118 protein-coding genes, 1 tRNA gene, 1 other RNA gene, 2 pseudogenes, 1 riboswitch and 2 other annotated features (1 of these 125 only partly in view) are annotated in these 115,343 nt (G+C 36.3%); of the genes and pseudogenes, 36 read left to right on the forward strand and 86 right to left on the reverse strand.

Features of this window, described 5'->3' with window-relative positions; translation table 11 throughout:
• Positions 1–227: 227 nt before the first annotated feature.
• Positions 228–614, forward strand: coding sequence for a DUF3938 domain-containing protein (locus tag AC0NJG_RS10135; RefSeq protein WP_001077770.1), 387 nt, complete (start codon positions 228–230; stop codon positions 612–614).
• Between the two features lie 195 nt (positions 615–809).
• Here the strand turns inward: AC0NJG_RS10135 and AC0NJG_RS10140 are convergent, their stop codons facing one another.
• The 5 genes from AC0NJG_RS10140 to AC0NJG_RS10160 all read right to left on the reverse strand — a co-directional run bounded on the left by AC0NJG_RS10140 (position 810) and on the right by AC0NJG_RS10160 (position 3,890).
• The gene (locus AC0NJG_RS10140; protein ID WP_000404782.1) at positions 810–950 is read right to left on the reverse strand and encodes a DUF3985 family protein; all 141 of its coding nucleotides are present in this window, start codon (positions 948–950) and stop codon (positions 810–812) included.
• Positions 951–1,046: 96 nt separating this feature from the next.
• On the reverse strand, positions 1,047–2,099 hold the full coding sequence (locus AC0NJG_RS10145) for a zinc metalloprotease (RefSeq protein ID WP_474063069.1): 1,053 nt from the start codon (positions 2,097–2,099) through the stop codon (positions 1,047–1,049).
• A gap of 42 nt (positions 2,100–2,141) precedes the next feature.
• Positions 2,142–2,849 carry a DUF3169 family protein gene (locus AC0NJG_RS10150; RefSeq protein ID WP_140168497.1) on the reverse strand — a complete coding sequence of 236 codons (708 nt, stop codon included), beginning with the start codon at positions 2,847–2,849 and terminating at the stop codon, positions 2,142–2,144.
• Entirely contained in the window at positions 2,839–3,060 is a 222-nt protein-coding gene (locus tag AC0NJG_RS10155; protein ID WP_000776157.1) for a helix-turn-helix transcriptional regulator, read from the reverse strand. Before AC0NJG_RS10155 ends, AC0NJG_RS10150 begins: the two co-directional genes overlap by 11 nt.
• 215 nt (positions 3,061–3,275) lie before the next feature.
• Positions 3,276–3,890 carry a DedA family protein gene (locus tag AC0NJG_RS10160; RefSeq protein ID WP_000454756.1) on the reverse strand — a complete coding sequence of 205 codons (615 nt, stop codon included), beginning with the start codon at positions 3,888–3,890 and terminating at the stop codon, positions 3,276–3,278.
• Positions 3,891–4,294: 404 nt separating this feature from the next.
• Here AC0NJG_RS10160 and AC0NJG_RS10165 point away from each other — a divergent pair, with 404 nt between their 5' ends.
• The 5 genes from AC0NJG_RS10165 to AC0NJG_RS10185 all read left to right on the forward strand — a co-directional run bounded on the left by AC0NJG_RS10165 (position 4,295) and on the right by AC0NJG_RS10185 (position 8,722).
• Positions 4,295–4,738 carry a DUF3978 domain-containing protein gene (locus tag AC0NJG_RS10165; RefSeq protein WP_000388760.1) on the forward strand — a complete coding sequence of 148 codons (444 nt, stop codon included), beginning with the start codon at positions 4,295–4,297 and terminating at the stop codon, positions 4,736–4,738.
• A gap of 30 nt (positions 4,739–4,768) precedes the next feature.
• Positions 4,769–5,230, forward strand: a complete 462-nt coding sequence (locus AC0NJG_RS10170; protein ID WP_000735050.1) for a L,D-transpeptidase — start codon at positions 4,769–4,771, stop codon at positions 5,228–5,230.
• A 364-nt stretch (positions 5,231–5,594) separates the two neighbouring features.
• Positions 5,595–6,260 carry a response regulator transcription factor gene (locus AC0NJG_RS10175; RefSeq protein ID WP_000148833.1) on the forward strand — a complete coding sequence of 222 codons (666 nt, stop codon included), beginning with the start codon at positions 5,595–5,597 and terminating at the stop codon, positions 6,258–6,260.
• Entirely contained in the window at positions 6,238–7,680 is a 1,443-nt protein-coding gene (locus AC0NJG_RS10180; RefSeq protein ID WP_474063014.1) for a sensor histidine kinase, read from the forward strand. Before AC0NJG_RS10175 ends, AC0NJG_RS10180 begins: the two co-directional genes overlap by 23 nt.
• Before the next feature lie 139 nt (positions 7,681–7,819).
• Positions 7,820–8,722: an EamA family transporter gene (locus AC0NJG_RS10185; protein WP_087955032.1), complete on the forward strand. Its 903-nt coding sequence runs from the start codon at positions 7,820–7,822 to the stop codon at positions 8,720–8,722.
• Positions 8,723–8,763: 41 nt separating this feature from the next.
• Here AC0NJG_RS10185 and metG read toward each other — a convergent pair whose 3' ends face one another.
• Positions 8,764–10,398: a methionine--tRNA ligase gene (gene metG, locus AC0NJG_RS10190; RefSeq protein WP_474063015.1), complete on the reverse strand. Its 1,635-nt coding sequence runs from the start codon at positions 10,396–10,398 to the stop codon at positions 8,764–8,766.
• Positions 10,399–10,448: 50 nt separating this feature from the next.
• Positions 10,449–10,719: a binding site (T-box leader), on the reverse strand.
• A gap of 114 nt (positions 10,720–10,833) precedes the next feature.
• On the opposite strand from metG, the gene AC0NJG_RS10195 reads away from it, so the two are divergent.
• The 4 genes from AC0NJG_RS10195 (at position 10,834) to AC0NJG_RS10210 (ending at position 16,112) form a co-directional block, all read left to right on the forward strand.
• A complete protein-coding gene (locus tag AC0NJG_RS10195) occupies positions 10,834–11,652 on the forward strand; it encodes a class I SAM-dependent methyltransferase (protein WP_087955034.1) in 819 nt (272 codons plus the stop codon).
• A gap of 412 nt (positions 11,653–12,064) precedes the next feature.
• Entirely contained in the window at positions 12,065–13,759 is a 1,695-nt protein-coding gene (locus AC0NJG_RS10200) for a methyl-accepting chemotaxis protein (protein WP_143881651.1), read from the forward strand.
• 224 nt (positions 13,760–13,983) lie between these two features.
• Positions 13,984–15,675: a methyl-accepting chemotaxis protein gene (locus AC0NJG_RS10205; RefSeq protein WP_429680925.1), complete on the forward strand. Its 1,692-nt coding sequence runs from the start codon at positions 13,984–13,986 to the stop codon at positions 15,673–15,675.
• A 119-nt stretch (positions 15,676–15,794) separates the two neighbouring features.
• Positions 15,795–16,112 carry a metal-sulfur cluster assembly factor gene (locus tag AC0NJG_RS10210; protein ID WP_429680924.1) on the forward strand — a complete coding sequence of 106 codons (318 nt, stop codon included), beginning with the start codon at positions 15,795–15,797 and terminating at the stop codon, positions 16,110–16,112.
• 77 nt (positions 16,113–16,189) lie between these two features.
• On the opposite strand, the gene nprB is transcribed toward AC0NJG_RS10210, so the two are convergent.
• The 7 genes from nprB to AC0NJG_RS10245 form a co-directional block, all read right to left on the reverse strand.
• Complete coding sequence (nprB, locus tag AC0NJG_RS10215) at positions 16,190–17,839, reverse strand: neutral protease NprB (protein WP_140168498.1); 1,650 nt, start codon at positions 17,837–17,839, stop codon at positions 16,190–16,192.
• A gap of 159 nt (positions 17,840–17,998) precedes the next feature.
• On the reverse strand, positions 17,999–18,694 hold the full coding sequence (locus AC0NJG_RS10220; protein ID WP_474063016.1) for a pirin family protein: 696 nt from the start codon (positions 18,692–18,694) through the stop codon (positions 17,999–18,001).
• A gap of 50 nt (positions 18,695–18,744) precedes the next feature.
• A complete protein-coding gene (locus AC0NJG_RS10225; RefSeq protein WP_087955039.1) occupies positions 18,745–19,155 on the reverse strand; it encodes a MarR family winged helix-turn-helix transcriptional regulator in 411 nt (136 codons plus the stop codon).
• A gap of 112 nt (positions 19,156–19,267) precedes the next feature.
• A complete protein-coding gene (locus AC0NJG_RS10230; RefSeq protein WP_087955040.1) occupies positions 19,268–19,702 on the reverse strand; it encodes a DUF3920 family protein in 435 nt (144 codons plus the stop codon).
• Positions 19,703–19,839: 137 nt separating this feature from the next.
• Entirely contained in the window at positions 19,840–20,433 is a 594-nt protein-coding gene (gene uptA / locus AC0NJG_RS10235) for an undecaprenyl phosphate transporter UptA (protein ID WP_140168499.1), read from the reverse strand.
• A gap of 78 nt (positions 20,434–20,511) precedes the next feature.
• A complete protein-coding gene (locus AC0NJG_RS10240) occupies positions 20,512–21,711 on the reverse strand; it encodes a cation:proton antiporter (protein WP_087955042.1) in 1,200 nt (399 codons plus the stop codon).
• Positions 21,712–22,209 carry a cation:proton antiporter regulatory subunit gene (locus AC0NJG_RS10245; protein ID WP_087955043.1) on the reverse strand — a complete coding sequence of 166 codons (498 nt, stop codon included), beginning with the start codon at positions 22,207–22,209 and terminating at the stop codon, positions 21,712–21,714. It abuts the gene before it with no gap.
• A 410-nt stretch (positions 22,210–22,619) separates the two neighbouring features.
• Here AC0NJG_RS10245 and AC0NJG_RS10250 point away from each other — a divergent pair, with 410 nt between their 5' ends.
• From AC0NJG_RS10250 to AC0NJG_RS10260, 3 genes are all read left to right on the forward strand, one after another.
• Complete coding sequence (locus tag AC0NJG_RS10250; RefSeq protein WP_087955045.1) at positions 22,620–24,053, forward strand: alanine/glycine:cation symporter family protein; 1,434 nt, start codon at positions 22,620–22,622, stop codon at positions 24,051–24,053.
• A 213-nt stretch (positions 24,054–24,266) separates the two neighbouring features.
• Positions 24,267–24,707 carry a Dps family protein gene (locus AC0NJG_RS10255; protein ID WP_001041890.1) on the forward strand — a complete coding sequence of 147 codons (441 nt, stop codon included), beginning with the start codon at positions 24,267–24,269 and terminating at the stop codon, positions 24,705–24,707.
• Between the two features lie 309 nt (positions 24,708–25,016).
• Complete coding sequence (locus tag AC0NJG_RS10260) at positions 25,017–25,214, forward strand: hypothetical protein (protein ID WP_087955046.1); 198 nt, start codon at positions 25,017–25,019, stop codon at positions 25,212–25,214.
• 16 nt (positions 25,215–25,230) lie between these two features.
• Here the strand turns inward: AC0NJG_RS10260 and AC0NJG_RS10265 are convergent, their stop codons facing one another.
• Together AC0NJG_RS10265 and AC0NJG_RS10270 are read right to left on the reverse strand one after the other, a co-directional pair.
• Positions 25,231–25,512: a hypothetical protein gene (locus AC0NJG_RS10265; RefSeq protein WP_000390910.1), complete on the reverse strand. Its 282-nt coding sequence runs from the start codon at positions 25,510–25,512 to the stop codon at positions 25,231–25,233.
• Positions 25,513–25,616: 104 nt separating this feature from the next.
• The gene (locus AC0NJG_RS10270; RefSeq protein WP_046955625.1) at positions 25,617–26,195 is read right to left on the reverse strand and encodes an LOG family protein; all 579 of its coding nucleotides are present in this window, start codon (positions 26,193–26,195) and stop codon (positions 25,617–25,619) included.
• Positions 26,196–26,268: 73 nt separating this feature from the next.
• Between AC0NJG_RS10270 and AC0NJG_RS10275 the strand changes: the two genes are divergently transcribed.
• Both AC0NJG_RS10275 and AC0NJG_RS10280 read left to right on the forward strand, forming a co-directional pair.
• Complete coding sequence (locus tag AC0NJG_RS10275; protein WP_087955047.1) at positions 26,269–26,592, forward strand: MazG nucleotide pyrophosphohydrolase domain-containing protein; 324 nt, start codon at positions 26,269–26,271, stop codon at positions 26,590–26,592.
• Between the two features lie 53 nt (positions 26,593–26,645).
• The gene (locus tag AC0NJG_RS10280; protein ID WP_000949392.1) at positions 26,646–27,152 is read left to right on the forward strand and encodes a ferritin; all 507 of its coding nucleotides are present in this window, start codon (positions 26,646–26,648) and stop codon (positions 27,150–27,152) included.
• 25 nt (positions 27,153–27,177) lie between these two features.
• Here AC0NJG_RS10280 and AC0NJG_RS10285 read toward each other — a convergent pair whose 3' ends face one another.
• From AC0NJG_RS10285 to AC0NJG_RS10305, 5 genes are all read right to left on the reverse strand, one after another.
• Complete coding sequence (locus AC0NJG_RS10285; RefSeq protein ID WP_087955048.1) at positions 27,178–27,411, reverse strand: hypothetical protein; 234 nt, start codon at positions 27,409–27,411, stop codon at positions 27,178–27,180.
• Positions 27,412–27,503: 92 nt separating this feature from the next.
• Positions 27,504–28,685 carry a NupC/NupG family nucleoside CNT transporter gene (locus AC0NJG_RS10290; protein WP_474063017.1) on the reverse strand — a complete coding sequence of 394 codons (1,182 nt, stop codon included), beginning with the start codon at positions 28,683–28,685 and terminating at the stop codon, positions 27,504–27,506.
• Between the two features lie 350 nt (positions 28,686–29,035).
• On the reverse strand, positions 29,036–30,217 hold the full coding sequence (locus AC0NJG_RS10295) for a NupC/NupG family nucleoside CNT transporter (protein ID WP_016718867.1): 1,182 nt from the start codon (positions 30,215–30,217) through the stop codon (positions 29,036–29,038).
• Positions 30,218–30,514: 297 nt separating this feature from the next.
• Positions 30,515–31,954 (reverse strand): alanine/glycine:cation symporter family protein, encoded by a 1,440-nt coding sequence (locus AC0NJG_RS10300; protein ID WP_474063018.1) that lies wholly within the window; start codon positions 31,952–31,954, stop codon positions 30,515–30,517.
• 333 nt (positions 31,955–32,287) lie between these two features.
• Positions 32,288–33,718 (reverse strand): alanine/glycine:cation symporter family protein, encoded by a 1,431-nt coding sequence (locus tag AC0NJG_RS10305; protein WP_087968627.1) that lies wholly within the window; start codon positions 33,716–33,718, stop codon positions 32,288–32,290.
• A 301-nt stretch (positions 33,719–34,019) separates the two neighbouring features.
• On the opposite strand from AC0NJG_RS10305, the gene AC0NJG_RS10310 reads away from it, so the two are divergent.
• Positions 34,020–34,658 carry an NAD(P)-dependent oxidoreductase gene (locus AC0NJG_RS10310; RefSeq protein ID WP_087955050.1) on the forward strand — a complete coding sequence of 213 codons (639 nt, stop codon included), beginning with the start codon at positions 34,020–34,022 and terminating at the stop codon, positions 34,656–34,658.
• A 42-nt stretch (positions 34,659–34,700) separates the two neighbouring features.
• Here AC0NJG_RS10310 and AC0NJG_RS10315 read toward each other — a convergent pair whose 3' ends face one another.
• The 4 genes from AC0NJG_RS10315 to AC0NJG_RS10330 form a co-directional block, all read right to left on the reverse strand.
• Positions 34,701–38,498 carry a putative mucin/carbohydrate-binding domain-containing protein gene (locus tag AC0NJG_RS10315; protein ID WP_474063019.1) on the reverse strand — a complete coding sequence of 1,266 codons (3,798 nt, stop codon included), beginning with the start codon at positions 38,496–38,498 and terminating at the stop codon, positions 34,701–34,703.
• 571 nt (positions 38,499–39,069) lie between these two features.
• Positions 39,070–39,987 (reverse strand): thioester domain-containing protein, encoded by a 918-nt coding sequence (locus tag AC0NJG_RS10320; protein ID WP_087955053.1) that lies wholly within the window; start codon positions 39,985–39,987, stop codon positions 39,070–39,072.
• 109 nt (positions 39,988–40,096) lie between these two features.
• Positions 40,097–40,936, reverse strand: coding sequence for an aldo/keto reductase (locus AC0NJG_RS10325; protein ID WP_048528200.1), 840 nt, complete (start codon positions 40,934–40,936; stop codon positions 40,097–40,099).
• A gap of 16 nt (positions 40,937–40,952) precedes the next feature.
• Complete coding sequence (locus tag AC0NJG_RS10330; protein WP_003268055.1) at positions 40,953–42,116, reverse strand: MFS transporter; 1,164 nt, start codon at positions 42,114–42,116, stop codon at positions 40,953–40,955.
• Between the two features lie 373 nt (positions 42,117–42,489).
• Here AC0NJG_RS10330 and AC0NJG_RS10335 point away from each other — a divergent pair, with 373 nt between their 5' ends.
• The 3 genes from AC0NJG_RS10335 (at position 42,490) to AC0NJG_RS10345 (ending at position 44,933) form a co-directional block, all read left to right on the forward strand.
• Positions 42,490–42,834 carry a winged helix-turn-helix transcriptional regulator gene (locus AC0NJG_RS10335; protein WP_000760472.1) on the forward strand — a complete coding sequence of 115 codons (345 nt, stop codon included), beginning with the start codon at positions 42,490–42,492 and terminating at the stop codon, positions 42,832–42,834.
• 435 nt (positions 42,835–43,269) lie between these two features.
• Entirely contained in the window at positions 43,270–43,710 is a 441-nt protein-coding gene (locus AC0NJG_RS10340; protein ID WP_001115309.1) for a DUF1641 domain-containing protein, read from the forward strand.
• 44 nt (positions 43,711–43,754) lie between these two features.
• The gene (locus AC0NJG_RS10345) at positions 43,755–44,933 is read left to right on the forward strand and encodes an NAD(P)/FAD-dependent oxidoreductase (protein WP_000043204.1); all 1,179 of its coding nucleotides are present in this window, start codon (positions 43,755–43,757) and stop codon (positions 44,931–44,933) included.
• Positions 44,934–45,285: 352 nt separating this feature from the next.
• On the opposite strand, the gene tyrS is transcribed toward AC0NJG_RS10345, so the two are convergent.
• Together tyrS and murB are read right to left on the reverse strand one after the other, a co-directional pair.
• The gene (tyrS, locus tag AC0NJG_RS10350) at positions 45,286–46,545 is read right to left on the reverse strand and encodes a tyrosine--tRNA ligase (RefSeq protein ID WP_001021075.1); all 1,260 of its coding nucleotides are present in this window, start codon (positions 46,543–46,545) and stop codon (positions 45,286–45,288) included.
• Between the two features lie 51 nt (positions 46,546–46,596).
• Positions 46,597–46,812 (reverse strand) — a binding site (T-box leader).
• Positions 46,813–46,908: 96 nt separating this feature from the next.
• Positions 46,909–47,826 (reverse strand): UDP-N-acetylmuramate dehydrogenase, encoded by a 918-nt coding sequence (gene murB, locus AC0NJG_RS10355; RefSeq protein ID WP_001057083.1) that lies wholly within the window; start codon positions 47,824–47,826, stop codon positions 46,909–46,911.
• A gap of 347 nt (positions 47,827–48,173) precedes the next feature.
• On the opposite strand from murB, the gene AC0NJG_RS10360 reads away from it, so the two are divergent.
• Positions 48,174–48,293, forward strand: coding sequence for a DUF3967 domain-containing protein (locus AC0NJG_RS10360; RefSeq protein WP_097610100.1), 120 nt, complete (start codon positions 48,174–48,176; stop codon positions 48,291–48,293).
• A gap of 92 nt (positions 48,294–48,385) precedes the next feature.
• Here the strand turns inward: AC0NJG_RS10360 and AC0NJG_RS10365 are convergent, their stop codons facing one another.
• From AC0NJG_RS10365 to AC0NJG_RS10385, 5 genes are all read right to left on the reverse strand, one after another.
• A complete protein-coding gene (locus AC0NJG_RS10365) occupies positions 48,386–48,673 on the reverse strand; it encodes a DUF3986 family protein (RefSeq protein WP_088327784.1) in 288 nt (95 codons plus the stop codon).
• A 20-nt stretch (positions 48,674–48,693) separates the two neighbouring features.
• A complete protein-coding gene (locus tag AC0NJG_RS10370) occupies positions 48,694–49,290 on the reverse strand; it encodes a hypothetical protein (RefSeq protein WP_087955057.1) in 597 nt (198 codons plus the stop codon).
• Positions 49,291–49,840: 550 nt separating this feature from the next.
• A complete protein-coding gene (locus AC0NJG_RS10375) occupies positions 49,841–50,242 on the reverse strand; it encodes an SET domain-containing protein (protein ID WP_474063020.1) in 402 nt (133 codons plus the stop codon).
• A gap of 166 nt (positions 50,243–50,408) precedes the next feature.
• Positions 50,409–51,911, reverse strand: a complete 1,503-nt coding sequence (locus AC0NJG_RS10380; RefSeq protein WP_088327786.1) for a DUF4077 domain-containing protein — start codon at positions 51,909–51,911, stop codon at positions 50,409–50,411.
• Positions 51,912–51,938: 27 nt separating this feature from the next.
• Entirely contained in the window at positions 51,939–52,997 is a 1,059-nt protein-coding gene (locus tag AC0NJG_RS10385) for an endonuclease/exonuclease/phosphatase family protein (RefSeq protein WP_088327787.1), read from the reverse strand.
• 217 nt (positions 52,998–53,214) lie between these two features.
• A riboswitch (Fluoride riboswitch) is annotated at positions 53,215–53,274 on the forward strand.
• A 54-nt stretch (positions 53,275–53,328) separates the two neighbouring features.
• On the opposite strand from AC0NJG_RS10385, the gene crcB (AC0NJG_RS10390) reads away from it, so the two are divergent.
• Both crcB (AC0NJG_RS10390) and crcB (AC0NJG_RS10395) read left to right on the forward strand, forming a co-directional pair.
• A complete protein-coding gene (crcB, locus tag AC0NJG_RS10390) occupies positions 53,329–53,733 on the forward strand; it encodes a fluoride efflux transporter CrcB (RefSeq protein ID WP_000639329.1) in 405 nt (134 codons plus the stop codon).
• The gene (crcB, locus tag AC0NJG_RS10395; RefSeq protein WP_087955060.1) at positions 53,730–54,086 is read left to right on the forward strand and encodes a fluoride efflux transporter CrcB; all 357 of its coding nucleotides are present in this window, start codon (positions 53,730–53,732) and stop codon (positions 54,084–54,086) included. Before crcB (AC0NJG_RS10390) ends, crcB (AC0NJG_RS10395) begins: the two co-directional genes overlap by 4 nt.
• A gap of 29 nt (positions 54,087–54,115) precedes the next feature.
• Here the strand turns inward: crcB (AC0NJG_RS10395) and AC0NJG_RS10400 are convergent, their stop codons facing one another.
• From AC0NJG_RS10400 to AC0NJG_RS10430, 7 genes are all read right to left on the reverse strand, one after another.
• Entirely contained in the window at positions 54,116–54,355 is a 240-nt protein-coding gene (locus AC0NJG_RS10400; protein WP_474063021.1) for a DUF3947 family protein, read from the reverse strand.
• Positions 54,356–54,433: 78 nt separating this feature from the next.
• Positions 54,434–54,667: a DUF3955 domain-containing protein gene (locus AC0NJG_RS10405; protein WP_474063022.1), complete on the reverse strand. Its 234-nt coding sequence runs from the start codon at positions 54,665–54,667 to the stop codon at positions 54,434–54,436.
• 157 nt (positions 54,668–54,824) lie between these two features.
• The gene (locus AC0NJG_RS10410; RefSeq protein WP_142940753.1) at positions 54,825–56,018 is read right to left on the reverse strand and encodes an MFS transporter; all 1,194 of its coding nucleotides are present in this window, start codon (positions 56,016–56,018) and stop codon (positions 54,825–54,827) included.
• A 5-nt stretch (positions 56,019–56,023) separates the two neighbouring features.
• Positions 56,024–57,571 (reverse strand): ABC-F family ATP-binding cassette domain-containing protein, encoded by a 1,548-nt coding sequence (locus tag AC0NJG_RS10415; protein ID WP_088327966.1) that lies wholly within the window; start codon positions 57,569–57,571, stop codon positions 56,024–56,026.
• Between the two features lie 437 nt (positions 57,572–58,008).
• Positions 58,009–58,524 (reverse strand): spermidine N1-acetyltransferase, encoded by a 516-nt coding sequence (speG, locus tag AC0NJG_RS10420; protein ID WP_001071092.1) that lies wholly within the window; start codon positions 58,522–58,524, stop codon positions 58,009–58,011.
• A gap of 141 nt (positions 58,525–58,665) precedes the next feature.
• Positions 58,666–59,070, reverse strand: a complete 405-nt coding sequence (gene psiE / locus AC0NJG_RS10425) for a phosphate-starvation-inducible protein PsiE (RefSeq protein WP_000834703.1) — start codon at positions 59,068–59,070, stop codon at positions 58,666–58,668.
• A 71-nt stretch (positions 59,071–59,141) separates the two neighbouring features.
• Positions 59,142–59,498, reverse strand: a complete 357-nt coding sequence (locus tag AC0NJG_RS10430) for a winged helix-turn-helix transcriptional regulator (protein WP_087994684.1) — start codon at positions 59,496–59,498, stop codon at positions 59,142–59,144.
• A gap of 164 nt (positions 59,499–59,662) precedes the next feature.
• Between AC0NJG_RS10430 and AC0NJG_RS10435 the strand changes: the two genes are divergently transcribed.
• A complete protein-coding gene (locus tag AC0NJG_RS10435) occupies positions 59,663–60,310 on the forward strand; it encodes a nitroreductase family protein (protein WP_474063023.1) in 648 nt (215 codons plus the stop codon).
• A 57-nt stretch (positions 60,311–60,367) separates the two neighbouring features.
• Positions 60,368–60,520, forward strand: coding sequence for a DUF896 domain-containing protein (locus AC0NJG_RS10440; RefSeq protein WP_400924255.1), 153 nt, complete (start codon positions 60,368–60,370; stop codon positions 60,518–60,520).
• Positions 60,521–60,712: 192 nt separating this feature from the next.
• On the opposite strand, the gene AC0NJG_RS10445 is transcribed toward AC0NJG_RS10440, so the two are convergent.
• Positions 60,713–61,144 carry an Lrp/AsnC family transcriptional regulator gene (locus AC0NJG_RS10445; RefSeq protein ID WP_087955067.1) on the reverse strand — a complete coding sequence of 144 codons (432 nt, stop codon included), beginning with the start codon at positions 61,142–61,144 and terminating at the stop codon, positions 60,713–60,715.
• 167 nt (positions 61,145–61,311) lie between these two features.
• Here AC0NJG_RS10445 and AC0NJG_RS10450 point away from each other — a divergent pair, with 167 nt between their 5' ends.
• From AC0NJG_RS10450 to AC0NJG_RS10460, 3 genes are all read left to right on the forward strand, one after another.
• Positions 61,312–61,893 carry a beta-class carbonic anhydrase gene (locus tag AC0NJG_RS10450; protein ID WP_087994685.1) on the forward strand — a complete coding sequence of 194 codons (582 nt, stop codon included), beginning with the start codon at positions 61,312–61,314 and terminating at the stop codon, positions 61,891–61,893.
• Between the two features lie 31 nt (positions 61,894–61,924).
• The gene (gene cynS / locus AC0NJG_RS10455; RefSeq protein ID WP_087955069.1) at positions 61,925–62,374 is read left to right on the forward strand and encodes a cyanase; all 450 of its coding nucleotides are present in this window, start codon (positions 61,925–61,927) and stop codon (positions 62,372–62,374) included.
• Positions 62,375–62,497: 123 nt separating this feature from the next.
• Positions 62,498–63,778, forward strand: coding sequence for a purine/pyrimidine permease (locus AC0NJG_RS10460; RefSeq protein WP_308900755.1), 1,281 nt, complete (start codon positions 62,498–62,500; stop codon positions 63,776–63,778).
• Between the two features lie 52 nt (positions 63,779–63,830).
• On the opposite strand, the gene alo is transcribed toward AC0NJG_RS10460, so the two are convergent.
• From alo to AC0NJG_RS10540, 16 genes and pseudogenes are all read right to left on the reverse strand, one after another.
• Positions 63,831–65,369 (reverse strand): anthrolysin O/cereolysin O family cholesterol-dependent cytolysin Alo, encoded by a 1,539-nt coding sequence (alo, locus tag AC0NJG_RS10465; protein ID WP_474063024.1) that lies wholly within the window; start codon positions 65,367–65,369, stop codon positions 63,831–63,833.
• 435 nt (positions 65,370–65,804) lie between these two features.
• Complete coding sequence (locus AC0NJG_RS10470; RefSeq protein ID WP_087968642.1) at positions 65,805–66,557, reverse strand: iron ABC transporter ATP-binding protein; 753 nt, start codon at positions 66,555–66,557, stop codon at positions 65,805–65,807.
• Positions 66,554–67,618 carry an iron chelate uptake ABC transporter family permease subunit gene (locus AC0NJG_RS10475; RefSeq protein ID WP_429680912.1) on the reverse strand — a complete coding sequence of 355 codons (1,065 nt, stop codon included), beginning with the start codon at positions 67,616–67,618 and terminating at the stop codon, positions 66,554–66,556. The genes AC0NJG_RS10470 and AC0NJG_RS10475 overlap by 4 nt, the downstream gene beginning before the upstream one ends.
• Positions 67,615–68,631, reverse strand: a complete 1,017-nt coding sequence (locus AC0NJG_RS10480; protein ID WP_474063025.1) for an ABC transporter permease — start codon at positions 68,629–68,631, stop codon at positions 67,615–67,617. Before AC0NJG_RS10480 ends, AC0NJG_RS10475 begins: the two co-directional genes overlap by 4 nt.
• 19 nt (positions 68,632–68,650) lie before the next feature.
• The gene (locus AC0NJG_RS10485; protein ID WP_474063026.1) at positions 68,651–69,667 is read right to left on the reverse strand and encodes a siderophore ABC transporter substrate-binding protein; all 1,017 of its coding nucleotides are present in this window, start codon (positions 69,665–69,667) and stop codon (positions 68,651–68,653) included.
• Positions 69,668–69,870: 203 nt separating this feature from the next.
• Complete coding sequence (locus tag AC0NJG_RS10490; protein WP_176398077.1) at positions 69,871–70,029, reverse strand: hypothetical protein; 159 nt, start codon at positions 70,027–70,029, stop codon at positions 69,871–69,873.
• Entirely contained in the window at positions 70,001–70,678 is a 678-nt protein-coding gene (locus tag AC0NJG_RS10495) for a response regulator transcription factor (RefSeq protein ID WP_087995395.1), read from the reverse strand. Before AC0NJG_RS10495 ends, AC0NJG_RS10490 begins: the two co-directional genes overlap by 29 nt.
• A gap of 601 nt (positions 70,679–71,279) precedes the next feature.
• Positions 71,280–72,235 (reverse strand): annotated as a pseudogene (locus AC0NJG_RS10500) (nuclease-related domain-containing protein).
• A 607-nt stretch (positions 72,236–72,842) separates the two neighbouring features.
• Complete coding sequence (locus tag AC0NJG_RS10505; protein ID WP_087995397.1) at positions 72,843–73,241, reverse strand: VOC family protein; 399 nt, start codon at positions 73,239–73,241, stop codon at positions 72,843–72,845.
• A gap of 352 nt (positions 73,242–73,593) precedes the next feature.
• Positions 73,594–73,948: a transfer-messenger RNA gene (gene ssrA, locus AC0NJG_RS10510) on the reverse strand.
• A 125-nt stretch (positions 73,949–74,073) separates the two neighbouring features.
• Positions 74,074–74,541, reverse strand: a complete 468-nt coding sequence (smpB, locus tag AC0NJG_RS10515) for an SsrA-binding protein (protein ID WP_048528182.1) — start codon at positions 74,539–74,541, stop codon at positions 74,074–74,076.
• A gap of 698 nt (positions 74,542–75,239) precedes the next feature.
• On the reverse strand, positions 75,240–77,678 hold the full coding sequence (rnr, locus tag AC0NJG_RS10520) for a ribonuclease R (protein WP_474063027.1): 2,439 nt from the start codon (positions 77,676–77,678) through the stop codon (positions 75,240–75,242).
• A 142-nt stretch (positions 77,679–77,820) separates the two neighbouring features.
• Positions 77,821–78,561 carry a carboxylesterase gene (gene estA, locus AC0NJG_RS10525; RefSeq protein ID WP_474063028.1) on the reverse strand — a complete coding sequence of 247 codons (741 nt, stop codon included), beginning with the start codon at positions 78,559–78,561 and terminating at the stop codon, positions 77,821–77,823.
• A 161-nt stretch (positions 78,562–78,722) separates the two neighbouring features.
• On the reverse strand, positions 78,723–78,956 hold the full coding sequence (secG, locus tag AC0NJG_RS10530) for a preprotein translocase subunit SecG (RefSeq protein WP_000557262.1): 234 nt from the start codon (positions 78,954–78,956) through the stop codon (positions 78,723–78,725).
• A gap of 94 nt (positions 78,957–79,050) precedes the next feature.
• Positions 79,051–79,743: an LrgB family protein gene (locus AC0NJG_RS10535; RefSeq protein WP_029440954.1), complete on the reverse strand. Its 693-nt coding sequence runs from the start codon at positions 79,741–79,743 to the stop codon at positions 79,051–79,053.
• Positions 79,740–80,108 carry a CidA/LrgA family holin-like protein gene (locus AC0NJG_RS10540; protein WP_000673222.1) on the reverse strand — a complete coding sequence of 123 codons (369 nt, stop codon included), beginning with the start codon at positions 80,106–80,108 and terminating at the stop codon, positions 79,740–79,742. Before AC0NJG_RS10540 ends, AC0NJG_RS10535 begins: the two co-directional genes overlap by 4 nt.
• A gap of 425 nt (positions 80,109–80,533) precedes the next feature.
• Here AC0NJG_RS10540 and AC0NJG_RS10545 point away from each other — a divergent pair, with 425 nt between their 5' ends.
• Positions 80,534–81,484: a nucleoside hydrolase gene (locus tag AC0NJG_RS10545; RefSeq protein WP_474063029.1), complete on the forward strand. Its 951-nt coding sequence runs from the start codon at positions 80,534–80,536 to the stop codon at positions 81,482–81,484.
• A 50-nt stretch (positions 81,485–81,534) separates the two neighbouring features.
• On the opposite strand, the gene eno is transcribed toward AC0NJG_RS10545, so the two are convergent.
• The 9 genes from eno to AC0NJG_RS10590 all read right to left on the reverse strand — a co-directional run bounded on the left by eno (position 81,535) and on the right by AC0NJG_RS10590 (position 90,589).
• A complete protein-coding gene (gene eno / locus AC0NJG_RS10550) occupies positions 81,535–82,830 on the reverse strand; it encodes a phosphopyruvate hydratase (RefSeq protein WP_000103949.1) in 1,296 nt (431 codons plus the stop codon).
• A 30-nt stretch (positions 82,831–82,860) separates the two neighbouring features.
• Positions 82,861–84,390, reverse strand: a complete 1,530-nt coding sequence (gpmI, locus tag AC0NJG_RS10555) for a 2,3-bisphosphoglycerate-independent phosphoglycerate mutase (protein WP_001231152.1) — start codon at positions 84,388–84,390, stop codon at positions 82,861–82,863.
• Positions 84,387–85,142, reverse strand: coding sequence for a triose-phosphate isomerase (gene tpiA, locus AC0NJG_RS10560; protein WP_001231037.1), 756 nt, complete (start codon positions 85,140–85,142; stop codon positions 84,387–84,389). Before tpiA ends, gpmI begins: the two co-directional genes overlap by 4 nt.
• A 32-nt stretch (positions 85,143–85,174) precedes the next feature.
• Entirely contained in the window at positions 85,175–86,359 is a 1,185-nt protein-coding gene (locus tag AC0NJG_RS10565; RefSeq protein ID WP_087955081.1) for a phosphoglycerate kinase, read from the reverse strand.
• A 139-nt stretch (positions 86,360–86,498) separates the two neighbouring features.
• Positions 86,499–87,503 carry a type I glyceraldehyde-3-phosphate dehydrogenase gene (gene gap, locus AC0NJG_RS10570; protein WP_000161236.1) on the reverse strand — a complete coding sequence of 335 codons (1,005 nt, stop codon included), beginning with the start codon at positions 87,501–87,503 and terminating at the stop codon, positions 86,499–86,501.
• Positions 87,504–87,529: 26 nt separating this feature from the next.
• Positions 87,530–88,558, reverse strand: a complete 1,029-nt coding sequence (gene cggR / locus AC0NJG_RS10575; RefSeq protein ID WP_001258187.1) for a gapA transcriptional regulator CggR — start codon at positions 88,556–88,558, stop codon at positions 87,530–87,532.
• A gap of 135 nt (positions 88,559–88,693) precedes the next feature.
• Positions 88,694–88,939 carry a glutaredoxin family protein gene (locus AC0NJG_RS10580; protein WP_143881662.1) on the reverse strand — a complete coding sequence of 82 codons (246 nt, stop codon included), beginning with the start codon at positions 88,937–88,939 and terminating at the stop codon, positions 88,694–88,696.
• 9 nt (positions 88,940–88,948) lie between these two features.
• Positions 88,949–90,256, reverse strand: coding sequence for an RNA polymerase factor sigma-54 (rpoN, locus tag AC0NJG_RS10585; RefSeq protein WP_087955082.1), 1,308 nt, complete (start codon positions 90,254–90,256; stop codon positions 88,949–88,951).
• A 257-nt stretch (positions 90,257–90,513) separates the two neighbouring features.
• Positions 90,514–90,589 (reverse strand) — tRNA-Arg (locus AC0NJG_RS10590).
• A gap of 205 nt (positions 90,590–90,794) precedes the next feature.
• On the opposite strand from AC0NJG_RS10590, the gene AC0NJG_RS10595 reads away from it, so the two are divergent.
• The 8 genes from AC0NJG_RS10595 to clpP all read left to right on the forward strand — a co-directional run bounded on the left by AC0NJG_RS10595 (position 90,795) and on the right by clpP (position 95,378).
• Positions 90,795–91,001 (forward strand): DUF1657 domain-containing protein, encoded by a 207-nt coding sequence (locus AC0NJG_RS10595; protein ID WP_000216166.1) that lies wholly within the window; start codon positions 90,795–90,797, stop codon positions 90,999–91,001.
• 89 nt (positions 91,002–91,090) lie between these two features.
• The gene (locus AC0NJG_RS10600; protein ID WP_087955083.1) at positions 91,091–91,579 is read left to right on the forward strand and encodes a YhcN/YlaJ family sporulation lipoprotein; all 489 of its coding nucleotides are present in this window, start codon (positions 91,091–91,093) and stop codon (positions 91,577–91,579) included.
• A 29-nt stretch (positions 91,580–91,608) separates the two neighbouring features.
• On the forward strand, positions 91,609–92,085 hold the full coding sequence (gene spoVAC / locus AC0NJG_RS10605; protein ID WP_016099831.1) for a stage V sporulation protein AC: 477 nt from the start codon (positions 91,609–91,611) through the stop codon (positions 92,083–92,085).
• On the forward strand, positions 92,086–93,102 hold the full coding sequence (gene spoVAD / locus AC0NJG_RS10610; protein WP_000938952.1) for a stage V sporulation protein AD: 1,017 nt from the start codon (positions 92,086–92,088) through the stop codon (positions 93,100–93,102).
• On the forward strand, positions 93,099–93,449 hold the full coding sequence (gene spoVAE, locus AC0NJG_RS10615) for a stage V sporulation protein AE (protein ID WP_000575919.1): 351 nt from the start codon (positions 93,099–93,101) through the stop codon (positions 93,447–93,449). Before spoVAD ends, spoVAE begins: the two co-directional genes overlap by 4 nt.
• A gap of 9 nt (positions 93,450–93,458) precedes the next feature.
• Positions 93,459–93,665: a DUF1657 domain-containing protein gene (locus AC0NJG_RS10620; protein ID WP_002167398.1), complete on the forward strand. Its 207-nt coding sequence runs from the start codon at positions 93,459–93,461 to the stop codon at positions 93,663–93,665.
• A gap of 20 nt (positions 93,666–93,685) precedes the next feature.
• Positions 93,686–94,555 carry a DUF421 domain-containing protein gene (locus AC0NJG_RS10625; RefSeq protein ID WP_000018910.1) on the forward strand — a complete coding sequence of 290 codons (870 nt, stop codon included), beginning with the start codon at positions 93,686–93,688 and terminating at the stop codon, positions 94,553–94,555.
• Positions 94,556–94,796: 241 nt separating this feature from the next.
• Positions 94,797–95,378 (forward strand): ATP-dependent Clp endopeptidase proteolytic subunit ClpP, encoded by a 582-nt coding sequence (clpP, locus tag AC0NJG_RS10630; RefSeq protein ID WP_001049162.1) that lies wholly within the window; start codon positions 94,797–94,799, stop codon positions 95,376–95,378.
• 398 nt (positions 95,379–95,776) lie between these two features.
• Here the strand turns inward: clpP and AC0NJG_RS10635 are convergent, their stop codons facing one another.
• The 22 genes and pseudogenes from AC0NJG_RS10635 to AC0NJG_RS10740 form a co-directional block, all read right to left on the reverse strand.
• Entirely contained in the window at positions 95,777–96,025 is a 249-nt protein-coding gene (locus AC0NJG_RS10635; RefSeq protein ID WP_000250307.1) for an HPr family phosphocarrier protein, read from the reverse strand.
• Positions 96,026–96,048: 23 nt separating this feature from the next.
• On the reverse strand, positions 96,049–96,999 hold the full coding sequence (gene whiA / locus AC0NJG_RS10640) for a DNA-binding protein WhiA (RefSeq protein WP_000006561.1): 951 nt from the start codon (positions 96,997–96,999) through the stop codon (positions 96,049–96,051).
• 89 nt (positions 97,000–97,088) lie between these two features.
• Complete coding sequence (locus AC0NJG_RS10645) at positions 97,089–98,042, reverse strand: gluconeogenesis factor YvcK family protein (RefSeq protein WP_000712175.1); 954 nt, start codon at positions 98,040–98,042, stop codon at positions 97,089–97,091.
• A gap of 3 nt (positions 98,043–98,045) precedes the next feature.
• Positions 98,046–98,927 (reverse strand): RNase adapter RapZ, encoded by an 882-nt coding sequence (rapZ, locus tag AC0NJG_RS10650; RefSeq protein ID WP_087955086.1) that lies wholly within the window; start codon positions 98,925–98,927, stop codon positions 98,046–98,048.
• Between the two features lie 20 nt (positions 98,928–98,947).
• A complete protein-coding gene (locus AC0NJG_RS10655) occupies positions 98,948–99,406 on the reverse strand; it encodes an NUDIX hydrolase (RefSeq protein ID WP_001190080.1) in 459 nt (152 codons plus the stop codon).
• A gap of 228 nt (positions 99,407–99,634) precedes the next feature.
• Positions 99,635–100,441, reverse strand: coding sequence for a DUF368 domain-containing protein (locus AC0NJG_RS10660; protein ID WP_308900777.1), 807 nt, complete (start codon positions 100,439–100,441; stop codon positions 99,635–99,637).
• Positions 100,442–100,606: 165 nt separating this feature from the next.
• Entirely contained in the window at positions 100,607–101,563 is a 957-nt protein-coding gene (gene trxB, locus AC0NJG_RS10665) for a thioredoxin-disulfide reductase (protein WP_001288072.1), read from the reverse strand.
• A gap of 84 nt (positions 101,564–101,647) precedes the next feature.
• Positions 101,648–103,159, reverse strand: coding sequence for a tetratricopeptide repeat protein (locus AC0NJG_RS10670; protein WP_308900780.1), 1,512 nt, complete (start codon positions 103,157–103,159; stop codon positions 101,648–101,650).
• Positions 103,160–103,301: 142 nt separating this feature from the next.
• Complete coding sequence (locus AC0NJG_RS10675; RefSeq protein WP_087955088.1) at positions 103,302–103,811, reverse strand: acyltransferase; 510 nt, start codon at positions 103,809–103,811, stop codon at positions 103,302–103,304.
• A gap of 23 nt (positions 103,812–103,834) precedes the next feature.
• Entirely contained in the window at positions 103,835–104,485 is a 651-nt protein-coding gene (gene ppaX, locus AC0NJG_RS10680; protein WP_088325759.1) for a pyrophosphatase PpaX, read from the reverse strand.
• 67 nt (positions 104,486–104,552) lie between these two features.
• A complete protein-coding gene (gene lgt, locus AC0NJG_RS10685) occupies positions 104,553–105,365 on the reverse strand; it encodes a prolipoprotein diacylglyceryl transferase (RefSeq protein ID WP_087955090.1) in 813 nt (270 codons plus the stop codon).
• 24 nt (positions 105,366–105,389) lie between these two features.
• On the reverse strand, positions 105,390–106,319 hold the full coding sequence (gene hprK, locus AC0NJG_RS10690) for an HPr(Ser) kinase/phosphatase (RefSeq protein ID WP_029440973.1): 930 nt from the start codon (positions 106,317–106,319) through the stop codon (positions 105,390–105,392).
• A gap of 156 nt (positions 106,320–106,475) precedes the next feature.
• Entirely contained in the window at positions 106,476–106,856 is a 381-nt protein-coding gene (locus AC0NJG_RS10695) for a phage holin family protein (protein ID WP_001267308.1), read from the reverse strand.
• 114 nt (positions 106,857–106,970) lie between these two features.
• Positions 106,971–107,234: pseudogene (locus AC0NJG_RS10700) on the reverse strand (DUF4275 family protein); the annotation flags it as partial.
• 28 nt (positions 107,235–107,262) lie between these two features.
• Positions 107,263–107,739 carry a DUF5680 domain-containing protein gene (locus tag AC0NJG_RS10705; protein ID WP_087955091.1) on the reverse strand — a complete coding sequence of 159 codons (477 nt, stop codon included), beginning with the start codon at positions 107,737–107,739 and terminating at the stop codon, positions 107,263–107,265.
• Positions 107,740–107,864: 125 nt separating this feature from the next.
• Complete coding sequence (uvrA, locus tag AC0NJG_RS10710) at positions 107,865–110,741, reverse strand: excinuclease ABC subunit UvrA (protein ID WP_087955092.1); 2,877 nt, start codon at positions 110,739–110,741, stop codon at positions 107,865–107,867.
• Positions 110,742–110,746: 5 nt separating this feature from the next.
• Positions 110,747–112,723, reverse strand: a complete 1,977-nt coding sequence (gene uvrB, locus AC0NJG_RS10715; protein ID WP_087955093.1) for an excinuclease ABC subunit B — start codon at positions 112,721–112,723, stop codon at positions 110,747–110,749.
• 275 nt (positions 112,724–112,998) lie between these two features.
• The gene (locus tag AC0NJG_RS10720) at positions 112,999–113,619 is read right to left on the reverse strand and encodes a hypothetical protein (protein WP_474063030.1); all 621 of its coding nucleotides are present in this window, start codon (positions 113,617–113,619) and stop codon (positions 112,999–113,001) included.
• Entirely contained in the window at positions 113,616–114,377 is a 762-nt protein-coding gene (locus AC0NJG_RS10725) for a MerR family transcriptional regulator (protein WP_048553078.1), read from the reverse strand. The genes AC0NJG_RS10720 and AC0NJG_RS10725 overlap by 4 nt, the downstream gene beginning before the upstream one ends.
• A 100-nt stretch (positions 114,378–114,477) precedes the next feature.
• Entirely contained in the window at positions 114,478–114,705 is a 228-nt protein-coding gene (locus tag AC0NJG_RS10730; protein ID WP_048553074.1) for a hypothetical protein, read from the reverse strand.
• A 57-nt stretch (positions 114,706–114,762) separates the two neighbouring features.
• Complete coding sequence (locus AC0NJG_RS10735) at positions 114,763–114,984, reverse strand: hypothetical protein (protein WP_048553072.1); 222 nt, start codon at positions 114,982–114,984, stop codon at positions 114,763–114,765.
• Between the two features lie 18 nt (positions 114,985–115,002).
• Positions 115,003–115,343, reverse strand: the 3' portion of a protein-coding gene (locus AC0NJG_RS10740) for a hypothetical protein (RefSeq protein WP_143881667.1). 49 nt of this gene lie beyond the right edge of the window; the window shows 341 of its 390 coding nt (coding positions 50–390); its start codon lies off the right edge, out of view; its stop codon occupies positions 115,003–115,005.

The following is a 115,343-nucleotide window of genomic DNA, read 5'->3' on the forward strand; positions in this document are numbered from 1 at the left end:
AAAAAGAGTATATAGACTTGGAAGTTTCTCTTATTTTACAAGCAAAAAGAAACGAGCAGTCGGGTATATTTCAGACACCATACACGTAACGGTTTAAACAACCGATCATCTTAGTTACTCTTCAATGATCTTTTTATAAAAAGATACGTACAATTAAAACTCACTTCAATATACTATACCTACCTTTTTGACTTCCAAATCATCTTATTACATAGGGAGATGAACATATGAATCAATATATACGATATACAATAGCTGTCCTGTTTGCTATTATCGGCGGTACAATCTGCTTCTGGACAAACACTCAGCTTGGAGAGAATATCATTTTTAATGGAATCGAAACACTTGTAAGCGCTTCAATTTTAGGGGGATACATTTTCTTCCTCTTTAATCCAGAAGAAAATGCGCAAAAAACAATGTTATTAACAATGATCGGAATCGTTGGCGGATGTATTTCCTACTCAATGACTAACTATACATTACCACTTCAATTAAGCTCAGCTTTCTTCCACGGTCTATGGACTTGGTTCATTGCATTCTGTCTAGCAGATGTATTCAACCTATTACAAGACAACGAAGAAGAAAACGGTCGCCAAATTGAAAGTAACTCGTAAGCTGGAAGATATTCTTCCAGCTTTTTTTATGTTGGTTTGCATACCCCGATTAGTATTTACCGGATTATATCAGCGATTTTTCAAATATATCGACGATTTCTCCACTTATATCAGCGATTTTTTCATTATATCGGCGATTCGACACAGAATATCGATTTACCGACATTCTTCGACAATCAAGACGCTCAACATACCCTATCCCCCAAGCAATTTACTGCCGAACTCTACGATTAAAAAGATAATTAATAGAATCGCGAGTATTTTTAATGCTACATATGCCACTTTAAAAACAGCATAAATGAGTAAGACGATTAAAATAATCGTTAAAATTTCCATCTAGAATTCCTCCAAGCTTTGCTCTTCTTATCTTATTTTACTCGCCCCACACTTTTTATGGAACGGCATAAGACGACATAGAAAAAAGAGGATACCTCACCCATCGTAAGATACCCTCTTCTTTAGCTGCTCAAACCATTCTCTCTCTAATTGTAAATATCCCATTCCACTCTTCTCAGCGCTCTTCAATTCTTTATCAGCTTTCTTCATATAAGTACGGGACGCTTCCACATCGCCCTCTAAATATTTAATAATTCCTTGTGTACGGTAATATCCGTTTAAGTCCATTTTTGTAATAGTCTTTGCATGTTCCTTTGCTTCTTGCAAAGAAAGACTATCCATCTGATAAAGGGCTTTATATAAAAGATACCAACTATGAAAACTACTAACGAAAAACTTATTTTCTTTCGTTACAGGTAGTTGAACAATTGGTTCTATATACGGTATCGCTCTTTCCATTCCCTCTTGATCCGCACGAGCCAAAAAGACGAGCATAAGTCCACTCATTATATTTCTTATACCTTTATCCTCTTTTAATTTTTCCTCACTAAGCTCTATTAATCTCTCATCCCAATCTTTCGGCCTTTTATAACTAAATAATTCACTCGATACTTGAATGTTATATAAATGCTGCTTCGCCTTTTCATCATCTTTAATTAAAATGAGAAATTGCATACCATCACTCAAAAATGTTCCTTTTATCGGTATGATTGTAGCTGCAAAAATTACAAAGTGTAAAACAGAAAAATATAAAAGATATTGATAATAACTCACCATATATATGTAACCGGAAGTAATACCAAATAGTAAACTCGTAATCGGTCCACCTAAAGTGAGCCACGCCCATTTTTTCGAAAGATTCGGTGTCTCTATAGAAGGAGGCACTAACATCGCCACGCCTCCAAAGTACATCCACAATTTATTTTCTCGAACGCGTACTTTCCCCTTCTCTTTTTGAAAAGTAATCGGCCCTACTGTCATAAATTTAAAATTCAAACCACCTATTAAACCAAACACTACATGTCCTAGCTCATGAATGGCTAACACTAATAATGCAATTCCAAATACCGCCCATATATCCAACATTACTTCTAATTTCCCAGTTCGGATTACTCCGTATAAAATGGACAGAATTAGCGCCACTGTCATTGAGCCAGCTGGCCTTCTTAAAATATCCACCTTTTTCTCCCCTTAATAAATCATTTTTCTCTGCATTTCGTACATGAACTTTCCAAGATGCAATATCCAAATAAATGAGATTAAGCCAATTAATACAAAATTGATATCACTAGCCACCGTATATATAACGGCAGCCCACCATACATATGCCAATATTGTATTCGTAAATTCATACGCTTTATATCCAGCCTCATGCACAATGTGCTTTAATCCTTCATCTGCGTTTTTCGTCCACATTTTCATAGATTCCATATATGTTACACCTTGTTCAGGATACAGCTTGTTATAACGATTTTTTGTTATGAGCCCACTAATCACTACAATAGTTAAACAAACAATAGCAGCTACTAAATTCCACACTGCAAATGAAACATTTGTATCCTGCAACAGTGCACGTCTACATGCAATAACTGCATATACAAACCATGCCTGCGTAACTATATCACCTACACGTAAATATATACTTATAATGCCTAATTTTCTGCCTTGTACACTCTCTTCTTCATCACGTGCCTCCGCTAACATACGTGTATTCTTCCAAGTGTAGTACATCATTAAGATTCCAAAAATGGTGCATATACCTATAAATAGATTAGATGATAATTTTCTCGGTTCATGCGAGAGTAAATCTAAAGCTATATACGATGTTAAAAATCCACCCATCATACTTAATGCCATTTTCCCCACAAAATCAAATTGTTTTTTTCGTTTACTCTTCATCATCCTCTTCCCCCTCCACTAACGTGAATATTTCCTCCACCGGTACATTGAAAATGTGTGCAATTTTTAACGACAATACAATTGATGGTGCATAATCCCCGCGCTCAATTAAACTAATCGTTTGCCGCGATGATCCAATCGCTTTCCCTAAATCCCCTTGTGATAAACGATGCTTTGCCCGCAATTCCCTCACTCGATTTTGAAGCTTCATGTCTTCCCTCTTTTTCATTTATTTAATTAGAATTGTAAATAATATCCTTATACTTGTCAATTATAATTGTCATTTTGACGTTAATCATTGACAAGATACTCTATGGAATTTTAAACAGATAAACAAAAACTTATTAAAATAGATTGGAACATCAAATAAAAAAGGCAGTGCGTCTGCACTGCCTTCCTAAATTCTGACATAGAATGGATTCCATATTAACTTGCGTTTTGTAAGAATGCTCGTTTTAACTGTTTGCGGAAACGAACTCCTAACGTAATTGCTACAATTGCAATCACTCCAAAAATGATTTTACCGATGTGACCTTCTAGCGCCCCAAAAATATCATGCAAGTTTCCACCTAACCAGTAACCACCGATTAAGAAGAATGATACCCAAAATAGAGCACCTGAGTAAATTGTAATTGCAAAACGGCGGAATGGTAAGTTAATAATTCCTGCAAAGTATCCTGTAAAGTGACGTACACCAGGAATAAAGAAACCGATAAAAATCAAGAAGTATCCATACTTATCAAACCACATTCTTGTTAAGTCGATTTTTCTTTGTGTTAAAAATACGTATTTCCCATACTTTTGAACAAAGGGCATTCCTAATTTATTTCCTAAAAAGTATTGGATTGTCATTCCTACACTTGTCCCAATGAAGGATAGGATAATTAAAATCGGTAAACTTAAATCACCCTTATGTGCTAAAAATCCCGCATATGCTAACGTTGGCTCTCCCGGAAACGGAAGTGCAATATATTCTAACAGCAAACCAACAAGTACAACATAGTACCCGTATTGCTGAAATAATTCATGAATCCATTCCATGCCATCTCTCCTTTCAATCACGTGCAACTTCTTACTAATATTGTATAAAAAAATTGTCGAAATAACTATCACAATAGCTTACATTTTTATTACATTTTTGTAAGGCTCTCACTAAACTTTTACGTTCATTATGTACTCTCATTTTAAAACAATGTAACAAGTATATACTGTGAAAAATTAGGGCCTTAATATGCATTTTTTATCCATTTTTTAACACTTGAAAATCGTTATATTTTGTTCTTAATAAAAAACCACTACAAACTCATACTAACTTCATATTAGCTTCATATACGTATTGTAAGATTATATCGGAATTTGTTGAAAAATTTAACTAATAAATGACTAAGCATTAATTTGAATAAATATGAATAGCTTTTCGAAATTGAAAAAAGGGTGAATAAGAAATGGAAGCTTATAAAATGCACGATTTTATTAATACAAATGTTGAATCTCACCAAAATGAAACCGTTTTTAATTTACACATATGTGAAACAAGTGAATTTGACGTAAGTTTAACAAAATCTACTACACTATCTTTTATCGTTTCAAAAAAGAACATTAAAATTGTCACGAAAAAATGGATTAATTCAAATCAAGAAAGCATGATTGGCAAAAGCTATATCATTCCAACGAAAGCTTTTCACTACTTCTTACCAATTATTTCCGAAACTGAAGATGAATTAAATATTCAAGTTCAAAGCTTTGGACTACATGGGGAACTTTTATTAAATGAGAGATTACTTATTGATAAAAACAACAAATACAATGCCAAAATTACTACTTTCTTTGAGACATTAGATGAAAATGTAAATAAAGTATTACGAGGATTGCAAATTCATTGTATGTAAGACTACTACAATAGTAAAAAGGAGAACATAATGAAAAAACTATTATTAAGTGCACTATTATCATTAGGATTTTTAACTATTCCATTCACAAATGCCGAGGCAGCTACAACGAAAGATCAACTGATTGTAAACACGCAGTTAAATAAAATGGATTATTATCAAAACGGAAAATTCATAAAAAGTTTTACTGTCGCTACTGGAAAAGCAGCCACTCCTACACCTAAAGGTACTTTTCAAATCGTAAATAAAATTAAAAACCGTCCTTACTATACAGGTAAAATTAAAGGCGGCGACCCACGTAATCCACTTGGTGACCGTTGGCTTGGATTAAATATGGCGGGAACTTACGGAACAACTTATGCGATTCACGGAACTAACAATAATCAAGCAATCGGCAAATGGACAACACTTGGTTGTATTCGTATGTATAATAATGATATACACTGGTTATTTGAGCGTATTCAGCAGCAAGCTACTGTCACTGTAAAATAACTTAAGAACAAGATTTGTGTGTAGCCAAGAATTTTATGTCTTGGCTTATTTTATTTCTTCATTTACAGTAGCAAAACAACTGTATTTACATATATAATAGGAATAGATTGTGTTAGGTAACATCCAAACATTGATAAACATGGATATTAAAATTATACAGTTATAATATTTTATAAATTTTACAATACATACTATAATAGAATTACTGTAATTCTTAAATATTCAGTTTCACTAAACAACTCCCCTTGCTACTTTCATGATTATTTTATGGCGGGGGCTTATTATATGTATAAACAATCTGAGTCATCGAAAAAATGATGAATTCGAATATTGCAGTAAAAAGCGTTATTTAGGAGGTGTTACTATGACGCATATACTGGTGATTGAAGACAACCCAGATATACAAGAACTAATTCGTGAATTTCTAATGGCACAAAACTTTACTGTTGATGTCGTTGGTGCCGGAACAGAAGGTATACTTCTTTTCCAAAAAAATTCATACGATCTTGTCCTCCTTGATGTGATGTTACCAGATATAGATGGCTATAGTATTTGTAAAATTATGCGAGGACAATCTGATGTACCAATCATTATGTTAACAGGCTTACATAATGAAGAAAGTGAAATTAAAGGATTTGAATTAGGTATTGATGACTATATTACGAAACCGTTCCATTACACCGTATTTATTAAACGTGTAGAAGCTGTATTAAGAAGGGCAGCAACGAAGGAAGCCGAAGCTGCGACTATACTACAATTCCATGAATTGATGTTAAATTCTACAGCATACGCCGCTTATGTTCATGGTAATCAAATTGAATTAACAACAAAAGAATTTGAAATTATTTATACTTTACTGCAAAATCGAGGAAAAGTATTATCAAGAAGTGATTTGTTGAATAAGGTATGGGGCTATGAACATTATGGTGATGTAAGAGTTATAGATACACATATTAAAAACTTACGAAAAAAATTAGGAATTCCTTATATTAAAACGGTGAAAGGCATTGGCTACAAAATCGAATCGTAGCAAAGACAACATCACCAAAAATATTTTCATCAAAACCTTATTATTTTGTATTCTTTTATCACTTTGTCTTTATCAAGTTATTTACTTCTTAGCTTCAAACTACGATAAAGAACGTTTTGCGAAAGAAAATGGAACGCCTACTACAGAACAAGCGGATTCAGATAAACAAAACGACCAAAGTAAAACGAATCAAAATAAAGCTGTATCACAGGGGGACATGTTTAATTTCCAATCTTCTATTATAGATTATAACTCTCTCTCTACAGCTATCAATCATCTTTTGCAGCCTAGCCAAACTGCAAAAGCAAAAGAACATACTCAAAATATTTCGGGGAAAAATAGCGCTTCTGCTCCATCTACAGAAACGGAAAAGCAAGTCGCTACTAATGATGCCTTACATAAACAAAATGCAGCAAGTAAAGCAAATGATGCACAAGATAATCCAAAATTAACAGATGTACTGCAGCAATTAGCTCCACATATTGGCGCAACAATGCTTGTACTCTCTCTGCTTGGATCTTTAATTTATGCAAAACTAATTGCTAAACCTTTTCAATATATGAGTGATGCTTTAAAAGATATTATGAATCTTGATTTCTCAGATAAAAAACTACTCAACAAAAATAATGATCAAACAGATTTTAATTTACAAGTAGCTGCTTCACAAGTACCAAATATAGTGAAGAATTTACATGCCAGCAATCAAGATTTAAGAAATGAACTCAAAAAGGAGCAACAATTAGAACAATCTCGTAAAGAATTTATGTCTATGGTTTCCCATGAATTAAAAACACCAATCGCAGCCGTTATGGGACAACTAGATGGTATGATTCACGGAATTGGAGCTTATAAAGATAGAGATAAATACTTAAAACGTTCCTATGAAATGATGCAAGACATTAACATATTAACGGAAAAAATGTCGGAATTATCCAAAATACAAAACCCTCAATTTAAACCTGATTTAAAAGTTATCTCATTAACTAATATTATTGAGGATGTTATGAAGAAAGTAGATTATTTCGTATCTGTAAAGCAGTTAAATGTTCAATCTAACATTAAACAAGATGTACAAGTTTTAGCTGATCCTAAATTTATTCAAACTGCCATTTTTAACATTATTTCAAATGCAATTCATTATACAATTGACCATCAGCATGTATATATAAAGCTTTATGAAAAGCCAAACGGTTACGCATTAGAAGTATTAAATACAGGTTCACAAATAGATGAGGATAAACTTGCCCATTTATTTGAGCCATTCTATCGCGCAAACCCTGACAAACACGGCTTAGTACAAGGTAGTGGTCTTGGGTTATACATTGTAAAACAAATACTAGATAAACATCAATTTCCTTATGGTATACAAAACACGCCTCAAGGTGTAAAATGTTCTATTGTATTCCCAAAAGCAATGTAAAAACCTACTACAATTTCATATCCCAAATTCATACTTCGTATGAGTGGCGGAATTTTGTAGAGTATATGACTCTGTTTCGTTCGCCCGTTATCCTTATTTGGATAGCGGGCGTTTTTTATTATGTAAAAGGAGGATTTTCATGGAGAAATTTAAGTATTCATTACTCGTTTTATTCGGAGCTTGTAGCTACGGCGTACTTTCAACTATTTTCAAACTCGGATTCATTGATGGATTTTCAGCCCATCAACTATTAGGAGGTCAATATGTCTTCGGATGGATCGGTCTTCTTCTGCTCGTTCTTTTCGTTTCACGTCATAAAGTAACAAAAAAGCAATTCTTTTCCTTACTAACAGTTGGCACAACGATGAGTATGACCGGTATCTTCTACGCTATTTCTGTAGAAGAACTACCAGCATCTATCGCTGTCGTCCTACTTTTCCAGTTCACATGGATTGGTGTCGTTATTGAAGCAATTGCAAATCGAACATTTCCAAGCCGTGAAAAAGTTATATCTATCATTATTTTATTTACTGGAACATTGTTTGCTGGCGGTGTCTTTGAAGGCCTCGGACAAAACTTTTCCACGAAAGGTATAATCTTTGGTCTATTAGCCGCTGTCTCTTTTTCATTCTATGTTTTCGCAAGCGGACGTGTTGCTACAGAAGTTCCGCCTTATACGAAAAGTTTTCTTATGACAACAAGCGCTACTCTGATCGTATGCCTATTCTTCCCGCCAACCTTTTTAACAGACGGTGCTTTGCAAGCTGGCCTATGGAAATATGCTTTCTTCCTCGGTTTGTTCGGTGTTGTCGTACCTGTCATTTGTTTTTCAATTGGCGTACCGAAAGTAGGAACAGGACTTGGTACAATACTAGGAGCAGCTGAATTACCAACAGCTATTATCGCTTCTATTACACTTGTACATGAAGTCGTAACGTTCATGCAGTGGATTGGAATCATCTTTATACTACTTGGGATTTTCACCCCTCAGCTCCTTACGGCTAGGAAAGAAAAGAAACGTAGTAGCGTGCATAGTGCCTAACAAAAGACCTTTCACTGATTTGAAAGGTCTTTTTCTCTATCTCACTTTAACGCACTAAATAGCTTTTCTATTTCACACTCAATTTGTTTTACATCAATTCGTTCAAATAGTGGCTGTACACTATCAATTCTACTTGGCAACGTATGTTGAGGCTCCCAATTCCGGTTCACAATTGCTAATGTGTTTCTAACTCTTTCACTTGAAAATGGTAAAAACGGTTCAAGGAGATTTGCAAAATTAGCGATGAGATAAACACAGTTATAAATCGTTTCTTCGCATGAAACTGGGTCATCCTCCCTTTCTTTCCAAGGCTGCCTCTCATCAAAGTATTTATTTGCAAAACGTACTGCATCAAATATTGATTCTAGCGCCACCTTAAATTTAGTTTGCTCAATCACCTCTCCTACATGTTTATATAATCCTTCTACTTTATCTTTCAGCTCTATATCAATACTTCCCTTCGGCACGATACCACCATAATATTTTTCAATAAACTTTAATGTCCGATTCACAAAGTTCCCGTATGCACCTAATAATTCACTATTATGACTGTAAATGAATTCACGCCATGAAAAATCAGTATCACGATTTTCTGGTGCATTTACTGTTAAAAAGTAACGAATAGAATCTGGATTGTAGCGTTCTAATATGTCAGGCACCCATACCGCCCAGTTTTTACTTGTAGATAATTTTCTTTTTTCAACTGTTAAATATTCATTCGAAACGATATGATGAGGAATGGCTCCTTCTCCTATTCCAAGCAATACCGCAGGCCAAATGATGGAATGAAACGGAATATTATCCTTTCCGTGCACATAATATGTTTTCGCTTCTCTACCCCAAAACTCTTGATCATCTTTCCCTGTTTCTTCAGCCCAATGTTTACTCGCTGAATAATAGCCTGTCACAGCTTCAATCCATACGTAAATTTTCTTATCCTCATACCCTTCTACTGGAATTGGTACCCCAATTGGTAAGTCACGTGATACGGCCCTATCTAGTAATCCTTCCTTTACATATCTCTCTGTTAGTTGAATCGCATTGTCGCGCCATGTCCCTGTTTGTTTGGCAATTTCTACAGCCCTTTTAATTTGCTCCTGAAATGTATGCAACGCGAAATAGAAATGCTCTGTTTCCTGTACAGACGGCGTACCACCACATAACTTACATTTCTTTTCTAACAAATCGAGTGGATCTAAAATAGCTGAACACGCATCGCATTGATCTCCTCTTGCTGCTTCATGGCAGTGCGGGCAAATTCCTTCTACATAACGATCCGGTAAAAACTGCGTACACGTTTCACAATATGCTTGTTCCACTGTTTTTTTATAAATGTGGCCTTCTTCTAATAAACGTAAAAAAACTTTTTGAACCGTTTCATGATGGTGCTCACTATCTGTACGTGTATAGCAATCATACGTAAAACCAAGGCTACGAAAACATCGCTCAAACTCTTCATGATACTTATTAGCAATTTCCTTCGCCGTCACACCTTCTTGTTTTGCCCGAATTGCAATTGGTGTTCCATTACAATCACTTCCCGAAACATACAACACATTCTCACCTTTTGCCCGATAATAACGTGCTAAAATATCTCCGGGTAACAAACTCGCAATATGTCCAAGATGTAGCGAACCATTTGCATACGGCCAAGCGCCTCCAATAAAAATACTCATCTTACATTCCTCCTTTAAAATATAAAAAGCCCCGCCCTTATCTAAAAAAAGATAAGGGCGGGGCTGTATAAACAGTCGCGGTACCACCTTATTTCGCCAATTACTCACATAATTAGCCTTAACAAGTACGGAGCTATATGCTCTTATACTGTGGTTTTGATAACGAGTACCAACTCTCGTCGCCGCCTACTATTATCATTTGATAAGTTCAGAACGAAGCTCAAAGGCCATTGTTCAAATGAATATTCTTGCTTCTTCTCAGCTACCGAAGCTCTCTGGAAAGAATGTGTTCATCCTACTTTTCCTTTTCAACGCTTTTACGTATAACAAGTATTGTACGACTTAATCACAGAAAAATCAAACTTTTACCCAAAAAGAAAAGGAAATCCCATCCTCCCGCCGAATACCTATACGTTCACAAAAGGAGTGATACGATTGAATCAAAAACAACTAAGCGCGCGGAATGAAAAAAGCTGGAATGCAGCTGCTTATGAAGCTTGGACGAATCGCCACGGGGCGCCAGCAGATTATGCAAAAAAGCTTATGGAAGATCCCAGGCGCGAGGTAGATCACTATTTACCTTACATACAATCTCCAAAAGGAAAACGTATTATTAATTTACTCGGGTCAAAAGGAAATAAAGCTGTTGCTCTCGCTCTTTTAGGAGCTGACATAACGGTTGTTGATATTTCAACAAGTAATGCAAAATATGCAAATGAACTTGCGGACGCAGCAGGTGTCTCTATTCAGTATGTCGTTTCTGATGTATTACATGTACAGCTATCAGAGTCATTCGATATTGTATTGCTGGAACTTGGTGTACTCCATTACTTTCTCGATTTAAAACCGCTTTTTCAAAAAATTGCTACCTTGCTTAAGCAAGATGGAATGCTTATCCTTCGTGACTATCATCCTGTTTACACAAAATTATTAGGGGTCGACCATCCATCATTTCAGGCCAATGGAAATTATTTTGATGAAGAATTGATTGAAGATGATGTTGCTTATAGCATCCTTCTTACAGAAGCACAGAAAGAATCGCTACCTAAAACAACTATCCGTCGCTGGACGCTAGGAGAAATCATTACAACGCTCGCGGAAGCACATTTTAAAATTGAAAAACTAGTTGAAGAACACGGGTCACATCAAAGATGGGTCTTCCCTCCTACTGCACCGGAAGGAATGGAAGAACGTGTGCCAGGTCTATATACATTAATTGCAACAGCATGCAAAAAAGGATCCCTTCACGGATAGGATCCTTTTTGCATGCTCACGCATATAAGTTGAGGTTGGAGATTACCATAATTCTGTAGAATAGGACACAAGATATTTCAACATTTCGTCTCTGACTTACGTCGTCAAAAAGGGGTATGACCAACATAACGAAGAGTAATGTTATTAGTTGATACTGATAATCGTTATCAACTAATTAGAAGTATACATGATGTTTTTTCAAATTACAATAGCATTTCTAATTTTTATTTATGAATTTTTTGATAGACAAATGTATACATTTTAAGAACATTTACTCATACTGATTTGCTATCTTCCATTATCTGCTATAATTTTCATTGAACAGATTAATAACTTCATAATAATGTTTTTATTAACTCTGTATTAACATTTATAAATCATAATAAATAGTTTTTAAAAGGTAGGGGTAACGATGAAATATGTTAGCATTCGAAAAAAACTACTCTTCACACTCTTAAGTATTTGTTCCTTATTTAGCATTGCTCTTATTGTTATTCTTTCATTCGCTATGAATCAAGCAAATGAAGTCGAAACCTTAAAAAATGATGTATCAAAAAGAGCAACCATTTTAAAAGAACGTGGCGATTGGTTCCAAGCACAAGTTGCGGGCTTACAAGAATATTTACTGTCACATGATCAAAAAGGATTGGATAAATTCAACCGAGAAGGAAAAAAACTAGCCGATACGCGTGAAAAAGTAACTAGTGATAAAAAACTTTCGGAAGGAATGAAAGAAGCCATTTTAATGGGCGGAAAATGGCGAAGCGTCATAGATAATGAAGTCCTCCCTCTCGCTCGCGAAGGAAAATGGGACGAAGCATCCAAAATCGCTTTAGCTCAAACTGATTATGTAAACGACCTTTTAGGTAGATTTACGAAATATGCAAATGAAGAAAATGATAAACGTGACGCATTAATTGCTGACGTAGAATCTTCTTCATCTCTTATTCAATATATTATTTTCTTCTCACTTATTACATGTACAGTAACATCTATTTTATTAGCATGGTGGTTCTCTGGTAAACTCGTTAAACCGATACGACAAATTGATGAGAAATTAAAAGAATTAGCTTCTCAAGATGGCGATTTAACTGCTAGATTACACGTAACGAGTAAAGATGAAATTGGTGATATCGCCAATTCCTTTAATCAAATGCTCGCTAACTTACAACGTATAATAAAACAAGTGCAACAAACATCAACAAGTGTAAAAGAAGCGTCTGAAAATGTGTTTATCGAAACAACTGCTTCTATGGAAAACACTGCAAAAACTGAAGAAACTATGAATGCTCTCGAACACAATATTCGTTCCCAAGTTTCCAGCATCGAAGAAAGTTCAACTGCAATGGACGATATGGCAACGAGTGTTCAGCGTATTGCAGAATCCGCCTCTTCTGTTGCTAGCCTAGCTGTTACAACTTCAGAAAAAGCTGATAGTGGTAATAAAGTCATTGAGAAATCTATTACACAAATGCATACCATTAATGAAGCTGTTAACGCTACATCACAAGTAGTAGAGCGACTCATTACACATACAAATCATATTGATACTGCACTTCAATCCATTTCTAATATCGCGGAACAAACGAATTTACTCGCTTTAAATGCTTCTATTGAAGCAGCCCGTGCTGGTGAACATGGAAAAGGCTTCGCTGTCGTTGCTGATGAAGTACGAAAACTTGCTGAACAATCTCAGCTAGCAGCAACTGATATTAACCATTTACTTCATCAAATTCAAGCAGATACAAAAATAGCATCTGAAATGATGACGCAAGGTCAGTCAGAAGCTTCTGAAGGCATTACAGTCATTCGTACTGCTGGATCTTCATTCTCAGAAATTGTTAACCACATTAACAAAGTTTCTACACAAATGCAAGAAATGTCTGCAACTGCTGAAGAAATGGCCGCAAGTTCTGAAGAAATGAATGCAGCTTTAAATAACATCGCTTCTATTTCAAATGAGGTTGCCGCCGAAACATCACAAACAGCAACTTCAGCTGGTGACCAAGTAAACAAAATGAGTGTCGTTGCTAAAAAAGCATCTGAAATGAAAACGACCGTACAAGAACTTGAAGTTCTCGTTTCTCATTTCAAAACAAACGTTTAAAGCAAAACTTTCATTTATACTTCTATGAGCTCCAAATTATTTAAAAGAGGGATTTACAGTCTCTCTTTTTTCACTTTAAAATATTTCTTTCTATCTCTCATTACGTCTGCTATAATTCCTAAAGGAAAGAAGAAAGCTTTGTTCCAAATGGAGTAAAGCTTTCTTTCGGTTTTTTACATTAATTAATTCTAATACTAAGATTTCACAAAGGAGGCTTTTATCATATGAATTTTATTAGCATTCGAAAAAAACTAATGTTCATGATGGGAACGATTTGCGCTTTATTTGGCATCGCCTTAGCTTTTATTTTATTTTTTGCTATTGATCAATCTCGTCAAGCTGAAGCATTACAAAAAGAGATTTCCCCCCTTGCAACACAATTAAAAGAGCGCGGAGATGCTTATCAAGTACAGCTCTCTGCTTTAAGAGGTTATTTATTACAACATGATCAAGTTGAATTTGATAAGTTTAATTCGATGAGTAAAGAGCTTGAGAATACAAAAGATAAGCTTCTTTCTAATCCAAATGTTTCTGAGTCTATGAAAAATACAATGGAATCAGGATCCACTTGGAGAAAATTTATTGAAGAAAAAGTTTTCCCTCTCGCAAAAGAACAAAAGTGGGAAGAGGCCCTGCAAGTAGCTTATGCAGAAAATGGTACTGTTTATAAAGTAATTGGTGACTTCACAAATTATAGTAATGAACAAGCTAAGTTACGTGATCAATCTATCGAAAAAATTGATCAATCTTCACTACAAATTGAATATGTTGTGTTCTTATCACTTGTTATTTGTATTATCGTAGCTATCACTCTTGCATGGTGGTTCTCTGGTAAACTTGTAAAACCAATTCAACAAATTGATAGCAAGCTAAAAGAATTATCATCTCAAGAAGGTGATTTAACAGCCCGCTTACAAGTAAGTAGTAATGATGAAATTGGTACGATTGCAACATCATTTAATAAAATGTTAGAAAATCTACAACATATTATTAATCGTGTTCAAAAAACATCTGTGGAAGTACAAAGCGCTTCTGAAAATATGCTAGAAAAGACGAATATATCACGCGAAGCAACAATAAAAGTTCGAAGCTCGATGTCCAACTTAAATGAAAGTATTCAATCGCAAGCCTCTAGCATGGAAGAAAGCTCGACTGCAATGGACGATATGGCAGTAAGTGTTCAGCGCATTGCTGAATCTGCTTCATCTGTAACTGAACTTGCTGTAGCTACATCTGAACAAGCTAACGACGGAAGTTCGGTTATTCAAAAATCTGTTTCACAAATGACAACGATACACGACGCGGTAAATGCTACGTCAGAAGTGGTCGAACGTCTAATCACTCACACGAAATATATTGATACAGCTGTACAATCTATTTCTAATATCGCAGAGCAAACAAACTTACTTGCTTTAAATGCATCTATCGAAGCAGCTCGTGCTGGCGAACAAGGAAAAGGCTTCGCTGTCGTAGCTGACGAAGTTCGAAAACTTGCTGAACAATCTAAAACAGCTGCAACAGATATTAACCAATTACTACATCAAATTCAACAAGACACTGAAACTGCGAGCTCTATGATGTCACAAGGTCGTTCTGAGGCATTTGAAGGCATTCATGTCATTCGTGAAGCTGGCAATTCTTTCACAACGATTGTGGAACAAGTAAATAAAGTATCTACTCAAATGCAAGACATCTCAGCAACTGCTGAAGAAATGGCAGCAAGCGCTGAAGAAATGAACGCTTCACTGAATAACATCGCTTCTATTTCGACTGAAGTATCTAGTGAAACAGCTGCAACAGCACAATCTGCTGAGCAAAAAGTCATTACGATGAATGAGATGACACAAACTGCTAAACAAATGAAACAAACAGTTGAAGAATTAGATCAACTCGTATCTCATTTTAAAACTGAATAGACATTCCAAAAATATTCCTCTTCCAAGAGGGATATTTTTTTTGAGCTCATTTCCTGCACTTTATACATATATCCGTTATAATGAGAATCGATATCATTAATATGTAGGGGGTGCTACACATGTCACAACAAGCATTTGAAGAAAAGTTATATGCGAACTTAGAAGCTGTTATTGACCCTGAACTCGGTGTTGATATTATTAATCTTGGATTAGTTTATGACGTTACAGCAGATGAAAATAATAATGCTATCATTACGATGACGATGACTTCTATCGGTTGTCCAATGGCTGGGCAAATTGTATCAGATGTAAAAAAAGTATTATCAACGAACGTACCTGAAATCAATGAAATAGAAGTAAATGTCGTTTGGAATCCACCATGGTCTAAAGAACGCATGTCACGAATGGCGAAAATTGCATTAGGTATTCGCGACTAACTAAGTGGAACTTTAATCAGTCTCGAATAGCAAGATAAAGAAAAGACCTGACATTCTAGTCAGGTCTTTTTCTCTTATTATTTTACGCCTACTGCATCGTAAGCTTTCGTTACAGCTTGTACAGCTTTAGAGTTTTTACCATATAAATCTTCAGCTGACTGAAGAGCAGCTTGACGCATCATCTTAAAGTCAGAGTTTGCAGTTAAATATTTCGTAAGAGCACGGTAATAAATTTTTTCTGTCGCTTCACGGCCTACTCCAGTTACTTTCACGCCGTAATGCTCTCCACCATCAGATACTAAATATGCTGCTTTATTGTTGATACTACTGTTAATATGAACGCCACCATTATCAGCTGTTCCAGTGTAGCGCTTATTGTAATGATCTGGGTAACCTTCACCTGGTTTTAATGGATTTGGAATAGACGCTGGATCTTTCAGAGAACGAAGTGCATCACCAGGTTTTCCAGGTGTATAAATGTCAGCACCTAAATCCCAGCTCTTTTTCTCAACCATGACACCCATAATATCAGATAACGATTCATTTAACGCACCTGACTCATTTTTATAAACAAGATTTGCTGTATGTTCCGTTACAGCATGCGTTAATTCGTGACCGATAACATCTAATCCAGCAGATAATGGAATGAATGTTTTTCCATCGCCATCACCATACATCATTTGCACACCATTCCAAGCTGCGTTATTCCAAGCTGTACCTACGTGAACAGTAGAAATAAGCTTCGCGCCTTTATCATCGAAAGAATTACGATTAAATGTCTTTTTGTAGTAATCATATACTTTTCCTGCATTTACATGCGCATCAACTGCAGCTTTATCTTCGAAGAACTTAGATTTACTTTCAACTTCTTCTCCTGTATATCCAAGCCATTGTGAGAATAAATTAAACCAGTTCTCGTCCATATTTTCTGCATCAAATGTATGGATACCTTGTCCTCGTTTACCATCAAACAAGTTGAATTGTCCTGTTTTCGTATCTTGCGCAATTTCAAATGATTGTCTACCGCCTAATACTCCGTAACCAAATCCTGTAATGTTATCTACAGCATTATATTTCTCAATCACATTTCCATTTGTCGCATCAACAAAATAATGCCAATAACCTGGAGTTGGTTTTGAAATCGATGCTTTAACTAAATATGCAAGATAGTAGTTTCCATCTTTTTCATACACAAATAAATCTTTTTTCACACCGTCATAATTCTTTACTTTACCAACTTCTTTTTCAATATCTGCCTTTGCAATTGTTTCTGCTTGTTCAGCACTAATCTTTGCAAAAGCAGGAATGTTTTTATCATCTAAATTCGGAATAACTTGTCCGAAGAATGCTTTTACATTATTCTCTTTATCAAGTGTAACAGTTTGATCAGAACCGTACACAGGAATGTTATTATGTTTCTCAACTAGCTTCACATGTGTCGTATCAGATTCAGCGTCTTTTTCTTCCCCAACGATATTAAAATGCTTTTCAATATTTCCTGCTAATTTAAACATATCTTTCTTACTCTCTAAGTATTGAAAGACCGTCTCTTTTTTATCTAGTCCTTCCGGCGCTTTCCACTCTTCACCTATGTATGCAGGTGTTTTAAATTCTTGATGATATTGAATTTTTTGTTCTTCCGCTTTCGTTGTCGTTGCCCCAAACGCTCCAAATCCCCCGGCGATAACAGTTAACGCTAATGCTGATGAAATGACTTGCTTTTTCACTATAACATTCCCCATTCCCATAAAGATTTTTGACACTTTTATACAATTCTTATTTTTTCAACCGATACCTTCTCCAAAAATTTGAGAAAGTTTTTTCTGACAATTCCACTCAAAAAAAGAGGACATCTACTCGATGTCCTCTTTTCTATAAACGTTTTATTACTTTTTCAATTCAATTGCTAAATAGTGTGATTGCTCTTTCGCTTCAATATGAATATCTTCTTCAATCGCTTCTGCCGCATCACGCATAACAAGTGTCTCACCATTTATTACACTACTTCCTTCAATTTGTACAAGGTATAATTGACGACCTTCTTTCACAGGAAAATGAATTTCTTTTCCAGCTTCTAACGATAAAGAATATAAATTCGCATCTTGGTGAATTTGAATTGGTGCCTCTCCTTCTAATGGAGATACCATATGGAACCACTCGTTTTCACGCTTGCTCCAATCAAATGTAAACTCACCATAGTTTGGCTTATAATCTGCACGGTCTGGTAAAATCCAAATTTGTAATAAACGCAATGTCTCATTTCCTAAATTATGCTCACTATGAAATACACCTGTGCCAGCACTCATATATTGAACATGCCCTCGCTCAATTGTTCCGCGGTTCCCCATGCTATCTTCATGTGTTAAAGCACCATCTACAACGTACGAAATAATTTCCATATCGCGGTGGGGATGCATATCAAAACCAGTTTGCGGTGCTACTAGATCATCGTTAATTACACGCAATGCTCCAAAGTTCATGTTATCTGGGTTATAGTAATTTGCAAAAGAAAAATGAAAATGTGTATTTAGCCAACCGTGATTTGCTCTTCCCATATTTTTATGATCAACTTTTCTAAACATGTCGTTCACCTCATATTATCTCGAATTCAAGATTTATTTTAAAATTTTTCTCACTGTAACTTTTTTAGTAATTGTAATAATTGATGTTGTTCTTCTACATTTAAATTTTGAAACTGCTCCGCTTGGAATGTTTCTTGAGGCGGGACGATTTCTTCATATAAGGCTCTTCCCTTTTCTGTTAACGAAATATATTTTGTAGTACCTTCTTGTTCACGACGAATCCACTCGAGCTGCTCCATTTTATTTAAAAGCTGCGTGATATTTCCCTTCGTAACAAATAGCTTCTTTCCAAGCTCTTGTTGCGTTAAACGATCATGCCCTCCAACTTGAGCTAGTACATCAAACTGAGCGGCAGATACTTTCCATTCTTTCAAATGCTGATTCGTCTCACGAATACTTTTATTATAAAAACGTGATAAACGAAACCACAGTAGTAAACCTAGTCTATCTTCTGTTTTCATTTCATCACCTCGCTCGTTTCATACCATTAGTTTAGAACTAAACTTTATATAAGTCAATTACTTATTTTTAGTAAGAAACAAAGAAAGCACAGCGCCATTTCTCCACTATGCTTTACATTAACTTTCTATTTTTATATTCATCTAACTTCCTCTCCGCGAACTTTCTCGCATCTTTCTCAATCCATCTATCTTCGTACAATTCACTTCCAATATACAACACTTCGCTCTTATGCTGCATCGCATGACGAAATTCATGCAGTAGTGTTTTAAGCACTTGCTCATACTCTTCCCACATACAAACAAAAATTAATTGTTTTTCTTTATGATAAAAACCACCTACTGGGAATAAGAATTCCTCTTCTTCTTCTCCTAATGATAAAAGCACATGATTCGCATCACACGTATCACAAAAAATAACCGGCGTTTTACATACTTCAATCAGTGAGAACAAATCGTCTCTAAGCCTTTTGACATCCCAAGGAAGCTCCGAATCCAACACATACCAATTCTCCACCTGTTGATATACATTTTGAAACTGGAGTTCCATTTCTCTTTATTCCCCTTTCCAAGCACTCTTTTTCTATATGTATGCCACAATATGGTAAATATTAAACGTATTCTTTCCTCCTTGAAAAAATGCCAATAAAAAAGGAATCTATGTCGACATAGATTCCTTTTCCATAATCACTTTTTTTTCATCATTTTTTTTAATACAAAGTAACCAATTGCACAAACAATAGCAACAAGTGCAAAGTATTTCACATATGGTCCAGCTACTTTATTGATACTTTCCCACTCTGTTCCTAATTTAAACCCTAAATATACAAATACAATTGACCATGGGATAACAGCTAATGTAGTTAGCGTAATAAATTTAGCATGTGACATTTTTGCAATTCCCGCTGGTATCGAAATAGCATGACGCACAACAGGAATAAAACGCGCTGTAAAAATAACGCCAGTTCCGTAGCGATTAAACCACGCTTCAGCATAATCAATATGTTTTTTCTGAATCAAAATATATTTTCCATATCGCTCAAGAACAGGTCTTCCCCCGTATCGGCCAATCCAATAAATAAATAGTTGTGCGATTACACCACCAATTGTACCAAACGCGACAGCACCCCAAAATGTAATGCTTCCTGTTGATACTAAATAACCTGCATAAGATAATACGATTTCACTTGGGATAACCTCTAGCATTAATCCAAGCATAATTCCCCAATAACCAAGTCCTTCTAGAAAAACTAAAACGGAATGAATCAACTCTCCTAACATCATGTACCTCTCTTTACTGTTTTCATTGCAAAAATAAAAGTACAAGCAGGAAATATCTTGTACTTTTATTTTTTTAATTTAGTTAGTCTTCGTATCCCACTTAAAGACTTTATTTAAAAATTTATATACATTCTTTGACTCTTTTGTCAGAAGTGGACCTAAGATAGATAGTATAAGCACGTATAGTGCTGAGAATGGTTTCAAGACTGACATTAAACCACCAGCGATACCGATATTGGCCATAATGATGGAGAATTCTCCTCTTGAAACGATTGTTAACCCAATATTTGTTGACGCTTTATGAGATAATCCAGCTTGTCTTCCTGCAATCATCCCTGCTACAAAGTTTCCGATGATTGTAAGAAGGACAGCTCCTAACGTTAACCATATCGCCCCGCCTAATGAAAACGGATCAATACTTAATCCGAAACTAAAGAAGAAAATAGCTCCGAAAAAGTCCCTAAATGGAACAACGAGATGTTCAATTCTATCACTATGTTCTGTCTCAGAGAAAACTAATCCTAAAAGAAGTGCTCCAATAGCTTCTGCAACATGAATTGTTTCCGAGAAACCTGCAATAAAGAATAACGAAGCAAATACTACAATAATGAAAATTTCATCTGAACTAATATTGAGCAATTTATTTAATAACGGCGTAGCTTTTCTAGCGACAATAAAGAATAGAAGCATATATCCTAAAGCAATTCCAATTGAAGTAAGGGCACCTAAGAAGGAAGCATGATCCCCTAGAACTAAACCAGAAACAACTGATAAATATACAGCAAGGAATATATCTTCAAACATAATAATTCCTAAAATTAATTCGGTTTCATTATTACCAGTTCTTCTTAAATCCACTAACACTTTAGCAACGATAGCACTAGAAGAAATCGTAATAATACCCGCAATAATTAAGATTTCTAGTAAAGGGAATCCCATTATAAATCCGTATAATAACCCAAGTGAAAAGTTAATTAAAATATAGATCGTTCCGCCAATTGCAATAGAACGTCCAGATTTAATTAGTTTTTTCATCGAAAATTCTAGTCCTAGATAGAACAGAAGGAATAGAACCCCAATCCGTCCAAGGAAGGAAATGACACTTGCACTTTCAATAAACTTGAAATCGATCACACCTATTGTCGGCGCGTGTGGACCTACTAACATCCCAAGAACAATTAAAAACGGAATGACTGAGAATTTAAACTTTCCAGCAATTACTGCCGCAATTGCAACTAATACTAACGCTGTACCAACTTCAAAAATTAACGTATCCATCTAGTCAGTCCCCCTATTCGAAAGTAACTCATTAATAATTTTTTTAATTTCTTCTCTCTCACCAGAAACTACGAGCATATCGCCTTCTTCAATTACCGTTTCTGGCCCTGGATTAAATAGCTTTTTCATATTCTTTTTCATAACAGCTATTATCGTTACGCTATATGTCTTTCTTATTTCCAGATTACCAATTGTTTTTCCAATTGCTGGAGCTGCATTCTCCACTTTGAACCACTCAATCGCTAAACCTTCAAAGACCATCTCAACATTTTCTAATGCTCTAGGCTTATATACCATTCCGCCTAATATTGCTGCAATTTGTCTTGCCTCTGAGTCACGTAATGAAATACTTGAGATGCTTTCTTCATGGTCTGAATCAAAATGATACATTTCTCTACGCCCGTCATCATGAATCACAATCACCATTTTTTCATTACCTTTCGTAACGATTTGAAACTTATAACCAATACCCGGAAGTTCACTTTCTCTAATATTCATATTTAGCTCCTCCAAACCAATTTGTATTTGAATTTTCTGTTTTTCTGTCTTTTATTCATCCAATCCACTTTAGAAACTCTAACCATTCAGGATACCTATGACTTGGAAATCTTTTATTGTAATAATAAGTGGATCCTAAAAAGATACTTAAAGATGTAACGATAAAAAATATATTACTTCTCATTTTCAAACTCTTAAGGCTTACTTTCCATAAAGTTTCTTCTTTCAAATTATCCCCTCTTTCTCGCTTTACATTTAGTTTTTTAAAATGGAAATAATTCTAAAAATAATACTATGTAACATAATCATAACATAAAATAACTTTAAGTAACATAATTTTTTAGAAAAATTGATTCTCGTATATTTTTTGCATATAATTTTCTTATTACGGAAAAAAGGAAGTGTATTATATGGTTGATATCTTTAGCAGATTCCTTGAGGTAACGAATAATATTTTATGGTCATATATTCTTATTGCAATGCTAATCGGCTTCGGTCTTTATTTCTCTTTTAAATTAAAATTTGTCCAAATTACTCATTTCGGTGACATGGTCGGTTTAATTAGTAAAGGATTTAATCGAAAAGAGAAAAAGAAAGATAGCATCTCCCCGTTCCAAGCATTTTGCTTAAGTGCAGCAGCACGTATCGGTATCGGAAATTTAGCTGGTGTAGCATTAGCTATTTCAATGGGTGGACCTGGCGCAGTATTTTGGATGTGGTTTATCGCCATCCTCGGAGCAGCTACTAGTTTCGTAGAATGTACGCTCGCGCAAATTTATAAAGTAAAAGATGGAAGCAGATTCCGTGGTGGACCTGCATATTACATGGAAAAAGGATTAAACAAACGCTGGATGGGCGTTTGGTTCTCACTTCTTATTACAGTTGCATACGGATTAATTTTCAATTCTGTACAAGCAAACACGGTAACTATAGCATTTGAAAATGCTTTTGGACTAGAGCGAACGATCGTAGGAGCTCTATTAGCTTTATTAGTTGCAGTTATTATTTTTGGTGGTATTAAGAGCATTTCACGTATTACAGAAATGATTGTTCCTCCAATGGCAATCATTTATATTGGTGTGGCTATTTTTGTCGTGATTAACAACTTTACTATGTTACCAAGCATTTTTATGGAAATATTTAATGGTGCATTCGGCTTAGACCAAGCCATCGCTGGTGGTATTGGAGCAGCAATTAAGTTCGGAATTCAGCGCGGTTTATTCGCGACAGAAGCCGGTATGGGTAGCTCTCCTAACGCAGCCGCAACATCAGATGTATCTCACCCTGTAAAACAAGGACTTGTTCAAGCATTAGGTGTTTTCGTAGATACATTCTTAGTATGTACATCAACAGCATTTATCGTATTATGTTCTGGACTTTACAAAGGAACAAATTTACAAGGTATTGAACTAACTCAACAAGCATTAAGTTCACAAATCGGACCGTGGGCAAGCACTTTCTTAGCGATTATTATTTTCCTATTCGCTTTCAGTTCTTTACTAGGAAATTACTATTATGGTGAAACAAACATCGCATTCATTAAAGAAAGCAAAACATGGTTAATGATTTATCGCGTGGCAGTTGTCGGAATGGTATTCTTCGGATCAATCGCTGCCCTTCAAACAGTTTGGAGCTTAGCTGATTTATTCATGGGGCTAATGGTATTCACAAACTTAATTGCCATCTCATTCCTAAGCAAGTTCGCCTATGCAGCATTAGTAGACTATATGAAGCAAAAGAAACAAGGAAAAGATCCTGTTTTCCTTGCAAGTTCTATCCCTGGCTTACAGAATACAGAGTGCTGGGATGGACAGGATGTAGAAGAAAAACAGAAGGCTGTGTAACAAATAAAAGCAGAAGCGGCTCGTTCAGAACAGGAGCTATATATCAAACAAAATCCCTATTACTTCAACGTAATAGGGATTTTTATTTACCACAGTTCATAAATTGTTCAAATTAATTCCAGCAAAAGGGTTGATTTATACGAATTACTAGATTATAATAATTATAAATTAGTAATTGATATCACATAACAACTCAAAAGGAGATTGATCATAATGAACAAACAAGTAATCGAAGTACTAAACAAACAAGTAGCAGACTGGAGCGTTTTATTCACAAAACTACACAACTTCCATTGGTATGTAAAAGGACCTCAATTCTTCACATTACACGAGAAATTCGAAGAACTTTACACAGAATCAGCTACTCACATCGATGAAATTGCAGAACGTATTTTAGCAATTGGCGGCAAACCAGTAGCAACAATGAAAGAATACTTAGAAATATCTTCTATTCAAGAAGCAGCATACGGAGAAACTGCAGAAGGGATGGTCGAAGCAATCATGAAAGACTACGAAATGATGCTAGTCGAACTGAAAAAAGGCATGGAAATCGCTCAAAACTCTGACGACGAAATGACATCTGACCTACTATTAGGCATCTACACAGAACTAGAAAAACACGCTTGGATGCTACGTGCGTTCTTGAATCAATAATAATTAAAAGCGGAAGCGGCTCGTTCAGAGTCGCTTTTTTCTATAGATTGGTCGCGCATGCTGGTACATGAAATTTATATCAGCGATTTTTCCAATATATCGGCGATTCCCTCCAATATATCAGCGATTTTTCAATTATATCGACTTATCGACAAATCACGACAATATTAACAAACACCTCTCCCCTACTTTTATCAATATATTACAATCTCATCTATGTTAAAATATAGGAAACACCCTTTAGCATCATAGATTCAAAAGGCTTTTCCAAATTCATCATTTACTACTTAAATGACGGGAGTGGTTCAGTTGAAAGACTACTTAATTAGAGCATTTTTTGCGTTAATAACAGTTGGGATTCTCTTACTTATAGCTAATATTTTCAATATACGTGTCGAGGTTAAGGACTATGCTTTCCTCGTTGTCATAGCAATTGGTGGCGGCTGGGGTGGCTGGTACTTGTATAAAAAACAAAGTAATCAAAATGATAAAGGCATTCCAAAGTAATACGGAATGCCTCTTTTTATTGCCTTCTGTAATAAATAATGAAATTCAGGCCACTAATACAACCAATCGCAATAAACATACAAAACGATTGTGGATCTCCACCTAGATTATACTCATCAACGATGAATCCCGACATAAACAACGTTATCGCGGAAACACCGATACACAATACCGAGATAAACCAAAGCGAAAATTCATTAATCAACTCTTTCTTCTGTCTCAAAACAATTAGCATAACAAGAATAGACGCTGCTAAAATACTTTTAAAAACCGGACGTAAATATACGAACTCCTCCATCTATTTCTCCTTTCCCAAAAACATTACATCTAAAAATTAACATATTTAACTAAATTAAAAACACATGCCATCTTAAATTAAAACGACATGTGTTTCCGTATTTGCTATGATAGTTGCTTCCACTTCGTTCCCAAAACAGGACGCTCATAATTTTGGATTGCATGAATTAGTTTATCTGCCGTCTCAGCTGAAACGATTAACTCTTTATTTGATGGATTCATAAATCCTTCTTCTGCTGCACGTTCAACCATTTGCAGAATTGGTCCGTAGAAGCCTTTTATGTTCAATAAACCAACTGGCTTATTATGTATACCAATTTGTGACCAACATACTACTTCAAATAGCTCTTCAAACGTTCCATACCCGCCTGGAAGCGCAATAAAAGCATCGGCAAGCTCTGCCATTTTCGCTTTACGCTCATGCATTGTCTCTACTTCAATTAATTCTGTTAATCCTGTATGTACAATTTCCCCTCGGAATAGACCGCGCGGCATAACACCTGTTACACGCCCACCTAAACGAAGAACTTCATTTGCTACTTCTCCCATTAATCCAACGCAAGAACCACCGTATACAAGCTCATAGTCGTTCTCAACAAACATTTTCCCTAACGCTATTGCCTGCTCTTTAAATTCTGGTCTCTCCCCTAAGTTGGAACCTGCAAACACACAAATCTTTCTCATCCTTACACCCCGAAACTATATATTGTTATGATACAATTGTCATTGTACAACATATTGAAGGGATGAGGAAGAAATGGATATCGTTGCATTTCAAAGATGGGTTGAGGAATTTTACGAAAAACGAAGCTGGTCACAGTATAATGCCTTTATTCGCTTAAATTTCTTAACCGAGGAAGTTGGGGAAGTTTCACGAGTCGTTCGCGCTATTGAAATCGGCCGCGATCGCCCTGATGAAGATGCGAAAACAGAAAAAGAGCTAAAACAAGAACTAAAAGAAGAACTTGGTGATGTACTATCTAATCTTATTATTCTTTCACAAAAATATGATTTAGATTTGCAAGACATTATGGACGCACACGTCACAAAGCTTTCGAAAAGGTTTGAAACATCCAAATGAGAATATTATCAATTGTGATATAATATTCTTGTCACAATACTAAGGGGGATTTTATGTTATCTAAAAAATTGCACGATGCACTAAACGATCAAATGAACTTTGAGTTTTACTCTGCCCACGCTTATATGGCAATGGCTGCTTACTGTACAGCCGAAAGCTATGATGGATTCGCTAACTTTTTCCTTGTACAAGCTGAAGAAGAACGTTTCCACGCAATGAAGCTTTACAACTATATTAATGACCGCGGTGAGCGCGCTATTATTACTGGATTTGATAACCCGAATAACGAGTATGAATCTGTATTAAACGCTTTTGAAGTGGCACTTGAGCACGAGCGTGAAGTAACGAAGCGTATTTACAACTTATCTGATATCGCTTGGGATGAGCGTGAACACGCAACAATTACATTCTTAAAATGGTTCGTCGATGAGCAAGTAGAAGAAGAAGCCTCATTCGATAGCATCATCCAAAAATTAAAACGTATTACAAGCGATTCAAACGCATTATTTATGTTAGATGCTGAATTAGAGAAACGTACATTTACGCCTCCAGCTGAGTAGTATTTCAATCACCTTAATGAATGGATTAAGGTGATTTTTTTATTTCTTCTCTCAGCTGAATAACCCTCACCACATCTTTCTTATAAAACCTAGAAACCTTTTCAACAAAATCACTATGAGTAAAAGTCCCATCGCCTTCTTCTACTATGCTCAAATATCCATGTATCAATTTCAAAAACGCTCTAGCATCTTCTCCAGTTAATTGATCAATGTTATCTATAATCTCGTCAAACTCCTTTAAAATATCCTGTTCTTCCAACCTAATTCCCCCTCTCTGTATTATTTATCATACCAAAACAAAAAAGTCGTTCATCCCTCTAAGCGAGAGATAAACGACTTCTTTACTATTTATTAAAGCATAACCCCAACGATAACCGCTGATAATATACTTACTAACGTTGCACCGTATACAAGTTTTAATCCGAATGATGATACAACGTTTGCTTGTTTGCCATCGATACTCTTCGTTGCACCTGCGATAATTCCGATTGATGAGAAATTCGCAAATGATACAAGGAAGATGGATAAAATACCTACTGTACGAGCTGATAAATCACCAGCTACTTTACCAAGGTCAAGCATTGCAACGAATTCGTTCGTTACTAATTTCGTTGCCATAATTTGTCCTGCTGTTAGCATCTCTGATGTTGGGATACCCATTACGAATGCTAATGGTGAGAAAATGTATCCTAAAATGCTTTGGAATGTGATTCCGAAAATTGAATCGAACACACCATTAATTGCTGTAATTAATGCTACGAAACCAATTAACATCGCCGCTACTGTTACAGCGATAGAGAAACCAAGCATAATATATTCGCCTAACATTTCAAAGAATGTTTGCTTTTTATCTTCTTGTAATTCTAAAATGTCGTCTTCTTCTTTCACGTCATATGGATTAATAATATGAACGATAATGAATCCACTAAATAAGTTTAATACAAGTGCCGTTACTACATATTTTGGATCAATCATTTTCATATAAGAACCGACAATTGACATCGATACTGTTGACATAGAAGATGCACAAAGTGTGTATAAACGATTTTTCGGTAATTTGCTTAATTGATCTTTTACTGTAATGAATACTTCCCCTTGACCAACAATCGCAGCTGCTACTGCATTATATGATTCTAGTTTTCCTAAACCGTTCACTTTACTTAATAGGAAACCGACTGCACGAATGATAATCGGTAAAATTTTAATATGTTGTAAGATCCCAATTAATACTGCTAAGAAAATGATTGGTAATAATACCGTTAAGAAGAATGGTGCTTGTCCATCATTTGCTAGACCACCAAATACGAAATTAACCCCTGCTTCCGCAAATTTTAAAATAGCGCCAAACCCATCTGCAATCCCTTTTACTAATACAAATCCGACCTTTGTATTTAGTAAGAAATATGCAAGTACCAATTGAACGACAAGCATAAGTGCAATTGGTTTATATTTAATTTTCTTACGATCTGAACTGATAAGGAAACCTAGTACAAATACTACAAGTAAACCGACTAGAAACATTACTATTTTCATATGTGAATCCTCCACTTCTCCCACGAGTTATTGGTCGTATAACGTATAACGAATGACGTCTGACCATTGATGTTAAAAAAATTTAAAACCCCTAAATACTATTCAACTGTTATCTAAAATCAGTAAGCGTTTACATAAATTGCAATTTATTAAAGGTAGCCTCTTCTCTCCTACCATACTTGAAAGTCTGAAATTGATACCACCTACAAATCAAATTGTAAGCGTTATCTAACTGAAAAGCAATATAAATTTAAAAGATTTTTATATGTTAATATATTCCTAATTAATTGGTTTTTCTATGCATATTTACCATAAAAAATAGCCCTAGCTATGAGCTAGGACCATCTTTTTTATAACATAACACCAACGATAATCGCTGATAGAATACTTACTAATGTCGCACCGTACACAAGGCGTAAACCGAATGATGATACAACATTTGATTGATTTTCATCGATACCTTTCGTTGCACCTGCAATAATTCCGATAGATGAGAAGTTCGCAAATGATACAAGGAATACAGAAAGAATACCTACTGTACGAGCTGATAAATCACCAGCTACTTTTCCAAGATCAAGCATCGCAACAAACTCGTTTGATACTAATTTTGTTGCCATAATTTGTCCCGCTGTTACCATCTCTGCTTGCGGGATACCCATTACAAATGCTAATGGTGAGAAAATATATCCTAAAATAGCTTGGAATGTAATACCAAACATGGAATCAAACAAGCTATTGATTGCTGTAATTAATGCTACGAAACCAAGTAACATCGCTGCTACCGTAATCGCGATTGTGAAACCAAGCATAATATATTCGCTTAGCATTTCAAAGAATGATTGTTTTTTCTTATTTTCTAATTTCAGTGTATCTTCTTCTTCTGTAATATCGTACGGGTTAATAATATGAATGATAATGAAACCACTAAATAAATTTAATACAAGTGCTGTTACTACATATTTTGGTTCGATCATTTTCATATAAGAACCGACGATTGACATCGATACTGTCGACATGGAAGATGCACATAATGTATATAAACGATGTTTTGGGATTTTACTTAATTGATCTTTTACTGTAATAAATACTTCCGCTTGCCCAACAATAGCAGCCGCTACTGCGTTATATGATTCTAGTTTTCCTAGACCATTAACTTTACTTAACAAAGTACCAATAGCACGAATAAATATCGGTAAAATTTTAAAGTGCTGCAGAATTCCAATTAAAACGGCAAAGAATACGATTGGTAATAACGCTGTTAAGAAGAATGAAACCTCTCCTTTATTAACAAGGCCACCAAATACGAAAACGATTCCAGCTTCTGCATATCCAAGAAGCGCGCCAAATCCATCTGAAATTCCTTTTACTAAAATATAACCAATTTGCGTATTTAATAAGAAATAAGATAATGCTAGCTGAATAATAAGCATAATTGCGATTGGTTTATACTTAATCTTCTTTCGATCGGAGCTTATAAGAAAACCGAGTACAAATACAACGAGTAATCCTACAAGAAACATAACAAACTTCATTAATAAAATCCTCCATTTAACTCTTCATTAACGTTGAACGTCTGACCACTCAAAACAAGAAATAATCCGAACTTTCCATTTCTCCTCCAAAATCTTCAATCGGATAAGAAAAATCATAAAACCTCTTGTTTCAAAGGCATTTTCCATTCTAACATAAATCACAACTCATATCCGCACTTTTCTTTAAAAAATTACATTTTATTATAAAACACTCATTAATGTTCGTCTTTTACTACCAACAAATATCTGGATAAAACAAAAAAAATGAGCATCAAGTTTCACTTGATGCTCACCTCATTATACCGCTTTTTCTTTATCTGCTACTTGCTCTTCCCAGCACTCTATATTTTTCAGACCTGGAATTGAATTCGCATAGAAGACTGGATCTTTTCCTTGTTTCTTTTGCTTTACGTAATCTGATAACGCTGCAAAAGCATACTTAGAAAGGAATACGATTGCAACTAAGTTAATAACAGCCATAATACCCATGAATAGATCTGCTAAATCCCAAACGATTTGAATTGTTGCTACAGACCCTAACATAACCATACCAAGTACAGCAATGCGGTACGCTGTTAATAACACTTTACTTCCATTTAAGAATTCAATATTCGTTTCACCGTAGTAGTAGTTACCTACTAATGAACTAAATGCAAACAAGAAGATTGCAACTGCTACAAATATAGATGCCCACGGTCCGATATGTTGACTTAATGCTTGTTGCGTTAATTGAATACCATTTAAATCAGCTGCATTATGCACATCTGATAAAAGAATGATAAATGCTGTACAACTACAAATTAATAATGTATCTGTAAATACCCCTAAAGTTTGAATGAAACCTTGTTTAACTGGGTGCGTTACGTTTGCAGTCGCAGCTGCGTTCGGCGCACTACCCATACCTGCTTCATTTGAGAATAATCCGCGTTTTACCCCTAATAAAATCGCAGCACCTAATCCTCCACCTACTACTTCTTTAATTCCGAAAGCATGTAAGAAAATTTCTTTAAATACATACGGAATTGCCGTAATGTTTGTTACAACAACGAATAATGCTACTGCTACATAAATAATCGCCATTACTGGAACAATCATTTCAACCGCGCGTGCAATTCGCTTTACTCCCCCAAAAATAATAACTGCAAGTAAACCAGCCATTACAAGACCTACTAATCTACTATCTGTTTTGAATGCCCCATCAAAAGCAGCTGCTACAGTATTAGATTGTACAGCGTTAAAAATTAATCCGAAACTTACTGTTATTAATACAGAGAAAATAGCTCCAAGCCAGCGCTTATTTAAACCCTTTTCCATATAATACGCTGGACCACCACGGAACGTATTCCCATCTTTCACTTTATAAATTTGCGCTAATGTGCTCTCTACAAATGCAGACGCACCCCCAATTACCGCAATTAACCACATCCAAAATACTGCTCCTGGTCCACCTGCTGAAATTGCGATAGCTACACCAGCTAAGTTCCCAGTACCTACACGAGAAGCTGTACTCATACAAAAAGCCTGGAACGATGATACACCGCTCTTCTCCTTTTGTGCTTTCCTCGTTTTCGAACTCGCCCCATCCCCAAGCAATCGAATCATTTCACCGAAGTAACGAACTTGGACAAATTTCACACGGAATGAAAAGTAAAGCCCTAACCCAATTAACATCGCAATAATGATATATGACCAAAGGACATTATTTATATCCCCAATTACCTTAGCTAAAAAATCCATAATTGCATTGCCCCCTCTTCCTAACAATAAGAAAATTATATTCTAAAAACTCTTAGTAATCAAGAACTTTATGTTAGGTTTTCTGACATGAGTAAGTCAACTTATTTAACACGCATGTTTTTTTTACGTAAAATTATAACTAGTACGCGCATTTATTCAATACTAAATCACTCACCCTATGCGACCAATCATACCTTTAAGACAGTACGTTCCCTAAAAATAACATGAGAAATGAACAAACAAAAATTATATTAATCATTACCTCTCACTCTTTTCATCATTTACTACAATAAAAAAACGAGCACCGGATTCATCTCGATGCTCGCCTTTTCATTATACTGCTTTTTCTTTATCCGTTACCGCTGACTTATCCCAACACTCTGTGTTCGTTAAACCAGGAATAGAATCTGCACGGAAGACTGGATCTTTTCCTTGTTTTTTTTGCCTTACATAGTCTGCCAATGCAGCATACGCAAATCGTCCAAGAAGTGTAATCGCAATTAAGTTTGTAATTACCATTAGGCCCATAAATAAATCTGCCATATTCCATACAACTTGAAGCGTCGCAACAGAACCGAATAATACCATTCCCACTACCGCAATACGGTAAATTGTTAACCAAGTTTTACTTTGTTTAATAAATTCAATATTTGTTTCACCATAATAGTAGTTTCCTAGAAGTGAACTGAAAGCAAATAAGAAAATAATAATCGCTAAGAAGCTACTTGCCCATGGGCCAATTTGTGAACTTAATGCATTTTGCGTGAGTTCAATACCTTCTAAATTCGTTGCTTTATATGCACCAGAACATAGTACGATAAATGCTGTTGATGTACATACTAAGAATGTATCTACTAATACTCCAATTGTTTGAATAAAACCTTGTTTTGCTGGATGCGTTACATCAGCTGTTGCTGCTGCATTCGGCGCACTACCCATACCTGCTTCGTTCGCAAATAATCCGCGCTGAATACCATATTTCATCGCAGCACCTATACCGCCACCTACAGCTGAATCTAAACCGAATGCACCTTTAAAGATTTCCGTAAACACATCTGGTATTAAATAGAAGTTTTTAATGACAACAAAAATAGCTACCGCAATATAAATAAGCGCCATTGGCGGAACAATCATTTCCGACATACGTGCAATACTTTTTACACCACCAAAAATAATAACCGCAACTAATGCAGCTAATACAATACCAACAATATAACGCTCTAAACCAAATGCATTTTCAAACGCTAATGTTACTGTATTCGCTTGTACTGAGTTGAAAATTAAACCGTAACTAACTGTAATAAGGATAGAGAACCAAATTCCCATCCAACGTTTATTTAAACCTTTTTCCATATAATAAGCAGGACCACCACGGAAGCCACTGCCATCTTTTACTTTATAAATTTGGGCAAGCGTACTTTCTACAAAACTTGAAGACGCTCCGATAATCGCAATGACCCACATCCAAAATACTGCACCAGGTCCTCCCATAGAAATAGCTAACGCTACACCAGCTAAGTTCCCAATTCCAATACGAGCTGCTGAACTCATACAAAATGCTTGGAAAGATGATACACTCCCCTTTTTACGCGTCTTTCCAGTTAATCCATCACTCATTAGTCGAACCATTTCCCCTAAATGAGTAAGTTGTACAAATTTTAATTTAATAGAAAAATAAAGACCTAAACCAATTAACATTGCAATAAGAATATATGACCAAAGAATTGTATTTGTTGATGAAATAAATTGCTCTAAAATATTCATACAATTAACCCCCTCCTTTTCTCCATAAAACGAATTATATTTAAAAAACATTCAAAAATCAACATTTTTCGACAATTTGCAATTTCCAAATATTAGACAGGGTCGCCGTAACAATATCGTTATGACTACCCTTCCTCTAACTGTGCATACTAAAACAAAAAATAAATCTACAAACTACCCCATTGACAAAAACATCAACCTGTAACTATAATGATTACAACAGGTTGTAACAAACCTAATTACAATACATTCATTCACTTTCAGATATACACTTTAACAAAACACTTTGGAGGGATTTATTATGAAAATCGGAATTATCGGAGCAACTGGTAAAGCAGGAAGTCGTATTTTAAAAGAAGCATTGGATCGCGGACACGAAGTAACTGCAATTGTAAGAAACGCTGCAAAAATTACAGAAGACAATGTAAAAGTTTTAGAGAAAGATGTATTCTCTCTTACATCTAACGACCTACAAGCGTTTGACGTAGTTGTAAATGCATTTGGCGCTCCTGCAGGACAAGAACATCTTCACGTAGATGCAGGAAATGTACTAATTGAAGCTATGAAAGGTGCACCTAATACGAAATTACTTGTAGTCGGCGGCGCTGGTAGTTTATTTGTAGACGAAGAGAAAACAACACGTGTATTTGATACACCAGGATTCCCAGGCGAATACCTTGCAACTGCTCAAAACCAAGGTAAAAACTTAGAAATCTTACAACAAACAAATGATATTACTTGGACATTCATCAGCCCTTCTGCACTATTTGCATTAGGAAAACGTACTGGCTCTTATACAGCTGGTAAAGACAACCTTCTTGTTAATGCAAAAGGCGATAGCTACGTAAGTTATGAAGACTTCGCAGTTGCAGCACTTGATGAAATCGAAAATCCAAAACACGTAAACGAACGCTTCACAGTTGTTTCTGAAGCTGAATAATAAAGAAAAGCTCGTAAAACATAGTGTTTTACGAGCTTTTCTTTATTGTACTTGTTCTAAACCATTTGGAGTAATCTTGAAGGAAATCTCTTTAAATTTCTTCGCATCTCCTTTTCCAAGTAACTCACCAGTTTTATACCAACTTAAACGATCAGATTCTGCATGATACACTTTTATCGTATCCCCATACTGGAATGGCGTATCGTTTACTTGCTCTGCAAAATTCTTTGAAGTTTCTTGTCCTTCTGCTGTTACATGCTTTTTCTCTTTTCCTTCTCCATCATATAACGTAATTCCCATGTATAACTCGTTTTTAAAGTAGCTATGAATTTGTTCATTTGTATGTGTTACATGTAATTTCTTTTCATCATGATTAAACGTTACAATTGAACGAATACTATTACTGAGTCCCTGATACACTAGACTATCTCCATATGTTACTTCTACCGGGACTTCTGTCACTTTCTTATTGCCAAAACGGTCTTTCGTTTCTACTTTTACTGTTTGTTTACCAATTTTTGATGCATCTAGTTTTCCTACAAAACCAATTACTTCTCGATCTTTTACTTCAACAAAGTTTTTCGCATCTAATGTTTCACTATTTGTTCCGATTACTACTTTTTGCGGTTTTGCTTTTACTTCTTGCAACATATCCATTCTCTCAAAACCTTTTTCTGTCACTTTGAAGAATAGTTCTTTTGCCCCTTTTTTCTCACCTTGACCAGTAAGGGTATTATTTTGATACCATTTCAAACGAACCGGTTCTGCGTGGAATACTTTCACCACATCTCCATACTCGAACTGCATACCATTCACTTGCTTCGCAAAGTTCTCTGATGTTTCTTGTCCCTCTGCTGTTACATGTTTTTTCTCTTTTCCGTCTCGATCGTATAACGTGATCCCCATGTATAGCTCTTTATTAAAATACTCATGAATCTCACTATCCATATCAGTTGCATGGAATTTCTTCTCTTCGTGCTTTAAAGTTACAATTGAAGCAATATCATCGCCATATCCTACATATGCAATACTATCTCCATAAACCACTTCTAACGGTACTTCTGTTACTTGCTTATTTCCAAAACGATCTTTCGTTTCTACTTTTACTGTTTGTTTTCCGACTTTTGAAGTAGTTGGTTTTTCTACAAAGTCAATTACTTCTGCGTCTTTCACTTCAACAAAGTTTTTCGCTTCTAGCTTTTCTACTTCTGTTCCGACTACTACTGTTTGTGGCTTTGCTGTTACTTCTTGTAATGATTTTAATCTTTCGAATCCATTTTCAGTAATTTTGAAGAATAATTCTTTTATTTCTTTATTTTTTCCTTCTCCCACATATAAACCTTTTTGATACCAATGTAAACGTGAAGACTCTGCATGGTATACTTTCACCACATCTCCATATTCAAATGCTAACCCGTTTAATTCCTTCGCAAGAGCTTCCGTATTCTCCAAGCCTTTTACCTCTATATTTTTCTTCTCTTTTCCCTCTTTATTGTACAGGGTGAATTCAAAATACTTCTCATCTCCAAAGTAATCATGAATCAAATCACTCGTATCTGTCGCACTCATTTTTTTTGTATCATGATGTAACGTTATAATTGATTTCATATCGTCAGTGCCATAGCTTAATCCGTATACAAGTAGGCTATCTCCATACGTTACTGTTAGCGGTACTTCTGTCACTTTCTTATTTCCAAAACGATCTTTCGTTTCTACTTTTACGTTTTGTTCACCAATTTTTATTGTATTTGGTTTTTCTACAAACCCGATTACTTCTCCATCTTTCACTTGAACAAAATCTTTCGCTTCTAACTTTTCAACATCTGTTCCAACTGTTATCTTTTGTGGGACTGCCGTTACTTCTTGCTGGGCCCCCATTCGCTCAAAGCCCTTTTCTGTTACTTTAAATAATAATTCTTTATCTACCTTCGCCTTACCTTGGCCGATAAAGTCATTATTTTGATACCAATTAAAACGATCTGATTCAGCGTGATATACTTTCACTACATCACCATACTCAAACTCTAACCCATTAATTGATTTCGCGAATTCTTCCGCATTTTCAACACCTTTTACTGTTGCTTTCTTTTTCTCATTTCCATTTTGGTCTAGTAATGAGAATTCAAAATACGTGTCTTCTTTAAAATAATAGTGCACTGGATTTGAATCAGCCATCGCACTAAACTTTTTCTGATCATGTTGCAGTGTTACGATTGATTTAATATTAGTATCATAATTAAGTCCTTTGAATACTAAGCTATCACCATAACCAACATTTGCTATAACGGGAATTAAATTCTTATTACCTTTTTCATCTGTAATTTCTACTTTTACAATTTTTTCTCCAACTTCAGGCTTTCCTTGTGTAATCACACCTGTTGTTTTTACACCTTCTCCTAAATTCTGTACAAGTTCCTTTGCTTTTTTCTCATCATATGTAGTACCGATTACTACATTTTGTATTCTTTCATTATTTGGCTCGCCATATGGAGCTTCATATAACTCAATTTGTTTTTCACGAATTGGATTACTATCTGTAGATAACCAAATTTCTTTTTCTAATTTTGGTAAATTTAATTTTTCAATCTTTTCTCTTGTAGCATCATTTGCAATTAATCCCCATTTATCAAAGAAAGGAATTAAATTTTGTCCTGCCACTTTTGACGTCATATAAATAAACATCTGCTTTTTCTCTTCATCAGATTTAGGCAGTTCTGTACTATGTAACAAACGATACATTTGATGTAAATTCGGATAGAATTGATCCCCATAAGCTAAATGCAACTGCCAAAACATAACTAACTTCTCGAATTCATCCATCTTCTCTTGTGCATCCGGTTTACCTAAATAAGCAAATGCAGCTTCATAGCGCCTCTCTTGCTCTAACCTTGTTTTATGCCCAAATGTAGTTTGAACTGCCAAAGAATAAATATTAACGGTTACTTCTCCAAGTCCATCCCATAACCAAGTGTCTTGTTGATGTTGATGTCCAACTTCATGCCAAGGACCCCATCCATCATTAGTTAACTCTTCTAGATTTAGTACTGACTCTAAATTGCCTTTACTATAAGCTGTTCGATAATAAGTCGCATACATATAATCGTCTGTATACCAGTCTTCAACAAAATGAATGGAATGTTTACTTTGATTCGCAACACCCGCACCATCTTTTGATAAACCTGATATCTTATGTTCTATATTAATTATTTCATCGTGTTTCTTTAATAACGCAGCTGGATCTTCTTGCTTTAAATGTTCCGCCACAGTTTCAGGGTGCATAGTTAATAAACTATTTTCTCCCTTCATTTCTATTGCATATGGATTAGGGTTCTCTGCCAACATACGCTTCCAATCTTTTGTCGTATGCTTTCCTAAAATAAATAAAGGATTTGGTGTACCACCTTTTTTCACTTTAGCAACTACTTCTCCTGTGTTGTGATAATTATAAAAGTATAATATTCCCCCATTTGAAGAAGAAATTTTATTCTCACCAGGATTTAAGTTGAATTGTTTAGGCTCTTCTTTTTCATAAGAATATGTACCAATATAAGCTTTAATCTGTTGAGTCCCTTCTACTTGAATAACTACTTCTTCACCTGGCTTTACATAAATGCCCGTTGGTTCATAAGGAGAAAAACTCATTTGACGCTGATGCAACTCACGCATCCCTTCTACATCACCTTTTGGCAGCAATTGATACACTCGCTCTTCTTCCTGTTTCTCCTTATCTTCAATCGCCATCTCTGCATACACCTTAGGTAATTCAAGTCCATATGGCGTTAACAACGTAGCTAAACAAACACCAGCCACTAATACCCTACTCTTTTTTTTCTTTGACATAATCTGTGTCCCCTGTTCCTTTATTTAGAAAAACCATCCTATATATTCATTTAATTAAAAATCCTATTATTTTTATAAAAACATTTGATAAATAGACGAACACCTCGCGCACCTGTATCTCTTACTACCGCATTTCCCTCCATGTATTCGCTTTCTTACATTGTAAAATTTTTATATAATATGTCCTCCTCACTTCTCTCTATTTGTGATGAGTTCTCTTCGTACATAAAAAGAAAATAGTAAAAGATATCATTTAGTATTGTCATCTATACATCTAGAAATAAAAATAGCAATAGAATCTTACATTTTCTTCATATATGACCATCTATAGGTAGTTTTTCCAACTGAATTGTACACGCTTTACACTTTGTCTGATAGACTTTTCAATTAGAATAATGTTACAATTTCGTGAATTTAATCTATTAATCTTAACGTTTGGATTTTATTATATTTTGTTATTTTCGAATATCTTTTACAACATAAAAACAGTGTTTTGTTTAATTAATAATTATTTTAATATAATTTTACATTTCATATATAAAAAGCATTGGCACACGCCAATGCTTTTTCTTTATCTCTTTTGATTCGGTTTATGCGGTTCGTTTGGAGTATGTGGTTTATTATTATCATGACCATTTCCTTTTTTCCAGCTCACTGATAACTCCGGACTTGTTTCTTCTTCACTGCGCTCAAGTAATACGACTGCATTTTGAATTGTCGGTGTACCTTTATGCGCAATGCCTTGTAGTTTCGTTAATTTTCCTATTACTTTAAAGCTAAATCCACCAGCTGGTGTTTGTTTCGGAATTAAAATGCGGAACTTTTCTCCTACATTAAATTCCGTTTTTGCTTCGCCTTTTTCATTTACAAATTTGGCTCCCGCTGGTGCACCTGTTGCTTGCACTTTATACGTTCCACTTTTTGCATTTGTTTCTACTGTATATAAGCCTGTTTCAAAGAAATCATTTTTTAATACTGCTTCTTGTTCTTCTGTAGGAGTTACACTCATCGTAATTTCTTGTAACTCATCACTAGCACTTGCTTTTGCAACGATATCTTTCGTTACCTTTTCTACATTTTTATTGCGGAAATCTAAATCATTAATATCGATTTGCTTTAACGCATTCCATACTGCAAGCTGCGTTGCATAATGTGCTTCTCTCCAATCAGAAACACCTAATTCTTGTGGACTCTTTTGTGGATATCCATTTAATAATACACGGTATACGTTAATATCCACTTTCCCCATTTCCGGTAAATCTTGACCGCTTGGAGATTTCAAATCTACATTTAAGCAAAAAGCAATTTTGCCATCTGCCGTTTTAATAAGCTCTGTTCGGATTGGTTTCTTCTTGGACTTACTATAACTCCAATCCATTTGATACTTTGTATGGTCCATAACTTCTGCGAATGCTTTTTGAAGTGGGAATAACACAAATAAAACACTTAAAAACATAGCTAAAAGTTTGAACGATTGCTTTATATTCATGTTTACAGCCCCTTAATAACAAACTTAATACTAAGTAGTATTTATTTAGAAACTATTTTTATGCACAAAAAAAGAGTGCTTTTACGCACTCTTTTTTCTTACCTTAATCTTAGAAATCGAAGTTATCAGGATCTGGACCAACGCGGTGATTTTGATTTAACGCATCGATTTTTTCCATATCTTCTTTCGTTAATTCAAAGTTAAATACATCAGCATTTGCAATAATGCGGTGTTCTTTCGTTGATTTTGGAATTGTGATTACTCCATTTTGAAGATCCCAACGTAAAATAACTTGAGCTGTTGTTTTACCATGTTTCTCAGCAATTGCTTGTAATGTTTCGTTATCTAATAATTGACCTTGCATAAGTGGTGACCATGCTTCCATTTGAATACCTTGTTCTTTACAGAAAGCTTGTAGTTCTTTTTGTGTTAAACGAGGGTGGTATTCTACTTGGTTAATCATTGGTTTAATTTCTGCATCTTTCATTACATCTTGTAAGTGATGGATTTGGAAGTTACTTACACCAATTGCACGTACGCGCTCTTCTTTATAAAGTGTTTCTAGCGCTCTCCATGTATCTTTATATTTTCCTTCTACAGGCCAGTGAACAAGAAATAGATCTAAATAATCTAGTTCTAATTTTTTTAAGCTCTCTTCATATGCAGCAATTGTTTCTTCATATCCTTGATCTGCGTTCCATACTTTTGAAGTGATGAATAGATCTTCTCTTGAAATACCAGTTGCTTCGATACCTGCACGAATTCCTTCACCTACAGCTTTTTCATTTCCGTAAATTGCAGCTGTATCGATGCTGCGGTATCCTGCTTTAATCGCTGATTTTACAGCTTCTACAAGTTCTGGTCCTTCTTCTACTTTGAATACACCTAAACCGAACCAAGGCATTTCTACACCGTTATTTAATACTGCTTTACTTTGTAAGTTTTTCATTTTATTTTCTCTCCTTTTATTTTACTTGATCTCTTTTTTCTAATGTCATGCTCCACGCTGTTAAAATCACAGCGGCTACTACCATAAGGCCACCTACCCAAGCAGTATGGATTAATCCTAACGAATTCGTTACAAGGCCACCTATATAAGAACCTAAAGCGATTCCTCCGTTAAATGCAGCAATATTAATTGCTGAAGCAACATCCACCGCACTCGGAACAAAGCGCTCTGCCAATATAACTACATATACTTGTAGTCCCGGAACATTCATAAATGCGAATAGTCCCATGAAAATAATTGTGATTAATCCAGCTACTTTAAATGGCGCTGTAAATGTTAAAACAAATAATATAATCGCTTGAATCAAGAACATGTAAAATAGCGCTCGAATCGGATTATGATTCGATAATTTTCCGCCAACCATATTCCCTATCGCAATTGCAATTCCATACACTAATAAAATGATGGTAACCGTACTTGCTTCAAACCCTGTTACTTCTTGTAATAGTGGTGATAAATACGTAAATGTTACGAACGTACCGCCGTATCCAAGTGCAGTAATAATGAAAACAAGTAACAGTCTTCCATTTTTAATTAGTTTGAATTGATCACGAAACGATACAGGTACACCATTTTTTAAATTAGATGGGACGAGTATGCTATTCGCGATAAAAGCAATAATTCCGATTACAACGATCGCCATAAATGACGCTCTCCAGCCAAACTCTTGACCGATAAACGTTCCAATTGGCACACCTGTAATAGTTGCAACTGTTAATCCAGTAAACATAATCGCAATGGCACTAGCACGTTTATTCTCTGGTACGATTGCTGCCGCGATTGTAGATCCAATTGACATAAACACACCATGTGCAAATGCAGATACAACCCTTGCAATAATTAATATGGTGAAGCTTGTTGCTAATGCCGCAATACCATTACCAATAATGAAGATAACCATAATCCACATTAATAATGTCTTTCTCGACATACTAGCCGTTAACGCTGTTAAAACAGGAGCTCCTACTGCCGCTCCTAACGCATATAGGGAAACAGTTAAACCGGCTGTTGTAACCGAAACATTTAAATCTTTTGAAATAGATGGTAATAAACCGACACTAATAAACTCGGTTGTACCAATTCCAAACGCACTGATTGCTAGTGCTAATAAAGCAAACATACTTCTTCGATTTGTCTGAACTTCCGAAGATGGTACTGTATATGAACTCAATTGAATTCCTCCTTATTACAAGAAATCCAATCATAATAGTGCGATAAAAAGGCCCTTTTATCTTCTAAAAAATATATTTAATCTCTACAAATGCTATTATGAATGGTTTCATTCTTTTTTTGAAGAACGCACTTTAAAGTACTATAGGCACCAAAAAGTAACATAGTCACTTTTCAGTACCGTACTACTCATTTGCCTCTTACATGTGCTATTATGAAACATATTTAACCTGATAAAAAGTACGTACTTTAAAGTGCTATAGGTACTAAAAAGTAACATTTGTATGATTTGGCTTACTTTACTTACAAAAGGAGGGCTTTATATGAAGAAATACAATATTCCTGTAGAGGCGACTTTAGAAGTTATCGGCGGAAAATGGAAGGTTGTTATCCTTTGTCACTTAACGAAAGGTACAAAGAGAACGAGTGAATTAAAGCGTCTTATGCCCGGTATTACACAAAAAATGTTAACGCAGCAATTACGCGAATTAGAAGACGACGGTGTTATTCAAAGAAAGGTATACAATCAAGTACCACCGAAAGTAGAATATTCCCTTACGGACTACGGTTGGTCTTTAGAATCCATTCTTGATTCTCTTTGTACTTGGGGCGAATGCCATCTTGAAAAAGAAGGTAAGACATCGATGCTAATTGCAGAAAGTGAATAATAGGAAAAAGGAAAAAACGAACGTGAATTTGTTCGTTTTTTCCTTTTTTTGTTTATATATATGTACATTTCTAACTGGAACAAAATATTTTATACGCTTTCATACCTTGTCAGTACTACGTTATACGCTCAATATCAAATAATTAGGAATCATTTTTATGTTAACATAGGTGTATATAGTATATAATATAGGATATATATTATATACACTTTCCGGTAACGGAGCTTTTCCATTATGCGGACAAGCCATATATCGGACAGTTCATAAATAATAAGTAAGACGTTATGGTTTTAGATTTATGGTTGCAGCTTACTTGCGGTCATAAATTTAAAGGCATTTTATTGTGTTTTGTGAAACTTTGTATAAAGTTTCGTAACCGTTTACTATCTTACTTATCAAAAATAAGAGTATTGCTATCGTAAAGGAGAATTGGAGATGCCAGAAACTATGACTCAAACAAAGCCAGAACAAGAAACTGTACAAATTTCTGCTAGCCAAGGACAACTTGATGTACTTGATCAGTTGTTAAAACCTGAGGTACAAGAATCATTAACAACACTAGTAGAACAGCTTCCAAAATTAACTGAGCTTGTTAACATTTTAACTAAGTCTTATGACTTCGCTCAAACTGTTGCTACTGATGAAGTATTAAAAAGCGACACTGTTGGTGCAATCACAGAGCTTGTAGAACCTGTAAAAGATACAGTTAAAAGCATGGCTGCTACTGCAATCGAAGCGAAAGATCGTGCTGACGAAAGCAACGAAGTTATCGGCCTGTTCGGTCTATTGAAATTATTAAAAGACCCACAAGCACAAAAAATGTTCCGCTTTGTGAACGCATATCTTCAAATTAGTGCAGAACGTAACAATAAATAAGTTAACTTATAACAACAATTAGTAAAGACGGGGGATATCATACTATGTCAAAACAAATTGTCATCTTAGGCGCTGGTTATGGCGGTCTTCTTGCCGCTTTAAACGTACGTAAATATTACAGCAAATCAGAAGCACAAGTTACAGTGATTAACCAATACCCAACACACCAAATTATCACTGAACTACACCGCCTTGCAGCTGGTAACGTGTCTGAGCAAGCAGTTGCAATGCCACTTACAAAGCTTTTCAAAGGTAAAGATATCGATCTTAAAATCGCAACAGTTGAGTCATTCTCAGTTGATAGCAAAGAAATCAAATTAGCTGGCGGCACTACTTTATCTTACGATGCACTTGTAGTTGCTCTAGGAAGTAAAACTGCTTACTTCGGTATTCCAGGACTAGAAGAAAACAGCATGGTATTAAAATCTGCTGCTGATGCAAACAAAATCTACAAACACGTTGAAGACCGTATTCGTGAATACGCGAAAACGAAAAACGAAGCTGATGCTACAATCGTAATTGGTGGTGGCGGATTAACTGGCGTTGAGCTAGTTGGTGAGCTTGCTGACATTATGCCTAAACTTGCAAAAAGCCACGGCGTAAATCCAAAAGAAGTTAAACTTCTTCTTGTTGAAGCAGGTCCAAAAATCCTTCCAGTATTACCAGACCACTTAATCGAACGTGCAACTACTAGCCTAGAAGCACGCGGCGTTACATTCTTAACTGGTCTTCCTGTAACAAACGTTGCTGGCAATGAAATTGACTTAAAAGACGGTCAAAAACTTGTTGCTAACACATTCGTTTGGACAGGTGGCGTTCAAGGTAACCCACTAATCGGTGAATCAGGTCTTGAAGTAAACCGTGGTCGTGCAACAGTTGATGCATACCTACAATCTACTTCTCACAAAAACGTATTCGTTGCTGGAGACAGCGCTGTTGTCTTCGCTCCAGACGGACGTCCATACCCACCAACTGCACAAATCGCTTGGCAAATGGGTGAGTTAATTGGATACAACTTATACGCTGCACTAGAAGGCAAAGCATTCGAAGAGTTCGCACCTGTAAACTCTGGAACACTTGCTAGTCTAGGACGTAAAGATGCTGTTGCTACAATTGGAGCAAGCAATACTCCACTTAAAGGCTTACCAGCATCATTAATGAAAGAAGCAAGTAACGTTCGTTACTTATCACACATTAAAGGTCTATTCAGCTTAGCTTACTAATCTGAATATAAGCCCGAATCATGCCCTGCATGGTTCGGGCTATTTTTATCCGTAATTTTCTCTAACTTATTTATTCGCCAAAAAAATTATATACCCTTTAAATTTATCTAAATATACTGACTTTTTAACAATAAAAGCTGTCCCGTTTTGGAACAGCTTTTATTGTCATCTTTTGTCGGTAAATCGATATATCGAGAAAATCGCTGATATAAGTCGAGTTACGGTCGATATATCGAGAAAATCGCCGATATAATTCGAGTTACGGTCGATATATTCGAAAAATCGCTGATATAATTCGAGTTACGGTCGATATATTCGAAAAATCACCGATATAATTTTTCCGTCTTGTTCACTATCCTAATTTTACAAGGCTGTAGTTCTTCTTCCCTTTACGAATAATAATAAATCTTCCATCAAATGAATTCTCTACCGTAACATCCGTACCTACATCCGTTACTTTTTCGCCATTCATAGAAATAGCTCCATTATTAATATCTTCACGTGCTTGTCGTCTAGATGGTTCAATACCTAAATCAACTAGCCATTCTACGATATTTTTCGTCTCTTTTGAAGACTGGAATGTTGGCATTTCTTTAAAGCCTTGTTCAATTTCATCGGCTGTTAACGATTTAATATCTCCACTAAATAACGCTGCTGTAATTTTCACAGCTTGCAGGAATGCTTCTTCTCCATGAACGAATTTCGTCATTTCTTCCGCTAATACTTTTTGCGCTTCACGTTTATGAGGCTCTGTTTCTACCTTCACTGCCAATTCATCGATGCGCTCTTTCGTTAAGAACGTAAAGTATTTCAAGTATTTAACGACATCACGGTCATCTGTATTCACCCAGAACTGGTAAAATTCAAATGGTGTTGTTTTTTCAGGATCAAGCCAAACTGCACCACCTGCTGATTTACCAAACTTCGTACCATCTGATTTCAATAGTAACGGAATCGTCAATCCAAATACTTTTGCTTCATGCCCTTCTAACTTACGAATTAAATCTAAACCACTCGTAATATTTCCCCATTGGTCACTACCACCAATTTGCAGTTGAACATCTTCTTTCGTGTATAAATGATGGAAGTCCATCGCTTGCAAGATTTGGTACGTAAATTCTGTGAAAGAAATCCCTGTATCTAAACGACTTGCTACGATATCTTTTGCTAACATGCTATTAATGCTAAAGTTTTTCCCGTAATCACGTAAAAACTCAATAATATTTATTTCATGTGTCCAATCGTAGTTATTTACCATCTTCACTTCACTATTTCCACCAAAATCAAATAGCTTTTTCATTTGCGCTGTTAACGCATCCACATTATGTTGAACTACTTCTAACGTTTGAAGTTGGCGTTCTGATTGACGTCCACTCGGATCACCAATTGTTCCTGTTGCTCCACCAATTAAAATAACTGGATGATGACCGGCTAACTGGAATCTTTTCATCATCATAAACGGAATCAAATGTCCAATATGCATACTATCACCAGTCGGATCAACTCCGCAGTATAGTGAAATCTTTTTCTCTTCTACTAGCTTACGTAAACCTTCTTCGTCAGTCTGTTGATTAATGGCGCCGCGCCATTCTAATTCATCAATAATGTTCATCTTTTGTCATCCCCTTTATTTTTTAAAAACAAAAAATCCCTATGTCTATGACATAGGGACGATGATTCACCGTGTTACCACCCAGTTTGTATAAATAGCATAGCTACTCATACCACTCTTAGCAATAATATCGATTGCCAATCCGCTTAGCATTACCTAAGATACTCCAGAGTGTAATTCGCAAGTTTGTTTGTGCTAGGTTCCAGCATCCCCTAGCTCTCTCGTTAACAGTGACAAACTGCTACTGGGCTCTTTCAACGTATGTTATTTGTTAAATTATTAGCCATTATATTGAATTGTAAACAATTTGTCAACAATACCCAAATGTTATTTTAAAATAATTCGCAGTTTCATACGTATATGTTATTCTTTATCTTCTCCAATAATCCTTACTTCACGCTCTAACTTCACACCAAATTTCTCTTCAACTGTTTTTTGTACGAAGTGAATTAAATCGATGTAATCTTGTGCTGTTCCGTTATCAACATTCACCATAAATCCAGCGTGTTTTAGAGAAACTTCCACTCCGCCAATTCGCTTACCTTGTAGTCCTGATTCTTGAATCAATTTACCAGCAAAGTTATTGGGTGGACGTTTAAATACACTACCACATGAAGGATATTCTAGAGGCTGTTTTGACTCACGTTTAAACGTTAAATCATCCATTTTTGCTTTAATTTCTTCATGTACACCTTCTTCAAGTTCAAATCTCGCTTCAAGAATAATGTAATGGTTGTTCGCAAATACACTCTTACGATATCCAAATTCAAACGCTTCTTTCGTCAAAGTACGTAGCTCTCCATCACCTGTCATTACGACAGCTTCTGTTAATACAAACGAAATTTCACCCCCGTATGCACCTGCATTCATATATAATGCTCCGCCAACTGAACCTGGAATACCACAAGCAAACTCAAGACCCGTTAAGTTATGGTCTAGTGCAATACGTGATACGTCAATAATTGCTGCACCGCACTGTGCTACAATCGTCGTTCCTGTTACAGTAACACCTGTAATATGAATTAAACTTACTGTAATCCCGCGAATTCCACCATCTTTAATAATGACATTCGATCCATTTCCTAAAAACGTAACCGGAATATTATATTCGTTCGCATATTTAATAACTTCTTGAATTTCATCATAATTTGTCGGTGCAACGAACACATCTGCTTTTCCACCAACTTTAATATGCGTATGATTCTTTAACATTTCATCTTGTTTCACATGACCTTCAGGCAATACCGTACTTAAATATTCATAAACCTCTTGCATATTCATTTTACGATTCCTCTATTTCTATATTCTTTTTATCCCGTTATACGGGCCCATAATATCCCCACATACATGAACGAACTTAAAGTGGTGGATACAGTGTACCCAAAATCAATTCGAGACACCTATAAACCTCTTAATTTATAAGAGGTGCCACTCATATTAAAATATATATTGCATAATAAAGCAACCCAAATAGGCTACTAAACTTGACATGTCATCAGAAAGACAACAATTTGTAAAATATATTACTTTTTCAAAACACTACCCTTCAGTATCTTACTATACCACACGAAAATAAAGTGGTATTTTTTTGTAATTTTTACTTTGTTTATGACATATAAGAAGATTGATTGAAGGCGGGAGATAAGACTCTCATGAAGATACTAAGTGAGATACAGGAATCAAAGGGTTTAACGAAGGAATTTCAAGATGAAGTGGCAGTTGCGAAAGAGAAGAAAAAGCCGTGGTAGAAGTTTTGGTAAGGTTTGTATATAAACTACAAAAAGGTAGAAAAGTATACTTTTCTACCTTTTCGATTAGCGGAATAAAGATAAACCAATTTTTAAACAATGCTATTCGTTTTTAACCATTTTTCAAAAATTAATCTAGATTGTTCTTCAGTAGCATCTTTATCCCCTATTGAAAATATTTTCAAGCCGTAACCAACAAATTTTTCACCCAAATTATGTTTACTAGCATATTCATACAAAAAATCCGCGCCAGCTTCATATTCTTCAATAAAAACATCCCATATAGGCTTGTCTATTTTCTTATATGCAATAACTTCTAAATCATATCCATCTTCATAATATCCTATATGCATATGTTGGTATTCTTCATAGTTACACATACTATTAAATAATCTCTCCTTTACCAAATAATATGATGATCATTCAAATTTGGCGGGACATGATAATGTAAATATGGTCCTTTATTTTTTACTGGACCATAATCTAACCTAAATAACACTTTTTTAGTAACTTTAGATCTGACTTGAATAATTCTAGTTTTATATGGACCTTCAAGAATATATTTATTTGGTGCGTCTAATGCTTTTTGTACATAAGGTCTCGCTATTTTCCAACCTTTATCTGCAGCTGTTCTTCCCGCTTTTGAAGTTAAAACCCTTAATGCTCCAATAACAAGAGTTGGTAATATTTCTTGTTTAACTATTAATTCACCTGTAAGAGGATTTTTTTCAATAACATATTCAACTCTTGGTTTACTTAGTTCTCCTTCTAATTGTAAAAATACAGGGTCAGTTATTAAAAAATCATATTCGTTCTCGAATTTTTCAAAATCGAAGTTAGAAACATCGACATTAGATAAATCAATACCACTATCTTCTTCAGGAACATATTCTTCGACAATTGTATCATCATTTAATTCAACAGTTGCATCAACAAATGATGGCAATGCAAAACTAAACATCAAAACGCAAGAAAGTATCCCAGCTATAATTCTCATCTACCATTCCCCTCTCAAATTTTATAATAGTGAGAAATAACTAAAATTTATATTTCCTATCATTTCTTACTATTAAATGGTATAAAATATAAAATTTTCTAACAATAATGAAAGTAAATTGATAAATTTGTTATTATTAATTTGTATAAAATAATCACTTAATAAGATTAAAAATAAATAAACTAAAAATCTCTTCCTCTACAATATAAAGCTAATAAAGCATCGCCCCTAAAGGTACAATACTGTATCTTTTAGGGCGATGTTAGCGCAAACCATTCTTAAGACACACCAATCTATTTTACCCCATTGGAGATGAGATATAGTAACTTTCAAATACTTGTAAGGTTAGATTTAAGCCTTTCACCATATCATTTAGTTGTAAATATAGTGTATTTCTTGGCTCTGTATACTCCTAAATGCTCTCCTATTTCTATAAATAGAAAAATTACTTTATCACAGGGCTCAATCGTAGGGTTTCTCCACCAACTGACTCGACACGCCATAAAAAAGAGCACATCCCACAGAATGTGCTCTTTCCATACTCTTTATATTACTTTTCGTTCTCTTCTTTTTCTTTTTCTTTATCAAACCATAACAGTTCATCGTTATCCACTTCACCATTATAATTGATTAAGATTTCTTCTCCTGCTTTTATATCTTTATAAGCATAGAAGTTAAATGTATGATTCTCAAAGACAATATCATACGTCGCATTCGGTGTATATGAATGATTGAATAACATGCCGTATCCTAAAAGGATTGCCGTATGATTAATCCCATACTCAAATGCGTAGTCAGCAAGTAATGTTTTCTCAATGTGTTCATGCTGTTCATTCGGATAAGAGATAACTGGCGCTGCGTGTATCAACTCACCTTTTTTAATATCACGAGTTGCAAATACACCTCTATTAAATTCTCCATCACTAAGTTCAGAAGTCTTAACTTCGATCATATGCGTCACCTATTTAATTCTTTCTTTGAAGTATTTTAATTCCGCTATTAGCTGAATTTTATCTTCTTAAGCTTGGCAGAAAACGAGCAGAAAAGCAATTAAAATCCGAGCAAGTCTTCGTTTAAATGAAAAAAGGGCACAAACGTTGCGCCCTTTTTAAGTGATATTACTTTTCTAAAATATCTTCTAACAATTTCACTTGCTCGCTAACAGTATGTAATGTCTTCACAGATGTATCATTTCGATGTTTTTCTTCTTCCACACTTGCTAACACTTCTTCTGTAGCCGCAGAAGTTTGCTGGATTACATTAGAAGCATGTGTAACATCCTTTACGATATTCGTCGTTTTAACTTGGAAACTTTCTTGATGACCAACGATTTCCCTCATTACATCATTAATTTCATCAATAAATTTCCCTAAATCCGTTACATTTGTTAAAACACTTACTAACATTTCATTACATTCTTCTTGTACTCTTTCTGATTTCTCTACCTGCACTTCTACCTTACTTGCTTGATTACTAAAATCCTTCAAAATCCCTTGAATTCTTCCCGCAGAACGATTTGATTCCTCAGCAAGCTTTAATACTTCATTCGCTACAATAGCAAATCCTTTTCCATGCTCACCTGCTCTCGCAGCTTCAATATTTGCATTTAAAGCTAGCAAACTCGTCTGACTTGAAATATTCGTTATTACATCTACAATTTCATTAATTTGTTTCGATTGTGTCATTAAATCTCTAAATATAATTCCTGATTGTGAAACAACATCATTTAAACTTCTCATATTCGCTTCAAAACTTCGTAGAGTATGTACACTACCTTTTGAAATTTCTAAGCTTTCATCAACACGAATCGATGCATTTCTTACTTGAGAAATGATTTGTTCAATATTTCCCTCCATATCGTTCAATACTTCTACCGAACGATGCATCATCTCTGATTGTGATTGCGTGCCAACTGCTACCTCTTCAAAAGCGAAATTAATTTCACTCATCGACTCCATCGATGTATTCATATTTTGTCTTAAATAATTGAAATTACGATCTAGTTTCACAACCGTTTCCTCAATAAGCCTTTGCGTTTCTTCTAACTCCTGAGCTTTTCTCATTACTTCTTGCTTTTCATCACTTAAACGAGCCAGTAAGTTAGAACCAATTTTCGTTACGCCCCACATAGCGATCGTTACGATTGCTAACAAGCTTGCGAAGTTTGCAGCTTCAGATGCTGCTGTATAAGCAAAAAATTGCTCCGGCCAATAACTACAAAGAATAAATGTAAGAACAACTGCCACTCCGCCGAGAATTACAACGAGACGTTCACTTAAATAAATAAGTGAAACGGCTAATGTAAAATAGACCATTTGAAATACAGCTGGGCTTTCATTAAAAGCTTGTACCATAATGAAAGACATCATAAGCAACATAAATGTCATGATATATTTATACGTCGTTTCCATGCTTTTTATAAAAGTAAGAAGTGTTCCAAATACAACGACAGAAATACCACAAACCCAAAACGCGATTGCTCTCTCTGTAAAAATATATCCGTAATACCCAATCGCGATGATTCCAAGGAAGAAACTACAAATCGTAATAAACAGCAATAAATGATTTTTCTGTGATTCTTTCTCAAGGTTAGAAAAACAAGTTTTCTTTAACCATTCCATATATAAAGTCCCACTTTCTACACTTAATTACTTCAACTTAAAGACCGCACTCACTGGGTTATGATCACTATTTTCAAACTTTAAATCTTTTCCTTGCACATTTACAATCTCCACATTCGGTGAAACGATAAAGCCATCAATAATCGTGACGAAGTTTTCACCTTCTACATACTTCTTCACATCGTCTCTCACCGTCATAACAGATGAGTCTACAGCCCACTTAAAGCCACCATCAGTAAAGTCCTTTGGTAACTCTACTAACCACTCAGGGCGCTCTTTCACAAACTTTGGATCACTTAATTGAACGTCAGAAAGTAATTGATTCCAATCCCCGCCCATAATTACGTAATCACCATTTTTATAATGCTTGTTCATATATTCTTTTAAATACTCTACTTGCTGTTTTCTAATTTTCCCGCCTTCATCGTACGCAGACAAATGTAAGTTTACAAGTCTAACATTCTTTCCATTATTAACAGGAATTTTATACTCAACAATCGCTCGATCTAAATCGAATAAACGCTTCGGCCAAGGCTCCATTCCAGGAAGCTGGAACCTCTCAGCTGTTTCAACTTTATATTTAGAAAATGTACTTAATCCAGCCTCCGCATATCCCATTGGACTTGTAATTGGGACAGGGACCCATTTTGTATCATAGTTCTTTCCGAACGATGAAGCATAATCAGGTAGTCCGTTTTTCAAAAATTCATGGCCATTTACATCAAAAGATCGCATTGATTTTATATCGACTTCTTGTAATAACGCAAAATCACTATTCTCATTTTGTAAAAACGAAAGTATATTCTTTAGGTTAACTTCCGTTTGTTCTTTGCTACTTGAACCAGATCCTTTTCCTCCATCCATAAAGAAGTCTTGGTCCTTATCTAATCCGGCATATCCAATATTAAATGTTGTAACTTTAAATTCATTTCCTGTCGCTAATACGCGCTCTTTATTATTTTCCACCTTCAAACTTACAACATCAGCAGGCTGTTCTTTAGTAAGTGTCATATACCCTAAAAAACCACCTACAACTCCCAATCCTACTAAAATACATATAAGTACTATTTTTAATAATTTCTTCAAATAAACGCCCCTTTTCTAAAACACACAACTTAATTTTCCTTATTTTCAGTTAACTAAAACTGAATGCCAGACATAAGAAATATTTTATCACACCAAAAACCTTATATCACTATATTTAGTTTATAAGCAGTTCCACTTGCTCTTACATTATCAAAAATACAAAATCCCCTAACTTCTTCACTGGAAATCAAGCGCAATGTTTAGTACACTATATGTAATAATTATAGGCGATGGAGTTCGCCATAAACGCTGCTTAGCTAATGACTCCTACCAGTATCACTACTGGTAGGAGTCTATTTTTTTGAGCAAGCTATTTAAAGAGGTGAGAAAATTGATTTATATTATCGTTGGCATTGCCGGTATATTAGGGGCGCTTTCTCGTTATTATTTAGGTCTTACGATTCATGAATTTTGGCATCATACATTTCCACTAGCTACATTACTCATTAACTTAGTCGGCTGCTTCTTATTAGCATGGCTGACTACGTATATCGCCCAGCGAAACATCTTGCCCTCAGAAATTATCACAGGCATCGGGACTGGATTCATCGGTTCCTTTACGACGTTTTCAACATTTAGTGTAGAAACTATTCAATTGATTAATCATTCTGAGTGGAGCATAGCCTTCTTATATGTATCATGCAGCATACTTGGTGGCCTCATTATGTCTGGACTTGGCTATACATTAGGTGATTTCTTAATTAAGAAACATCTTACGGAAGGTGATCACTTATGATAGAAGCTTTATTAGTAGCAACAGGAGGATTTTTCGGTGCTATTACACGATTTGCAATCAGCAATTGGTTTAAAAAAAGAAATAAAACTTCCTTTCCAATCGCTACATTTCTCATTAATATAACAGGAGCGTTTTTACTCGGATATATAATTGGCAACGGAGTCACTACAGGTTGGCAATTATTATTAGGTACTGGATTTATGGGTGCCTTCACGACGTTTTCAACGTTTAAGCTTGAGTCCATTCAGCTCTTCAATCGTAAAAACCTTAGCATACTATTTCTATATTTAAGTGCTACTTATATCATTGGTATCCTCTTCGCATTCCTTGGAATGCATCTAGGCGGAATATAAAAAAAAGCGACTCTTATCAGTCGCTTTTTTTATAAGAAGTAAGTCCCGCCATATGGAATGGAAAGTAAACTCGCTGGATACACATCATAATGTATACTTTGCATTGGAAGTTGTGAGTATGGCATATACTGTCCTTGCATCATTTGTGCAAAATATGCTTGTTGTTGCATTTGAATAGCTTGATTCATAGCATGAATGGTCCCCTGTGCCCCAGCAAGTGTAATAGCTGCTCCCACTTGTCTACCTCTATAAAAATAATGATTCATCATGATTCAACTCACTTATTATTTTTCTTCCATATCGTATGTTTCTATTTCATAGTGAGTGTTTTATCCCGATTAACAGCCCTATCTATTGCTCTTTTTCAGCTTTGAAGTAATAAGTCCAAATAGTAATACACCAATACCACTAAGGAACAATATATAACTTATCGGTACTAAGAAAAAGAAAGGTTCTTCAAGGAATCCATTTGCCCCTACTTTACTGTTTGAAGCATGTATAGCTAAAGTAATAATCGCTAAAATCATGAAAGAAATAGCTACTACGTATTTGTTTTTCATTTCACATTCTCCTCTATTCATATAATTACCCTTAGATTGTTAACATCATATTACCCAAAACAACATTAACAGTCAATAATTTTTTATTGTTTTACAATAAAAAATTATTGACTGTTATAAACAAAAAGGTTTGCGAAGCATCTTAAATTACCTCACAAACCTTTTCAAACATCAATATTTACACTTCAAATCTCTTACTTACTACAACATAAATCGCACACAACAGCACAAATATTCCAGCATAAATTAATAAAACTTCTACGCTAAACATATCAGCCAATGGGCCAAATATTATCATTCCTAAAGGAAGCGCGCATGAATTCGCGATTTGTACAACACTAAACATCCGCCCATGCATAGAAGGTTCTACTTTTTCCTGTAATAACACGGTAACTGGTGTATTGAAGCACGGCATTGTTATACCAATTAAAAAATTAAATAGTAAATACATAATAAATATTGGTGCAATCCCTAATCCAATCATAAGCAGTCCATATAACGCACAAGCTAGCGCTGTTGTATGCATACGATTACGAAAGCCACCCCACGCCGCAATTAATGCGCCACCAGCTGCTGCCCCCGCACTAAAAGTCATCTCGCTAGCAGTAAGTCTCCACATTTCTGCACCGAAAGAACGAGTTACCATTAAAGGTGTTAAAAAGGCAGCTGGACTTATTAAGATCATGACAATGATTAATAAAACAAGTAGCCTTTTAATAAATACATTTTCTTTTAAATAAACAAAACCTTCTTTTATACCTTGCAGATTAGATTTTTGCTTACTCCCTACATTCACATGTCCTTCCACTTGAATGATAAACATAATACTAATTCCGATCATAGCTGTCATAACATCAATAAAAAATGTCGCTTCAATGCTAGCAATAGAAAGAATTGCAGCACTTACTGCTGGAGAAAGAAACATAATTAAAGATGTAATACTGCTATTGATCCCATTTACTTTCATAAGAAAATCTTTTGGAACGATTTGTGGGATTAACGCATTCACAGCTGGCGTTTGTACCCCTGTCCCAGCAGAACGAATGAGTAGCACTATAAAAAGTAACCAAATACTTTTATATCCTGTTAAAAAGAAAATCGCCAAAACTAACGTAGCAATTGCTATAATCCCATCCGATAACATAATCATCTTTTTACGGTCGTAACGATCAATCCAAACACCCGCAAATAAAGAAATCGCAATTTGTGGTAAGAAACCACAAACGGTTGAAATGGTCAACATTACCCCTGACGATGTTGTAAGGGTGATATACCATATAATTGCGTACTGCACGAGAGATGAACCGAACAACGAAATCGTTTGAGCAGTCAAAAATAATATAATTTTCGTTTTCCAATTATTTTCACTCATATGCTTCACACTCCCTTAACTAATCCCATCTCTATATTAAAAATACTATCTGCCCAATCAAGATAAAAACTTGCTTCGTGAGATACGAGTATAACGCTCCCCTTAAACTGTACTAACGCCTTTTGCAAAGCTTCCTTCGCTTCTGCATCTAAATGATTTGTCGGCTCATCTAAAATTAAGAAGTTACAAGGTGATAGTAATAATCCACACAGTTTCACCTTCGATTGTTCACCACCACTTAACGTACGAATTTCTTGCGAAACGTGCGTATCTTTCACTCCACACGCAGCTAAATGATGGCGTATTTCCTTCATATTCAGTTTAGGAAACTGTTCTGAAATAATTTGAAGTGGCGTTAAAGAATCATTGCTCCAATGTAAATCTTGCTCATAATATCCAATCTTTATTTGCTCTGAAAAGTGAAACTCTCCAGAAATACTAGCAATATTTCCAACGATTGTTTTTAATAAAGTAGATTTCCCTACTCCATTGAATCCTGTAATAACAAGTTTTTGCCCACCCATTACTGAAAAATTCAACTTTGGTAAGAGAGCGAAGTCGTAACCAACTTCAAGGTTATTTACTTCAAGAACTGTCTGAACTGAAATAGGAAGTTCCTGAAAATGAATAGACGGTTTATGAGTAAAACTTGGTGGCGCAATTCTTTCCATACGCTGCAACTGCTTTCTACGTCCTTGTGCTATTTTTGAATTCACCCCAGCAATATTTCTACGAATATACTCTTCCGTTTTTTCAATTTTCTTTTGCTGTGCATAATATTGGCGAATATAATCTTTTCGCAAATGCTCTTTTTGTCTTACAAAATCTGAGTATTTGCCGTAGTACTTCTTCACCGTTCCGAACTCTACATCACATATACAAGAAGTCACTTTTTCTAGAAAATCAAAATCATGCGACACGACAATAAACGCCCCTTCAAAATTCATCAAATAATTAGCAAGCCACTCCACATGCTCCTTATCGAGAAAATTCGTCGGTTCATCTAGTAATAAAATATTAGGCTCTTCTAATAAGAGCTTCGCTAAAATTACCTTTGCACGCTGACCTCCGCTTAATTCACCAATCACACGATTCATCCTAATCGCATCAATACCTAAACCGGCTGCCACCTTATTTATGACGCTATCTACTGAATAAAAATCACGAGCCTCCAGCTGCTCTTGCATTTCAGCTGCTTTTAGTAGTTGATTCTCATCTCCAGTCATCGCACTTTCTTCATATAACTTGTTCATTCTCTTTTCTATTTCATACAAATCATAAAAGGCTCTCTTTAAATATTGTGAAATGGTATAACCCTCATCAATTTCAGCGTATTGATCAAGATGCCCAATTTGAATATTAGGCTGCCACTTTATGTCTCCCTTATCAGAAATAATTTCCCCCACCAATATTTTCATTAATGTGCTTTTTCCTGCACCATTCTGTCCAACAATTCCCATATGCTCCCCTTTATGCAAATCAAAAGAAGCATTTTCGTATAATACTTTATCTATAAAACTATGTGATAAACTTTCAACTTTAAGTAAACTCATTCTTATTCCTCTTTTCCTGAAATTAAAAAAAGCAGAGGGATAGCGTCATTCGACACTAGCCCTCTGCTTCGTGGTTTTTCCTATACTACTCCAATTTACAGTAAAGACTCATCGGAATAATATACACAAAGGGCCATAGACAAAGCATTGTCTATGGCCCCTTAATCTATTTTATACACCAGCTGAAAAACCATAACGAAATAAGCATAGGCAAACTATACTTTTTTCAAAAAGTTATTCAGCCGATGAATATAGGGGATTTATGCCCCTTGATTAAGCTCCGTACAACGCTTCACCGTATACATTTGTGCGGAGCAAAGTTTTCTAATGAGTTTTACAAATTTTATATAAAGCATGTTCTGCACCTTCCTTAATACTTAAAAGGGATTTTAGCATACGTTTTTACGAAGCGTCAACATTACTTCCGAATCTTTCAACTACTTGTTTTCAAAATATTGCTTCTGAAACATACACATTCTTATCGCATTATGATAGTTACCATCAACGAAAAACTCATCGATAAGCTCACCTTCTACCATAAACCCAACTTTTTTATAAACATGTACTGCTTTTTCATTTTCCTTATCCACAACTAAATAAATCTTATGCATATTTAGTACAGAAAAAGCATAATCCATTGCTAAACGCGTCGCATCCACTGCATAACCATATCCTTGATAATTCGGATCAATAATAATTTGGAATTCTGTTCTACGGTGAATATAATCGATTTCTACTAACTCAACTAATCCAACCATTTCATTGTCTTTCTCAACGATAAATCGGCGTTCGCTTTGATCATGTATATGTTTATCGTATAAATCTTGCAGCTCCACAAATGCCTCATACGGCTCTTCAAACCAATACGACATAATATGCGCATTATTATTCAGTTCGTGTACGAACTTTAAATCTTCTCGTTCTAATGGACGTAACTTCAATTCCTGATTCATTTCTATAACCTCCAAGTAAAAGAAACCTCTTCACTTAATTTCTCAATTTTTTTCAATTTCAAACGCCCTATTTACATTGTAAACTTTCAAGTAACTTAAAGGTCAAGATAAAAAAAGTAGTGCAAACTTATGTCTGCACTACTACTCTTTTCTCAAATCTCTCATATTTGATATGTATAAAGCGATAACTAAAATAAGAATTGCTCCTGCATATAATAACGTCTCCATCGGTTCCTCATGAGACACAATAATCAATCGAATTAACGCCGTGATTCCAATATAAATAAAATAACGTAACGGAAAATGGTAGTTCGACTTAAAATACTTAATAATTAATGCAATGAACTCGAAGTATAAGAAATAGACGATAATACTTTCAACTAATTTATATGACGTATACTTCTTCGCTGAAAATATGTATTGGATAAAAGTAATCGTCTCATTAATTAAAAAAATAGATAAGACAATGGATAATATAATTAACGCTATATTTAATATCCACTGTAAAACACTTGCGATAAAATGATCAATATTGAATGATTTCATTTTCCCATTAAACTCCCCTTCGTATAAGTACGTATTTATTATAGCAAAATTATACTTACAGAAGTGTTAAATCAAATATGATCGTCCTCTCTCACTATCACTTCACCATTCGGATATTTATGCTTAATATAGTCGCTTCCCCAATCACAAAGTACTTTTAAGCCTTGTTTTAATGATTGTCCCTGTTCTGTAAGGGAATATTCAACTTTCGGCGGTACTTGATTGTATACCTTTCTAGATACGAGCCCATCCTTTTCTAGCTCTTTCAATTGTTCCGTAAGCATTTTTTGTGTAATACCGGTTACCAATCGTTTTAACTCACCCGTTCTTGTCGGTCCGCTTGTTAAATGATATAAAATATGGGATTTCCACTTACCTCCGATCACATCTAAAACGACTTCAATTCTATTGTTATACTCTTTTTTCATACCGAACTCCTTCTGCATTTTTATAGGCACTTTCTCGTGCCTATGTCACGAGATGGTGTCTATATCACGGAAAAGTGCGTACTTTTCATAGTACCTGTACTATACCATAATGATGCATGTAAGCAACTTATAACAGAACAGAAACTTAGTGGAGGTATTTTAAAATGAAAAAAGAAAATCGTACTGCAAATTTTTATGATGTGATTCGTGAGCGTCGTTCCGTTCGCTCCTATAATCCATCCGTTACAATCTCTGATGAAGAAATTAAAGAACTTTTAGAAGAAGCAATGTTAGCACCAAGCAGTTCAAACTTAAACCCATGGCGTTTCATGGTAATTACAGATCAAGATTTAAAAGAGAAGCTTCACCCAATCGCTTTAAATCAACCACAAGTGTTAGAAGCATCTGCTATGATCGTAATTTTAAGCGAAAATCATGCTCATGAATTCGAGCATATCAATAAGGTGAACGAACGTGCGGTAGCTGCTGGATTTATGACAGACGAAATTAAAAACAGACTAAACAACAGCATTCGTGAGTTTTATGCACCTGTCAGTGACCAAGGAAAAAGAGAATGGCAAATGCTTGACGGTGGTTTGCTAGCTATGCAGTTGATGCTTGCTGCAAAAGCGAGAGGATATGATACAGTTCCAATGATTGGCTATAACGCTGAAGAATTCCGCCAAGCATTTAACGTTCCAGAAAACTTAACTGACGTTTTAATGATTGCATTAGGCAAAGCAAAAGAGCCGGGATTCCCATCAGTTCGATTAACTGTAGATGAAGTAACTTCTTGGAATGGCGAATTTTAATCACCATAATCATCGTACTTTTAGAATGAAAGTACGATGAACCCTATTAATTAAACTATGATCGACTACTTGCAAAAAAAGAAAGGTAGGAAAACAATGCTTGAAGTTTTAAATCGAATTAATGAATTAGCTAAAAAGCAAAAAGAAGAAGGCTTAACAAAAACAGAATTAAATGAGCGTATGAAAATACCAAGATTTTTTGTTACTTAGTGATTCATCTCCTATACTGAGCTACAGGATTTTTTTAAGGTAAAATTATTTATAACTCTCTAAAAAAGCCTTACTACACATACATTGTAGTAAGGCTCTGACTATTTAAGATAAACATTAAACGACTTCATTATCTCTATACAAATAAGGTTTAGCAAATAATGTTACCATCCCCTCCAAGGAAAAGAAACCTTATTTCAACTTTCCTATTGATAAGTTAACACGATAATTCCCGTATTTTAATAGTCGTCCTAGAAAGTTATCTAAGTCTTCATTGGACGCAAAATGTGTTTTTAATAAATAACACCCCTCACCACTTACACGGTGTACCTCAGAAATCCCTTCTTCTCCTTGAAAGAAATTCATAAACTCTTGGTGATTAGCTGTTGTTACGAACAAAGTAACAAATGCAGTCACTACTTGTCCTAACTTGATTCGGTTTATTGCAATTGTATATTGTTCAATAATTCCTAGATCCTCTAATCTCCGAATTCGATTTCCTACAGCCTGCCCTGTCATATGTATTTTCTGACCAAGTTCTTTCCATTGTATTCTCGAGTTTTCTCCTAATAATTTCAGTATCTCAAAATCTGTTTGATCAATGATATAAACCAATCCTTTCACCGTGAAAGTAGAAAGCCCGAAAGTGTTTCGCCAACTTATTCTGCTTATCGATACAATTCACTATACTTAGTTTATCCTCTTACATCACATTATTTATCAGGTATATTCACTTATAACATAGAGGACACATCAAAAAAATAAATCTAGATTTAAAGGAGGTTACAAATATGTTATTACAAGAAATTCTATCGTTCAATGAACAATTTGTAGAAAATAAGGAATACGCTCCTCGTGAAGCGACAAAAATGCCTAAAAAACGTATGGTTGTTGTTTCTTGCATGGATGCTCGTTTAATTGAGCTACTCCCAAAAGCTTTAGATATACACGACGGTGATGCAAAAGTTATCAGAAATGCAGGTGGTAAAATTGCTTCTCCTTTCGATAGTGTTATGCAAAGTGTTGTAGCGTCAGTATACGATTTAAATGCAGATGAAATCTTCCTTATTGGACACCATAGATGTGGTGCGAGCCAAACGAATCCAAAAGGAACACTTCAAAAAATATTAGATCGTGGAGTAGCTTCGCCAGAAATTTTATCAGCAATTGAATATGCTGGTGTTGACCTTGAAAAATGGCTATTTGGATTCGATGATATCTGCGATTCGACTCAAGCTAATGTTGATTTAGTAAGAAATCATCCACTTATTCCAAAAGATGTTCCTGTACATGGTTTAGTTATCGATCCTCACACAGGTAAATTAGATTTAGTAGTCGATGGATATAAAAAATTAAATGGTATGAAACATTAATCATTACTTAAATGAAGGGAAGTTATTAAATATGAATAGACAAGAAGCTACGCAAAAAATTATGGAAGCAAAAATCGCAAGAGGTTTAACATGGGAAGAAATCTCAAAAGTAAGTGAAAACTCTGAGACTTGGGTTGTAACAGCATTATTAGGACAAGCTACAATGACACGTCCGGAAGCAGAAAAAATCGGTAAACTATTAGAATTAGATGAAGAAGTAGTTCGAGCATTAACAGTAGTTCCACTTAGAGGGCAAGTAATGCAAATGCCTCCTACTGATCCAATCTTATATCGATTATACGAAATGATGTTACAATACGCACCAACTCTTAGAGAATTAATCTTAGAAAAAGCCGGCGAAGGTGTAATGAGTGCAATTAACTTCAACCTAGGTGTGGATACACAAGAAGATCCACAAGGTGGCGACCCTCGTATCGTCATTACACTTAACGGGAAATTCTTACCATTCCGTACATGGTAAATAATCAAAAAATCCATCTATATAATTAAAATAATTTTATAGATTTACAAAATCCATCCTTTCTAACTGTGTAGAAAGGATGGATTTTAACTATGAAATTCTTTTTGGGCAAAGGAGACTAATATGAATAAAAAATACTTTGATACGAGCTTTAGTATTCTACAGTGGTTTGTGTTTTTATTAGCAAATGCAATTGCACTACCTATAATTATTGGTGGTATATTCCATTTACCAATAGAAGATATCTCAACATTAATGCAGCGAACTTTTTTAGTTGTAGGAGTAAGTTCATTTATACAAGCATGGTTTGGGCATCGCTATCCTATTGCGGATGGACCAGCCGGTTCATGGGTAAGTATATTTGTCATATTGGGACAAGTCGCTATGTATCAAGGACAAAGTGCAAAAGGCGTGTTGCAACTTTTAGAAGGCGGATTAATTATTGCAGGTATATTACTCTTCGTTCTTGGTATAACAGGGCTTGTTCATCGAATCTTATGTTTATTTACCCCTTTAGTTACAGGAACTTTTCTTTTAATCTTAGCACTTCAGCTTAGTGGTGTGTTACTAAAAGGCATGATGGGATTACAAGGATATGCAACTCACCCTGACTATACAACAGCTACTATTGCGCTCTTTGTTTTTGCCCTTATTACTTTCTTATCAATTAAAGGGAAAGGATGGATGAAAAGTTACGCCGTATTACTTGGAATTTCATGCGGTTGGCTTTTGTATGCAGTATTAGGAAAATCATCTCATATACCTTCGCACACAACGCTAGTTAAGTTACCAGAGATATTTGCTTGGGGCACACCTAAATTCAATATTGGAATGACTCTAACTGCAACTTTATTTACATTTCTTTTAGTTGCAAATACAATTGCTGCTATTTCGGCTGTAAAACAAGTGGCTCCGTTATCTAAAGAAACTGAAAAGCAAACACTGAACCGTGGTGTATGGGTAGGAGGTATATCACATATTATCTCGTCGTTGTTCTCTACAATTGGAATTGTACCATTACCTGCATCGGCAGGATTTATCCAACTAACAGGGCAAAGAAAAGTGAAGTCGTTCCTTATAGCCAGTCTTATATTAGCAGGTATTTCTTTTATCCCCTCAATTGTAAGCTTTATATCCTTGCTACCAGGACCTATTGCTAATGCTGCACTTTTAGCAACATTTGTCCAAGTAATAGGCATTTCACTTCAATCCATTTTACGTGAAGAATTAAATCAACGCCGATTAACTATATTAGGAATTTCATTATTAATCAGTTTGGGTATAATGTTTCTTCCAGAAGGTGTATTTAGCGGAGTTCCTTCTTCCTTACAATATGTTTTAAGTAACGGATTACTCGTAGGTACTATGATCGTTATTTTGCTAGAACAGTTTTGGAAAGATTAAAATTTGTGACTAAGTAAAAAAGCGCCCTACTTATAGGGCGCTTTTTTTATACTTAATGACTAATACTAGCTGTTGGGTATAATGTTGTTCCTCCAATTGAAACTTTTATTTCATTTGTTAATGGAACGTTTTGTTCATTAATAATTGTTCTCCACCATTCCCATGCAAGACCTGTACATTCTCTTGCTACAATTTTTATATTTTTTGAGTTCGGTGGAAGAGGGATAACTGTAGAGTAATGAGCCGTTTTGTCTTTTCCGCTACCATCCCACGTTTTATGTGTTAATACTTCGTTACCCTTTTGGTCAAATGTGAATTCATCCCAAGATACATCAAATTGAGCAACGTAAGCACCGTAATGATCAAGTGTCATTTTAGCACTTGAATATTCTGTAGTTGTCGTCTCAATATAATCTGTATTGTTATGAACAGCAGCAGTTGCATTATCTTTTAAGAAAGTACTTGTATATGAAATTGGGTATGCTGGATTTTTAAGACTTAATTCAGCATTATCTTTAATGATATTTCGGATTTCATTGAAATCTTTAGTAACAACCTTGTTATGCTCTTTCGCATCTCCACCTAATACTACAGCAGTAAAGGTACTTTCTTCAAAAATATCTTTATACTGTCCACTTGTTTCAACGCTGTTATCCTTAAGTAAGGCTTTAAAAGCAGCCTGTACATCTTTGCTCTTAGATGTTGTTTCTAATTTTACATAAATCGTTCTACCATAAGCTACATTTGAAACCATAACAGGTGGAGCCGAATTACTTACGCCTTTTCGAGTTAACTCATCAAAAGTAACACTATTATCAAAAAGGTCGGATGGATTGTTAGGTAGTTCAGCACTTACCGTATAAAATATTTGCTTATATGCGGCAACCATCACTTTTTTCTCTCCATTTGCAACCGCATTAAAATCAATATTTAGACTGTTATCAAGATATTTAGCGTTAACATTAAGAGCACTTGCAATTTGTGATTTACTATAAACCATAGATTCCGTATACTGCATTCTTGCAGGTAACGTATGTGTTGTAGAATACTTTTCATTCCAAGTAGATACTAAATCGTCTACTGCTCCAGCTACATTACCATATGTCGGATTTTGGACAGTGATTGTATTTTCTTTTCTCATGCCCGGTAAATCTATACTAATATTCAAAGGCTTTCTCTTAGCCACTAGTAAACTCGGTTGATTGTCTGCAAAAGCTTTATTAGCAAGTTGTACAGCTCCTGGATACGTGCGATTCACTACAGAATCAATAATTGAAATATCGACTGGTGACGTTGTAAGTGATTTTTTCTCGCGTTCCACTACTACAAATTTACCATTTGAATTGATACTTTCTTTCGGAACAAAACTTTCTACTTTATCACCATTTACAGCTAAAACCTCTTGATTATTATATTTAAGATTTGCTATACCAGTATCAATGCCACTAGCATTTTTGGTTACATCAGTTACATTACTAGCTTGTGTTTCTGCGAAGGAAATAGATGAATAATTAATAGTGCATAGACTAACTAATAAACATGCAAGGAACTTTCTTCTTTTAGTTTTTTTCTTAATATTCAGAAAAATCACCCCGTTCTTTTTTTAGTAAAATATGATAATGATTGATAAATGATAGCTAACTAATAAACTTACATAAATGCTTTTAAAAGTTCTTGAATTAACGGGATTACACCACCTACAAATTTTAAAACTGCCATTGCGATTTCCATATTATTTCCTCCTTTTTATTGCTACGAAAATGTGATTTATCTTTATGCCCTCATTATAGTGACCCCTTACACTTTTATCAATACACTCTGATATGCAATATTACATATAAAAAATAAGCTGAATTCTTTTGAAAAATTATACAGAGATATTTTTTTCGTTTGGTACATACTTGAAAAGGTGAAGCATTCTTTTGCATTTTATGAGTAATCACATAAAAAAAAGCTGCTGCCTATAAAATACAGACAGCAACTTCAACTAGAGTGTCTTGCATAATCTACGCAAGACATTTTATAACTAATACACTGCGATCGGCCCATAAGGACCATTAATAATTTCTATTTTTGTTTCAAAAATATCTGTCAAAAGTGTTGGGTCCATAACTTCTTCTACTGTTCCAAAAGCAGCAATTTGTCCATCTTTCATAGCACAAATTTTGTCAGAGTATTTGGCTGCAAAATTTATGTCATGCATAACAGTCAAAATGGTTCTTCCGAATTCATTAGCCGCACGTCTCAAATGCTCCATCATTTGAACAGAACGAGCAACATCAAGGTTGTTCAGTGGCTCGTCCAAAAGTACATATTCCGTCTCTTGGCACAATACCATCGCTACATATGCCCTTTGTCTTTGACCACCAGAAAGCTCATCTAAATATCTATTCTCTAAATTCGTTAAGTCTAGGAAGTCGATATATTTAGAAATAATAACTTCATCCTCTTTCGTTAATCTTCCCTTTGAATAAGGAAAGCGCCCAAATCCAACTAATTGTCTAACAGTAAGCCTCGTTACAAAATGATTTTCTTGTCGCAATATAGTCAAAACTTTTGCTAAGTCTTTTGATTTGGATTCAGAAACATCCATATTTGCTACCTGAATTTGACCTTCATCCATATCTAAAAGTCTGCCAATCATCAAAAGTGTCGTTGACTTTCCAGCGCCATTTGGTCCAATTAAAGAAGTAAAGCCTGCTTTTGGTATTTCAATATCCAAAGGTCCTATTTTTACCTTATCAGTATAGAACTTTTTAACATTATCAATTTTTATCATAAAGCCCTCTTCCTTAAAACTATAGTTAAGAATATGATTCCACCGAATAATTCAATAATAACTGAAACTACACCTTGAGCATGGAATACATGATACATTAAAAAGTATGCGCTCGTCATTATTAAAAATCCTATAGCAAAAGCCATTGGAAAAATATATCTATGATCATAAGTTGCCGCCGCCTGATAACTCAAAGTTGCTACTAAAAATCCGTAGAAAGTAAGTGGCCCAATTAGAGCTGTTGAAATGGACATTAAAATAGCTACTAATACAAGCGTATAAATTACACTAGGTTGATATTTAACTCCAAAAGAAGTAGCAACGTCCTTTCCTAGTGATAAGACATTCAAATTCTTAGAATGAGCAAAAATTAATACTGCTACAATTACGATCATAGGAATTACAATAGGAAAATATGCAGGATCTGCATGATTAACAGAACCAAATAATTTCGCTTGTAAAATATCAAACTCTGACGGTGCAAGTAGTTTTCTCATGAAAGTTGACATAGAATTTAGTCCAGTTCCAATGATAATCCCGACTAAAAGCATAAGTTGTAAATTCCCGTATTTACCGGAAAGTAACCATCCATAAAGTATTAAACTCATGAGGACCATAACAACGACTTGAAATAAAAATGATCCAATTCCATTAAAATTGATCAAAGCACTAGCACCAAAGAAGAATATTGTGCTCGTATGAATTGCTGAATAAAGTGATTCGAACCCTAAAAGTGACGGAGTAATAATCTTATTATTCGTAATGGATTGGAAAGCAACTGTCGATAAGCTATGGCAAACAGCTGCAATAATCATTGCAACAATAGCTACTATCCTTCTCTTAACAACTGGGATAAAAGAAGGTGAATCTATCGGAACTGGATTGTTATACACTAAAAGTCCATATGAAGAAAGGAGGCCTAAAGCAATCAATGTTATCAGTATAATCCAATAACGTCTTGCTTCCTTCTTAGAACGAAAAGCGCTAGCTGATCTACTTTCATTATGAAGGCTAGAATCGACTTCGACATTTTCTTTATTTCTATAATCTAATGTGATCATCGTAGCCTCCTTGGTTTTCTTTTTCTCAATAAAATAGTAATAAACACGACTGCTCCTACTGATGCAAGTATTAAAGAAACAGGTAATTCAAAAGGCTTTATAATTGTTCGAGAAATGATGTCACAGGCAGTTATTGTCCCCATTCCGATCAGACACACCCAAGGTAAATTACTTCTAAGATCATCACCTCTAAACATGGAAACAATATTTGGAACAATTAACCCCAAGAAAGGTAAGTTTCCAATAACAGCTGCAACAATTCCAACTGCAACAGAGATAAGAGCAGTCCCAAAAAGAACAATTCGATTGTAATTAACACCCAGGCTTGTTGCGACATCTTCTCCTAGTCCAGCCAAAGTCAATCTATTCGCATACATAAAAATAAGCAAAGTAACGATAACAATCAGCCATAAATATTCATATCTTCCTACCTGAATGTTAGCAAATGAACCTACAAACCAAGTTTCAATACTTTGCGTCATTTGAAAAAGGAGTCCCAAAAAAGTAGACACTGCAGAAATAACTGCTCCAAGCATCAATCCAATAATCGGGACAATTAAAGACGAACGAAGCTTAACTCTTCTTAAAAATAGAAAGAAAATCATAGTTCCTATAAAAGAAAAAATGATTGCACCAGTCATTCTTTGAACTAAAGTTGGGGCAGGAAATAGTAAATACACAAAAAGCAGGCCTAAGCCTGACCATTCAATAGTCCCCGTTGTAGTAGGTTCGACAAAACGATTTTGCGTAATGAGTTGCATGACGAGCCCTGCCATCGCCATTGCAGCTCCAGTAAGCATTAATGCAACTGTTCTCGGAACACGAGTGATGAAAAACATCTCCATTCCGTCCTCTTGTCCACGTATATCATAAACGCCAGTAAACAGTGATATAATCCCTAAAATTATAACAACTATAATCGCTATTATAAAAGATTTTGTCCATAATTTATTGTGATTATAAAACTGGGGTTGAGAAATATTCTCAACCCTAGAAATTATATTTTTTGACACTGCTTCGTACTCCTTTACACTACTTAGCTAAAGTTTTTGCAAGATTTCCAAATAACTCTATGTAAGTCTGAATTGATTCATTTGTGTAAGTATCTGCTGGTGCATAAACAACTTGTTTTTTAGAAACAGCAGTTGTGTTTTGAAGAGCTGGTGATTTAGAAATAACATCCTGAGCAGGAGCTGACTTAGCTGCATCAGATGTTGCAGCATCACGATCTAATACGAACAGCCAATCAGGATTTGTTTGTGCAATAGCTTCAACAGAAACGTCGTCACCTTTATGACCTGCAGTAGAATTAGAAACTTCTAATGCTGGAGTCCAACCGAAAATTTCATACATTGGTCCCCAAACACGTCCAGAATGTGGAGCAGCAAAACCAATATTTCCACCAGTAACGATAACACTCATAACTTTATCTTTTCCGTTATAAGCAGATTTTGCTTTTTCAATAGATTTATCAAAGTCAGCTACTAATTGTTTAGCTTCTTTATCTTTATCAAAGATTTTTCCTAAAGTAACTGTAGAATCTTTAAGTCCTTTTACTAAGTTTTCACCAGGCTTAGTAGCCTTCTCAGAAACATCAACATTAAGATCAATAACAGCTGCATTTGGCACTAATTTTTTAATTTCTTCGTAATGGCTAGCAAATCTTTGACCAACGATTACAAGCTCAGGGTTTGCCGCTGCAATAATTTCAAGATTTGGTTCACGGTGATTTCCAATATTTTGAACTAAATTATCCTTTACATACGCTGAATCTGCAGGCATTACATCCTTCGGAGCAGCCGCTAATTTAATTCCCCAATCAGCTAAAGTTTCAAACGTTCTATTATCTAAAGCAACTACATTCTTTGGATTTACAGGAACTGTAACTTTTCCATGTGCATCAGTGATTTCAACCGTTTTTGGCTTATCACTACTATTATCTTTATTATTAGCCTTCGAAGTTTCTTTACCTGAATCTGAGCAAGCTACTAACATTAATGTGAAAATTGCTAGAATACTTACTAATTTTAAAAGCATAGTTTTTTTCATACGTATACTCCTTATAGTGTAATTTATTTCGAAAATGATGACTTTCATAGATTGAGTTAGATAGTAACTTCTATTCACCTAAATCAATATTGATAATCATTTTCATTTGGATATCCTGTAAATAAGTATAGTCATTAATTATGTGAAAATCTTGTGAATGGTGTGAGTTAATAAAATTAAACATAACTTAGATATGATCTCAACTAATGCGCAACAGATTCATCCCCCACACGTACTAACCAGTAGATTAGCACCTTATAAACTGTGATTTCTACTGTAAAAAAAAAATGACCATTAATAGCTAATTTTTCATATTTTACATAAACTATTTTATCATTCAACCATTGAATAGCCTCTGCCATGTATCGTTTGAATGTATCTGTCTTTCTTCTCACATTTCAACTTTTTTCTTACATACCCAATATATAAGTCTACTACATTTGGATTTACTACTACGTTATATCCCCAAACTTGATTCAAAAGCATTTCGCGGCTCAATATTGTATTTTTATTCTTGATTAAAAATACAAGTAAATCGTACTCGCGTTTCGTAAGCGAGAGATTTTTACCGCCTTTTTTCACAATATTGCTAGATGCATCAACAAGGAGATCTTTAAACTGAACAAAATTCGGCTCATTTTGCTGAGTATAATCACTTCGCCTTAAAATAGCTTGCACCCTTGCTACTAATTCTTCTTTCGCAAATGGTTTTCTTATATAATCATCAGCTCCTGCTTGTAACCCTGCTACGCAATCCTTGCTAGAAATATTGTCGGTCACAATAATAATCGGTGTCATTTTAACAAGTCGTATTTGCCTGCAAATTTCTGGTCCAGATATGCTTAATGAATCCCAATCTAATATGATAATATCCCAATCTTGTTCATATACTATATTTAAACCTTCGTTTTCATTGTGAAGTTTTAAAATGAAATGGCCTTCTTGCTTTAAACCACTTACGATTTTCTTCGCTAAAGACCTTTCATTCTTAATTACTAACACCTGCCTCACCGATGGTTCACCTCTACTTCAATATAACTTGGTTAGATAAAAAATTATCTCCAAAAATAATTTAAGATTTATAAGTATGAAACTCCTAAAAAAAGTCATTATAACAGCTTATTAGGAGAACTCTATATAATCTTACAATAGGTATGGATAGAAATACAAAGTATATGAAGATTTGAATAAATTAAAATTAACATATCTACTTACCAATCGGACATTTACAAGCAGCAGAGCTTCCACCTAACCTCTTTACTTCAGCCAAATTTTGAGATGGGAGTTTTACTGCCCGGCAAATAGCGGGATAAATATTATTTAATCATTACGGGGTTGCTATAGTATCTACCTACTTATCGTCAATAACTATTTCTTCGTTTTCTATTTCAAGGGTACCGCCCATCCCCACCAATTTAAGCATATTATAAAACCTCCAAAACAAAAAAACTGCATTCTTCTTATTTTAAGATTAAATTTAATAGAGTTTAAGATCAATGTCCTATAATGCAATTGTAACAAGTTAACTAACAATGAAAAAACAAAAGAAACACTGAGTGTAAAATAAATTTTCAAAAGGATCATCACTGTATTAATAATCCTTTTCCATTGCTCACTGATACATTGTTAAATCATACTTCCTCCCTTTATTCTCACCAACATACGGGATTTTCAGTAATTGAAGGATGCGTTTCATAATTGAACTTGATTGGATATTTAGAAATTCTTTCAACTTACTATTAGTAGCCTCGGTTTCGATAAGAAGCGCATAATCTTGTAAAGCACACTTATGTGCATCCTTAGATACAGTATTACATTTCGAGCAATACCACCCTTTTTTCACTTTAACCATTGGTATAGAGGTACATTCCTCACACAGTACCCCTTTAACAATTCTTCTTTTTTCATTTGATATTTTTCAAGAACATTGTGTTGCAATGGGGAATGCTCCATCATCATTCGCTGAATAAGCTCATTTATATTATATATAGTTTTTTTCTTATATTTAATTTCTAGCCACTTTATTTTATGAGGTAAATTAGCACTATGAATGATTTTATTAGAGAGGTTATCATCTGAAGATTTAACAACGGTACGCGGCGTACTAATAACAACGAAGGATTCAATTGGGAATTTAGAAAACCCGTATAACCTTAACCATTTCTGAAGCTGTAATTCCTGTCTTTTTATTTGCAAAATTGGATTTGGAAATCCTTCTGACTTTTCTTCGGATATGCGAATGAGCTGATTAAATGTTGAGTCGAAAAGTAGTGTACCTACTATATTCTTTATTTCTAAAAATAGAAGAAAACGCGAGGAAATGATGATAGTATCAATTTGAAAGTAATGATTTTGATCAAATAAACGAATGTCATGTAAAATGCTATAATCTTGCTCAGGGAGAAAACTTAATGAATAATCAACAGCTCGTTCCCCTTTATAACCTGCCTTATATCTCGCTATATTTTCAGCGATTATATTCCGTTTTGGATGATGAACAGGCAATCTTCTGAGTAGCGCTTCTAATTGACGTAAATAAATCGGCATTCTCCGTTCTTTCACAATCATTTTATCACTCCTCTAGAAATATATCGGCGATTTTTTCATTATATCGACCACAACTTCAATTATATCGGCGATTTTTCCAATATATCGAACGCAACTTCAATTATATCGGCGATTCGACATAGAATATCGACCGCTCGACAAAACACGACATCACCCCACCTCCCAAAACAGCATACCACCCAAAACCTACTACTAGCAAAACATGAAAATCCTATTTTCCTGCAAACAAAAAGAACCATAACCTCGCCAACCTAGCAAAGTTATGGTTCGTATCATACAATGTCACTTTGCCCATAAGTTTGCCGCAGTTGGAATCATAAACTTGCCGAAAACCGCTTATTTTAGAAGATATTTATCTAATTGTCCAAAGAAAATGGAAGCATAACTTTGCCGTGAGTTTTATTAATGTAGATTTTGAATAATGTTTGGTCAAATTGATACTAATAACCTTGATAAACGAGCAAAAAGAAAGAGCGTGTTTTTAAAGAAAATTGATCAAAACACGCTCTTAACTTATTTAATTGAATCATTCTTTTATAAAAAAGTCTGTAATCCTTCTTTCATTAAAGTGCCCTTTAGTTGAGGAAAGGGTGGTTATACGGACTAACTACTTAGCCGTCGTTCCATGAACTCTTTTTATTGTTTCATCCCTTTCATTCTCATTCAAATATTCGAAAAAACCTAAGCGATTCCCCCAGGGGTCTGTAAAGCTACTCCATTTTACGGGAACCTCTTCTCTTGAATATATTTCAAAAGGCTCAATATTTAATTCCTTTATCATTCTATCCCTTTCAGCCTCTATATCCATCACACCTATGCGTATAGGACCGCTACCTTCTGTTGGCGTTCCCTCGGCTACCTGTAACCAACTCCCGGGCACGAGTTCAAACTCAACAAATCCCTCATGAGGTACAAAATCAGGCTCTTTATTCAGTAGTGACTTGTACCATTCCTTTCCCTTTTCAAAGTCTGAAACACGAACTTGCACAGTCGTTTCAATAATCACCATAACCCCTCCATTTTTTTAATATCGACCTTAATCTACTTCAACACAGTTGTATACGTTCCTTCTTTGCTGATATGGAGCAACTTTATTACTACTCAACAGCTCCTTTATCGGTATTTCAGTTCAGATTTTCTTTTCACTATAAAAACATCCCTTTAGATAAACAGATCCAAAGGGACAAAACATCACATCTTTTTTATAAGCACTGTAACTTTATTTAAAAGGCGACTTAAAAAATTTTCAAATCCTGGAAGCATAAGTTTGCCATAAACCAAAAGAACCATAAGCTTGCCGCCTTGGCAAAGTTATGGTTCAAATCACATACAAAATAAAAAAACCACCAAATATGTATTGGTGGAGACGGTGGGAGTCGAACCCACGTCCAAAAATATCGGCACTTAAGCTTCTACGAGTGTAGTCGATATATTAGCATTTCGCGAACTCTTCGGCCTATCGACAGGCTTCCAAGTTGCTAGTCTGGTTGTTCTCTTCCTTTGTCCTCAGACGGCGAACTCCGGCGTAGTCCACTTAGTTTGAGTCCCTTACCCTACCACATGGACGATGGAGGGAGGAACCTTTAGTGCAATTAAGCAGCTAAAGAAAGATTGTTTTGTTTGCCAATTATAGGCTTTGACGTTTTAACGAGGCCGATCCCCTCGACTCGCAACCTAAGCTCGAACTATCCCTGTCGAATCCGTAACGTCCCCATGATAAAAATGGAGCATACGAAGAAATTTCGTGATAGCTACTAAGAGCTGTTTTTCAATGTGCAACAATCTTACATAAGTTATTATATCATACGCGCGCCGTTTTACAAATGTAAATATCTGTATTACATCTTTTGACGATCACGGAACGCGCGGGCAATTTCACGTTTAGCTTCTTTCTCTTTTAAATCGTGACGCTTATCATATTGCTTTTTACCTTTTGCTAAACCAAGTGCCATTTTTGCAAATCCATTTTTCAAATAGATTCTAACTGGAACTAATGCATAGCCTGTTTCTTTTGAAGCACCCGTTAACTTTTCAATTTCTTTTTTATGAAGAAGTAACTTTCTCGTGCGAAGCGGATCATGATTGAAACGATTCCCTTGCTCATATGTACTAATATGCATATTATGAACCCATACTTCACCATTATGTACACGAGCAAATGCATCTTTCAAGTTCACACGTCCAGCGCGAATCGACTTAATTTCCGTTCCTTGAAGGACAAGCCCTGCTTCGTATGTTTCCTCGATGAAATAATCATGAAAAGCTTTTTTATTTTGTGCAATAACCTTACCTGTACCCTTTGGCATATAACGTCCCTCCTCTATTTTTACTATTGTAACAAATGTTAATAAAAAGCGAAAGTGGCTCGCTCAGAATCTTTGGACATTGGAACTCCCGACAGAGAAGCGCTTTTTGCTTCGTCCGAGGGAGTGAAATAGCCAATAGATTCTAGCCACTGTAGCTGGATTCCATTAAAAAGCGAAAGTGGCTCGCTCAGAATCTTTGGACATTGGAACTCCCGACAGAGAAGCGCTTTTTGCTTCGTCCGAGGGAGTGAAATAGCCAATAGATTCTAGCCACTGTAGCTGGATTCCATTAAAAAGCGAAAGTGGCTCGCTCAGAATCTTTGGACATTGGAACTCCCGACAGAGAAGCGCTTTTTGCTTCGTCCGAGGGAGTGAAATAGCCAATAGATTCTAGCCACTGTAGCTGGATTCCATTAAAAAGCGAAAGTGGCTCGCTCAGAATCTTTGGACATTGGAACTCCCGACAGAGAAGCGCTTTTTGCTTCGTCCGAGGGAGTGAAATGGCCAACAGATTCTAGCCACTCTGTAGCTGGATTCCAACAAAAAGCGAAAGTGGCTCGTTCAGAATGTGAGGTGGATGGAGCTTCTGACCTTGAGGCGTTCTTTGCCTCTAGCGAAGAAGCGAAGCCGCCGAACATTCTAGCCACTAAGAAAAAAGAAAAAGCCCCGCTTTTCATCAAAGCGAAGCCATCCTTTTCTTACTTACGCTTTTTCTTTTTCTTCTTGAATCCTGGTACGTTTTCGAAGAATGCTTTTTTCTTCTTGCCGTTACCATCTTTTTTCCCTGGCTGGCTTGCGGACGAAGATGCGGATGCAGATCCTCTTCCTTTTCCTGTGCCTTTACCTTTGCCACCACGGTCAAATTTTCTACCTGTGCCACGTTCTCCGCCGCGCTCATTACTGCGTTCGCTACGTCCGCCGCGTTTCTTTCTGCCTGTTCTTGGCTGTTCGATAACGACTGGGCGGTCTTTGAACTTACGACGAGGTGTACCTTTCATGCCAACGATTTCAAAGTCGATTGCACGCTCGTCTTTGTTTACATTAATAACGCGAATTGTAATTTCGTCACCAATGCGGAATACGTTACCTGTACGTTCTCCAATCATTGCGAAATGCTGCTCATCATAACGGTAGTAATCATCCGTTAAGTAGCTAACGTGTACAAGACCTTCAATTGTATTTGGAAGCTCTACGAATAAACCGAAGTTTGTTACAGAGCTAATCATACCGTCATACTCTTCGCCGATTTTATCAACCATATACTCTGCTTTTTTCATTTCGTCTGTTTCACGTTCTGCTTCAACAGCACGGCGTTCCATATTAGAAGAATGATCTGCAATCTCCGGTAACTTTTCACGCCATTTTGCTTGCGTTTCATTGTCAACTTTACCGTTAATAATGTATTCACGAATTAATCTATGAACAATTGTATCTGGGTAACGACGAATTGGTGATGTGAAATGCGTGTAGAACTCAGTTGATAAACCGAAATGTCCTAAGCTATCCGCATCGTAACGTGCTTGCTTCATAGAACGAAGCATTACTGTTGAAATAACTACTTCTTCTGGTTGCCCTTGAACCATTTCGAGAATTTGTTGCAGCGCACGAGGATGCACTTCATTCGCACGTCCTTTTACCGCATATCCGAAGTTCGTTACAAACTCGAAGAAACGCTCTAGCTTATCTTCTTTCGGATCTTCATGGACACGGTACATGAATGGTACGTTCATCCAGTGGAAGTGCTCTGCTACTGTTTCGTTCGCAACAAGCATAAATTCTTCAATTAACTTCTCTGATACAGAACGATCACGCATGACAACGTCTGTCGGTTTTCCTTCTTCATCTACTAATACTTTCGCTTCTTTAAAATCAAAGTCGATTGCACCGCGGCGCATACGTTTTTCACGTAAAATTTGTGCTAATTGCCCCATCTCTTTAAACATAGGTACGAGCGGCTCATAGCGTTTCATTAACTCTTCGTCCTCATCTTCTAAAATGCTTCTTACGTCAGCATACGTCATACGCTCTGTCGTTTTAATCACACTTTGGAAAATCTCGTGCTTTACAACATCACCTAAGTTGTTGATTTCCATTTCACAAGATAATGTCAGACGGTCTACTTTTGGATTTAATGAACAAATACCGTTAGATAGACGATGTGGAATCATTGGAATTACACGGTCAACAAGATACACACTTGTCGCTCTTTCCGCTGCTTCAACATCAATTGGAGAACCTTCTTGAACGTAATGACTTACATCCGCAATATGAACGCCTAGCTTGTAATTGCCGTTCTCAAGCTTTGTTACTGTAACAGCGTCATCTAAGTCTTTCGCATCTGCACCATCAATCGTTACGATCATTTGATCACGCAGGTCGCGGCGATCTTTTAAATCTTCTTCTGAAATCGTTTCTGGTACACTGTTTGCATGCTCCATCACTTCTTCAGGGAATGCTAAAGGTAAATGATGTTTATGAATGACAGATAAAATATCTACTCCTGGATCATTTTTATGACCTAGAATTTGAATAACTTCACCTTCTGCACTTAAACGATTCTCTGGATAGCTCGTAATTTTCACAACTACTTTATGGCCTTCTACAGCACCCATTGATGCACTTTTCAAGATAAAGATATCACTTGTCCAGCGCTTATTGTCAGGTATAACGAACCCAAAGTTTTTCGATTCTGTATATGTACCAACTAGTTCTTTCGTTCCACGCTCTAAAATGCGTACAATTGAACCTTCTTGACGTGAACCACTTGATTGAGAACTAAGGCGTGCTAACACTGTATCGCCATGAAGTGCACCGTTTAATTCTGTAGGCGGGATGAAAAGATCATCGTCTCCCGTTTTCTTCTCGTCTGGTACAACGAATGCAAAACCACGTGCATGTCCAATTAACTTACCTCTTACTAAATTCATCTTTTCAGGAAGACCGTAACGGTTGCTACGTGTACGAATAACAAGCCCCTTCTCTTCCATCGTTACAAGTGCCTTTACAAAATCTTTAAAGCCCTCAGAACCTTCAATTCCAAATGCCTCTTCTAACTCTTGTATCGTTAGCGGTTTATACGCTTCTTCTCTCATAAATAATAACAACTTATCAATATGTTCTTGTATGATTTCTTCCAAGCAAAAATACCTCCTTTAAAACCTTATATTATTTAGTGTATCCGAAAGATAGGGGATGTATAAAGTGAAACTTCAATACTCCCCTTATGATTTTTACAGTTTTCACAAAAATTCCCTTATGAAAAAAAGAGGCAACTAGATCTTACCAATCTAGTTGCTCCAAGAAGTTATATACATCCTCATGTAGCTCGTCACGCTGTTTATCAAGTGTAATGACATGCGTAGAGTCTTCATACCATTTAATGTCTTTTAACGTAGATTCTACACCGTTATAAATAATGTTAGCACTATCTGTATTAGTCGTTTCATCATGGCGCGCTTGTACAACAAATGTTGGGGCATAAATCATGTCCACATTGTTACGTACGTCAGCAATTAATTGTTGTAATGCTTTTAATGTATTCATCGGTGTCTTTTGGAATTCCAACATTTCTTGTTCGATTTGCTCTGGTGATTTTTGCTCACGCTTTTTATATTCGCGGGCATATGCCAATATACCTTGGTACATCGTTTCTTCACTCTTAATATACATCGGTGCACACATTGGTACTACACCTAAAACCGGTACTGTATAACCTAATTTTAGAGAAAATACGCCGCCAAGTGACAATCCAACGACAGCAATTTTCTCAAAACCTTTATCTTTTAAAAGCTGATATGCCTCCGTTACATCTTGCCACCAATCTTCAGGACCTGTATGAACAAGCTCTTCTGGTGGTACACCGTGCCCTTTATAAATTGGCGCATGACAAGTGTAGCCTTTCTTTTCTAAGAAACGCCCTAACATACGTACATCAGCTGAGTTTCCTGTGAATCCATGTAGTAATAAAACAGCGCGGTCTCCACCCTCAAATGTAAATGGTTTCGGAGATGCTAATTTCATCATGTACTTCTCCTCTTTCTCTTCTGTAATCTAGTCGTATTCTTTCTATATCTAGTGTACCATATTTATATTTCTATAATCTAATTAGAAACATCTTTCAAATGACAAAACAAAAAAAGAAGAACCATTAGTACATCTTACTAACGCTTCTTCTTTCAATTCTATAAGTTTAAGTACGTAACACCAATTGTTAATGCAAAGAACAATACAGCTAAAACAATTGTAATACGGTTTAATACCGCTTCAATTCCACGTGCTTTTTGCTTACCAAATAATTGCTCTGCACCGCCTGAAATTGCACCTGAAAGGCCTGAGCTATTACTAGACTGCATAAGTACCATAACAATCATTAAAATCGATACAATAATAAGTAAAACGGATAATAACGTATGCACTTGGCGTACCTCCTACAAAGATTCAGTTATTGTAACTGTAGCATAAATTCTATAGAAAAGCGAGAGCTATAAGGTTGCTCTCGCTTTTCTTCTATTACATGAACATCATTGCAAATAACGGCCCGAGCAAACATGTCAAAATCGCTGTTAATGTCATTGTTACCGATCCAATAACACCTTCATGTTCATTATTTTTCATTGCTCTCATGACACCCATAATATGAGAAGCACATCCAAATCCGATACCTTTACCAACTGAGTTTGTAACGCGGCTCCATTTTAATAAAAGCGGGCCAGTAATCGTTCCGGTAATACCTGCAATAACAACGAAGGCTGCTGTTAATGACGGTACACCACCAACTTGCTCTGAAACACTCATCGCAACTGGCATTGTCACTGATTTTGGTAAAGAAGATAAAATTAAGCTTTTATCTGTTCCCATAAGTGAGGCAATAGCAAAGTCACTTGCAATGGCAACTGTTGTACCTACTAGTACCCCGCCGGCAATTGGTACAACATATTTTTGCAGAACGTGACGTTGTTTATAAAGAGGAATTGCAAATGCTACAACACCAGGTCCGAGCAGCTTCGCAATCCAGCCACCACCACTTTCCATATAATGTTGATACGGTATATCAAGCACGATAAATAAGAAAGCCATTAATCCTGTTGCTACAAGCATTGGAATGGTGAATGGTGTTGGAAATAATTTATAGATTTTTTTAGATAATTGATATAATAGCACCGTAAAAAGAACCCAACCGATTCCGATTAACATTTGGCTCATCGCGACTCTCTTTCCTTTCTATTCGCAAGATATTGTCCTGTATGTCCTGCGACAATAATAATTAAAAATGTACTCGCTACAACTGTAATGAAAAGGGAAATTCCTTTACTCATAAAAAAAGCACCGTAATTCATTAGGCCAAGCGTTGGCGGAATTAATAAAAACGGCATAATAGCAACGAGTGTTTCTGCTCCTAAATCGAACCATTTCACTGGAAGAACTTTTAGGCTAAGTAAAACAAGTAAGAGGAACATTCCAATCAAACTTCCTGGAATCGGAATATTTAACATTTCTTGCACCCAAGTTCCAACCATATAAAAAACGTAAAGAGCAGCAATTTGGACAAGAATCTTTGTAAATTTCATGTTCATCATCCCTCTTGTTTATACGATCTTCTCTTAATATCTTTATCATAGTATAAATTGTAAAAAGCTGCAATTTATCAACTTGACAGCAAAAAACGACTATGTTATACGCTTACAACCTTGATATGACTACATTTCTAAAAGGAAATTAAGTCAAAAACCTTGACCTAATATAAGAAGTTTTTATTTTCTGAATTTTAAAGGTTATTATTTCAATAAAATAATCTTTTTATCCTTAAGCTTACATATATATAAAGTGAAACTTTAATCAGTGGTGGGTTCTTTATCCCCACTGATTATCAGCCCTCACCAATCGGACTTTAATGGGCAGCCCGAACCCACCTAAATTCTTTGCTTTCGCTGAATTTTGAGGTGGGGGTCTTACTGCCCATTAAAGTGGGATAAACAAGATAGGTGGTGAACATATGCCCAAAAAAGTTCTCATTTTTTGTGATCCTGGCATTGATGATACGATGGCTCTCCTCTTAGCATTCTTTATCGATGAAATAGAAATCGTCGGCATTGTTGCTGATTACGGCAATGTTCCAAAAGAGATGGCCGTACAAAATGCTCATTTTCTTAAGAATGAAACAATGGATAGAAATATTAAGATATTCGGTGGGTCAGAGCGTCCACTTACTGGTGCCCCACCTGCTTTTTTTACCGATGTACACGGAAAACAAGGGCTCGGGCCAATTATTCCAAAAGGGAATGTAACTAACGGGGAAATGGAGAATTTTTTCGAAGTTATTCCTCTTATTGAACAGTATAAAGATGAATTAATCATTGTAAGTTTAGGAAGACTTACCTCCCTCGCAATTTTATTTATCGTATGTAAACAGTTAATGAAGCAAATTAAATCTTACTACGTAATGGGCGGTGCCTTTTTACACCCGGGTAATGTTACTCCTATTTCTGAAGCAAACTTTTATGGTGATCCTGCTGCCGCTAATATAGTCCTTCAATCCTCACCTAACATGTACATCTATCCATTAAACGTCACCCAATATTCCATCATTACATCAGAAATGGCTGAATATATTGAAGCAAAAGGAAAAGCCCCACTCGTCAAACCTTTATTCGATCATTATTACTACGGCTATTATAAAAATGCTCTACCACATTTAAAGGGTAGCCCCTTCCATGACACAATGCCAATACTCGCTTTACTTGATAACTCTATGTTTACGTATCACAAATCACCTATCGTTGTCATGACCGAATCTTATGCACAAGGGGCAAGCATTGGGGAATTCCGCTCTTTAGAAGAATCTAAACCATTTATTAATCGGCCGATTCATCAAATCGCAATTGATTTTGATTATAACCGCTTCTTTAAACATTTCATGTCACTTATGACGGATGAGCAATTTTAACATAAAAAAACAGACCGTGATTTCTCACGGTCTGTCGTTATGTTCTACAATTATCGTTTGATGTTGTAGAAAGATTTGATACCATCGTAAACAGCGATTTCGCCTAGTTCGTCTTCGATGCGTAATAATTGGTTGTACTTAGCAATACGGTCAGTACGGCTCATAGAACCAGTTTTGATTTGGCCAGCGTTAGTTGCAACTGCGATGTCAGCGATTGTAGCATCTTCAGTTTCACCAGAACGGTGAGATACAACTGCTGTGTAACCAGCACGTTTAGCCATTTCGATAGCTTCGAAAGTCTCAGTTAAAGTACCGATTTGGTTAACTTTAATTAAGATTGAGTTAGAGATACCTTTTTCGATACCTTCAGCAAGTTTTTGAGTGTTAGTTACGAATAAATCGTCACCAACTAATTGTACTTTATCACCGATACGCTCAGTTAATAATTTGTGACCATCCCAGTCGTTTTCGTCTAAACCATCTTCGATAGAGATGATTGGGAAGTCTTTGCAAAGCTCTTCGTAGAAATCAACCATTTCTGCAGAAGTTAAGCCAGTACGGCCTTCGCCTGCAAGGTCATATTTACCAGTTTCTTTGTTGTAGAACTCAGAAGAAGCAACGTCCATTCCTAAGAATACGTTCTCGCCAGCTTTGTAACCAGCTTTTTCGATAGCTTCGATGATTACTTCTAATGCTTCACGGTTAGAACCAAGGTTTGGAGCGAATCCACCTTCGTCACCTACTGCAGTGTTAAGACCTTTGTCATGTAATACAGCTTTAAGTGCATGGAATACTTCAGCACCCATACGGATTGATTCTTTGAATGTTGGAGCACCAACTGGTAAGATCATGAACTCTTGGAAGTCTACGTTATTATCAGCGTGAGAACCACCGTTGATGATGTTCATCATTGGAGTTGGTAATTGTTTTGCATTGAATCCACCAAGGTAACGGTATAATGGAAGACCTACGAAGTCAGCTGCTGCGTGAGCTACTGCCATAGATACACCAAGGATAGCGTTAGCGCCTAGTTTACCTTTGTTTGGAGTGCCATCTAATTCGATCATAGCACGGTCGATACCAGCTTGGTCAGTTACGTCGAAACCAACGATTTCTGGAGCGATTGCTTCGTTAACGTTGTTTACTGCGTTCATAACACCTTTACCTAGGTAACGAGATTTGTCACCGTCACGTAATTCTACTGCTTCGTGCTCACCAGTAGATGCACCACTTGGTACGATAGCGCGTCCGAAAGCGCCGCTTTCTGTGTAAACTTCTACTTCTACAGTTGGGTTACCACGAGAGTCAAGGACTTCGCGAGCATAAACATCAATAATTGTTGACATAATAAATTCTCTCCTTTTTATATAAGCAAATTATTTAATAATTGTTTTACCTGTCATTTCTTTCGGCTGCTCAACACCAAGAAGTGTAAGCATAGTTGGAGCGATATCACCTAAGATACCATCTTCACGTAATTCTACGTCGTTCTTAGTAACAATGAAAGGAACCGGGTTAGTTGTATGAGCTGTCATTGGCTCTCCTTCAGAAGTTAATTCTTCATCCGCATTACCATGGTCAGCAGTAATAAGTGCTACACCATCTTTTGCAAGAATCGCTTCTACAACTTTTCCTAAACATTCGTCAGTTGCTTCTACTGCTTTAATTGTTGGTTCCATCATCCCAGAATGGCCAACCATATCACAGTTCGCAAAGTTAAGAATGATAACATCGTGTTTATCATTTTCGATTTCATTTACTAAAGCGTCCGTTACTTCGTAAATGCTCATTTCAGGTTTCAAGTCATACGTTGCAACCTTCGGTGAGTTAATTAAGATACGCTCTTCTCCTGGGAATTCAGCCTCACGACCACCGCTAAAGAAGAATGTAACGTGCGGATACTTTTCAGTTTCCGCGATGCGAAGTTGCTTTAATCCCGCTTGCGCAACAACTTCACCTAAAGTGTTATCAAGGTTCATTGGCTTGAATGCCACGTAACCATCTACTGTTTCACTAAAGTGTGTCATACATACGAATTCTGGAATGTGAGGTACTTTTTCACCACGATCGAACTCACGGAAGTCTTCGTTTGTAAATACACGAGCAATTTGAATTGCACGGTCTGGACGGAAGTTATAGAAGATAACTGCATCATCATCATTGATTGTTGCAACTGGCGTGTTATCTTCGTTAACAATTACAGACGGCAATACGAATTCATCGTAGATACCATTTGCATAAGAGTCTTCTACACACTCTTCTGCTGATTTATAAGTAGGGCCTTCACCATTCACCATAGCACGGTAACATTTTTCTACGCGATCCCAACGCTTGTCACGGTCCATGGAGTAATAACGACCAGAGATAGTCGCGAATTGTCCTACTCCTGTTTCTTTAATTACTTCATTTGTTGCATCGATATAGCTTTGTGCTGTTTTTGGTCCAACATCGCGGCCATCTAAGAATGCATGAATGTATACTTTCTCAACGCCTTCTTTAGCTGCTAAGCGAAGAAGAGCAAACATGTGGTTCATGTGACTGTGCACACCACCGTCAGAAAGTAAACCGAATAAATGAAGTGCAGTACCTTTTTCTTTTACGCTTTTAATTGCACTTTGGAACGTTTCGTTCTTGTCGAACTCACCTTCACGGATTGCAACGTTTACGCGTGTTAAGCTTTGATATACAATGCGGCCAGCACCGATATTTAAGTGACCAACCTCAGAGTTACCCATTTGACCTTCTGGAAGACCTACTGCCTCACCACAAGCTGTAAGCGTTGTGTGAGGGAATTTGTTCCAGTAACCATCAAAATTAGGTTTCTTAGCTTGTGCTACAGCATTCCCGTAAGTTTCTTCACGAAGTCCGAAACCGTCAAGAATGATTAAAGCTGTTGGCTTTCTCATTTTACCGCCCCCAGAAGACCTAAGAACGAAGCAGGCTCTAAGCTAGCACCGCCAACTAAAGCGCCGTCGATGTCAGATTGTGCCATGTACTCTTTAATGTTTTCTGGTTTTACGCTACCGCCGTATTGAATACGAACAGCTTCTGCAGCAGCTGGAGAAACAGCTTCTGCAACAACTTTACGGATGTGCGCACATACTTCGTTTGCATCTGCAGAAGAAGAAGATTTACCTGTACCGATAGCCCAGATTGGCTCATAAGCGATAACAGTTGCTTTAACTTGCTCTTCAGTTAAACCTGCAAGTGCTTTTGTCACTTGACCTGCTACTAGATCAAATGTTTTTCCGCTTTCGCGCTCTTCTAAAGTCTCACCACAACATACGATTGGTGTTAAACCATGTTCAAATGCTGCGATAGTCTTTTTGTTTACTGACTCATCTGTTTCAGCAAACATTTCACGACGCTCAGAGTGGCCAAGTACTACGTAGCCTACTTTTAAGTCGCTAAGTGCTACTGGGCTAATTTCGCCAGTGAATGCACCATTTTTTTCGAAGTGCATGTTTTGTGCACCTACTTGTAAATCAGTTCCTTCAGTCGCTGCTACAAGGCGCTCTAAGAATAGAGCTGGAGAGCAAACTACTGCATCAACAGCTGAAGCTGCTGGGATTTGACCTTTAACTTCCTCTACGAAGCTAACTGCCTCAGATAGAGTTTTATTCATTTTCCAGTTACCTGCGATAATTGGTTTACGCATGCTTTGCACCGTCCTTTTTCTTTGGCTGCTACTTATTTGTCGTTAAGACAAACTACACCTGGAAGCTCTTTACCTTCCATGAATTCTAATGACGCACCGCCGCCAGTAGAAATGTGGCTCATTTTATCAGCCATACCGAATTTTTCAACAGCTGCTGCAGAGTCACCACCGCCGATAACAGAGTATGTACCTTCTGCATCTGCTAATGCTTGTCCTACTGCTTTTGTACCTTCTGCGAATGGAGTCATTTCGAATACACCCATTGGTCCATTCCATACAACAAGCTTAGAGTTTTTAATTACATCTGCATAAATTTCACGTGTTTTAGGACCGATGTCCACGCCTTCCCAGTTAGAAGGGATAGAATCGATATTAACGATTTTAGTTGTTGCAGTTTCAGAGAATTCCTCAGTGATTACAACATCAACTGGCATGTAGAAGTTTACGCCTTTTTCTTTTGCAAGTTGCATAAATTCTTTAGCTAGTTCAATCTTGTCGTCTTCACATAGAGATAGACCAATTTCATGACCTAAAGCTTTAACGAATGTGTAAGCAAGTCCGCCACCGATGATTAAGTTATCTACTTTGTCTAATAGATGACGAATTACACCGATTTTATCTTTTACTTTCGCACCACCGATGATAGCTGTGAATGGACGTTCTGGGTTAGAAAGTGCTTTACCTAATACTTCTAACTCTTTTTCCATTAATAGACCAGATACTGCTGGTAGGTAGTCTGCGATTCCTGCTGTAGAAGCATGAGCACGGTGAGCTGCACCGAATGCATCGTTTACGAAGATGTCAGCAAGAGCTGCAAATTCTTTCGCAAGTTCTGCATCGTTCTTTTCTTCGCCCGCATAGAAACGTACGTTTTCAAGAACTAATACGTCGCCTTCGTTCATTGCTGCAACCATTTCTTGTGCAACTGGTCCGAATGCTTCGTCTGCTTTTTTAACGTCTTTACCAAGAAGCTCGCCTAAACGTGCTGCTACTGGAGTTAAACGCATTTCTTCTACTACTTGACCTTTTGGACGGCCTAAGTGGCTTGCTAAAATAACTTTCGCACCTTGCTCTACTAAATATTGAATTGTAGGAAGAGCTGCACGGATACGAGTTTCATCTGTAATTTTGCCTTCTTTCATAGGTACGTTGAAATCAACGCGGCAAAATACACGCTTACCTTTTAAATCTACGTCACGAATTGATTTTTTGTTCATTGGATTTCCCTCCGACTACTAGTTAGGATTGACAAAACCCACTCAAAAGCTTAACACATTTGCTTTTAAAACGAAAGAAGAGAGAGAGGGAACAAACCCTCTCCCTCGTTTTGTCATTGATAGCTTATATAATTAAGAATTAAAGACCTTTAGAAGTCATGTAAGCTGCTAAGTCTACTACGCGGTTAGAGTAACCAGTTTCGTTATCGTACCAAGAAAGTACTTTAACCATGTTACCTTCCATTACCATTGTAGATAATGCATCGATTGTAGAAGAAGCTGTACATCCGTTATAGTCGATAGATACTAATGGCTCTTCGCTGTATCCAAGGATACCTTTTAATTCGCCTTCAGCTGCTGCTTTGAATGCTGCATTTACTTCTTCAACTGTTACTTCTTTGTCAAGTTCAACAACTAGATCAACTAGAGAAACGTTAGCAGTTGGAACACGTACAGCGCCACCGTTTAATTTACCTTTAAGTTCTGGTAATACTAATGCTACAGCTTTAGCTGCACCAGTAGATGTTGGGATCATGTTTTCAGCTGCTGCACGAGCACGACGTAAATCTTTGTGTGGTAAGTCTAAGATTTGTTGGTCGTTAGTGTAAGAGTGAATTGTTGTCATCATTCCGCGTTTTACGCCGAATTTTTCGTTTAATACTTTAGCGAATGGAGCTAGACAGTTTGTAGTACAAGAAGCATTAGATACTACGTTGTGGTTAGCTGCATCGTATTGTTCGTGGTTAACACCCATAACTACAGTGATATCTTCGTCAGAAGCTGGAGCTGAGATGATAACTTTCTTAACTGATCCACCTAAGTGTTTTTCAGCGTCTGATTTTTTAGTGAAACGGCCAGTAGATTCTACTACTACTTCTACTCCGTAGTCGCTCCATGGTAATTGAGCTGGGTCACGCTCAGCGATAACTTTAATTTCTTTACCGTTAACAACGATGCTGTTTTCGTTAGCAGATACTTCTGCATTTAAAGTTCCGTGAACTGTGTCATATTTTAAAAGGTGAGCTAATGTTTTAGCATCTGTTAAGTCGTTGATTGCTACTACTTCTACCTCAGAGTTGTTAAGAGCTGCGCGGAATACGTTACGTCCGATACGTCCAAATCCATTAATACCAATTTTAGTCATTTGAATTTCCTCCTTGGGGGATTATATTAAAGGGTAATACCCTTTGTTAACTGTTTTGCTGCACCTTCATCTGTAATTAGAATTGAAGTGTGCCCTTGTTTAATTACAGCCTGTATTGCCTTTGCCTTTGAAGAACCTCCAGCGACTGCAACAACGTGAGATACATTTTGTAAATCCTCTAGTTGCATACCAACTGTTCTTACTTTATGAACAACATTTCCTTGTTCATTAAAGTAGTAACCGAAAGCTTCGCCAACTGCTTCGCTTGCCTGAATCTTTAACCAATCTGCTTCCGAAGTATTTCTGCGACGTGCCATTGTTAACGCATCACCTATTCCATGAATGACGATATTGGAAGATCGAATCAACTCAAGAACTTCTTTCACGGAAGGCTCTGTCACAATAGACGCATATGCTTCGCTGCTAACATGATCTGGAACATACAATAAGCGATAATTACTCATCGTATTTTGCGCCATTTTGGCACAAATGGTATTGGCTTCTAACTCGACGCCTTCTCCAATTCCACCACGTGCTGGGACAAATAGCATATGTAAATCTTTGCAATCAAGCTGCATCATGTCCGCAACAGCAGCTAGCGTAGTTCCTCCAGCCACAGCAACGATATTATTCGCTGTCAGACGGTCTTTTATACAAGTCACACAAGCACGGCCCATCTCCAGTTTGACCCAAGGTGATTCATCACTATCACCAGGGACAACGAAAACTTCATCCAAGTCTAATGTTTCCTTAAGTTGCTTTTCTAAAACCTTTAACCCGGAAATTTCTTTCATAAAGTCTTCCAAAGCAAGAACTAAAGCTGTTCCTTCTTCTGTCAATGTCATTCCAGAAGAAGCGACGTGAACTAAGTTTTGTTCTTTCAAAACTTGAACTTCACTTCGCAATACTCGTTCTGTCATACCGAGACTTGCTGATAAGTTTCTTCTTCCAATTGGCTGCATAAGCCTAATGTATTGAAGAATTTGCATTCTCGTTTGCATAACAGGTAGCAGATCAGGTAATAATTTTTTTGTGTTCTGAATCCATGAGCGCATATCTTTTCTCCTCACTACATCGGTTCATTTTCCCTCGTGGTCACTTTACGTCCCGTAGTGACATTTTGTGTCCCACATAGGTTAAAAAAATAATCCCTGCTACGTGTATTATTGTAACAGGAGATAGAAACTTATTCAACTCTTAACTGCATTCTTTATATAGTTTATTATGACACCTTTGTGAATGTTACCATATTCTACTTGTTTTCCGTCTATTTCTACAACCGGAATCATTAGATGATATTTTTCTAAAAGGTCATTATCTTCATATATATTTATTTCCTCAATTTGAAAAGAATATTCACATTGTACTTCCTGTAAAACTTGTTTCGCCTTCACGCAAAGGCCACAATCTTTTTTTGTATACAGTACAACTTTCATCTTCTTCACCTATCCGATTGTTTTTCGTAATGACGACGCTGGAATGTGCATTTGCTCTCTATACTTCGCCACTGTTCTTCGAGAAATAACGATTTCATGCTCTTCTTCTAATAATTTTGAAATCTTTTGATCTGAAAGTGGCTTTTTCTTATTCTCTGCCTCAACAAGCGTTTGAATAAATTGTTTTACGCGCTTTGTAGAAACTGCTTCATCTTCAGTAGTCGAAACGGCATTACTAAAGAACGATTTCATCTCAAATAAACCGTGTGGTGTTTGCACATATTTATTTCGCGTTGCACGACTAATTGTCGATTCATGCACGCTTAACTCTTCTGCTACTTCTTTTAAAGCAAGTGGCTTTAAATACTCCGGACCTTTCCAGAAGAAATCACGTTGTTTTTCCATAATAATGGTCATCACTTGCAGAAGAGTTTGTTTTCTCTGTTTTAAACTACGCATAATCCACTGCACATGTTGATACTTTTCTGATACGTAAGATGCCACTTCACTTTCACTATTATTGAGAAGCGCACTATATTCAGAATGAATTTCAATTCTTGGCATATTTCTCTCATTCATTTGTAAAACGAGACGATCACCATCTTTTTTCACCGCCATATCAGGCACAATATAAAGTGGTTTATCAGAAGAAAACGCAAGACCTGGTTTTGGTTGTAATGACGTTATACAATTTACAGCACTCTGTAATTCCTCATTACTACACTTCAACACTTGAACGAGCTTTCGCCAATCTTTCTTCACGAAATAAGCAAAGTGATCCTCTATAACCTCTTCCGCTAATCCATTCCGCCTTTGTAAGCGCTTCAATTGCAAGGTTAGACATTCCTGAATATTACGCGCCCCTACCCCTGCTGGCTCAAGTGATTGGACAAGCTCTACAGAGCGGTCGACTACATGAATCGGTGCGGAAAGGAGGCTTGCTAACTCTTCGTTCGTTTCTTGTAAATACCCATTTCCATCCATGTTCATAATAATGAAAGAAGCTACTTTTCGCTCTTCTTCCTCTATTTTATAATACTGTATTTGATTTAATAAATGTTGCTGAATCGTTGTAGAATCCACACTGTAGATTTCCATCTGATTCTCGACTTGTTTGCTGGTACTTTTACTGTTGTTAGAGCTCTTTTTCTTCTCCCTCTCAAAACCACCTAACTCAATAAGGGGATTCTCTAACGATTGCTCATACAAAAACTCCGATAATTCTTGTACATTATACTGGAGCATTGTAATCGCTTGCCTTAACTCTTGTGTCATTGCCAAACGTAAGCTTTGTTCTTGTAAAAGACTTGCCTTCAAACTAATCTCCCCCTTGTTTCTATTGTACAATAAGTTTGGTAAAAGGAGAATGCTATCACAGACACCCATTCCAAAATATTATTAATTTATATGTATTAATGAGATTTACAACTTACAACCGAAATTTGAATAATATTGAAAGAAAATAATAGTGCAATAAAATTATTACCACATACTAATAGTAAATCTTATTACTTGATATAACAAGAGGGAATAAAAAAGTCCTAACCTACAAAACGTAAGTTAGGACTTTTTGACGCGCCCAGAGGGATTCGAACCCCCGGCAGACGTGGTACCGGAAACCACCGCTCTATCCGACTGAGCTATGGGCGCATGATTATAAAAAACACTTCATTTTCTTCTCATAATAATAGCAATAAAATCCATCTAAATCAATAAAAATATCCCCATAATCCTTTATACACCTTAGTTATGATTACATCAACAAAGCAACATCCCCTAAAATTTCCAATCATAAATTCACCCCAACTCACAAATTATAACCTTTGAATTGATATTCCAAAGGGGGCTTCATTCAATGACTGTAATTACGAAATTAAAGCAAACTGTTTCTGGATTAAAAAGTGCACAAGCTAGCTTAGAGGGATTCGCTCTTGATACGGATAACCAACAAGCTAAGCAACTTTTCCAAACAGCTGCGCAGCAAACACAAACAATTATCGATTCTTTAAACCCACGTGTTGAAGAAGTCCAACAAGAAGAACCACAATACTCACAGCAATAACGTTTCATGCTGTGAAATAGAAAAAGGGTGATATGCAGTCATCCTTTTTCTATCACATTACATATTGCAATAGAAATGGAATGATGATTATGCGAAAGATTGGACTCATTACCGCGTTATTTATACTTCTATTTAGTTCTTTTACCGGTTGTGATCACAGCCCATTAGATAAAAAGGTAAAAAAAGAAGAAGCAAAACGAACGGAGAAAGAGAAAGGTCCCAAATTAACAAAGACGAGTACGGAATCCTTTAATCAATCTATATCACAGGGAGCGAAGGAAAGAGCTCTCGCTATGGATGAAATTATAAAAAGTACAGCAGTGAATTCCAATTTAGATCTCTACATAGCAGTTAAGCCTGAGCATCATGAACGATTTGGGTTAAAACCTTTACGCAAGAAACTTCAAAAGCAACTAAGTGATGAATATCCCACTTTCGATGTTCGTGTTAGTACCGACAAAAAAATCTTTATGTTACTCGAAAAGCTCGAAAACAGAATCAAGAAAAAAGAAATATCTAAAGATGAAATCAAAAAACAGTTAAAACTTATCGGATCAGAAATGGAATCTAACACTTAACGCTTTCGAATAGAAAAGGAAGGATTTAAATGTCTAGTAAAGATAAAAACTTAACCCCTGTACAACAGGAATATAAAAAATTTGAGCAAGAACGCGAACCGAAGCGTCCTGTCTTAAAAAACTGTATAAAAGCCTTTTTCGTTGGTGGTTTCATTTGCCTAATTGGGCAACTCATTTCTACTTTTTATATTACGTATTTCGATTTCACTGAACGTTCAGCAGGAAATCCAACAGTCGCAACTCTTATTTTCATCTCAATGTTACTAACTGGATTCGGCGTATATGATCGTCTCGGTCAATTTGCAGGTGCTGGGACAGCTGTACCTGTCACTGGATTTGGTAACTCTGTTATCGCCGCATGTATCGAACACCGGACGGAAGGATTTGTCCTTGGCGTTGGCGGTAACATGTTTAAATTAGCTGGTTCTGTTATTTTATTTGGTGTATTTTCGGCTTTCGTCATCGCACTTATTAAAACGATTCTCGTTCAATGGGGAGGGCTATAAATGTTACAAGGACACCGAACGTGGGTATTTGAAAACAAACCAGTTATCATTTCAACTGGAGTCGTTGGCGGACCGTTTGAAGCAAAAGGGAAAATCCCAGAAGACTTCGATATCCTTCATGAAGATTTATGGCTCGGACAAGATTCCTATGAAAAAGCACATAAAATTTTGTTCGAAGAAGCTTGTAGCCGCGCCACTGAAAAAGCAGAACTTCGTAAAGATGATATTCAATTTGTACTCGCAGGGGATTTAATTAATCAAATCACCCCTACAAGCTTTGCTTGCCGTACACTGGGCACTCCTTATCTCGGACTATTCGGCGCTTGTTCTACTTCTATGGAAGGTTTAGCACTTGGGGCGAGTATCGTAAATGCAAAAGGCGCAAAATATTTATTAACGGGGGCATCAAGTCATAACACCGCTGTAGAAAAACAGTTCCGCTACCCTACCGAATATGGTGGACAAAAGCCACCTACTGCGCAGTGGACAGTAACTGGAGCAGGAGCCGCTATTTTAAGCGATACTGGACACGGCCCTAGGGTAACGTCCGCAACAATCGGAAAAGTGGTTGATATGGGATTAACAGATCCGTTTAATATGGGAGGCGCAATGGCTCCAGCTGCCGTTGATACAATTGAGGCCCACTTACGTGAACGTCAAATTGACGCCTCTTACTACGATTTAATCGTAACCGGTGACCTCGGGCATGTCGGTCGCGAAATTGCTTATGACTTATTACATAAACACGGAACGAAAGTAACGAGCGAACAGTTTCAAGATTGCGGGCTACTCATTTATAGAGAAGGGCAACCTGTCATAGCTGGGGCTAGTGGACCAGGATGTTCCGCAACAGTCGTGTACGGTCATTTATTAAACCGAATGAAAAGAGGAGAGTTCAAAAAAATACTTGTCGTTGCGACAGGCGCTTTACTATCTCCACTTACATTCCAACAAGAAGAAACGATTCCGTGCATCGCTCACGCCGTTTCAATTGAATTCGGAGGTGCAACGCAATGATTTTTTTCTGGGCTTTCGTCATTGGCGGACTCATATGTGTAATCGGCCAACTTATGTTTGATGTCGGCAAGCTAACACCCGCTCATACAATGGCAACACTCGTTGTTGCTGGAGCTATATTAGATGGATTCAATTTGTATGAACCATTAATCGACTTCGCTGGAGCTGGGGCAACCGTACCTATTACAAGCTTTGGTAATGCCCTCGTTCACGGCGCAATGGAAGAAGCTGCAAAACATGGCATCGTTGGCGTTATTACCGGCATGTTTAAAGTAACAAGCGCCGGTGTATCCGCAGCTATTATTTTTGGATTCATCGGAGCATTGCTATTCAAACCGAAAGGATAAGGTGTTCGTATGACAGTTATCGCTAGCGTCAAAACCTGCCTTGCTAGTGTAAGGGGCGCTCAAGCAAGTTTAAGCTCCCTCTCACTAAATTCACAGGACGCAGAATCAAAACGTGTATTTCATGAATGTATGTTAGAAATGGACAGCATCATCGCTGATTTACAAAATAGAGTTTCAGTATTAGAACGTGAAGAACCTCAATATAAAGGGTTTTAAGTAGACTGGAGGAAATGACTATGTCTCACCTGCCGGAATGGACACTTGTCATTCTTCGCTCTGTATTCATATTAATTATTTTATTCGCTATTACGAAATGGTTAGGGAAAAGACAAATCTCTCAGCTCTCCTTTTTTGAATACATAGCCGGAATGACAATCGGTGACATCGCTGCCCAAGTATCTACAGGGCTCGATTCAAAATTTTTTCACGGCGTCTTTGCGATACTCATTTTCGCTGTGGTACCTTTTTTAACAGGAATCCTCTCTTTAAAGAACAAAACAGCTCGAGATTTTTTTGAAGGAAAGTCTACCGTATTAATAAAAGACGGAAAGATACTCGAAGATAACTTGAAGAAAGAAAAATATACAAGTGACGAATTACTGGAACTTCTCCGTGGAAAAGATGCTTTCAGCGTAGCTGATGTTGAATTTGCTGTACTAGAACCGAGCGGAGAATTAAATGTATTATTAAAGAAAGATCGCCAACCACTCACAGCAAAAGACATCGGTTTAAAAGTGCCGAATGAAAAAGAACCACAAACTGTTATTATGGATGGCAATGTCTTAGATGAACCGCTATCCGCAAGTGGACATAACCGCGCTTGGCTACATGCTGAACTAGAAAAGCTCGGTGTTGTTATCGAAAATGTCTTTCTCGGTCAAGTTGATTCATACGGACAACTGACTATCGACATTTATAATGACAAACTACAAATGCCTTCTCCTCAAAACAAACCTTTATTATTAGCATCATTAAAAAAATGTCATGCTGATCTTGAACTATTTTCCCTAGAAACAAAGTCGAAATCAGCAAGCGAAATGTATAGTAAAAACGCGAAACAAATCGAAAAGATTTTAAATAAAGTAACCTATCTTTTAAAAGAATAGATATCGAAAGAACGCTTCAGTCAAAAGGCGTTCTTTTCTTTTTTTCTACAGTTTTTATAACGTTTAAATTTATGTAATTCGGTTATGATGTTGAAGATACATAAGCAGGGAATTCCAAAAACATAGCGAATATTTCATGGTACAACTACATATTTTTTTGATTTAAAGTGGTTTCGTTTGACCTTTATTGACCATAATTGTATTATAAGACTAAGAAAGCTTTATAAGGAGGAAATAACAGATGAATTTAATTCCTACAGTAATTGAACAAACAAATCGTGGAGAACGCGCTTACGATATTTACTCTCGACTATTAAAAGACCGCATCATTATGCTTGGTAGCGCAATTGATGACAACGTAGCTAACTCAATCGTTTCCCAGCTTTTATTCTTGGAATCTCAAGATCCAGAAAAAGATATTCACATCTACATCAACAGCCCTGGTGGTTCTATCACAGCAGGTATGGCAATTTACGATACAATGCAGTTTATTAAACCGCAAGTATCAACAATCTGTATCGGTATGGCTGCATCTATGGGTGCATTCTTACTTGCAGCAGGTGAAAAAGGAAAACGTTATGCACTTCCAAACAGTGAAGTAATGATTCACCAACCACTTGGTGGAGCACAAGGTCAAGCGACTGAAATCGAAATCGCTGCTAAACGTATCCTATTCTTACGTGAAAAACTAAACCAAATTCTTGCTGACCGCACAGGTCAACCACTTGAAGTATTACAACGCGACACAGACCGCGACAACTTCATGACAGCAGAAAAAGCTTTAGAATACGGTTTAATCGATAAGATTTTTACAAATCGTTAATAGATATTTAAAGCGAAAGCGGCTCGTTTAGCTCTGATTGGCTAAGATTCTTTCGCATAAAAGGCGCTTTTTGCCTTCTTATGCGGAAGGTTCTTAGACACGAAGAGCTAGCCGCTGGAGCTGGATAGATTAAAAGCGGAAGCGCCCTATAACAGGGCGCTTTTTTTATATACTGTTCTCCGCCCGCATACCCCACCTAGTATCAACCGAAATATATCAGCGATTTTTCAAATATATCGACCGTAACTCCAATTATATCGGCGATTATTTTAATATATCGACGTTTCGACACAACTTATCGACTTACCGACAATTCTCGACAAGCACGCACATCCCACATACCTCCACCAACAAGCCCCAAACAACAAAAAAAGCTATCGCACATGCGCGATAGCTTTTTATTGTACATATGCAGCTAATGCTTCTAAAGCTTCTTCTGCATCTGAACCTTCTGTTGTAATTGTTATCATGCTACCAGTACCAATTGCTAAGCTCATAATCCCCATTATGCTCTTTGCATTTACTGTCTTCCCATCTTTCTCGATGAAGATATCTGCATGAAAGCGATTGGCCTCTTGTACAAACAACGCAGCCGGACGTGCTTGTAAACCGTTTTTTAATGAAACCTGAACTCTTTTTTGAACCACAGCTCCATTTCCCCTTTAACCTTTTATTTTTTTGCTACCGTTTCTCCCGCGCGTAATTTCTCTGCAATATCATCGATTTTACGCAAACGATGATTAATACCCGATTTACTAATTTTCCCCCCGGATACCATCTCACCTAACTCTTTCAATGTTACATCTTGATAATCTCTTCGTAATTGCGCAATTTCTCGTAGTTTATCCGGCAATATATCAAGGCCAACCGTCTCATCAATATAGCGGATATTTTCAATCTGCCTTAGCGCTGCACCAATTGTTTTATTTAAATTAGCTGTTTCGCAGTTCACTAAACGATTTACAGAATTACGCATATCACGTACAATTCGAATGTCTTCAAATCTTAAAAGTGCATTATGAGCACCTATAATATTTAAAAACTCTGTAATCTTTTCTGCTTCTTTCAAATACGTAATGTACCCTTTTCTTCTTTCCAACGTCTTACTATTTAAATCAAATCCGTTCATCAGTTCACATATAGCATCATTATGTTCCTTATATAACGAAAAGATCTCTAAATGATAAGATGATGTTTCTGGGTTATTTACTGAACCACCTGCTAAAAATGCACCGCGTAAATACGATCGTTTACAACATTTCTTCTCAATTAATTCTTGTGATATATTTCGAATAAATGAAAAGTCATCTCGAACGATATGAAGATCAGCTAATATTTCGCGCGACTTCTCAACAAGCCTTACGATATATACATTGTTTTTCTTCAATCGCATTTTTTTACGAACAAGTAATTCTACCGTCACGTCATATCCTTTTTTCAAAAGCGTATAAATCCTTCTTGCAATTGCCGCATTTTCCGTTTGAATATCGATTGATAGACGACGATTTGAAAAAGAAAGCGATCCGTTCATTCGAAGTAACGCTGATAATTCTGCTTTCTCACAGCATTCCTTCATCTCCAGATTCGTCAACTCTTTCTTTGTTTCTGATGCAAATGACACAGTCAACACCTCCTTATACGATTATTGTGGAACAAAAATCTTGTCCTATATGAAATGAGGAGCGTTACCTCAAACGAGGCAACGCACATCTACAACAGTGAATATAAAATAGAAGCTAGTTTTAATGTATCGTGTCTTACAACACGATCATCATACTTCGCTAATTGATCTTGAATCACATTAATATTATTTTCAGTAAAACGCTCTTCATCTACTACAACTGGCGCTGACATTTCTTCCTCATATAACTGACGTAATTCACAAGGAATATCACGGTTATTTACAATTGCAGTATCGATAAATGGTTCACCTAAATGATCATGTAACGCCTGCACATGATCAAACGCAGTATATCCCATCGTTTCACCAGCTTGCGTCATAACATTACACACATATACCTTCTTCGCTTTTGCAGCAAGAACAGCGTCCCCAATTTTGTTAACAACTAAATTCGGTAATATACTCGTATACAAACTTCCTGGACCGAAAACAAGTAAATCAGCTCGTTTAATTTCAGTCAACGTTTCATGTAACGGCTCTACATCTTCTGGAGTTAAAAAGACACGGTTAATCTTCTTTCCGAAATAAGGAATCTTTGATTCACCTGTTACAATTTCTCCATCTTCTAGTTCCGCATGCAGTACTGCACTTTGATTCGCTGCCGGTAATACACGTCCTCTAACATTTAAAACTTTACTCGTTTCTGTAATAGCATGGAAGAAGTCTCCTGTAATCGAGGTCATACCTGCCAATAATAAATTTCCTAACGCATGACCTTTCAGCCCATCTCCCGTTGTGAAACGATGCTGAAATAAAGCTTCCACCAGTGGCTCTACATCTGATAACGCAACAAGTACGTTACGAATGTCACCTGGGGGTGGAATTTCTAGCTCATCACGTAATCTACCTGAACTGCCACCATCATCAGCGATTGTAACAACTGCTGTAATATCAACCGGATATTGTTTTAATCCTCGTAATAAAACAGAAAGTCCCGTTCCGCCTCCCATGATAACAATTTTAGGTTTTCTCTCTTTTTTCATCCCTTAATGACCCTTTCTCTTCTCCACATCACGATGAGATACATGAACGCTATACTCTGGTTTCAAATGTTTCCCAAGGTATTCTGTAAGCGTAACAGAACGATGCTGTCCACCTGTACATCCAATTGCAATTACAAGTTGACTCTTGCCTTCTCTCTTATAATGAGGCAGCATGAAAGTGATAAGATCAGTCAATTTCTCTAAAAACTTATGCGTCTCATTAAATTTCAGCACATACGATGAAACTTCTTCATCTAGTCCTGTTAATGGCTTCATATGTGGAATGTAATATGGATTTGGTAAAAAACGAACATCAAATACTAAATCTGCATCAATTGGAATACCGTACTTAAATCCAAATGACATAACATTTACACGAAATGCTTGCTCAGTTTCAGTTGAAAATAGGTGAACAATTTTTTCACGTAATTCTTTCGGTTTTAAATCAGATGTATCAAGCACAATATTAGCGCGTGCCTTCATATCTGTTAATAGGCTACGCTCTGCTTCAATTCCCTTTAACGGTAAACCAGTTGGTGCAAGTGGATGTGAGCGTCTCGTTTCTTTATAACGAGTTACAAGCGTGCTATCTTTCGCATCTAAGAATAAAATATGAGGAATAATCCATGTACGTTCTGATAAATCATCAAGTGCTTCCCATAAATGTTCGAAAAACTCTCGGCCACGTAAATCAATACCAAGTGCTACTTTATTCATTTTTCCTTTTGAATCCGCCATAAGCTCAATAAACTTCGGCAATAACATCGGTGGTAAATTATCCACACAGAAATATCCTAAATCTTCAAAACTTTGTAAAGCTACTGTCTTTCCAGCTCCAGACATTCCTGTAATAATTACCATTTTTATATCATTATTCTCTGTCATCGTATCCTCTCCTTGACGGTTTAACTCGGATCTAATCGATATGAAAGCAACTCAAAATCTGGGGTATATACAAATGTACCGTAGATTATGCCATTTCCTTTAATTAAATAATCAATAATGTGATAATCTCCTGGTGCCATTGCTAAATCATCAATTTTATCAAATGTATGCCAACCAATGATGCCTTCTTCGCTCTCTAGTTTGTTTTCTCCTGCAAAATCTGTCGCTAAAAAGGAGAACATCATCCATTCAGAAACAACTTTATCACCTTCTTGGATAACAAAGGTGAAGACCCCCTTTAACGCTGGGTTCTTTAAATAAATACCTGTTTCTTCACGATACTCGCGAACAACGGAATCTCTTACAGTCTCACCGCGCTCCATTTTTCCGCCTGGTGCAACCCACCAATTCCGGCGAGGTTTTTGGAGTAAGAGTACTTCATTATCTCTAATTAACACACAGTTTGTCACTCTTTGCATGTTTCTTCACCTCAGCTACTTGCAGCAAATTTCTCACTGCATACTCATTTCATTATACTATCAAAAACAGTTTGCTACAACGAAGGAGCCAGTCCCCTTTCGCTAAGCATACGCTACTCAACAATTTTAAGAAAGCTTTCTATAACAAGCAATGTAAATGCCTGGACTTTCCGTGAATAGCATGAAAAATCCCCTTAACGATTTTTATCGCCAAGGGGACTAAAGCCTTTATTTCTTACCGAAATAAGTAACAATCGCAAATCCTAAAATAAAGGTAATAATTGAACTTATAATTGAAAATCCTCCAGTTGGAATACCAGGGAACACAATTACAATCGAACCGATAACTAGTCCAATAATTGCCGCAAATGTCATACTTTTATATCGATCTAATAAGAAACTAATTCCTTTACTACTTACAACGAACCCTACCATAACGCCAGCACCAATAACTGCGATTAAAGGTAAGTTGAGTGTAGTTAAAGCATTAATTGCTGTCGGATATACACCAATAATTAACAAAATAAATGATCCGCTAATTCCAGGAAGTAACATCGCCATACTAGCCATCCACCCTGCAAAAAATAAGCCAATTGCATTTAAAATTGTTAACGTCGTAATTAGGTCTGCTGTCTTATCTGGTTTAAAGAAAGCTGTAATCGCAACAAGAATTGCTGCAACTATTAATAAAACAATATGCTTACCTTTAAACGACGACTTTGCATCGGCTTCTCTCATTAACATCGGTAATATACTAATAATTAAACCGAGGAAGAAAAATTGAGTCGGTTCATAATGATTTGCAAGTAAATATTTAATAACGTGACTTAACGTTAAAAATGCTGCTGCCACACCAGCTGCAAGGGGAATTAAAAATCCTAAATGTTTTTTCCATTCACGACTAAAGAATCCGCTAATTGCCGCAAGCAATTGTTCATAAATCCCTAACACAACAGCGATTGTACCGCCGCTCACACCAGGAATTAAATCACTAACGCCCATACAAAATCCACGATATATATTACGCCATTCCATACTGAATAAATTCCTCATTTCTTATAGTGATTTTTTCCGTAAAGTCCAGTATATCAATAAGAAAGCTTATAATCCCAATATTTTTTGACAAAACTTTGACATTTTCACACAAAAAAAGAAGAAAGCTCCTATCGGTAGCCTTCTTCTCAAAAGGTATGTTATCCCTTATTTTTCTGATACAGTTTTTAGTTCTTCTAATAATTCTTCTACGTAATGTTGTGCACTTTGTGCTGCAATACTACCATCACCTGTTGCAGTTACAATTTGACGTAGCATTTTCTCGCGAACATCACCTGCTGCGAAAATACCAGGAACTTTCGTTTCCATACGCTCGTTTGTTTCAAGGTAACCATTTTCATTTGTAATACCTAGTTCAACAAATGGTTTTGATAGTGGTAGCATACCGATGTATACGAATACGCCGTCAGTTTTGACTTCTTTCTCTTCTCCACTGTTTACATCTACAAGTGTTACACTTCCTACTTTACCATTTGCTTCGTTAATTTCTTTTATCGTGTGGTTCCAAATGAAGTCTACTTTTTCATTTTGGAAAGCACGATCTTGTAAAATTTTCTGTGCACGAAGCGTGTCACGACGGTGAACGATCGTTACTTTTGATGCGAAACGTGTTAAGAACACACCCTCTTCAACAGCAGAATCTCCGCCGCCAATAACTACAAGTTCTTTACCTTTAAAGAATGCGCCATCACATACCGCACAATATGATACACCGCGGCCGCCAAGTTCTGTTTCACCTGGTACACCAATTTTTTTATACTCTGCACCACTTGCAACGATAATTGCACGTGCTTTATATTCTTTTTTACCAGCAATAATTGTTTTGTATTCTTTACCATCGATGACTTCTTTCACATCACCGTATGCATATTCAGCACCAAATTTCTTCGCATGCTCAAACATTTTATTTGATAAGTCTGGTCCTAAAATGGACTCATAACCTGGGTAGTTTTCTACATCTTCTGTATTTGCCATTTGTCCGCCTGGAATACCACGCTCAAGCATTAATGTGCTTAAATTCGCACGAGATGTATATACTGCAGCTGTCATACCAGCTGGTCCTGCACCAATAATAATGACATCATAAATTTTTTCTTCCGACACACTATTCACTCCTATCCATTCCTACACAATTAAGTTACCCTCATTATACTGTTCGCATCATTTTTTTCCCAATGATTTGCTTATCTATGTGTGCGTACGCTTAACAGCTTGCACATACTTTCGAACAGTCGCTACAGATACATTATACACATCTCCGAGCTCCGACTGTGTCATCTTATTTCCTTGTTCACTGCGTACGATATATTCAACCGCAGCTGACCAGCCGTATACATTTGTAAAAACTGCCCCAGATGTATATAAACGTATGAACGTACAAAACCAAAATTGTAAACACTCTTCGATTAATTCATCATCTTTTTTCGTATAATTGTATAAAGCATCCGCGATTCGAGCGCACTGTTCAAATTGCTGTAAATCAACTGGAATACTCTTATGGCTATTCAGTAAAAAGAAATACTTTGCAAGTTGCGATACGATCGGAACACCATTCTTCGCCTGCGTTACATCAAAGAAGAATCCAACCTTCTCTGGCGTTGATAATTCATTCATTAAATATAAAGCTAGCATTTGTTCCTCTAGCGTCGCACTTTGCTGAAATGATTTTCGTAATTCTTCAAATAACACGTTTTGTCCTTCATCCGCTAAATTCAATGCATTCCACGGTTCTTTTCCCTTTTTATCAGGGTGCAATTCTACAACATGTTGCCACATTTTTTCAGCTACTTGCTGATCTTTTACCATATACGCAGAATATGCAAACCAATAATAAAAACTAACGTCTCCTTCGTATCCTTGACGCTTTAATAATTTGAACCATTTATATGCAGGCTCGAAATGACCAATTGTTGCAAGTGTCGTCCCAAGTTTCAAACGATGTTCAAACGAAATCGGATATACCGAAACTAACTGAGCAGCTAACGCCTCTACTTGTTTATGCTCTCCAATTGAATATAGAAAAATAAGCGTATTACAAAGCGCATGTATATTACCTGGATTTTTCTCTAAAATCATTTCCGTTAACTTCAGTGCCTTATCTACATTACCAGATTGAAAATGCGCAATGGCTAAATTATTATGCCCCGACCAAAATTCCGGATAATCTTTCGTAACAATTTCTAATGTAGCAATTGCTTCTTCCAATTGTCCGTTACGAATATAACGATTAGCTTCTTCCTGCATAACAATTAAATCATCTTCATCCTCAATCTCTTCCGCACCCATCGCTTCTTCTTCCATAATTTCAAGTAATTCTAATGTATCTTCTACGAATTCCTTCTCTTCTGCAACTTCTAAATAGCGATCCGCATACTTCTTCGCCTGCTGAAATAGCCCCATATACGCATAATTATTTGCAATAAAATAATAACACTGTTCAAGTTCTGGATTAGATCTAACAAGCTTAAAGAAGGTTTGATTTGACTCTTGATATTCACCAGCCTCAGATAATACTGTTGCTAATTGACATAAAATAAACGGCTCCTTCTCGCTTTGTGCCGCTCTTCGAAAATATTTAATTGCATCTTGCAATTTTTGTCCTTTGTAAGCCCTCATCCCTTTTTTATAAAAGAAGTCCGCTAATTGATTAAAAGAGATAACTTGTCCGTTCTCCTTATATATTCTTTGATTTTTCCCCATATATCCTCCAGTTTTTTGTTTTCTTCGTTCACACATTCTTCTATCTATAAGTATAAACGATTCCGTAAAAAACAAAACAGTATATTATACTCAATTATTTCCTTTTTATTCATTAAAAAAGAAGAGAAATGTTACATTTTTATCATCGACCTTCTCTAGCATCCATTTCTTCTTTTGTATAAATAACACGCATTGGATTTCCACCTACGAAAGCACCACTCGGTACATCTTTATGAACGAGTGTGCCAGCTGAAACAATTGCGCCATCTCCAATTTTCACACCTGGTAATATAGTCGTATTTGCTCCGATCATCACTTCGTTTCCAATGAAGATCTCTCCAAGTCGATATTCGCGAATTAAATATTCGTGCGCTAAAAGCGTCGTGTTATAGCCAATAATCGTATTTTCTCCCACAGTTATCTTTTCCGGGAACATAATGTCCGGCATTACCATAAGCGCAAACGATGTTTTCTTTCCTACTTTCATCCGCAAAAATGTGCGGTATAACCAATTCTTGACCGATAAAAAAGGTGTATAACGTGCAATTTGGATAATCATAAAGTTTTTCATTACCTTCCAAAAAGACACTGTTTTATACACATTCCATAATGAATTCTCTCCTGAAACAGGATAGCGCGTTGTCCGTCGCACTTCACTCGCTCCTCTACTTATCTTTACGAACGATTCATGTCGGACAAAATCGGCAATAAATCACTCATTTTATCTAGCATAAAGTCTGGCTTGTAAGCCTCTAAATACGCTCTACCTTTCAATGTCCATGAAACCGCAGCTGTTTTCGTACCCGCATTTTGTCCACCAACAATATCATGATGATTATCCCCAACCATCAATGCTTCTTCTGGTTTCGCATCTAATAACTGAAGCGCTTTTTGAAGTGGCTCTGGATGTGGTTTCACATGCTCTACATCATCAATTGTCACAACAACATCAAAAAACTCATCAAGCTTTGATAGCTTTAATCCCATCTCAACGGTTTGTCTCGCTTTCGTTGTAACAATACCAACCTTATAACCTTGTTTCTTCAACTCTTGAACTGTTTCATATACAGTTTCATATTCTTCTACTAATTCATCATGATGATCATGGTTAAATTGACGATAGCTTGTAATTAACTCTTCAACCTTACTTTCATCAATCTTGCTGAAAGTATCATGCAAAGATGGACCGATAAATGGCAATACATCTTCACGCTTATATTGATTTGGATAATATGTATTTAAAGTATGTAAAAAAGAAGAAATAATAAGTTCATTTGTATTAATTAACGTTCCATCTAAATCAAATAACACTGTATTTATTCTCATTGCCTTAGTCCTTTCTCTTTCCTGAATATGAAAGAAGCAGCATCTCATAATAAGATGCTACTTTTCTCTAATTTTCTAAATATCTTTTATCAGCTTGCCCCATTTTTCGTCTCACAATAATGAAAATAATAGAAATAACAACAATTCCAATTGACATTACTTGTGCGATACGAAGTGGCCCTAGCATTAAACTATCTGTACGTAAGCCTTCTACAAAGAAGCGCCCTACTGAATACCAAATTAAATATGTGAAGAATAATTCCCCGCGGCGTAAATTCACTTTTCGTAATGCAAGTAATAGAATTACCCCTGCAAAATTCCATAATGATTCATATAAAAACGTCGGGTGATAGTAAACACCATCAATATACATTTGATTAATAATAAAATCCGGTAAATGAAGGCCTTCTAAAAACTGTCTCGTTACTTCATCACCATGTGCCTCTTGGTTCATAAAGTTTCCCCATCGGCCAATTGCTTGTCCTAGTAAAATACTTGGTGCAGCAATATCCGCCAACTTCCAGAACGAAACTCCGCGGCGTTTCGCAAAAAGAATCCCTGTAATAACAGCCCCGATTAAGCCACCATGAATCGCCAAACCACCTTGACGAATATTAATAATTTGACTCGGGTTTTGCGCGTAATATTCCCATTCAAAAATAACATAGTACATTCTCGCAAATAGAATAGCGATCGGTACTGCAATTAATACAAGGTCAACAAATGTATCTTTTGGAATACCTAGCCTTTCTCCTTCGCGAGTTGCTAGCCAAAGACCTAATAGCACACCTGTACCGATAATAATCCCGTACCAATAAACAGGAAACGGCCCAAGTTGGATCGCTACGCGGTCAAGCTGTGGTACAGAACCTAACAGCATATGTATGACCTCCCTCTCCAGTGTTTACTCCTGATTTCCTAACTCAATCGCACTCATTAATCGTTCTGAGAACTGCTGTGCTGCATTGACTCCCATACGTTTTAAACGGAAGTTCATCGCTGCCACTTCAATAATAACAGCTAAGTTTCGACCAGGACGAACTGGAAGTGTAATCTTCGTAAGTTCTGTATCAATAATCTTCATCTTCTCTTCATCAAGACCTAAGCGATCATAATTTTTCTTTTGATCCCAAATTTCAAGGTTAATAACAAGTGTAATACGCTTATAATTTCGCACTGCCCCTGCACCGAATAACGTCATAACGTTAATGATACCTAAGCCACGAATTTCTAATAAATGCTCAATTAAATCTGGTGAGCTTCCTACTAATGTGTCTTCATCTTCTTGGCGAATTTCTACACTATCATCCGCAACAAGACGGTGACCACGCTTCACAAGTTCAAGAGCTGTCTCACTTTTACCAACACCACTTTGACCTGTAATTAAAACACCAACACCATAAATATCTACTAGTACACCATGAACAGCAGTTGTTGGCGCTAACTTACCTTCTAAATAATTTGTTAAACGACTTGATAATCTTGTTGTCGTTTGAGAAGAACGCAATAAAGGCATGCCTGATTCACGTGATGCTTGCAGTAACTCATCTGGTACATCTTGATTACGAGTTATAATAATACATGGCGTCTCTTCAGTACAAAGCGCTTTCATTCTCTCTTGTTTTTGCTCTGATGTTAACGTGTCAAAGAACGTAAGCTCCGTCTTTCCAAGAAGCTGTACGCGATCAGCTGGATAATATGTAAAAAATCCTGCCATTTCAATTCCAGGTCGTGATAAATCACTTGTATCAATCGGACGATGAATTCCTTCTTCACCACTTATTAACTCCAATTGAAATTGTTCAATTAAATCTTTTGTCCTTACTTTCGGCATATGTATAAACCTCCACTCCGCTGCGGGTTCAGTCTCATTTGATGTAAAATTCCATTCTACCGGATATTGTACCATTTTTTTCTGGAAACAAGAAATACGGTTTCTAATAAATAGAAAAAAACATTTCATACACATCATGAAATGTTTTTCTTTTTGTCATTTTCTCTTTTTTTCATATAAAGGTTCCACAATTGCCTTTTCAATAATCATATTAAAAATTGAAATACAAATTGCCGCAACGATCGCTACACCAAACCCTGATATATTAAATGCATCTCCTAATAATGAATCTGCTATTTTTAACGTAATCGCATTAATAACAATTAAGAAGAACCCGAAAGTTACAACCGTAATTGGTAGCGTAATTAAAATTAAAAACGGTTTTACAAACACATTTAAAACAGCCAAAATAATACTCGCAATAATTGCAGTTTGTATATTTGCTACGTAAAACGCATCTGGTGCAATCCCTTTTAAAAGTCCCGATACAGCGATTAACACAACGCTATTTACAAGAAGTGATACAATCCATCTCATTTTCTTACACATCCTTTTGACATATATATTTCATCATACGCTAATAGATAAGAAACGCAAGTATCCTATACACACTTATATCAACTTATTCTACTCTTCATGCTTGTATACCTACTAACACTTCTTTGCGAAATAAGGCCCACACCATCTATGCTCATGCGTTTTCACAAAAGTCCAAGTGAAATCTTTATCTACAATGTAAATATCGCCTTTATACATATCATCTGTTTCACGTAATATATCATCCATACTTAATAAACTTGCATCTTTTATTAGTAGTACATCATCACAGTGTTGATAGAAGATGTAGCACTCCTTTTTCACTTCATTATGAAACGCGTTTTCTGCTTCTTTACCCTTTAAGTATTTCTTTTTCTCTTTTCACATTGTGGTTCTATTAAAATAATTATCGTACTATTCCACCGCTATATTTCAATTCATACACCTTTTCATCACCTATGAGAATGATTTCTTTACCTTGAAAACAATCAAGAGTACCTTCATACTCATTCTTGAAAATATATGTACCTGATTTATAGTAATTTGGACCACGATAGATAGAATTCGTATCAACTGACCTTAATGCTTGGCGAAGGAAGTTATAAATTGGACCCATGATATCCCAATCTGAGTTTGAATTAGTGACACCACCTGAATAGACCATTGACCAAATGGGACGATTCTCAAACTCTACAGTTTCTTGTCCAATAAAAAAAGCTGAACCAAAATAAATATCTCGATAAAAATAATCACCGCTACTGTACTCAAGTTGTTTCGATCCGTTTAATAACGCCTGAACTGATGCGTCATCTCCCTGAGATGCATATGTCTTTCTTTTCGCTTCTACAATAAATTGGGCAAGTGATTTATGATTAATTGACATAATCCCCCTCCATTACAATTCAATTTTGATAACTTATAAATTTCTTAAAACATCTAAAAACTCCATCTTCTCCCCCTATATAATAAAAACCGAGCGTCATTTCAACTCGGTTTTTATTACTAAACTTATTGTGATAACTCTACTTCTTTTATTCTCTCTTTCATTCTTGCTTTATCACGATTTAAAATCTCTTTTAAATACTTACCTGTATACGAGCGCTCTTCTTTCACTACTTGCTCTGGCGTTCCAGAAGCAACGATTTGTCCACCTTTGTCTCCGCCCTCTGGTCCAAGGTCAACGATATAATCAGCTGTTTTAATTACATCTAAATTATGTTCAATTACCAGTACCGTCTCACCGCTCTCAACAAGACGCTGCAATACCTCTAGAAGACGTGCAATATCATGCGCATGTAAACCAGTCGTTGGCTCGTCTAAAATGTATAGTGTACGTCCTGTAGAACGACGGTGTAATTCAGAAGCTAATTTCACACGCTGTGCTTCACCACCAGATAACGTCGTAGCTGGTTGCCCTAATTTCATATAACCAAGACCAACGTCTACAAGCGTTTGAAGTTTACGCTTAATTTTTGGGATATTAGCAAAGAACTCTACTCCATCTTCAATTGTCATCCCTAACACTTCAGAAATGTTTTTATCTTTATATTTCACTTCTAACGTTTCACGATTATAACGTTTACCATGACAAACTTCACAAGGCACGTATACGTCTGGTAAGAAGTGCATTTCAATTTTAATAATTCCATCACCACGGCACGCTTCACAACGTCCGCCTTTCACATTAAAGCTGAAACGCCCTTTTTGATATCCGCGCACTTTCGCTTCATTCGTTTGGGCAAACACATCACGAATATCATCAAACACACCTGTATAAGTCGCTGGGTTAGAACGTGGTGTACGTCCAATTGGCGATTGATCAATATCGATTACTTTATCTAAATGCTCAAGACCTTTAATCTCTTTATGAGTACCTGGCTTCGCTTTCGCTTTATATAACTTTTGCGCTAACGATTTATATAATACTTCATTAATCATCGTACTTTTACCAGAACCAGATACACCCGTTACCGCTACAAACGTACCAAGCGGGAATGACATTTTCGCGTTCTTTAAATTATTCTCTTTTGCACCGACAATTTCCACTTTTCGTCCGTCACCTTTACGTCTTTCAAGTGGAACTGGAATAAACTCTTTACCGCTTAAATACTTCCCTGTTAGCGAATTCTCATCTTGCATCACTTCGGCTGGTGTACCTGCTGATACGACTTGTCCACCGTGAATACCTGCGCCAGGCCCGATATCAAGTAAATAATCAGCTGCCATCATCGTATCTTCATCATGCTCAACAACAATTAACGTATTACCTAAATCACGCATTTCTTGCAATGTACGAATAAGACGGTCGTTATCGCGCTGATGCAAACCGATAGAAGGCTCATCAAGAATGTAAAGTACACCAGTAAGACGAGAACCAATTTGCGTTGCTAAACGAATACGTTGCGCCTCACCACCCGATAAAGTTCCTGCGGCACGACTTAACGTTAAATAATCTAAACCAACGTTCACTAAGAACCCAACGCGCTCCTGAATCTCTCTTAAAATTAAATGAGCAATTTTTTGTTGTTTCTCTGTTAGCTCCACATTTGAGAAGAACTCCTGTACTTCTTGAACAGAATATTTCGTTACATCAGCAATCGTTTTATCACCAACAAAAACAGCCAAACTCTCAGGTTTTAAACGTCCACCTTTACACTTCGGACAAGCTTGTTCTGCCATATATTTTTCCATTTGCTCACGAATGTAATCGGAACTCGTTTCACGATAACGACGTTCAATATTTGGAATAACACCTTCAAATAAAATCTCATTTTCCTTTACTTGACCAAATTCATTTACATAACGGAAATAAACTTTCTCTTCTCCGCTTCCGTACAACACTTTATCAAATAAATCTTTCGGTATATTTTTCACAGGCACATCCATATCAACGCCGTAATGATTACATACAGATTGTAAAAGCTGTGGGTAATATTGTGAGCTTGTCGGCTCCCAAGGCGCAATCGCATGTTCATTTAATGATAAATCCCAGTTCGGAATAACAAGTTCTAAATCTACCTCTAGCTTTGAGCCAAGTCCATCACAAGAAGGACATGCACCGAACGGACTATTGAATGAGAACATACGCGGTTCTAATTCTCCAATTGAAAAACCACAATGTGGACAAGCATGATGTTCACTAAATAACAGTTCCTCTTCTCCCATTACATCGATTAACACGCGGCCCCCGCCAAGCTTTAATGCACTTTCAAGTGAATCAGCAAGACGGCTTGCGATTCCTTCTTTTACAACAATACGGTCAATTACAACTTCAATGGAATGCTTCTTATTTTTATCTAACGCAATATCTTCAGACACATCAAGCATTTCACCATCAACACGTACACGAACATACCCTTGCTTCTTAATATCTTCAAGTACTTTCACATGTGCACCTTTACGTCCAGAAACGATAGGAGCTAAAACTTGTAATTTCGTACGTTCAGGATATTCAAGTACACGGTCTACCATCTGCTCTACTGTTTGTGACGTAATTTCAATGCCATGATTCGGACAAATCGGTGTACCAATTCGCGCAAATAATAGACGTAGATAATCATAAATCTCCGTTACCGTTCCGACAGTTGAACGCGGATTACGACTTGTCGTTTTTTGATCGATTGAAATCGCTGGTGACAATCCTTCAATTGTATCTACATCCGGCTTATCCATTTGTCCTAAAAACTGACGCGCATACGCAGATAACGATTCTACGTATCTGCGCTGCCCTTCTGCATAAATCGTATCAAATGCTAATGATGATTTCCCCGAACCAGACAATCCTGTTACAACGACAAGCTGATTTCTCGGAATGGTTACATCAATATTTTTTAAGTTATGTGCTCTAGCACCTTTTACAACAATAAAATCCTTGCTCTTACTCACTCTTTTCACCCTTCCGCTTTTAATTCTAATAGTAAATCTCTTAATTCAGCTGCACGCTCGAAGTCTAACGCTTTTGCTGCTTCTTTCATTTCTGCTTCCATCTTCGCAATTGTCTTTTCACGCTCTTTTTTCGTCATCTTCTTAGCTGGCGTTGCCTCATATGTTTCCGGCTCTTCAGCAGCTGTCGTTGCACGGATTACATCACGCACACCTTTTTGAATCGTTTTCGGCGTAATACCATGCTCTTCATTGTAAGCCTCTTGTATACTACGACGACGCTGTGTTTCTTCAATCGCAATTCCCATCGATCTCGTTATACGATCTGCGTACATAATAACGCGGCCGTTTTCATTACGTGCTGCACGACCGATTGTTTGAATTAATGAACGTTCTGAACGCAAGAACCCTTCCTTATCAGCATCTAAAATAGCTACAAGGGATACTTCTGGAATATCTAATCCTTCTCGCAATAAGTTAATACCGACAAGAACATCAAACTTACCAAGGCGAAGATCTCGTATAATTTCAATACGTTCTAACGTTTTCACTTCAGAATGCAGGTAATTCACCTTAATTCCTACATCTTTTAAGTAGTCTGTTAAATCCTCTGACATCTTCTTTGTTAAAGTTGTAATTAATACACGTTCATTTTTTGCAATGCGATCTTGAATCTCTCCTAATAAATCGTCAATCTGCCCTTCAATTGGTCGTATATCAATTGGCGGATCTAAAAGCCCTGTTGGACGAATAATTTGTTCTATTACTTCTGGCGACTGCTCTAATTCATACGGTCCTGGCGTTGCTGACACGTAAATAACTTGATTCGTTTTCTCTTCAAACTCATCAAATGTGAGCGGTCTATTATCTAAAGCTGATGGCAGACGGAATCCATGATCCACAAGCACTTGCTTACGCGCTTGGTCCCCGTTATACATCGCTCTTACTTGCGGCACTGATACATGCGACTCATCCATAACGATTAAGAAATCTTTCGGGAAATAGTCTAATAACGTATACGGCGTTGCTCCCGCTGGACGAAGTGTTAAATGACGGGAATAGTTTTCAATACCTGAACAAAAGCCCATCTCGCGCATCATTTCTAAATCATAACGTGTACGCTGTTCTATACGCTGCGCTTCTAACAACTTGCCGTTATCATTTAATTCCTTTAAACGCTCTTCTAATTCTTTTTCGATATTTTCAATAGCGACCTTCATTTTTTCTTCACGTGTAACGAAGTGAGATGCTGGGAAAATTGCTACATGATCACGCTCTGCTAATACTTCCCCTGTTAACGCATTTACTTCGCGAATACGGTCAATTTCATCACCAAAAAACTCAATTCGAATACAATGCTCGTCAAGTGATGCCGGGAAGATTTCAACTACATCTCCGCGCACACGGAATGTACCACGCTTGAAATCAATATCATTACGTCCATACTGCACATCAACAAGTTCACGAAGCAATTGATTGCGATCCTTTTCCATACCAACTCGAAGTGAAACAACTAACTCGCGGTATTCTTCTGGAGAACCTAAACCATATATACACGAAACACTCGCAACAATAATTACATCATCCCGTTCAAATAATGCAGACGTTGCCGAGTGACGCAATTTATCAATTTCATCATTAATCTGTGCGTCTTTTTCAATAAACGTATCTGTTTGCGGCACATACGCTTCTGGTTGATAATAATCGTAATAACTAACAAAATATTCAACCGCATTATTTGGGAAAAAGTCTTTCAACTCACTATATAACTGTCCTGCTAACGTTTTATTATGAGCCATGACAAGTGTTGGCTTTTGCACTTCTTTAATGACATTTGAAATCGTAAATGTCTTACCCGTTCCTGTCGCCCCAAGCAACACTTGCTTTTTCTTTCCACTATTAATTCCCTTTACAAGCTTCTCTATAGCTACCGGCTGATCACCTTGCGGGGAATACGCTGAGACAATTTCAAATTGACGTTCCAAGAAAATCCGACCTCCTCATAAAAATCTGTATTATTATTTTACCACGAATGCCTATAAAAAACCTAAAAAAACGAACAGATATTCGGTAAAGTTTTCGACAATATATATAGAAAAAGGAAGAAGAGTACACCTCCTTCCTTATCAAATCTTCTTCCGCATGAACAAACAGTAAGCACCACACTGATTAAGGTTCCACTTCATTTAAAATCAGCTCTTTTTCCTACTGTCATCCTCTCCTATATAAACTATTGGCATACTAAAAAAGCTACTTTCCCCTAAGAAAGTAGCTTCTTGTTCCCTTTCCCCTTCTTCGGAAAAAGAACATATGAAAATGAAATAGCTGCATCCACTAAAAGTATAATCGCCCAAACTTGGCTAACCCGACTCGCTGCTTTATTTAAAACAATTCCCGTTTCTAACCAATTACGCCATTGTTCAACCGGGGCAAGACCGTACAGAAAGAAAAAGAAAATATGCACAATAACAAACAAACTAAGGTGCAATACCCAATTTTTTATTTCCTGCTTCGCATAAGCCATACCTGTTAATTCTACCTGTTCTTCTATAATAGGCGCCGGTTCATTCCGCCATTTCGCAACTAATTTTTGCGCAAATATATCAAGCTTCTTCAAATCCTTTTTCCCGTAGAAAACTGCATACAATAAAATGATTACAGTAATGATTTGAAAGTTAGAAAACTTTCCTGTTTGATAGTAATCCACTACTGCTAAAGTTAAAATAAATACTTCATTTACGAGTAGTACAATCCCCATAATAAAACTTGCCTTTTTCAAACGGAATCCGTAACGGAATAAAAAGAAACCGATAGCCGATAACCAAAATACAATCTCTGCCCCAATTAAAAAATACCAACGATATTCTGCGAGCATACTCATTTATCCCTCTCCTTTTCATCATAAATACGACAAGCTTCATCCATATATAGTAAAAGTTCTTCTTCGATTGGATACATGCTCATTTTCTGTGAAGCTTCTTTCGATTTTCTAACTTCCCATAACTTATCTAAAAATGCTTCGTCACCATTAGCCATCTCTAAACACTTCTGCATTAATTTCTTCGTTGCTTCTTGTACCTCATCACTAGCGGCTTCTTTACCTTCTTTCATAAAAGTACGTAATTGCTTTAATAAATCTACCCATTCTAAAACATTCGGATCTTCTTCACTCATATTTGGCAAATTCTGAAGCAATTTTTGTTCTTCCTTTGAAAACACTTCATTTTGGAATATTTCACGTATACGAGGAGACTGTTTCGAAAGCTGAATTAATTCAAACATAACTTTCCAATCGAGCTCTCCCTCTACATCTACTGAATAAACAACCGCTTGTAGAACACGCTCCATTCGATTAAATTTCTTTTGTTCTTCCTGTACAAATCGAAGTTGTTTTTCAAGCGAATCCTTTAAGTTAAGCTCACCTTTTACTAACATATTCGCAGACTCTTTTAGTGAAAATCCCATTTCCTTTAAAAATAAAATTTGTTGGAGACGTATTACGTCAGCTTCACTATATAAACGATGGCCCCCTTCTGTTTTCCCGCTCGGCTTTAATAAATCTATTTGATCATAATAACGTAATGTACGTACTGTTACCCCTGTTTCTTTCGTCAATTGTTGTATTGAAATCACTACCATCACCTCTTCCCCTTCATTATAAAAGATGACGTTACGTCACTTTCAAGCCTTTTGTAAAAAAAATACAAAAAGCTGTTTATACTCTTTGTATAAACAGCTTTTACGGAAATAACCCCTTGTGTACAGCACGACCACAACATAAAATAAGCGCGCCAACAACAACGCTCGTTGCGGTTTTATGATAATGAGCTAATAGTAATAAATAATACGATAAACCTACAGTACCAATCATAATACAAATGCTTGGCACTGGATTACGAGAAAAATTTTGCATTCCCCAAAGAAGCGCAAATATAACTGTAGCGACACATAATACCGGTAATCCCATCCCAGTTCCCCTTTTTCTATCTATTCCTTGTTGCAAAAATACTCATCGATGCCATACTTATACACGATCAGCCTCTTTACTATTTCTATATCTCCATTTTGGCCAATAGTTCACAAAGAAATAAACAAACTGCCCTAGTACAAATAACACAAACGGCATACCAGCACTTCCGTCAACAATTAAATTATATAAACTCCATATTGCTAAACTAATCGTGAAAAATAACCCTACATATTTAAACGCTTTATCCGACTGAAATCTCTCAAACTCATCTTGCATTTTTCATTCCTCCTATCACTATGCTCGTTTGCCTACCATAACTCCTATGATGAGACTACCTGCAAATAAGGAACTACAGATCATAAGTATTTCTTGCACTGGTATAACAGCTCTACCTATTGCTTTACTCGCAACAATATAAACAATAAGTAATAGAAACACGAATACAAATGAGACATTCACATACCTTTTTATGTTTTCATTTACTCGCTCATCTATATCCGGAAGTTCTTCTTTTCTGTACTTACGCTTTTTGTAATACGCATACACTAACAAAAATACAATCGCTAAAACGTTACTCACTACGAGTGTTAAAATTGGTATAGCCGGATTCATAATATGAACTAAAATGTCTCCTA

It is taken from the genome of Bacillus sp. SSR7 (assembly GCF_055902415.1).

Bases quoted from the DNA above. Each gene is read 5' to 3' on its own strand.
- AC0NJG_RS10135 (WP_001077770.1), top strand. From the start codon at position 228: ATGAATCAATATATACGATATACAATAGCTGTCCTGTTTGCTATTATC.
- AC0NJG_RS10140 (WP_000404782.1), bottom strand. From the start codon at position 950: ATGGAAATTTTAACGATTATTTTAATCGTCTTACTCATTTATGCTGTT.
- AC0NJG_RS10145 (WP_474063069.1), bottom strand. From the start codon at position 2,099: ATGACAGTGGCGCTAATTCTGTCCATTTTATACGGAGTAATCCGAACT.
- AC0NJG_RS10150 (WP_140168497.1), bottom strand. From the start codon at position 2,849: ATGAAGAGTAAACGAAAAAAACAATTTGATTTTGTGGGGAAAATGGCA.
- AC0NJG_RS10155 (WP_000776157.1), bottom strand. From the start codon at position 3,060: ATGAAGCTTCAAAATCGAGTGAGGGAATTGCGGGCAAAGCATCGTTTA.
- AC0NJG_RS10160 (WP_000454756.1), bottom strand. From the start codon at position 3,890: ATGGAATGGATTCATGAATTATTTCAGCAATACGGGTACTATGTTGTA.
- AC0NJG_RS10165 (WP_000388760.1), top strand. From the start codon at position 4,295: ATGGAAGCTTATAAAATGCACGATTTTATTAATACAAATGTTGAATCT.
- AC0NJG_RS10170 (WP_000735050.1), top strand. From the start codon at position 4,769: ATGAAAAAACTATTATTAAGTGCACTATTATCATTAGGATTTTTAACT.
- AC0NJG_RS10175 (WP_000148833.1), top strand. From the start codon at position 5,595: ATGACGCATATACTGGTGATTGAAGACAACCCAGATATACAAGAACTA.
- AC0NJG_RS10185 (WP_087955032.1), top strand. From the start codon at position 7,820: ATGGAGAAATTTAAGTATTCATTACTCGTTTTATTCGGAGCTTGTAGC.
- metG (WP_474063015.1), bottom strand. From the start codon at position 10,398: ATGAGTATTTTTATTGGAGGCGCTTGGCCGTATGCAAATGGTTCGCTA.
- AC0NJG_RS10200 (WP_143881651.1), top strand. From the start codon at position 12,065: ATGAAATATGTTAGCATTCGAAAAAAACTACTCTTCACACTCTTAAGT.
- AC0NJG_RS10205 (WP_429680925.1), top strand. From the start codon at position 13,984: ATGAATTTTATTAGCATTCGAAAAAAACTAATGTTCATGATGGGAACG.
- AC0NJG_RS10210 (WP_429680924.1), top strand. From the start codon at position 15,795: ATGTCACAACAAGCATTTGAAGAAAAGTTATATGCGAACTTAGAAGCT.
- AC0NJG_RS10220 (WP_474063016.1), bottom strand. From the start codon at position 18,694: ATGTTTAGAAAAGTTGATCATAAAAATATGGGAAGAGCAAATCACGGT.
- AC0NJG_RS10225 (WP_087955039.1), bottom strand. From the start codon at position 19,155: ATGAAAACAGAAGATAGACTAGGTTTACTACTGTGGTTTCGTTTATCA.
- AC0NJG_RS10230 (WP_087955040.1), bottom strand. From the start codon at position 19,702: ATGGAACTCCAGTTTCAAAATGTATATCAACAGGTGGAGAATTGGTAT.
- uptA (WP_140168499.1), bottom strand. From the start codon at position 20,433: ATGTTAGGAGAGTTGATTCATTCCGTTTTAGTTTTTCTAGAAGGACTT.
- AC0NJG_RS10240 (WP_087955042.1), bottom strand. From the start codon at position 21,711: ATGGATACGTTAATTTTTGAAGTTGGTACAGCGTTAGTATTAGTTGCA.
- AC0NJG_RS10245 (WP_087955043.1), bottom strand. From the start codon at position 22,209: ATGAATATTAGAGAAAGTGAACTTCCGGGTATTGGTTATAAGTTTCAA.
- AC0NJG_RS10250 (WP_087955045.1), top strand. From the start codon at position 22,620: ATGGTTGATATCTTTAGCAGATTCCTTGAGGTAACGAATAATATTTTA.
- AC0NJG_RS10255 (WP_001041890.1), top strand. From the start codon at position 24,267: ATGAACAAACAAGTAATCGAAGTACTAAACAAACAAGTAGCAGACTGG.
- AC0NJG_RS10265 (WP_000390910.1), bottom strand. From the start codon at position 25,512: ATGGAGGAGTTCGTATATTTACGTCCGGTTTTTAAAAGTATTTTAGCA.
- AC0NJG_RS10270 (WP_046955625.1), bottom strand. From the start codon at position 26,195: ATGAGAAAGATTTGTGTGTTTGCAGGTTCCAACTTAGGGGAGAGACCA.
- AC0NJG_RS10275 (WP_087955047.1), top strand. From the start codon at position 26,269: ATGGATATCGTTGCATTTCAAAGATGGGTTGAGGAATTTTACGAAAAA.
- AC0NJG_RS10280 (WP_000949392.1), top strand. From the start codon at position 26,646: ATGTTATCTAAAAAATTGCACGATGCACTAAACGATCAAATGAACTTT.
- AC0NJG_RS10290 (WP_474063017.1), bottom strand. From the start codon at position 28,685: ATGAAAATAGTAATGTTTCTAGTCGGTTTACTTGTAGTATTTGTACTA.
- AC0NJG_RS10295 (WP_016718867.1), bottom strand. From the start codon at position 30,217: ATGAAGTTTGTTATGTTTCTTGTAGGATTACTCGTTGTATTTGTACTC.
- AC0NJG_RS10300 (WP_474063018.1), bottom strand. From the start codon at position 31,954: ATGGATTTTTTAGCTAAGGTAATTGGGGATATAAATAATGTCCTTTGG.
- AC0NJG_RS10305 (WP_087968627.1), bottom strand. From the start codon at position 33,718: ATGAATATTTTAGAGCAATTTATTTCATCAACAAATACAATTCTTTGG.
- AC0NJG_RS10310 (WP_087955050.1), top strand. From the start codon at position 34,020: ATGAAAATCGGAATTATCGGAGCAACTGGTAAAGCAGGAAGTCGTATT.
- AC0NJG_RS10315 (WP_474063019.1), bottom strand. From the start codon at position 38,498: ATGTCAAAGAAAAAAAAGAGTAGGGTATTAGTGGCTGGTGTTTGTTTA.
- AC0NJG_RS10320 (WP_087955053.1), bottom strand. From the start codon at position 39,987: ATGAATATAAAGCAATCGTTCAAACTTTTAGCTATGTTTTTAAGTGTT.
- AC0NJG_RS10325 (WP_048528200.1), bottom strand. From the start codon at position 40,936: ATGAAAAACTTACAAAGTAAAGCAGTATTAAATAACGGTGTAGAAATG.
- AC0NJG_RS10330 (WP_003268055.1), bottom strand. From the start codon at position 42,116: ATGTTTGCTTTATTAGCACTAGCAATCAGTGCGTTTGGAATTGGTACA.
- AC0NJG_RS10335 (WP_000760472.1), top strand. From the start codon at position 42,490: ATGAAGAAATACAATATTCCTGTAGAGGCGACTTTAGAAGTTATCGGC.
- AC0NJG_RS10340 (WP_001115309.1), top strand. From the start codon at position 43,270: ATGCCAGAAACTATGACTCAAACAAAGCCAGAACAAGAAACTGTACAA.
- AC0NJG_RS10345 (WP_000043204.1), top strand. From the start codon at position 43,755: ATGTCAAAACAAATTGTCATCTTAGGCGCTGGTTATGGCGGTCTTCTT.
- tyrS (WP_001021075.1), bottom strand. From the start codon at position 46,545: ATGAACATTATTGATGAATTAGAATGGCGCGGCGCCATTAATCAACAG.
- murB (WP_001057083.1), bottom strand. From the start codon at position 47,826: ATGAATATGCAAGAGGTTTATGAATATTTAAGTACGGTATTGCCTGAA.
- AC0NJG_RS10365 (WP_088327784.1), bottom strand. From the start codon at position 48,673: ATGTGTAACTATGAAGAATACCAACATATGCATATAGGATATTATGAA.
- AC0NJG_RS10370 (WP_087955057.1), bottom strand. From the start codon at position 49,290: ATGAGAATTATAGCTGGGATACTTTCTTGCGTTTTGATGTTTAGTTTT.
- AC0NJG_RS10375 (WP_474063020.1), bottom strand. From the start codon at position 50,242: ATGATCGAAGTTAAGACTTCTGAACTTAGTGATGGAGAATTTAATAGA.
- AC0NJG_RS10380 (WP_088327786.1), bottom strand. From the start codon at position 51,911: ATGGAATGGTTAAAGAAAACTTGTTTTTCTAACCTTGAGAAAGAATCA.
- crcB (WP_087955060.1), top strand. From the start codon at position 53,730: ATGATAGAAGCTTTATTAGTAGCAACAGGAGGATTTTTCGGTGCTATT.
- AC0NJG_RS10400 (WP_474063021.1), bottom strand. From the start codon at position 54,355: ATGATGAATCATTATTTTTATAGAGGTAGACAAGTGGGAGCAGCTATT.
- AC0NJG_RS10405 (WP_474063022.1), bottom strand. From the start codon at position 54,667: ATGAATAGAGGAGAATGTGAAATGAAAAACAAATACGTAGTAGCTATT.
- AC0NJG_RS10410 (WP_142940753.1), bottom strand. From the start codon at position 56,018: ATGAGTGAAAATAATTGGAAAACGAAAATTATATTATTTTTGACTGCT.
- AC0NJG_RS10415 (WP_088327966.1), bottom strand. From the start codon at position 57,571: ATGAGTTTACTTAAAGTTGAAAGTTTATCACATAGTTTTATAGATAAA.
- speG (WP_001071092.1), bottom strand. From the start codon at position 58,524: ATGAATCAGGAATTGAAGTTACGTCCATTAGAACGAGAAGATTTAAAG.
- psiE (WP_000834703.1), bottom strand. From the start codon at position 59,070: ATGAAATCATTCAATATTGATCATTTTATCGCAAGTGTTTTACAGTGG.
- AC0NJG_RS10430 (WP_087994684.1), bottom strand. From the start codon at position 59,498: ATGAAAAAAGAGTATAACAATAGAATTGAAGTCGTTTTAGATGTGATC.
- AC0NJG_RS10435 (WP_474063023.1), top strand. From the start codon at position 59,663: ATGAAAAAAGAAAATCGTACTGCAAATTTTTATGATGTGATTCGTGAG.
- AC0NJG_RS10440 (WP_400924255.1), top strand. From the start codon at position 60,368: ATGATCGACTACTTGCAAAAAAAGAAAGGTAGGAAAACAATGCTTGAA.
- AC0NJG_RS10450 (WP_087994685.1), top strand. From the start codon at position 61,312: ATGTTATTACAAGAAATTCTATCGTTCAATGAACAATTTGTAGAAAAT.
- cynS (WP_087955069.1), top strand. From the start codon at position 61,925: ATGAATAGACAAGAAGCTACGCAAAAAATTATGGAAGCAAAAATCGCA.
- AC0NJG_RS10460 (WP_308900755.1), top strand. From the start codon at position 62,498: ATGAATAAAAAATACTTTGATACGAGCTTTAGTATTCTACAGTGGTTT.
- AC0NJG_RS10470 (WP_087968642.1), bottom strand. From the start codon at position 66,557: ATGATAAAAATTGATAATGTTAAAAAGTTCTATACTGATAAGGTAAAA.
- AC0NJG_RS10475 (WP_429680912.1), bottom strand. From the start codon at position 67,618: ATGATCACATTAGATTATAGAAATAAAGAAAATGTCGAAGTCGATTCT.
- AC0NJG_RS10485 (WP_474063026.1), bottom strand. From the start codon at position 69,667: ATGAAAAAAACTATGCTTTTAAAATTAGTAAGTATTCTAGCAATTTTC.
- AC0NJG_RS10490 (WP_176398077.1), bottom strand. From the start codon at position 70,029: ATGGCAGAGGCTATTCAATGGTTGAATGATAAAATAGTTTATGTAAAA.
- smpB (WP_048528182.1), bottom strand. From the start codon at position 74,541: ATGCCAAAGGGTACAGGTAAGGTTATTGCACAAAATAAAAAAGCTTTT.
- estA (WP_474063028.1), bottom strand. From the start codon at position 78,561: ATGAAATTAGCATCTCCGAAACCATTTACATTTGAGGGTGGAGACCGC.
- AC0NJG_RS10535 (WP_029440954.1), bottom strand. From the start codon at position 79,743: ATGAGCCAAATGTTAATCGGAATCGGTTGGGTTCTTTTTACGGTGCTA.
- AC0NJG_RS10540 (WP_000673222.1), bottom strand. From the start codon at position 80,108: ATGAAATTTACAAAGATTCTTGTCCAAATTGCTGCTCTTTACGTTTTT.
- AC0NJG_RS10545 (WP_474063029.1), top strand. From the start codon at position 80,534: ATGCCCAAAAAAGTTCTCATTTTTTGTGATCCTGGCATTGATGATACG.
- eno (WP_000103949.1), bottom strand. From the start codon at position 82,830: ATGTCAACAATTATTGATGTTTATGCTCGCGAAGTCCTTGACTCTCGT.
- gpmI (WP_001231152.1), bottom strand. From the start codon at position 84,390: ATGAGAAAGCCAACAGCTTTAATCATTCTTGACGGTTTCGGACTTCGT.
- tpiA (WP_001231037.1), bottom strand. From the start codon at position 85,142: ATGCGTAAACCAATTATCGCAGGTAACTGGAAAATGAATAAAACTCTA.
- AC0NJG_RS10565 (WP_087955081.1), bottom strand. From the start codon at position 86,359: ATGAACAAAAAATCAATTCGTGACGTAGATTTAAAAGGTAAGCGTGTA.
- gap (WP_000161236.1), bottom strand. From the start codon at position 87,503: ATGACTAAAATTGGTATTAATGGATTTGGACGTATCGGACGTAACGTA.
- cggR (WP_001258187.1), bottom strand. From the start codon at position 88,558: ATGCGCTCATGGATTCAGAACACAAAAAAATTATTACCTGATCTGCTA.
- AC0NJG_RS10580 (WP_143881662.1), bottom strand. From the start codon at position 88,939: ATGAAAGTTGTACTGTATACAAAAAAAGATTGTGGCCTTTGCGTGAAG.
- AC0NJG_RS10595 (WP_000216166.1), top strand. From the start codon at position 90,795: ATGACTGTAATTACGAAATTAAAGCAAACTGTTTCTGGATTAAAAAGT.
- AC0NJG_RS10600 (WP_087955083.1), top strand. From the start codon at position 91,091: ATGCGAAAGATTGGACTCATTACCGCGTTATTTATACTTCTATTTAGT.
- spoVAC (WP_016099831.1), top strand. From the start codon at position 91,609: ATGTCTAGTAAAGATAAAAACTTAACCCCTGTACAACAGGAATATAAA.
- spoVAD (WP_000938952.1), top strand. From the start codon at position 92,086: ATGTTACAAGGACACCGAACGTGGGTATTTGAAAACAAACCAGTTATC.
- spoVAE (WP_000575919.1), top strand. From the start codon at position 93,099: ATGATTTTTTTCTGGGCTTTCGTCATTGGCGGACTCATATGTGTAATC.
- AC0NJG_RS10620 (WP_002167398.1), top strand. From the start codon at position 93,459: ATGACAGTTATCGCTAGCGTCAAAACCTGCCTTGCTAGTGTAAGGGGC.
- AC0NJG_RS10625 (WP_000018910.1), top strand. From the start codon at position 93,686: ATGTCTCACCTGCCGGAATGGACACTTGTCATTCTTCGCTCTGTATTC.
- clpP (WP_001049162.1), top strand. From the start codon at position 94,797: ATGAATTTAATTCCTACAGTAATTGAACAAACAAATCGTGGAGAACGC.
- AC0NJG_RS10645 (WP_000712175.1), bottom strand. From the start codon at position 98,042: ATGAAAAAAGAGAGAAAACCTAAAATTGTTATCATGGGAGGCGGAACG.
- rapZ (WP_087955086.1), bottom strand. From the start codon at position 98,927: ATGACAGAGAATAATGATATAAAAATGGTAATTATTACAGGAATGTCT.
- AC0NJG_RS10655 (WP_001190080.1), bottom strand. From the start codon at position 99,406: ATGCAAAGAGTGACAAACTGTGTGTTAATTAGAGATAATGAAGTACTC.
- AC0NJG_RS10660 (WP_308900777.1), bottom strand. From the start codon at position 100,441: ATGGAATGGCGTAATATATATCGTGGATTTTGTATGGGCGTTAGTGAT.
- AC0NJG_RS10670 (WP_308900780.1), bottom strand. From the start codon at position 103,159: ATGGGGAAAAATCAAAGAATATATAAGGAGAACGGACAAGTTATCTCT.
- ppaX (WP_088325759.1), bottom strand. From the start codon at position 104,485: ATGAGAATAAATACAGTGTTATTTGATTTAGATGGAACGTTAATTAAT.
- lgt (WP_087955090.1), bottom strand. From the start codon at position 105,365: ATGCTGTTAGGTTCTGTACCACAGCTTGACCGCGTAGCGATCCAACTT.
- hprK (WP_029440973.1), bottom strand. From the start codon at position 106,319: ATGCCGAAAGTAAGGACAAAAGATTTAATTGAACAATTTCAATTGGAG.
- AC0NJG_RS10695 (WP_001267308.1), bottom strand. From the start codon at position 106,856: ATGAGATGGATTGTATCACTTCTTGTAAATAGCGTTGTGTTAATCGCT.
- AC0NJG_RS10705 (WP_087955091.1), bottom strand. From the start codon at position 107,739: ATGTCAATTAATCATAAATCACTTGCCCAATTTATTGTAGAAGCGAAA.
- AC0NJG_RS10720 (WP_474063030.1), bottom strand. From the start codon at position 113,619: ATGAGTATGCTCGCAGAATATCGTTGGTATTTTTTAATTGGGGCAGAG.
- AC0NJG_RS10725 (WP_048553078.1), bottom strand. From the start codon at position 114,377: ATGGTAGTGATTTCAATACAACAATTGACGAAAGAAACAGGGGTAACA.
- AC0NJG_RS10730 (WP_048553074.1), bottom strand. From the start codon at position 114,705: ATGGGATTACCGGTATTATGTGTCGCTACAGTTATATTTGCGCTTCTT.
- AC0NJG_RS10735 (WP_048553072.1), bottom strand. From the start codon at position 114,984: ATGCAAGATGAGTTTGAGAGATTTCAGTCGGATAAAGCGTTTAAATAT.